The organism is Paenibacillus xylaniclasticus, assembly GCF_004001065.1.
Classification (GTDB): Bacteria; Bacillota; Bacilli; order Paenibacillales; family Paenibacillaceae; genus Paenibacillus_T; species Paenibacillus_T xylaniclasticus.
This window is the reverse complement of sequence record NZ_BIML01000004.1, coordinates 57,672-173,014: the sequence shown is the minus strand read 5'-3', so window position 1 is coordinate 173,014 and position 115,343 is coordinate 57,672. Positions and strand designations below refer to the sequence as shown.

The 115,343-nt window shown below is 52.8% G+C and carries 107 protein-coding genes and 1 other annotated feature (2 of these 108 cut by a window edge); of the genes, 16 read left to right on the top strand and 91 right to left on the bottom strand.

Annotated features, from left to right (window positions below):
• The 7 genes from hslU to sucC form a co-directional block, all read right to left on the bottom strand.
• On the bottom strand, window positions 1-1,025 hold the 5' portion of the coding sequence (gene hslU / locus PXY01_RS06235) for an ATP-dependent protease ATPase subunit HslU (protein WP_127568378.1). Its footprint begins 379 nt before the window's first position; the window shows 1,025 of its 1,404 coding nt (coding positions 1-1,025); the start codon lies at window positions 1,023-1,025; the stop codon falls past the left edge of the window.
• A gap of 82 nt (window positions 1,026-1,107) precedes the next feature.
• The gene (gene hslV, locus PXY01_RS06230) at window positions 1,108-1,650 is read right to left on the bottom strand and encodes an ATP-dependent protease subunit HslV (RefSeq protein ID WP_127568376.1); all 543 of its coding nucleotides are present in this window, start codon (window positions 1,648-1,650) and stop codon (window positions 1,108-1,110) included.
• Window positions 1,651-1,750: 100 nt separating this feature from the next.
• Window positions 1,751-3,070, bottom strand: a complete 1,320-nt coding sequence (trmFO, locus tag PXY01_RS06225) for an FADH(2)-oxidizing methylenetetrahydrofolate--tRNA-(uracil(54)-C(5))-methyltransferase TrmFO (protein ID WP_127568374.1) — start codon at window positions 3,068-3,070, stop codon at window positions 1,751-1,753.
• A gap of 86 nt (window positions 3,071-3,156) precedes the next feature.
• Window positions 3,157-5,262, bottom strand: a complete 2,106-nt coding sequence (gene topA / locus PXY01_RS06220; RefSeq protein WP_127568372.1) for a type I DNA topoisomerase — start codon at window positions 5,260-5,262, stop codon at window positions 3,157-3,159.
• A 25-nt stretch (window positions 5,263-5,287) separates the two neighbouring features.
• Window positions 5,288-6,397, bottom strand: a complete 1,110-nt coding sequence (gene dprA / locus PXY01_RS06215) for a DNA-processing protein DprA (protein ID WP_164744317.1) — start codon at window positions 6,395-6,397, stop codon at window positions 5,288-5,290.
• A 200-nt stretch (window positions 6,398-6,597) separates the two neighbouring features.
• Window positions 6,598-7,530, bottom strand: a complete 933-nt coding sequence (gene sucD, locus PXY01_RS06210) for a succinate--CoA ligase subunit alpha (protein WP_127568368.1) — start codon at window positions 7,528-7,530, stop codon at window positions 6,598-6,600.
• A 49-nt stretch (window positions 7,531-7,579) separates the two neighbouring features.
• On the bottom strand, window positions 7,580-8,740 hold the full coding sequence (gene sucC, locus PXY01_RS06205; protein WP_127568366.1) for an ADP-forming succinate--CoA ligase subunit beta: 1,161 nt from the start codon (window positions 8,738-8,740) through the stop codon (window positions 7,580-7,582).
• Between the two features lie 349 nt (window positions 8,741-9,089).
• On the opposite strand from sucC, the gene PXY01_RS06200 reads away from it, so the two are divergent.
• On the top strand, window positions 9,090-10,646 hold the full coding sequence (locus tag PXY01_RS06200) for a YifB family Mg chelatase-like AAA ATPase (RefSeq protein WP_127568364.1): 1,557 nt from the start codon (window positions 9,090-9,092) through the stop codon (window positions 10,644-10,646).
• 85 nt (window positions 10,647-10,731) lie between these two features.
• Here PXY01_RS06200 and PXY01_RS06195 read toward each other — a convergent pair whose 3' ends face one another.
• The 25 genes from PXY01_RS06195 to PXY01_RS06075 all read right to left on the bottom strand — a co-directional run bounded on the left by PXY01_RS06195 (window position 10,732) and on the right by PXY01_RS06075 (window position 33,316).
• Window positions 10,732-11,181: a YraN family protein gene (locus PXY01_RS06195; RefSeq protein WP_174721804.1), complete on the bottom strand. Its 450-nt coding sequence runs from the start codon at window positions 11,179-11,181 to the stop codon at window positions 10,732-10,734.
• Window positions 11,178-11,498: an EscU/YscU/HrcU family type III secretion system export apparatus switch protein gene (locus PXY01_RS06190; RefSeq protein ID WP_127568362.1), complete on the bottom strand. Its 321-nt coding sequence runs from the start codon at window positions 11,496-11,498 to the stop codon at window positions 11,178-11,180. The genes PXY01_RS06195 and PXY01_RS06190 overlap by 4 nt, the downstream gene beginning before the upstream one ends.
• Window positions 11,495-13,552 (bottom strand): TP0910 N-terminal domain-containing protein, encoded by a 2,058-nt coding sequence (locus tag PXY01_RS06185; protein ID WP_127568360.1) that lies wholly within the window; start codon window positions 13,550-13,552, stop codon window positions 11,495-11,497. The genes PXY01_RS06190 and PXY01_RS06185 overlap by 4 nt, the downstream gene beginning before the upstream one ends.
• A 202-nt stretch (window positions 13,553-13,754) precedes the next feature.
• A complete protein-coding gene (gene rnhB / locus PXY01_RS06180) occupies window positions 13,755-14,372 on the bottom strand; it encodes a ribonuclease HII (protein WP_127568357.1) in 618 nt (205 codons plus the stop codon).
• A 20-nt stretch (window positions 14,373-14,392) separates the two neighbouring features.
• Complete coding sequence (gene ylqF, locus PXY01_RS06175; protein ID WP_127568355.1) at window positions 14,393-15,265, bottom strand: ribosome biogenesis GTPase YlqF; 873 nt, start codon at window positions 15,263-15,265, stop codon at window positions 14,393-14,395.
• Window positions 15,266-15,334: 69 nt separating this feature from the next.
• The gene (lepB, locus tag PXY01_RS06170; RefSeq protein WP_246027814.1) at window positions 15,335-16,036 is read right to left on the bottom strand and encodes a signal peptidase I; all 702 of its coding nucleotides are present in this window, start codon (window positions 16,034-16,036) and stop codon (window positions 15,335-15,337) included.
• Between the two features lie 112 nt (window positions 16,037-16,148).
• On the bottom strand, window positions 16,149-16,490 hold the full coding sequence (gene rplS, locus PXY01_RS06165) for a 50S ribosomal protein L19 (protein ID WP_045671974.1): 342 nt from the start codon (window positions 16,488-16,490) through the stop codon (window positions 16,149-16,151).
• A 163-nt stretch (window positions 16,491-16,653) separates the two neighbouring features.
• Entirely contained in the window at window positions 16,654-17,406 is a 753-nt protein-coding gene (trmD, locus tag PXY01_RS06160) for a tRNA (guanosine(37)-N1)-methyltransferase TrmD (protein ID WP_127568353.1), read from the bottom strand.
• 4 nt (window positions 17,407-17,410) lie between these two features.
• Window positions 17,411-17,941, bottom strand: coding sequence for a ribosome maturation factor RimM (gene rimM, locus PXY01_RS06155; protein ID WP_127568351.1), 531 nt, complete (start codon window positions 17,939-17,941; stop codon window positions 17,411-17,413).
• A 175-nt stretch (window positions 17,942-18,116) separates the two neighbouring features.
• The gene (locus PXY01_RS06150) at window positions 18,117-18,350 is read right to left on the bottom strand and encodes a KH domain-containing protein (RefSeq protein ID WP_127568349.1); all 234 of its coding nucleotides are present in this window, start codon (window positions 18,348-18,350) and stop codon (window positions 18,117-18,119) included.
• 25 nt (window positions 18,351-18,375) lie between these two features.
• Window positions 18,376-18,648, bottom strand: coding sequence for a 30S ribosomal protein S16 (gene rpsP / locus PXY01_RS06145; protein WP_127568347.1), 273 nt, complete (start codon window positions 18,646-18,648; stop codon window positions 18,376-18,378).
• A gap of 51 nt (window positions 18,649-18,699) precedes the next feature.
• Window positions 18,700-20,079: a signal recognition particle protein gene (gene ffh / locus PXY01_RS06140; protein ID WP_127568345.1), complete on the bottom strand. Its 1,380-nt coding sequence runs from the start codon at window positions 20,077-20,079 to the stop codon at window positions 18,700-18,702.
• A 19-nt stretch (window positions 20,080-20,098) separates the two neighbouring features.
• A complete protein-coding gene (gene ylxM / locus PXY01_RS06135; RefSeq protein WP_127568343.1) occupies window positions 20,099-20,476 on the bottom strand; it encodes a YlxM family DNA-binding protein in 378 nt (125 codons plus the stop codon).
• A gap of 129 nt (window positions 20,477-20,605) precedes the next feature.
• Window positions 20,606-21,610: a signal recognition particle-docking protein FtsY gene (gene ftsY, locus PXY01_RS06130; protein ID WP_127568342.1), complete on the bottom strand. Its 1,005-nt coding sequence runs from the start codon at window positions 21,608-21,610 to the stop codon at window positions 20,606-20,608.
• 37 nt (window positions 21,611-21,647) lie between these two features.
• Entirely contained in the window at window positions 21,648-25,241 is a 3,594-nt protein-coding gene (smc, locus tag PXY01_RS06125; protein ID WP_127568340.1) for a chromosome segregation protein SMC, read from the bottom strand.
• A 166-nt stretch (window positions 25,242-25,407) separates the two neighbouring features.
• Window positions 25,408-26,106, bottom strand: coding sequence for a ribonuclease III (gene rnc, locus PXY01_RS06120; protein ID WP_127568339.1), 699 nt, complete (start codon window positions 26,104-26,106; stop codon window positions 25,408-25,410).
• Window positions 26,096-27,334: a beta-ketoacyl-ACP synthase II gene (fabF, locus tag PXY01_RS06115; RefSeq protein WP_127568338.1), complete on the bottom strand. Its 1,239-nt coding sequence runs from the start codon at window positions 27,332-27,334 to the stop codon at window positions 26,096-26,098. Before fabF ends, rnc begins: the two co-directional genes overlap by 11 nt.
• Window positions 27,335-27,489: 155 nt before the next feature.
• Entirely contained in the window at window positions 27,490-27,723 is a 234-nt protein-coding gene (locus tag PXY01_RS06110) for an acyl carrier protein (protein WP_127568337.1), read from the bottom strand.
• A 94-nt stretch (window positions 27,724-27,817) separates the two neighbouring features.
• Window positions 27,818-28,567 carry a 3-oxoacyl-[acyl-carrier-protein] reductase gene (gene fabG / locus PXY01_RS06105; RefSeq protein ID WP_127568336.1) on the bottom strand — a complete coding sequence of 250 codons (750 nt, stop codon included), beginning with the start codon at window positions 28,565-28,567 and terminating at the stop codon, window positions 27,818-27,820.
• 54 nt (window positions 28,568-28,621) lie between these two features.
• Window positions 28,622-29,560, bottom strand: coding sequence for an ACP S-malonyltransferase (gene fabD / locus PXY01_RS06100; protein ID WP_127568335.1), 939 nt, complete (start codon window positions 29,558-29,560; stop codon window positions 28,622-28,624).
• Window positions 29,561-29,683: 123 nt separating this feature from the next.
• A complete protein-coding gene (locus tag PXY01_RS06095) occupies window positions 29,684-30,670 on the bottom strand; it encodes a beta-ketoacyl-ACP synthase III (RefSeq protein WP_127568816.1) in 987 nt (328 codons plus the stop codon).
• 11 nt (window positions 30,671-30,681) lie between these two features.
• Window positions 30,682-31,671, bottom strand: coding sequence for a phosphate acyltransferase PlsX (plsX, locus tag PXY01_RS06090; protein ID WP_127568813.1), 990 nt, complete (start codon window positions 31,669-31,671; stop codon window positions 30,682-30,684).
• The gene (fapR, locus tag PXY01_RS06085) at window positions 31,655-32,251 is read right to left on the bottom strand and encodes a transcription factor FapR (protein ID WP_174721809.1); all 597 of its coding nucleotides are present in this window, start codon (window positions 32,249-32,251) and stop codon (window positions 31,655-31,657) included. The genes plsX and fapR overlap by 17 nt, the downstream gene beginning before the upstream one ends.
• Before the next feature lie 318 nt (window positions 32,252-32,569).
• Window positions 32,570-32,743, bottom strand: a complete 174-nt coding sequence (rpmF, locus tag PXY01_RS06080; RefSeq protein WP_006036546.1) for a 50S ribosomal protein L32 — start codon at window positions 32,741-32,743, stop codon at window positions 32,570-32,572.
• A gap of 45 nt (window positions 32,744-32,788) precedes the next feature.
• Window positions 32,789-33,316: a YceD family protein gene (locus PXY01_RS06075; protein WP_127568333.1), complete on the bottom strand. Its 528-nt coding sequence runs from the start codon at window positions 33,314-33,316 to the stop codon at window positions 32,789-32,791.
• Window positions 33,317-33,433: 117 nt separating this feature from the next.
• On the opposite strand from PXY01_RS06075, the gene PXY01_RS06070 reads away from it, so the two are divergent.
• Both PXY01_RS06070 and PXY01_RS06065 read left to right on the top strand, forming a co-directional pair.
• Window positions 33,434-34,687 carry a nucleotidyltransferase gene (locus PXY01_RS06070; protein WP_127568331.1) on the top strand — a complete coding sequence of 418 codons (1,254 nt, stop codon included), beginning with the start codon at window positions 33,434-33,436 and terminating at the stop codon, window positions 34,685-34,687.
• Between the two features lie 163 nt (window positions 34,688-34,850).
• Entirely contained in the window at window positions 34,851-36,155 is a 1,305-nt protein-coding gene (locus PXY01_RS06065) for a nucleoside recognition domain-containing protein (RefSeq protein WP_127568329.1), read from the top strand.
• Window positions 36,156-36,178: 23 nt separating this feature from the next.
• Here PXY01_RS06065 and coaD read toward each other — a convergent pair whose 3' ends face one another.
• From coaD to pruA, 3 genes are all read right to left on the bottom strand, one after another.
• Window positions 36,179-36,685 carry a pantetheine-phosphate adenylyltransferase gene (gene coaD, locus PXY01_RS06060; RefSeq protein WP_127568327.1) on the bottom strand — a complete coding sequence of 169 codons (507 nt, stop codon included), beginning with the start codon at window positions 36,683-36,685 and terminating at the stop codon, window positions 36,179-36,181.
• Entirely contained in the window at window positions 36,672-37,280 is a 609-nt protein-coding gene (gene rsmD / locus PXY01_RS06055) for a 16S rRNA (guanine(966)-N(2))-methyltransferase RsmD (RefSeq protein WP_127568325.1), read from the bottom strand. Before rsmD ends, coaD begins: the two co-directional genes overlap by 14 nt.
• Window positions 37,281-37,505: 225 nt before the next feature.
• Complete coding sequence (pruA, locus tag PXY01_RS06050) at window positions 37,506-39,053, bottom strand: L-glutamate gamma-semialdehyde dehydrogenase (RefSeq protein ID WP_127568323.1); 1,548 nt, start codon at window positions 39,051-39,053, stop codon at window positions 37,506-37,508.
• A gap of 170 nt (window positions 39,054-39,223) precedes the next feature.
• On the opposite strand from pruA, the gene PXY01_RS06045 reads away from it, so the two are divergent.
• Entirely contained in the window at window positions 39,224-40,156 is a 933-nt protein-coding gene (locus PXY01_RS06045) for a proline dehydrogenase family protein (protein WP_127568321.1), read from the top strand.
• Between the two features lie 63 nt (window positions 40,157-40,219).
• Window positions 40,220-41,143, top strand: coding sequence for an arginase (gene rocF / locus PXY01_RS06040; RefSeq protein ID WP_127568319.1), 924 nt, complete (start codon window positions 40,220-40,222; stop codon window positions 41,141-41,143).
• 20 nt (window positions 41,144-41,163) lie between these two features.
• On the opposite strand, the gene PXY01_RS06035 is transcribed toward rocF, so the two are convergent.
• A complete protein-coding gene (locus PXY01_RS06035) occupies window positions 41,164-41,847 on the bottom strand; it encodes an LrgB family protein (RefSeq protein WP_127568317.1) in 684 nt (227 codons plus the stop codon).
• Window positions 41,825-42,403 carry a CidA/LrgA family protein gene (locus PXY01_RS06030; protein WP_127568315.1) on the bottom strand — a complete coding sequence of 193 codons (579 nt, stop codon included), beginning with the start codon at window positions 42,401-42,403 and terminating at the stop codon, window positions 41,825-41,827. The genes PXY01_RS06035 and PXY01_RS06030 overlap by 23 nt, the downstream gene beginning before the upstream one ends.
• A gap of 246 nt (window positions 42,404-42,649) precedes the next feature.
• Between PXY01_RS06030 and PXY01_RS06025 the strand changes: the two genes are divergently transcribed.
• Window positions 42,650-43,882, top strand: a complete 1,233-nt coding sequence (locus PXY01_RS06025) for an aminopeptidase (protein WP_127568313.1) — start codon at window positions 42,650-42,652, stop codon at window positions 43,880-43,882.
• Between the two features lie 53 nt (window positions 43,883-43,935).
• Here PXY01_RS06025 and PXY01_RS06020 read toward each other — a convergent pair whose 3' ends face one another.
• Window positions 43,936-46,104 carry a glycosyl hydrolase family 28-related protein gene (locus tag PXY01_RS06020; RefSeq protein WP_218028210.1) on the bottom strand — a complete coding sequence of 723 codons (2,169 nt, stop codon included), beginning with the start codon at window positions 46,102-46,104 and terminating at the stop codon, window positions 43,936-43,938.
• Between the two features lie 242 nt (window positions 46,105-46,346).
• Here PXY01_RS06020 and PXY01_RS06015 point away from each other — a divergent pair, with 242 nt between their 5' ends.
• The 4 genes from PXY01_RS06015 to PXY01_RS06000 all read left to right on the top strand — a co-directional run bounded on the left by PXY01_RS06015 (window position 46,347) and on the right by PXY01_RS06000 (window position 49,711).
• Window positions 46,347-46,733: an SET domain-containing protein gene (locus PXY01_RS06015; RefSeq protein ID WP_127568309.1), complete on the top strand. Its 387-nt coding sequence runs from the start codon at window positions 46,347-46,349 to the stop codon at window positions 46,731-46,733.
• 83 nt (window positions 46,734-46,816) lie between these two features.
• A complete protein-coding gene (locus PXY01_RS06010; protein WP_174721803.1) occupies window positions 46,817-47,260 on the top strand; it encodes a CBS domain-containing protein in 444 nt (147 codons plus the stop codon).
• A 474-nt stretch (window positions 47,261-47,734) separates the two neighbouring features.
• A complete protein-coding gene (locus tag PXY01_RS06005; RefSeq protein ID WP_127568307.1) occupies window positions 47,735-48,664 on the top strand; it encodes a phosphodiester glycosidase family protein in 930 nt (309 codons plus the stop codon).
• A 36-nt stretch (window positions 48,665-48,700) separates the two neighbouring features.
• Window positions 48,701-49,711: a bifunctional glycosyltransferase family 2/GtrA family protein gene (locus PXY01_RS06000; protein WP_127568305.1), complete on the top strand. Its 1,011-nt coding sequence runs from the start codon at window positions 48,701-48,703 to the stop codon at window positions 49,709-49,711.
• Here PXY01_RS06000 and PXY01_RS05995 read toward each other — a convergent pair.
• The 17 genes from PXY01_RS05995 to PXY01_RS05910 all read right to left on the bottom strand — a co-directional run bounded on the left by PXY01_RS05995 (window position 49,708) and on the right by PXY01_RS05910 (window position 69,288).
• The gene (locus PXY01_RS05995) at window positions 49,708-50,388 is read right to left on the bottom strand and encodes a phosphatase PAP2 family protein (RefSeq protein WP_164744316.1); all 681 of its coding nucleotides are present in this window, start codon (window positions 50,386-50,388) and stop codon (window positions 49,708-49,710) included. The two genes, PXY01_RS06000 and PXY01_RS05995, sit on opposite strands and share 4 nt — an antisense overlap.
• Before the next feature lie 194 nt (window positions 50,389-50,582).
• Entirely contained in the window at window positions 50,583-51,503 is a 921-nt protein-coding gene (locus PXY01_RS05990; RefSeq protein ID WP_127568301.1) for a glycosyltransferase family 2 protein, read from the bottom strand.
• Between the two features lie 9 nt (window positions 51,504-51,512).
• On the bottom strand, window positions 51,513-52,229 hold the full coding sequence (locus tag PXY01_RS23030) for an acyltransferase (protein ID WP_281277869.1): 717 nt from the start codon (window positions 52,227-52,229) through the stop codon (window positions 51,513-51,515).
• Between the two features lie 18 nt (window positions 52,230-52,247).
• A complete protein-coding gene (locus tag PXY01_RS05980; RefSeq protein ID WP_127568300.1) occupies window positions 52,248-53,009 on the bottom strand; it encodes a TylF/MycF/NovP-related O-methyltransferase in 762 nt (253 codons plus the stop codon).
• Window positions 53,006-53,935 carry a transketolase family protein gene (locus tag PXY01_RS05975; protein ID WP_127568298.1) on the bottom strand — a complete coding sequence of 310 codons (930 nt, stop codon included), beginning with the start codon at window positions 53,933-53,935 and terminating at the stop codon, window positions 53,006-53,008. The genes PXY01_RS05980 and PXY01_RS05975 overlap by 4 nt, the downstream gene beginning before the upstream one ends.
• Window positions 53,932-55,848 carry a thiamine pyrophosphate-binding protein gene (locus PXY01_RS22755; protein WP_127568296.1) on the bottom strand — a complete coding sequence of 639 codons (1,917 nt, stop codon included), beginning with the start codon at window positions 55,846-55,848 and terminating at the stop codon, window positions 53,932-53,934. The genes PXY01_RS05975 and PXY01_RS22755 overlap by 4 nt, the downstream gene beginning before the upstream one ends.
• 10 nt (window positions 55,849-55,858) lie before the next feature.
• Window positions 55,859-57,157: a class I SAM-dependent methyltransferase gene (locus PXY01_RS05965; protein ID WP_127568294.1), complete on the bottom strand. Its 1,299-nt coding sequence runs from the start codon at window positions 57,155-57,157 to the stop codon at window positions 55,859-55,861.
• A complete protein-coding gene (gene rfbG, locus PXY01_RS05960) occupies window positions 57,147-58,313 on the bottom strand; it encodes a CDP-glucose 4,6-dehydratase (protein WP_127568292.1) in 1,167 nt (388 codons plus the stop codon). The genes PXY01_RS05965 and rfbG overlap by 11 nt, the downstream gene beginning before the upstream one ends.
• A gap of 72 nt (window positions 58,314-58,385) precedes the next feature.
• Window positions 58,386-59,171 carry a glucose-1-phosphate cytidylyltransferase gene (rfbF, locus tag PXY01_RS05955; RefSeq protein WP_127568290.1) on the bottom strand — a complete coding sequence of 262 codons (786 nt, stop codon included), beginning with the start codon at window positions 59,169-59,171 and terminating at the stop codon, window positions 58,386-58,388.
• Entirely contained in the window at window positions 59,172-61,385 is a 2,214-nt protein-coding gene (locus PXY01_RS05950; RefSeq protein ID WP_127568288.1) for a methyltransferase domain-containing protein, read from the bottom strand.
• A complete protein-coding gene (locus PXY01_RS05945; protein WP_127568286.1) occupies window positions 61,379-62,545 on the bottom strand; it encodes a glycosyltransferase in 1,167 nt (388 codons plus the stop codon). Before PXY01_RS05945 ends, PXY01_RS05950 begins: the two co-directional genes overlap by 7 nt.
• A gap of 136 nt (window positions 62,546-62,681) precedes the next feature.
• Window positions 62,682-63,107, bottom strand: coding sequence for a hypothetical protein (locus tag PXY01_RS05940; RefSeq protein ID WP_127568284.1), 426 nt, complete (start codon window positions 63,105-63,107; stop codon window positions 62,682-62,684).
• A 113-nt stretch (window positions 63,108-63,220) separates the two neighbouring features.
• Complete coding sequence (locus PXY01_RS05935; protein WP_127568282.1) at window positions 63,221-63,544, bottom strand: YolD-like family protein; 324 nt, start codon at window positions 63,542-63,544, stop codon at window positions 63,221-63,223.
• Entirely contained in the window at window positions 63,541-64,809 is a 1,269-nt protein-coding gene (locus PXY01_RS05930; protein ID WP_127568280.1) for a DNA polymerase IV, read from the bottom strand. The genes PXY01_RS05935 and PXY01_RS05930 overlap by 4 nt, the downstream gene beginning before the upstream one ends.
• Before the next feature lie 380 nt (window positions 64,810-65,189).
• Window positions 65,190-66,101, bottom strand: a complete 912-nt coding sequence (locus tag PXY01_RS05925) for an aminoglycoside phosphotransferase family protein (RefSeq protein ID WP_127568278.1) — start codon at window positions 66,099-66,101, stop codon at window positions 65,190-65,192.
• A gap of 157 nt (window positions 66,102-66,258) precedes the next feature.
• Complete coding sequence (gene tyrS, locus PXY01_RS05920) at window positions 66,259-67,548, bottom strand: tyrosine--tRNA ligase (RefSeq protein WP_127568277.1); 1,290 nt, start codon at window positions 67,546-67,548, stop codon at window positions 66,259-66,261.
• A gap of 94 nt (window positions 67,549-67,642) precedes the next feature.
• Window positions 67,643-67,868, bottom strand: a binding site (T-box leader).
• A gap of 58 nt (window positions 67,869-67,926) precedes the next feature.
• Window positions 67,927-69,288 (bottom strand): DUF2515 domain-containing protein, encoded by a 1,362-nt coding sequence (locus PXY01_RS05910; protein WP_246027813.1) that lies wholly within the window; start codon window positions 69,286-69,288, stop codon window positions 67,927-67,929.
• A gap of 222 nt (window positions 69,289-69,510) precedes the next feature.
• Here PXY01_RS05910 and PXY01_RS05905 point away from each other — a divergent pair, with 222 nt between their 5' ends.
• Window positions 69,511-70,194, top strand: a complete 684-nt coding sequence (locus PXY01_RS05905; protein ID WP_127568273.1) for an SOS response-associated peptidase — start codon at window positions 69,511-69,513, stop codon at window positions 70,192-70,194.
• 198 nt (window positions 70,195-70,392) lie between these two features.
• Here the strand turns inward: PXY01_RS05905 and PXY01_RS05900 are convergent, their stop codons facing one another.
• The 5 genes from PXY01_RS05900 to PXY01_RS05880 all read right to left on the bottom strand — a co-directional run bounded on the left by PXY01_RS05900 (window position 70,393) and on the right by PXY01_RS05880 (window position 75,889).
• Window positions 70,393-70,680: a stage VI sporulation protein F gene (locus PXY01_RS05900; RefSeq protein WP_127568271.1), complete on the bottom strand. Its 288-nt coding sequence runs from the start codon at window positions 70,678-70,680 to the stop codon at window positions 70,393-70,395.
• A gap of 97 nt (window positions 70,681-70,777) precedes the next feature.
• Window positions 70,778-72,826: an ATP-dependent DNA helicase RecG gene (gene recG, locus PXY01_RS05895; RefSeq protein WP_127568269.1), complete on the bottom strand. Its 2,049-nt coding sequence runs from the start codon at window positions 72,824-72,826 to the stop codon at window positions 70,778-70,780.
• A gap of 5 nt (window positions 72,827-72,831) precedes the next feature.
• A complete protein-coding gene (gene fakB / locus PXY01_RS05890; RefSeq protein ID WP_127568267.1) occupies window positions 72,832-73,701 on the bottom strand; it encodes a DegV family protein in 870 nt (289 codons plus the stop codon).
• A 21-nt stretch (window positions 73,702-73,722) separates the two neighbouring features.
• Window positions 73,723-75,510 (bottom strand): fatty acid kinase ATP-binding subunit FakA, encoded by a 1,788-nt coding sequence (fakA, locus tag PXY01_RS05885; RefSeq protein WP_507763284.1) that lies wholly within the window; start codon window positions 75,508-75,510, stop codon window positions 73,723-73,725.
• 19 nt (window positions 75,511-75,529) lie between these two features.
• On the bottom strand, window positions 75,530-75,889 hold the full coding sequence (locus PXY01_RS05880; RefSeq protein WP_127568265.1) for an Asp23/Gls24 family envelope stress response protein: 360 nt from the start codon (window positions 75,887-75,889) through the stop codon (window positions 75,530-75,532).
• Window positions 75,890-76,407: 518 nt separating this feature from the next.
• Here PXY01_RS05880 and rpmB point away from each other — a divergent pair.
• Entirely contained in the window at window positions 76,408-76,596 is a 189-nt protein-coding gene (gene rpmB / locus PXY01_RS05875) for a 50S ribosomal protein L28 (RefSeq protein ID WP_127534156.1), read from the top strand.
• Window positions 76,597-76,928: 332 nt separating this feature from the next.
• Here the strand turns inward: rpmB and spoVM are convergent, their stop codons facing one another.
• From spoVM to PXY01_RS05785, 18 genes are all read right to left on the bottom strand, one after another.
• Complete coding sequence (gene spoVM, locus PXY01_RS05870; protein WP_010345573.1) at window positions 76,929-77,009, bottom strand: stage V sporulation protein SpoVM; 81 nt, start codon at window positions 77,007-77,009, stop codon at window positions 76,929-76,931.
• Window positions 77,010-77,165: 156 nt separating this feature from the next.
• A complete protein-coding gene (locus PXY01_RS05865) occupies window positions 77,166-77,462 on the bottom strand; it encodes a hypothetical protein (protein WP_127568263.1) in 297 nt (98 codons plus the stop codon).
• Window positions 77,463-77,524: 62 nt separating this feature from the next.
• Window positions 77,525-78,169: a ribulose-phosphate 3-epimerase gene (gene rpe / locus PXY01_RS05860; protein ID WP_127568261.1), complete on the bottom strand. Its 645-nt coding sequence runs from the start codon at window positions 78,167-78,169 to the stop codon at window positions 77,525-77,527.
• A 4-nt stretch (window positions 78,170-78,173) separates the two neighbouring features.
• Window positions 78,174-79,106 carry a ribosome small subunit-dependent GTPase A gene (gene rsgA, locus PXY01_RS05855; RefSeq protein WP_127568259.1) on the bottom strand — a complete coding sequence of 311 codons (933 nt, stop codon included), beginning with the start codon at window positions 79,104-79,106 and terminating at the stop codon, window positions 78,174-78,176.
• Entirely contained in the window at window positions 79,087-81,237 is a 2,151-nt protein-coding gene (gene pknB, locus PXY01_RS05850) for a Stk1 family PASTA domain-containing Ser/Thr kinase (protein WP_127568257.1), read from the bottom strand. Before pknB ends, rsgA begins: the two co-directional genes overlap by 20 nt.
• 5 nt (window positions 81,238-81,242) lie before the next feature.
• A complete protein-coding gene (locus PXY01_RS05845) occupies window positions 81,243-82,067 on the bottom strand; it encodes a Stp1/IreP family PP2C-type Ser/Thr phosphatase (protein WP_307719369.1) in 825 nt (274 codons plus the stop codon).
• On the bottom strand, window positions 82,006-83,076 hold the full coding sequence (rlmN, locus tag PXY01_RS05840; RefSeq protein WP_127568255.1) for a dual-specificity RNA methyltransferase RlmN: 1,071 nt from the start codon (window positions 83,074-83,076) through the stop codon (window positions 82,006-82,008). The genes PXY01_RS05845 and rlmN overlap by 62 nt, the downstream gene beginning before the upstream one ends.
• A 101-nt stretch (window positions 83,077-83,177) precedes the next feature.
• Window positions 83,178-84,770, bottom strand: a complete 1,593-nt coding sequence (gene rsmB / locus PXY01_RS05835) for a 16S rRNA (cytosine(967)-C(5))-methyltransferase RsmB (protein WP_127568253.1) — start codon at window positions 84,768-84,770, stop codon at window positions 83,178-83,180.
• Window positions 84,767-85,714: a methionyl-tRNA formyltransferase gene (fmt, locus tag PXY01_RS05830; protein WP_127568251.1), complete on the bottom strand. Its 948-nt coding sequence runs from the start codon at window positions 85,712-85,714 to the stop codon at window positions 84,767-84,769. Before fmt ends, rsmB begins: the two co-directional genes overlap by 4 nt.
• Before the next feature lie 7 nt (window positions 85,715-85,721).
• On the bottom strand, window positions 85,722-86,216 hold the full coding sequence (def, locus tag PXY01_RS05825) for a peptide deformylase (protein WP_127568249.1): 495 nt from the start codon (window positions 86,214-86,216) through the stop codon (window positions 85,722-85,724).
• 37 nt (window positions 86,217-86,253) lie between these two features.
• A complete protein-coding gene (gene priA, locus PXY01_RS05820) occupies window positions 86,254-88,767 on the bottom strand; it encodes a primosomal protein N' (RefSeq protein WP_127568247.1) in 2,514 nt (837 codons plus the stop codon).
• Window positions 88,764-89,987 (bottom strand): bifunctional phosphopantothenoylcysteine decarboxylase/phosphopantothenate--cysteine ligase CoaBC, encoded by a 1,224-nt coding sequence (gene coaBC / locus PXY01_RS05815; RefSeq protein WP_127568245.1) that lies wholly within the window; start codon window positions 89,985-89,987, stop codon window positions 88,764-88,766. The genes priA and coaBC overlap by 4 nt, the downstream gene beginning before the upstream one ends.
• 136 nt (window positions 89,988-90,123) lie before the next feature.
• Window positions 90,124-90,339, bottom strand: a complete 216-nt coding sequence (rpoZ, locus tag PXY01_RS05810; protein ID WP_127568243.1) for a DNA-directed RNA polymerase subunit omega — start codon at window positions 90,337-90,339, stop codon at window positions 90,124-90,126.
• A gap of 15 nt (window positions 90,340-90,354) precedes the next feature.
• Window positions 90,355-90,972, bottom strand: coding sequence for a guanylate kinase (gene gmk, locus PXY01_RS05805; protein ID WP_127568241.1), 618 nt, complete (start codon window positions 90,970-90,972; stop codon window positions 90,355-90,357).
• 13 nt (window positions 90,973-90,985) lie between these two features.
• Window positions 90,986-91,246, bottom strand: a complete 261-nt coding sequence (remA, locus tag PXY01_RS05800; protein WP_127534143.1) for an extracellular matrix/biofilm regulator RemA — start codon at window positions 91,244-91,246, stop codon at window positions 90,986-90,988.
• A gap of 360 nt (window positions 91,247-91,606) precedes the next feature.
• Window positions 91,607-93,493, bottom strand: a complete 1,887-nt coding sequence (locus PXY01_RS05795) for a bifunctional homocysteine S-methyltransferase/methylenetetrahydrofolate reductase (RefSeq protein ID WP_127568239.1) — start codon at window positions 93,491-93,493, stop codon at window positions 91,607-91,609.
• Window positions 93,494-93,520: 27 nt separating this feature from the next.
• The gene (dapF, locus tag PXY01_RS05790) at window positions 93,521-94,351 is read right to left on the bottom strand and encodes a diaminopimelate epimerase (protein WP_127568237.1); all 831 of its coding nucleotides are present in this window, start codon (window positions 94,349-94,351) and stop codon (window positions 93,521-93,523) included.
• A gap of 218 nt (window positions 94,352-94,569) precedes the next feature.
• Window positions 94,570-97,356, bottom strand: coding sequence for a calcium-translocating P-type ATPase, SERCA-type (locus PXY01_RS05785; RefSeq protein ID WP_127568235.1), 2,787 nt, complete (start codon window positions 97,354-97,356; stop codon window positions 94,570-94,572).
• A 182-nt stretch (window positions 97,357-97,538) separates the two neighbouring features.
• Between PXY01_RS05785 and PXY01_RS05780 the strand changes: the two genes are divergently transcribed.
• Window positions 97,539-99,296, top strand: coding sequence for an Rqc2 family fibronectin-binding protein (locus PXY01_RS05780; protein ID WP_127568233.1), 1,758 nt, complete (start codon window positions 97,539-97,541; stop codon window positions 99,294-99,296).
• Window positions 99,297-99,628: 332 nt separating this feature from the next.
• Here PXY01_RS05780 and PXY01_RS05775 read toward each other — a convergent pair whose 3' ends face one another.
• The 12 genes from PXY01_RS05775 to PXY01_RS05720 form a co-directional block, all read right to left on the bottom strand.
• Complete coding sequence (locus tag PXY01_RS05775; RefSeq protein ID WP_373864281.1) at window positions 99,629-100,420, bottom strand: ATP-binding cassette domain-containing protein; 792 nt, start codon at window positions 100,418-100,420, stop codon at window positions 99,629-99,631.
• A gap of 14 nt (window positions 100,421-100,434) precedes the next feature.
• Entirely contained in the window at window positions 100,435-101,232 is a 798-nt protein-coding gene (gene ssuC / locus PXY01_RS05770) for an aliphatic sulfonate ABC transporter permease SsuC (RefSeq protein ID WP_127568229.1), read from the bottom strand.
• 12 nt (window positions 101,233-101,244) lie between these two features.
• Entirely contained in the window at window positions 101,245-102,390 is a 1,146-nt protein-coding gene (ssuD, locus tag PXY01_RS05765; protein WP_127568227.1) for an FMNH2-dependent alkanesulfonate monooxygenase, read from the bottom strand.
• 36 nt (window positions 102,391-102,426) lie between these two features.
• On the bottom strand, window positions 102,427-103,422 hold the full coding sequence (locus tag PXY01_RS05760; protein ID WP_164744314.1) for a sulfonate ABC transporter substrate-binding protein: 996 nt from the start codon (window positions 103,420-103,422) through the stop codon (window positions 102,427-102,429).
• A 252-nt stretch (window positions 103,423-103,674) separates the two neighbouring features.
• Window positions 103,675-104,541 carry a PHP domain-containing protein gene (locus tag PXY01_RS05755; protein ID WP_127568225.1) on the bottom strand — a complete coding sequence of 289 codons (867 nt, stop codon included), beginning with the start codon at window positions 104,539-104,541 and terminating at the stop codon, window positions 103,675-103,677.
• Window positions 104,532-105,443 (bottom strand): selenium metabolism-associated LysR family transcriptional regulator, encoded by a 912-nt coding sequence (locus PXY01_RS05750; RefSeq protein WP_127568223.1) that lies wholly within the window; start codon window positions 105,441-105,443, stop codon window positions 104,532-104,534. Before PXY01_RS05750 ends, PXY01_RS05755 begins: the two co-directional genes overlap by 10 nt.
• 138 nt (window positions 105,444-105,581) lie before the next feature.
• Complete coding sequence (locus tag PXY01_RS05745) at window positions 105,582-106,019, bottom strand: hypothetical protein (protein ID WP_127568220.1); 438 nt, start codon at window positions 106,017-106,019, stop codon at window positions 105,582-105,584.
• Between the two features lie 241 nt (window positions 106,020-106,260).
• Window positions 106,261-106,524: a YlbG family protein gene (locus PXY01_RS05740; protein WP_127568800.1), complete on the bottom strand. Its 264-nt coding sequence runs from the start codon at window positions 106,522-106,524 to the stop codon at window positions 106,261-106,263.
• A gap of 42 nt (window positions 106,525-106,566) precedes the next feature.
• Window positions 106,567-107,007 (bottom strand): YlbF/YmcA family competence regulator, encoded by a 441-nt coding sequence (locus PXY01_RS05735; RefSeq protein WP_373864280.1) that lies wholly within the window; start codon window positions 107,005-107,007, stop codon window positions 106,567-106,569.
• Window positions 107,008-107,151: 144 nt separating this feature from the next.
• Window positions 107,152-109,197, bottom strand: coding sequence for a helicase-associated domain-containing protein (locus PXY01_RS05730; protein WP_127568217.1), 2,046 nt, complete (start codon window positions 109,195-109,197; stop codon window positions 107,152-107,154).
• Window positions 109,197-110,891: a DNA repair helicase XPB gene (locus PXY01_RS05725; protein WP_127568215.1), complete on the bottom strand. Its 1,695-nt coding sequence runs from the start codon at window positions 110,889-110,891 to the stop codon at window positions 109,197-109,199. The genes PXY01_RS05730 and PXY01_RS05725 overlap by 1 nt, the downstream gene beginning before the upstream one ends.
• A gap of 161 nt (window positions 110,892-111,052) precedes the next feature.
• Entirely contained in the window at window positions 111,053-112,237 is a 1,185-nt protein-coding gene (locus tag PXY01_RS05720) for a M20 metallopeptidase family protein (RefSeq protein ID WP_127568213.1), read from the bottom strand.
• Window positions 112,238-112,457: 220 nt separating this feature from the next.
• Between PXY01_RS05720 and PXY01_RS05715 the strand changes: the two genes are divergently transcribed.
• Together PXY01_RS05715 and ftsW are read left to right on the top strand one after the other, a co-directional pair.
• Window positions 112,458-112,802 (top strand): YugN family protein, encoded by a 345-nt coding sequence (locus PXY01_RS05715; RefSeq protein WP_127568211.1) that lies wholly within the window; start codon window positions 112,458-112,460, stop codon window positions 112,800-112,802.
• Between the two features lie 12 nt (window positions 112,803-112,814).
• Window positions 112,815-113,981 (top strand): putative lipid II flippase FtsW, encoded by a 1,167-nt coding sequence (gene ftsW, locus PXY01_RS05710; protein ID WP_127568209.1) that lies wholly within the window; start codon window positions 112,815-112,817, stop codon window positions 113,979-113,981.
• Window positions 113,982-114,050: 69 nt separating this feature from the next.
• On the opposite strand, the gene PXY01_RS05705 is transcribed toward ftsW, so the two are convergent.
• Window positions 114,051-114,434 carry an Asp23/Gls24 family envelope stress response protein gene (locus PXY01_RS05705; protein ID WP_127568207.1) on the bottom strand — a complete coding sequence of 128 codons (384 nt, stop codon included), beginning with the start codon at window positions 114,432-114,434 and terminating at the stop codon, window positions 114,051-114,053.
• 161 nt (window positions 114,435-114,595) lie between these two features.
• On the opposite strand from PXY01_RS05705, the gene cax reads away from it, so the two are divergent.
• Window positions 114,596-115,343 carry the 5' portion of a calcium/proton exchanger gene (gene cax, locus PXY01_RS05700; RefSeq protein WP_127568205.1) on the top strand. It continues 317 nt past the right edge of the window, so only the first 748 of its 1,065 coding nucleotides appear in the window; it begins with the start codon at window positions 114,596-114,598; the stop codon falls past the right edge of the window.

Sequence of the window (115,343 nt, the reverse complement as noted above, 5' to 3'; positions counted from 1 at the left end):
AAATCAGAAGGCTTCGCCACGTGGAATGCACCCGCAGCTACGAATAATATGTAATCGGTTTTGACTGGACCATACTTCGTCATGACCGTCGAGCCTTCGACGATAGGTAAAATATCACGTTGTACGCCTTCCCGTGAAACATCGGGACCTGCGCCTCTTGACGGACTTGCAATTTTGTCAATCTCATCGATAAATATAATACCCGACTGCTCTGCGCGTGCCACCGATTCCGAAATGACATCATCCATATCGATCAGTTTATTCGCTTCCTCTTGCGTTAACGCTTTGCGTGCCTCTTTAATTCTCAGCTTACGTTTTTTCGTCCGCTTGGGCATAAACTGACCGAATAGCTCTTGCATATTCATCCCGCCCGGCCCTTCCCCGTTCTGCGGGGATAGCATGTCGAGCATGCTAGGCGTCGTATCCTCGACTTCAATCTCTATGATCTCATTCTCAAGCAGTCCTGCAGCCAGCTTCTCCTTAACTGCCTTACGCTTCTCCGCAATTGAAGAATCGTGCTCCGGCTCTTGCTCCGGCTCCTTCGTATGCTGGCCGCCACCGAACAGCATTTCAAATGGATTTTTTTGCGGTTTAGATTTATGAGGAGAAGGCACAAGCAAAGCGACAATTCGTTCATTTGCCAGCACTTCCGCACGATCACGAACGCTTTCGGTACGTTCAGCCTTGACGATACGGATTGCCGTTTCGACAAGATCCCGCACCATCGACTCTACATCTCGGCCTACGTATCCAACCTCTGTAAATTTTGTCGCCTCAACTTTAACGAATGGCGCTTGTACAAGCTTGGCAAGCCGACGGGCAATTTCTGTTTTACCGACGCCGGTCGGTCCGATCATTAAAATATTTTTTGGTACGATCTCATCACGAAGCTCCTCAGCAAGCCGGCTTCTCCGATAACGATTGCGCAGCGCAATCGCTACGGACCGCTTCGCCTGCTTCTGACCGACAATATATTTATCCAGCTCTGCGACAATTTGTCGCGGTGTCATCGACTCGTTACCCATATTGGCATCCCTCCGCTGGCTTAATATGTTAAGCAATTATTCTGTCCTCTGCCGATTCTGAGTTCAACAATAAAGTTCGATGCTATACTTCTTCGACGATAATGCTTCGATTGGTAAAGACGCAAATGTCCGCTGCAATCTCTAATGCCGCTCTCGCCATATCTTTCGCTTCCATATGCGGTGCATGCTGCTTCAACGCTCTTGCTGCTGACAATGCAAAGCTGCCGCCGGAGCCGATCGCCAGTACATCATCGTCCGGCTCTATAATCTCACCATTACCCGATATGAGCAGCAAGCCGGTCGCATCCATAACAAGCAGCATCGCTTCTAGCTTGCGCAGCACACGGTCGGAGCGCCATTCCTTCGCAAGCTCAACCGCAGCGCGTTGAAGATTGCCATGATGCTCCTCCAGCTTCCCCTCGAATTTCTCAAACAACGTAATCGCATCTGCCACTGAACCTGCGAATCCCGCTACGACTTGTCCGCGGTACAGTCTACGCACTTTCTTCGCCGTACCTTTCATAATCATACTATTGCCGAACGTTACTTGTCCGTCGCCGGCTATCGCGCCCTGTCCGTTATGTCGCACCGCACATATCGTCGTCGCATGAAACTGCATTTCCATGTGGGAACCTCCTTATGTCGATGTACTGCCAGCATTGGATCGTTTTTTTGCCCATCGCCCATCGTTATATGCTAACAATGTTAAACCTATTACAAGGTTCTTATAATAATTGCTCACGTCTAAATTGCTCAAGCGATGCGAGCGCCCGATTCGCAATCGCGTCATTCTTCTCCTTCTTGCTCTTCAATCTCTTCTCAAGTGGAGGGAATAGCCCAAAATTCGCATTCATCGGTTGAAAGTGCTTGAAGTCCGCGGTTGTAATATAATTCGCCATGCTTCCCAATGTCGTGTCAGGCGGCAAAACGAGCGGTTCCAGCCCGCGCGCCAGTCTACCGGCATTTATTCCAGCTAGGAGACCTGAGGCCGCCGATTCAACGTAACCTTCTACTCCTGTCATTTGACCGGCGAAGAATAAAGTGTCACGGCCTTTGAACTGGTAAGTCGGTCTCATCAGACGTGGAGAATTAATAAATGTATTCCGGTGCATAACACCATAACGAACAAATTCTGCATTCTCCAAGCCCGGGATCAACGAGAAAACGCGCTTCTGCTCGCCCCACTTCAAATGCGTTTGAAAGCCAACCATATTGTAGAGCGTACCTGCTGCATTATCCTGACGCAGCTGAATGACCGCATATGGCAGTTTGCCGGTATGTGGATTAATAAGACCGACAGGCTTCATTGGTCCGAATAGAACAGTCTGCCTGCCGCGGGATGCAATAACCTCAATTGGCATGCAGCCTTCGAAATAAACTTCCTTCTCGAATTCTTTCAATTCTGCCTTCTCTGCCGTAATAAGTGCTTCATAGAAGACATTGAACTCTTCTTCTGTCATCGGACAGTTCAAATACGCCGCTTCTCCCTTGTCATAGCGGGAGGCCAGATATACTTTACTCATATCGATGGAGTCCTTCTCGATGATTGGCGCAGCGGCGTCATAGAAATAAAAATATTCCTCACCAAGCAAATCCCGGATATGCTGCGATAATGAAGGCGCCGTCAACGGTCCTGTAGCAATTACGACTATTCCGTCCTCTGGAATCGCCTTCAGCTCCTCATTGCGAACCTCAATTAGAGGATGTTCACGAAGCGAACGCGTCACTTCGCCCGAGAAGCCGTCGCGGTCGACCGCAAGCGCTCCGCCTGCTGGCACCGCATTGCGGTCCGCACAGCCTAGAATGAGCGAGTTCAGCATTCGCATTTCTTCCTTCAATACACCAACCGCGTTCGTTAAACCGTTCGCGCGCAGACTATTGCTGCATACAAGCTCAGCGAATTTATCGGTATGATGAGCCGGCGTTTTCGTAACCGGACGCATTTCATATAACGTTACTTGTACTCCTTGTGAGGCAATTTGCCAAGCGGCCTCGCTGCCGGCCAGACCGGCGCCGACGACCGTTACCTTCGGTGTAGATGACAATGGATAGACCTACCTTTCTCAATGAAAACGGCTGCCGCCCATAGAGGACGGACAGCGCGTTAACAATCATGCATACATACAGACGTCTACGCCTGCTCTTGTTCGTGATCGGAATCGTCCGCCTGCTCGCTATGATCACATTGCGTACATTGCAGCTTGATACCAGTCTTACTTCTTTTTTCAACCATCATGCCGCTGCATGAAGGGCACTGCTTGCCTGACGGCTTATCCCATGAAACGAAGTCGCATTCCGGATACAGATTGCAGCCATAGAACACTCGTCCCTTCTTGCTGCGGCGTTCGATTATGCTTCCTTTAGCGCATTTCGGGCAAGTGACGCCGATCTCCTTAACGATTGGCTTCGTGTTGCGGCATTCCGGAAAACCGGAGCAAGCAAGAAACTTGCCAAATCGCCCCATCTTATATACGAGTGGGCGACCGCACTTCTCGCACAGCTCGTCGGACACCTCATCCTGCAATTCGACTTCCTTCATCTCTTCTTCAGCAACTTTTAGCCGCTTCTCGAACGATTCATAGAAGTCAGACAACACTTTAACCCAGTTCTCCGAGCCGTCCTCAACGTGGTCAAGCTCTTCTTCCATCTGAGCTGTAAACTCCACGTCTAATATTTCCGGGAAAAACTGCTCCATCAATTGGCTAACCAGCTCGCCCAGCTCCGTCGGAATAAACTTCTTATCCTCGATCGCAACATAACCGCGCTTTTGTACCGTTTCCAGCGTTGGCGCATATGTACTTGGCCTGCCGATGCCAAGCTCCTCAAGCGTCTTGACAAGACGAGCTTCCGTGTACCGAGGAGGCGGTTGCGTAAAATGCTGCTTTGGTTCAATGCTATCCGTCGTAATCGTATCTCCAACAGCAAGCGCAGGGAGAAATTTCTCATCCTCGTTCGTATTGCCGTCGTCATTACCTTCGACATAAACTTTCATGAAGCCGGGAAATTTCACTTTAGATCCAACCGCACGGTATACGGTCTCCCCAGCCTTCAAATCCACCGTCATCGTATCTAGCACAGCCGATGCCATCTGGCTCGCCACGAATCTCTCCCAAATAAGCTTGTAGAGCCGAAGCTGGTCGCGCGTTAGAAACTCCTTCATCAGCTCAGGCTCTCGCAGCACTGAGGTTGGACGAATCGCTTCATGCGCATCCTGCGCGTTACTGTTCTTCCTCAAATAAATTCGCGGCTCATCAGGAAAATAAGACGGCCCGTACTTGGATTGGATAAACTCTTTTGCTTCTTCCTGTGCAACTGGCGAAATACGCGTAGAGTCGGTACGCATATAGGTAATAAGACCAACCGTACCCTCTTTGCCCAAATCGACGCCTTCATAGAGCTGCTGCGCAACCGACATCGTCTTCGAGGCACGGAAGCCAAGCTTACGTGCCGCTTCCTGCTGCAAGGAGCTTGTAATGAAGGGCGGTGCCGGATTGCGAAGCCGTTCCTTCTCTCTTACGTCACTTACGGTAAAAGGCGCTTCATTCGTCGCCGCGAGCACGCTTTGCACATCAGCTTCGCTGCCGAGCTCTCGCTTCTCTCCTGTGATCGAATAAAACTTTGCTTCGAAGGAAGCATCGCCTTTGCGTAGCTTTGCCGTTATCGTCCAATATTCTTCCGGTACGAATGCTGAGATCTCATTCTCCCGATCGATAATCAGCTTCACCGTAACCGATTGCACCCGACCGGCCGACAGCCCTTTCTTCACTTTCTTCCACAGCAGCGGACTAATCTTGTAACCGACTAGACGGTCTAGAATACGACGCGCCTGCTGAGCATTAACAAGATCCATATTAATCGGTCTTGGATGCTTGAAAGCATCTTTAACCGCCTGTTTCGTAATTTCGTTGAACACGACGCGGCAGCTGTTCGCTTCATCCAGCTCAAGATAATGCGCCAAATGCCAAGCGATCGCCTCTCCCTCACGATCGGGGTCGGCTGCGAGATATACGTTTTTCACTTTTTTGCTGGCATCCTTCAATTCCTTCAGGATACTGCCTTTCCCGCGAATCGTAATATATTTCGGAGTAAAGCCATTCTCGACTTCAACTCCGGTTTGGCTTTTTGGCAAATCTCGAATATGACCCATGGACGCTTTTACGATATATTTACTGCCTAGATATTTGCCGATCGTCTTCGCCTTGGCAGGCGACTCGACAATGACGAGCGAATCCGCCATTAAGCGTCCTCCTCTCCCAGCATGTTTAAATAACGGAATATGTAGAGCCGTTCTGAAGCTGAACCTTACGAGTTATACATAAATTTATCAGAACGGCGTGCAAATGTCCAAGAGCGAGACCCGTCAGTTCATGCAGCTCATCTGCTGTACTTGGCCGATCAAGCAGCAATTCGTACACGATACGGGCATCGCCAGCCAGCGGCTCGTCAGGTTCTTCTGCTGCCTTACTATTATTATTATCGTCTGCAGTTCGCATATAAGGAAGCTGATCGAACCAATCCTCAACCGATGTAATTGCTGCCGCTTTCCTCTCGACAAGCAAACGATTCGTCCCGCTGCTCCTTGGAGACGTGACAGAGCCTGGTACGGCGAACAATTCGCGGTTGAATGCGAATGCATGTTCAGCCGTAATGAGGGAACCGCTCTTCTCAGCCGCCTCAATGACGATTGTGCCTGCCGATAAGCCGGCAATAATTCGATTGCGAAGCGGGAACAGACCGGGATGAAGCGCCATCCCAAGCGGTGCCTCCGACAATAACAACCCTTGAGCGGCAATTTGCCGGTACAAGGAAGCATGCTGCGGCGGATAGACACGATCTATTGGCGTACCAAGCACGGCGATCGTGCTGCCCTCATAATGAACCGACGCTTCGTGCGCAATGCCGTCTATGCCTCTTGCAAGCCCGCTAACAACTGTTAGTCCACGCATTGCAAAGCCGGCTGCCAATTCCTTCGCCATATGACGTCCATAAGCGGTAGGCGTTCGTGTTCCGACAATGGCAACCGCATACCGCTTAAGCAGCTCTAATCGACCGATCGCATATAAAACCCATGGCGGCTCATGAATGTTACGCAGCGCTTGCGGATAGTTATCATCATCGATCATCAATACCGAAGCATTCTGCTGCTTATATTTCGATATAATCGAATCATACCCTGATCCGACACCTGAGAAACGTTTCGCTGCTTCACTCGCTTGCTCTGGGCGAAAACCCGCCGACAGCCATGGCTCTGGTGTGCCAAGCGTCGTGCGGTTCCACAGCTTAGCGTCAACGGCCTTCTTAATCGTCTTCCATCCGACCCCTGGTATGTCATGAAGCGTAATAACGAGCCTTCTCTTGTCAACATTATACATTCTAACAGCCTCCTTGATGGAGGCCTGCATTCCTTTACCTATTTTGCTCTAGGCTGACCGAGAATGCAAGCCGCCAGCTCCATATAAATACAAAAAAGCAGTCTTTCGCCCCGAATTTGGGCCGAAAGACTGCTTGTCTATTCGGTATAACCGTACATTTGCCGTTATGCACGACGGTTATTTACGATATTAGAATCCGCTTATTTGCGCGTAATGCATTTCTCAAGCAGACCTTTTTCTTCAAGAACCGATACGAGCGTCGAGCCCATTTCGGACGGCGTAGGCGCAACTTTAATGCCGCAAGCCTCAAGCGTCGAAATTTTCTCTGCTGCCGTACCTTTACCTCCGGAAATGATCGCACCAGCATGTCCCATCCGCTTACCAGCTGGAGCTGTAGCACCACCGATAAAGCCAACAACAGGCTTTTTCATGTTCGCTTTGATCCATTCAGCTGCTTCTTCCTCAGCCGTACCACCGATTTCGCCAATCATGATGACGGCATACGTGTCTGGATCTTCATTGAACATGCTCAGCACATCGATGAACTCCGTTCCTTTGACTGGGTCACCGCCGATACCGACAGCAGACGATTGGCCGATGCCGCGTGTCGTAAGCTGGTGAACCGCTTCGTACGTAAGGGTACCGGAGCGCGAAACGACGCCTACATGACCTTTCGTATGAATGTAACCAGGCATAATACCAATTTTACATTCATCCGGCGTAATAACGCCTGGGCAGTTCGGGCCGATCAGACGCGTTTTCTTACCTTCCATGTAACGCTGTACTTTAACCATATCGAGCACCGGAATACCTTCCGTAATGCAGATTACAAGGTCAAGCTCAGCATCAACCGCTTCGAGAATTGCATCTGCAGCGAAAGCCGGCGGTACGTAAATAACCGATGCTGTTGCGCCCGTAGCTGCTACTGCTTCGGATACGGTATTAAATACTGGCAGAGAAGCCGTCGTACCGTTCTCCAATGCGATCTCGACCGTCGTGCCACCTTTGCCCGGCGACGTGCCGCCGACCATTTGCGTGCCGTAATCGAGCGCGCCTTTTGCATGGAACAGCGCGGTTTTACCCGTGATGCCCTGCGTGATGACTTTTGTATCTTTATTGATCAAAATGCTCATCGAAATTTCACATCCCCTAAAGAAATTCGGAATTAGCCGGTTGGTTGTCCTATTTCACGAGCGCGACGATTTTTTGAGCGCCGTCTGCCATCGAATCGGCTGCCACGATGTTCAAGCCGGATTCGTTAAGCATTTTTTTGCCGAGCTCAACGTTCGTGCCTTCGAGACGGACGACGAGCGGACGATCAAGACCGAGCTCTTTTGCAGCCGCGATAACGCCTTCAGCGATAACGTCACAACGCATAATGCCGCCGAAGATATTAACGAAGATGCCTTTAACCTTCTCGTCAGACAGAATGATCTTGAATGCTTCGGTAACTTTCTCTTTCGTTGCGCCGCCCCCTACATCGAGGAAGTTAGCTGGGTCGCCGCCATAATATTTGATAATGTCCATCGTCGCCATTGCTAGACCTGCACCGTTAACCATGCAGCCAATGTTGCCGTCGAGTGCAATGTAGCTCAGGTCGAACTTAGACGCTTGAATTTCTTTCTCATCTTCTTCATCCAGGTCGCGCAGAGCAACGATGTCAGGATGACGATACAGCGCGTTGGAATCGAAGTTCAGCTTGGCGTCGAGCGCCATAACGTTGCCGTCGCCGGTAACGACGAGCGGGTTGATCTCTGCAATAGAGCAATCTTTATCCACGAATGCCGTGTACAGCGCGAGCATAAAGCTTGCAGCTTTGTTCACGAGCTCTTTCGGAATGTTGATGTTGAATGCGAGTCGCTTCGCTTGGAAAGGCTGAAGGCCGACTGCAGGGTCAACGATTTCTTTGAAAATTTTCTCAGGCGTGCGAGCGGCAACCTCTTCGATTTCCGTACCGCCTTCTTCAGATGCCATCATTACGACGCGGCCCGTAGCCCGGTCGACAACAACGCCGACATAATACTCTTTCTTAATGTCGCAGCCTTGCTCGATGAGCAGACGTTTTACTTCTTTGCCTTCTGGACCTGTTTGGTGAGTGACAAGCGTTTTGCCGAGAATTTCACTCGCATATGCTTTCACTTCATCCAAATTTTTTGCGACTTTTACGCCGCCCGCTTTACCGCGGCCACCTGCGTGGATTTGCGCTTTAACGACGACGACGGAAGTGCCGAGCGCTTTAGCTGCTTCAACTGCTTCGTCAACGGTGAAAGCTACTTTACCTTCCGGCACTGAGACCCCGTATTGCTTCAGGACTTCTTTGCCTTGGTACTCATGGATATTCATTAACGAAATCCTCCAATCCGCAAACTGAATCAAGCAATGTTTAATGTGAACAAACAATTATATCTTATCACTAAACGGTCATTCTTACCTCATTTTTAATAAAAATATAAACTACTCTTTTGATATGAAATTCATCTAGATTTGAGATGAAACGTGAATAGCGGTCTATTACGTTCTAAATCCAATATTTACTGCGGTTTTCTAGCGATTCAGCATCATTCAGCACGCCGGGATTACCTATGGATTGACACGTTAATGATGCGCTATTATCATAGATTTATCTAATTAATCATAGAATCGGAAAAGTAAGGAAGCACCTTCGTCCGAATATGACGGAGGTGTTTTTTGTATGTATGCCCAGGTGTTAGGAGCAAGCGTTATTGGGATCGAAGGTGTACTTATTACAGTTGAAGCGGATATATCCAACGGACTCCCTCAGATGAGTCTCGTCGGCTTGCCCGACAGCGCCATTCGTGAGTCTGCCGAGCGTGTACGCTCCGCGATTCGCAACAGCGGATTTGTGTTTCCGATGAGTCGAATAACGGTCAATCTTGCTCCTGCAGATTTACGCAAGGAAGGCTCAGCATTCGACCTGTCAATTGCTGGTGCCATTCTAACAGCGAGTGCCCAATTGCCATGCACAGCGTTTCATAACTCACTGCTCATTGGAGAACTGGCGCTTAATGGCGAGCTGCGCCCCGTTCCTGGTGTGCTGCCGATGGTGGAGCAAGCGTACAAGCGCGGCCTTAGCCGTGTCATTCTGCCTTACGGCAACGCTGCGGAAGCATCGCTTATTAGCGGTATCGATGTGTATGCTATCCGCCATCTGAATGAATTAGCGGCATGGAGAGATGACGGACAATGGCGATCATTCCTCTATTCACGCGGTTGTAACGACGAACAGCTCGAATGTAACCGATCGATATCCGAAGATCAAACGCTGCTCGATTACGGAGACGTGCTCGGTCTGCACGGTGCCAAACGGGCTCTGCTCATAGCAGCAGCCGGCGGACATAACGTTATGCTCAGCGGGCCTCCCGGCACGGGCAAAACGATGCTGGCCAAACGGCTGCCTACCATTCTTCCTCCATTATCCGATGAAGAGGCTCTTGAAGTGACCAAAATTTACAGCGTTGCTGGCAAGCTTGGCCACAGTCCATCCTCCCTTATTCGATCTCGGCCATTCCGTGCTCCGCACCATACAATATCTGCAGGCGGACTTATCGGTGGCGGTACAATTCCGAGGCCGGGCGAAGCGACGCTTGCCCATCGCGGCGTATTATTTCTAGACGAGCTGCCTGAGTTTACACGATCTTCCCTTGAAGTACTTCGGCAGCCGCTCGAGGACCGCCAGGTGACGATCGCCCGTACAAGGGCTGTCGTTCGCTTCCCGGCCCGTTTTATGCTGGTTGCTTCCATGAATCCTTGTCCGTGCGGCTATTACGGCTACGACTCCATCGATCGAAGCTGCAGCTGCTCTGACACGGCAGTTGTCCGTTACCACAGCAAAATATCAGGCCCACTTGTCGACCGAATCGACTTAATGCTCGAAGTCCCGCGGCCCTCATCATTGAACTCTGCTCGACGAGGCATGACAAGCTCAGAGATGCTGACCGCCGTCATGGCTGCCGTCGAACGGCAGCAGCATCGAGCAGCGGATACTGGCGTCTTATGGAACGGCGAGCTTTCAGGCGTTGCACTGCACCGCGCAGCCAGCCTGTCAACGGATGCAGCCAAGCTGCTTCGACAAGCGTTCGACTCACTTGGCATCAGCTTTCGTGCGCATGACCGTCTGCTCCGGCTCGCTCGCACGATCGCTGACGTCGAAAGTTCTTCCGAAATCAGAGGGGAACATATGTCAGAAGCAATTCAATATCGTCGCGTGGGAGACACAACCAACAGATAATATCTAGGAATAAAGTACTACGAGAGGCTAATGGACTATAATTATTCAAAAACGCCGCGATCTTTAAATCGCGGCGTAATTATTATTAAAACACATTCTGCATATGGGTTACATCCTCAACGCTTCCGTCTTGACCGAGAATAACGAGTACAGCATCACAGCGAACGGCTGCATGCTGCAATCCATTCGACTGCAGGTACAATGCGGCCATCGTTCTTACTTTATGAATCTTCCGTGCATCTATCGACTCCGCTGCTGTGCCGAAAGCTGCAGAGGAGCCAGCCGTTCTCGTCCGCACCTCGACAATTACGATAACACCATTATGCTCTGCAACAATATCAAGCTCTCCTGCACGGCAACGCCAATTACGTGACCGAATGGTATAGCCTTCTGCTTGCAAGTAAGCAGCGGCCGCTTCCTCGCCTATACGGCCTGTCTCCACGCGGCTTCTACCCTTTGGGCTCCGGTTGCCCTTCCAATGGCTGCTGCCGCTCTCCATACGATCTCCGCCACTGGCCCTAGGCCGGCTAGTCATTCCATCCCCCCCGCCTTCTTGTCTGACCGATAAACAAAGCTTAAAATCTCAGCTACAAGCGCGTACAGCTCAGGTGGAATTTCTTGATCGACCTCCAGCTTAGAAAGTACCTCGACAAGCGAAGCATCCTCTTGAATCGGAACACCGGACTCCGATGCTTTGGCTAGAATCGCATCTGCAAGATGCCCTTTACCCTTCGCAACAACGACAGGCGCCGACCGCTCTCCAGGCTCATACCTAAGTGCTACCGCCTTGCGTGCTGAAACCGAAGGCTGCTCTGTATTCGCCTTCGACCCAAGCGAATTCCGTCGTGTCATATGCGATAATCGACCCCTTTGTACGGAATTCCGCCATATGGCGGTACAATTGGCGGCAGCTCAACCTTCTCACCGTCATGGCCTACCACAATCGTTCCGGTCTCGATCTGATCGACCGCAGGTATAGGCTTAACCTTGAACGTCAGCAGCTGATAGCCCGCCTGCTGAAGCGCCTCAGCTACTGCACCCCGCTCTTCATCTGCCAGCTGCTGCATGACCGGATGATCGTTCCAAACATTCAAATTGACGATTTTATCAACAACATGTACATCAACGAGTGTATCTCCGATCGCATTCAGCTTCAAATCGAACAGCAGCCTGCAGTTGGATGCATCAAGCTCATTATTCGCTCCTCTGCGCGTCTGCACATGCACAGATGCAGTTTGACCACCATCTTGATCGTAGATCGGAATGAACAAGGTTACATGGCTCAGCATCGTACCGCTTCTCTCCGGAGCAAGCATAAGCTGCTGGCCCGTGATCTGTTGAATAAGCTGCTGCGCTGTCTCACGTATGGGAGCCGGCATATCGTCCATCGCCGCCAAGGACAGCAGCGCACTCTTAAGCGACTCCATACCTTCAGCCGCATTCGCCATACCCTGCAGCGGCATAACGGCTGCGTTCCCTCTGCCGTCAGCCATTAACGGCGCATTCATATTCGTGCCAGCAGCGTTCTGACCATTCACTCTTGACGCTACGACACCAGTAGCCTGCCCTTCCTTTGCCGATCCTTCACTTGCTTGCGAGGCATTCAGCGACGATGCTGCCGCCGAAGTCGCAGCCGCGCGATTGTCATTCAATGACTGTTGACGCACGGTCTCTGTCGCTTTTCCCGTCGCGCCAGCTTCAACTGATTCAGCTGTTTTATTGGAAACGACTGAAGCATCTCCATCCCCTTCCGCTACCTGCGCAGGATTAACTGCAGGACGAGTTGCTGCCTGCAGAAGCTTATTCTCATGACTTACCCCTAGCGTAGTCAGCATCCTTCCGATCCATCCTGGCAGCTCGTGCTCCTCACTAGCGTGGGTTGTCATATTAGATGCAGCCGATCTTGTCGCTGCTTCGTCGCCATCCGCTGTACCGCCTGCTGGGGCTGTCCCCCCTGTATATGCATTGGCAGAGCCTCCAGCTTGGCTGTTCCCTCTTGCTTGCGGCGAGACGTTCATTCCCTCTTTCGGCTGTGCTGAGGCGCCAGCCATTAAGGAGCTGGTATTAGCAGAAGATGCCTTCGTCTCCACCGAACCGCCGGATTGCTTCAACGTTGCTGACTCCAACGGAGTACTTTCCGCTGCAGCAGATGTCGTCTGATTAGCTACATGACGAAGCGCGCCCTCTGCTGCCTTATTCGACAGTCCAATCGTCTGCGTCAACAGCTCCTTCACACGAAGCGCTGCCGTCAATGCATTGTCCGAAGCTTTGCCCCCTTTAGCCTGTCCGACTGTGCCACTTGCCGAAGCTTCTTTGCTTACCGTCATATCCCCAAGCTGCTTATTCAGAGCATCGATCAGCTCGTGCAAAGGCTTGCCGAACATCACCTGCCGCATTCCAGCTACCGTCTGCTCCGTCATCGGCATTCCCCGCTTCATTGCGGCCGCAGCTGCCTGCATCCACTCCTGCGGGTCGACGCCTTTGGGCATCGACGAATAAGCTTGCTTGAGCGCTTGCGCGACATCACGCGTCATCGGGATACCGTCCCGCTTCAGCTGCTTGACCAGGTTCAATGCCCATTCCGTATCCGGAAGCCCTGCAGCCTTGGCAAGCTGTCGCGCCGTATCATCCTGCACCTGCGCTTGACCGATATCGACCGGCTTTAACACGATATTTTCCGGCGTTGATTCCGGCTGCACCTTCAGCATCGCTGCTTGTCCCGCTGTAATCGGCGCCTCCAGCTTTGCGCGCACCTGAACGCCATTAATTTGGACAACAGCCTCTTGATCACCCTTCAGTTGCGTAACAACGCCCCGTACGATCTGTCCAGGCTTCAGCTCCAGCTTCTTGCTCTCGCCACTTTGTATGTCGCCGAGCAAGCTTCTCATCATCTGGCTAATATTCAATATGTGATTCCCCTTTATACGTCGTCCACTCTGTCTATATATCCTATATCGGCATCATCGCTGTATCCCTACATGGTTCGGTTAAAAAATCCCATCGCCTTTACCAATGTGCATCATACATTTTCCCAAAAAAAAAGCCCTTATGACACGCTGCAGCTTCTGCAGCGTGTCATAAGGGCTGATGCCTATAGTCAACGTGAAGTTAGAACAGAACCTGCTGCTCGATCTCCGCCATAATATTGCCAAGAAACGACCGGCGGTGCATCGGCGTGGGGCCAAGCTCGATAATTTTCTCGCGATGGAGCTTCGTGGCATAGCCTTTATGTATCGCAATACCGTATCCCGGATACATCGCTTCCCATTCCCCCATACATAGACGGTCACGCGTCACCTTCGCAATGATCGAAGCTGCTGCAATAGATTGACTGACCGCATCGCCTTTAATAATCGCTTGCTGTGGAATATTAAGGTCAATCTTCTCCGCATCGACGAGCAAATGATCAGGCTCCCCGCCCAGCGTTAGGACGGCCCGCTTCATTGCAAGCCGGGATGCCTGCTTAATATTGATCCTGTCGATCTCCCCCGCATCAACTCGGCATATCGACCAGAATAATGCTTGCTCCGTAATTACGCGGTAAAGCTCTTCTCTTTTTTTCTCCGACAGCTTTTTGGAATCGTTAATCCCTTCAATCACTAGGCCTTTGGGTAAAATGACGGCTGCCGCCACAACATCGCCGAACAAACAACCGCGGCCGACCTCGTCGATGCCAGCAACCAAATCACAGCCGTTGTCCCAGAGAGTCTTCTCATAATCCAGCATTCTCGAATCTCCCATACGGTTTAATACGTCGACGCCGACTCCAGCGTCAGCCGCCCCAGCTTGCCTGCACGAAGCTCGCGCAATATAATGCCGGACGTTTTCTCCAGGTCCACTCGTCCTCCGCTAATAAGACAACCCCGTTTGCGCCCGATCGCTTCCATAATGCGAACGATCTCACTCGCTTCCTCCGTATCCGTCGGACGTTCTTCATCAATGCCGTAACGCTCAACCAGCGTATCCCAGTAACGATTAATCAGCTCTCTCGTCGCGAAGAATGCGATATCCTCTATATCCAATATTTGCTCCTTGATCGCCCCAGTCATCGCAAGCCGATAGCCGACAAGCTGATCCTCGAATTTCGGCCATAAAATACCAGGTGTATCGAGAAGCTCCATCTCCGTACCGCATTTGATCCATTGCTGTCCCTTCGTTACGCCCGGCTTATCGCCAGTCACCGCAATATTTCGGCCAGCGAGTCGATTGATCAGCGTAGACTTCCCGACGTTCGGTATGCCGACGATCAGCGCACGAACGGCACGCGGATTCATTCCTTTGGCGATTTGCCGGGCGATTTTCTCATGGAGCAGCTTTCGTGCCAGCCCTGGAATCTCGCCTACACGCGTGCCCGTCGACGCATCAACGGCAATACATTCGTGTCCCTCATATTTAAAACGTTCGATCCAGGCTTCGGTTTCCTTCGGATCGGCCAAATCGCTCTTGCCGAGCACAATGAGCCGCGGCTTGTTCAACAATATATCATCAACCATTGGATTACGGCTCGATAACGGAATTCGCGCATCCAGCAGCTCGACGGCAAGATCAATTAGCTTCAGCTTCTCTTGGATCTGTCTGCGGGCTCTTGTCATATGTCCAGGAAACCACTGAATACTCATACTTTCACCTCATTGCTAACATGCCTCGTCAACGTCTGACCGTGCAGACATCCACGAGGCATGCAACGCTTAATTATGTTCGATAATTTTGATCTTGTTCAGCGGCCAGAAAATAACGTCACTTCGGCCAATGACTTCATCCAGATCGACGAAGCCGATCATCCGGCTGTCTTTACTGTTGTTCCGGTGATCACCTAGCACGAAAATATGTCCTTCCGGAACGACAGACTCCGTAAACCGATCATTTGGGAAGTTCGAAGAGCTATCGCCGTTGTTATTATACAAGCGGCCTTCAGCATGCGCAGCCTCAATCGCTTCCTTCAAGTATGTCTCTTCAACCTTCTGATCGTTTACGTATAAATCGTCGCCCTCGTATCGGATTTTATCTCCTGCCACGCCAATAACGCGCTTAATAAAGTTCCGGCCTTCCTCGGGCACATGAAACACAATAACTTCCCCGCGATGAGGCTCACGGAACTTATACAATACTTTATTAACAATGACGCGTTCACCAGACAAAAAATTCGGTTCCATAGAAGGGCCGTCTACGATAAATGGCATAAACAGCAGCCAGCGAATGATAAGCACCAGAATGACGGCGATCGCAATTGCTTTAATCCATTCCTTCAATTCGTTACCGATGCCGCTTTTCTTAGCTGGACTCGTCGGTACAACGTCCGATTCCGCTGTCGGAACCGTTTCCTTCTCCGGCTCTTGATCGTCTATTCGATTATGCTCCACACCATCACCCGCCTCCATCAGCTTATCCATTACCTAATACACTTAAAATCCAGCAATGTAAACATAGCATTTCATGCAGTTAAGCTTTCGGGGAAAACGCGAAGAGGAGCTTGTCTGTGGCAAGCCCCTCTTGAACATCCGATTAACGGATTTCTTTAATTCTCGCTGCTTTACCGCGCAGGCTACGCAGGTAGTAAAGCTTCGCACGACGAACTTTACCGCGGCGAGCCACTTCGATTTTATCGATTTTAGGCGAGTTCACCGGGAACGTTCTTTCTACGCCAACGCCGTAAGAAATTTTACGAACCGTGAACGTTTCGCTGATACCGCCACCGCGACGCTTAATTACGACGCCTTCGAACAGCTGGATACGCTCGCGCGAACCCTCGATGACTTTAACGTAAACTTTCAGCGTATCGCCAGGACGGAAGCTAGGAATGTCTTTGCGCAGTTGTTCTTGCGTAATCGCTTGTACAATGTTCATCTTATTCACTCCTTCCCCAACAGACGTTCTTATAAGCTCGCTGATTCTGCACCGAATCAGGTCATGGCTGATAGAGGACCGTCCGACTTTCACACAACACATGAAATTTTATCATATTGCGAACAAAAACACAATAGTAATCCGAATTTTTCACGTCTTACTGTTAAGGTGCACCATCAGCCGCTTCTCGTTCCGCTATCCCTTTCAGCCATTCGCGCTCCTTCTCCGTCAACTCTGCCTTCTCGAGCAGATCTGGACGTCGGCGCAGCGTGCGCAGCAATGCTTGCTCTCGCCTCCAAGTCTCGATCCGTCCATGGTGGCCGGACAGCAGCACCTCCGGCACTTCCCAATCACGGAATACGGCTGGCCGTGTATAGTGAGGATACTCCAGCAGTCCTGTGCTGAACGAGTCCGTTACAGCAGATGTCTCGTTGCCTAGAACACCAGGCAACAGTCTTACGACACTATCGATGACAACCATTGCCGGCAGCTCGCCGCCTGTCAACACATAATCACCAATCGACAGCTCGTCTGTCACAAGATGCTCACGGATACGCTCATCGTAGCCTTCATAATGGCCGCATACGAAGATGAGGTGCTCCTCGGACGACAGCTGCTCCGCCTTGCGCTGATTAAACGTCTCGCCTTGCGGGCACATGAGTATAATTCGTGGCTGTGGTCCTTCCTTCGGCACGAGATGCTCAACGGCTGCGAACATCGGTTCCGGCTTAAGCACCATCCCTCCGCCTCCACCGTACGGGTAATCATCCACCGTGCTATGCTTATTATTCGCAAAATCGCGGAAATTGACAGCCGACAAGGAGACAATGCCCTTATCCCGCGCTTTGCCGAGAATGCTGGCGTTAAATACACCTTCGAACATTTCCGGGAACAGCGTCAATACGTCGATTCGCACGGCGTTAAATCAATCCTTCCAGTAGATGCACCGTAATCGTCTTATTGGCAACGTCCACCTTACGCAGCACATCGTCAATGACTGGCAGCAGTATTTCTTTCGGCCGTCCATTACTGCCCTTGCCTTTCACGACCCATACATCGTTCGCGCCTGGCGATAAAATGTCGGTTACAGTGCCTAGCTCCTCGCCTTCCTCCGTCACGACCGTACATCCAATAATTTGATGATAATAGTACTCGCCTTCTTCGAGATCAACAAGATCATTATCGGACACCTTGAGCGTCCAGCCTTTATACTTCTCGATATCGTTAATGTTGTCGTATCCTTTGAGCTTTACAATATATACATTCTTCTGAAGTCTCGCACCGGCAACCTCAACCTCTACACGACCGCCCTTCTCCTCATCGAACAAGGTAAGCTTGCTGCCTTTCGCAAAGCGAACCTCCGGAAAATCCGTTTGCGGCCATACCTTAATTTCGCCTCGAATGCCGTGCGTGTTAACTAGCTTGCCGACCGTATACCACTTCTCTGCCATTGTTCGATTCCGCCTTTCCCGTCCTTATCAGGCAACGCCTGATTCAAAAAGTCGGCTATTGAGCGCCAGAAGATGACCTCGTGTTCAATAGGCGACTTTTTGCAGCAGCACATGCTTAATAGTATGTATCGAAAAAGGGCTAGGACATTCATCCTAACCCTTCACGCTTAATGTATTAAGAGTCGATGTCGATCATAACACGGCGACCGGACTTCACTGCGGCTGACGAAACGACCGTTCGAAGCGCCTTCGCGATCCGCCCTTGCTTGCCGATTACTTTACCGACATCAGAAGGGTGCACGGACAAGCCGTATACAAGATTGCCTCGTGCATCTTCCTTCTCGCTGACGCGAACGTCGCTTGGATGATCCACTAAAGCCTTCGCTATGACAAGAATTAAATCTTTCATCTCAAGGCCCTCCGCTGTTCAACAGTTATTTCTGTTGCTTAAGCTCATGGAACTTCTTCAGGACGCCTGCTTGGGAAAGCAGATTGCGAACCGTGTCAGATGCTTGAGCACCGGTTTGCAGCCATTTCAGCGCTTTCTCTTCATCGATGTTCACTTGTGCCGGTTGAGCTACCGGATTGTACGTGCCGATTTCTTCGATGAAGCGGCCGTCACGTGGGGAACGGGAATCGGATACGACTACGCGATAGAATGGAGCTTTGTGAGCACCCATACGTTTCAGACGAATACGAACTGCCATTGACATTCACCTCCTTACAAGAATCAACTTCTATTCCGTAACATCAGGCGATCAGCCCGGTGGGAACTTCATTCCTTTGCCCATCATGCCCTTCAAGCCTTTGAGCCCTTTCAGACCTTTAGGACCTTTACCCATCATGCCGGAAAATTGCTTCATCAGCTTACGCATTTCGTCGAATTGCTTGATAAGCCGGTTAACATCCGCGAGCTGGGTACCACTGCCCGCTGCAATCCGTCTGCGGCGGCTGTAGTTCAGCAGGTCAGGATTACGCTTCTCTTCCGTTGTCATCGAGCGAACAATCGCCTCGACGCGTCCAATCTGCTTATCATCGACCTTCATTTCCTTCATGCCTTTAACCTTGCTCATGCCCGGCAGCATATCAAGCAGCTGATCCAGAGGTCCCAGCTTGCGAACCTGTTCCATCTGCTCGAGAAAATCCTCGAACGTGAACTCGGCATTTCGCATCTTGCGCTCCATCTCGGCCGCCTTCTCAGCGTCGATCGACGACTGCGCCTTCTCGATCAATGAAAGCATGTCGCCCATGCCGAGAATACGCGATGCCATCCGTTCTGGATGGAACGGCTCCAGCGGCTCGATCTTCTCGCCCATAGCGACGAATTTGATCGGGCAGCCAGTGACAGCCTTAACCGATAGAGCGGCACCGCCGCGCGTATCGCCGTCGAGCTTCGTCAGAACGACACCAGTCAGCTCCAGTTGATCATGGAAGCTCTTCGCAACGTTGACCGCTTCTTGACCTGTCATCGCATCGACGACGAGAAGCACTTCATCCGGTTCGACTACTTGATGAATTTGCTTCAGCTCTTCCATTAGCGCCTCGTCGATCTGCAGACGGCCAGCCGTATCGACGATTACATAGTCAATGCTGTTCGCCTTCGCATATTGCAAGCCTTGCCGCGCGATCTCGACTGGCGACACATCATTACCAAGCGTGAACACCGGCGCATTAACCTGCTCGCCGAGCACCTGCAGCTGCTTGATGGCAGCCGGACGATAAATATCGCAGGCAACAAGGAGAGGCTTCTGATTATTCTTCATAATCATCTTCGCCAGCTTAGCTGTCGAAGTCGTCTTACCTGCACCTTGCAAGCCCGCCATCAGAATAACAGTAGGAGGCTTACTAGCCTTCGCCAGCTTCGTAGCCGTTCCGCCCATCAGCTCAATAAGCTCCTTATGGACGATGTCGACAACGACCATGCCCGGCGTAAAGCTCTTCTGCACTTCTGCGCCGACAGCCTGCTCCTTCACCTTGGCGACAAAATCTTTGACGACCTTGAAGTTAACGTCCGCTTCCAGCAAGGCTAGACGTACTTCGCGCATCGCTTCGTTAACGTCGTCCTCCGACAGCTTGCCCTTGCCCCGCAATTTGCCGAACACGTTCTGCAGCCTGCTCGTCAAACCTTCAAACGCCATGATGATTCACCCGCTTTCGCTATTTGTTCCTTCCTTGCTCGGCTTGGCGGAGAGACTCCGCGATACTCCGAAGAGTGCTCTTACAGGAGCCATCGTCCGGCATAGCCGATACACATGCTTCTAATTGATCCATTGCGCTACGCAGCGCCTCGTGCTTAGACAGCAGTCCTAGCTTGGACTCATACCCCTCTAGCACTTTCTCCGCACGCTTTATATGCTCATATACCGCTTGGCGGCTGATGCCGAAGTCGGCTGCAATCTCACCAAGCGTAAAATCTTCGATAAAATACTGTGTAAGAAACGTCCGTTGCTTATCCGTCAACAGCGGCTCGTAGAAATCGAACAGTAAATTAATCCGGTTCGTCTTCTGCAGCGCATCCGGTTGAGTATTGGTCACGGGCACGTCCCCCTCTGTCAAGACCAATCACTTGACACCTTCTTAGCTTCCCTTATGTTACAGGACGTTCAAGCAGGTGTCAAGTCTTTTTCCTTGTCAGCTTACAAAAAAGAGCTGCCGCATCCAATGTCATTGTTGCTGCGTCTCTTCATCCGACTCCTTCGACTGAATCAAACCTGCGAACAGGGCATGAACGAATTGCTCAGAGTCAAACTCCTGAAGATCGCCCATTTTCTCACCGAGGCCGACCAGCTTAACCGGCAAATTCAGTTCGTTACGGATCGCGATTACAATGCCGCCCTTAGCCGTTCCGTCCAGCTTCGTCAAGACGAGTCCCGTTACGCCGCTTTTCTCGCCGAATAGCTTCGCTTGACTGAGCGCATTTTGCCCCGTTGCCGCATCGAGCACGAGCAGCACCTCATGCGGCGCATCCGGCACTTCGCGCTGAATGACGCGGAATATTTTGTTCAGCTCGTCCATCAGATTCGACTTGTTCTGCAGACGACCCGCCGTATCGCACAGCAGCACATCTACACCCCGCTGCTTAGCGGCATGCACAGCATCATACATTACGGCTGCCGGGTCAGAGCCTGCACTTTGCTTGATGACGTCGACGCCGACGCGCTGCCCCCACACCTCAAGCTGTTCAATTGCGCCTGCGCGGAACGTATCGCCTGCTGCAAGCAGCACGCTTTTGCCCTCTGACTTAAATTTATGCGCAAGCTTACCGATCGTCGTCGTCTTGCCAACGCCGTTAACACCGACAAACAGGATAACGGTCATCCCGTTGTCCGACATTCGAAGCTTCGGATCATCATTGCCTTTCAGAATATTAACGAGCTGCTCCGATAGAATCGGTTGCAATTCGGAAGCATCCTCAATTTTGCGCGCCTTCACTTCTGCGCGCAGCTTGTCGATCAGCTCCATAACGGTATTGACGCCTACGTCAGCACCGATCAAAATTTCTTCCAGCTCTTCAAAGAAAGCCTCATCGATCTTCTTGCGCCGAGTAATCAGCTCCTCGACCTTCTCGACGATCGCATCCCGCGTCTTGGCCAAGCCTTCCTTGAAAATATTCGTGACCGCCTCTGTCTTCGCTGCGATCGATTCTTTCAGCCGTTTAAAAAAACTCATATCATGCCGTTCCTTTCTTCATCGCGAATCAATGTGGTTATGCGGTGGCGGTGCCGTCATCAATGAATGAATCGTCGTCCTCCAGCCGTACTGATACAAGCTTGGACACGCCGCCTTCCTCCATCGTAACACCGTATAAGACGTCTGCCTCTTCCATCGTTCCCTTGCGGTGAGTAACGACAATAAACTGGGTTAGGTCTGAGAATTCTCGCAAATATTGGGCAAAACGCGCTACATTGGCTTCATCCAGCGCTGCCTCGACTTCGTCGAGCACGCAGAACGGAACCGGCTTAACCTGAAGAATCGCGAACAGAAGCGCGATCGCAGTCAAGGCGCGTTCGCCGCCGGAAAGCAGCTGCAAATTTTGCAGCTTCTTACCTGGAGGCTGAGCGACGATATCGATACCCGTCTCCAGCAAGCGGTCCGGCTCGGCCATAATCAGGTCCGCGCGACCGCCGCCGAACAGCTTCGCGAATACGACAACGAAGTGGCCCCGAATCGCTTCGAACGTCTCTTTAAACCGCTTGGACATCTCGTCGTCCATCTCACGAATAACTTGATAGATCGTCGTCTTCGCATCGATCAAATCAACGCGCTGAGCATCAAGGAACTCAAACCGTTCCTTCACGCGCGAATATTCGTCAATAGCGCCTAGATTCACTTCACCAAGCGACGCAATCTGACGTTTCAGGTCCCGTACCGCATTTTGCGCCGCCGTAACATCCTCCGGAACCGGATAGCGCTCCTTCGCAAGCTCGAAGCTTAATTCATATTCCTCGCTCAGCTTACGCAGCAGGTTATCCAGTTCAACGTCAAGACGGTTAACCGCGATTTCAGTTTGACGCATCTTGTCTTCGGTTTCCCGCAGCAAGGTGCGCTGCTCCTTCGTCTCGCTCTCGCCATCTTCAAGCCCCTTGATCATCTCTGCTCGTTCAGATCGCTTCAAGTCTGTCCGTTCGGCGCAGCTGTCTTTGCGCAGCTTTAGGTCGTTTAATTGCTCGATCTGCCGAGCCGTTTCCTCGGCATGCCGCTCCTCGTCTTCCTTCAGCTGACTTTGGATGCTGCGCAAAGAAGACAATTCCGATTTAGCACGATTAATGTCGGAACGAATACGAGCAGCCTGCTCCTCCATCGACAATTTTTCCTGCTCGGTCTTGGCTGCCGCTATTTTCAGATCGGTTAATTGACCTTGCAGCTCTTCACGCGCCGTCTCTGACGCTTTGCGCCGTGCCTCGGCCGCTTGAATATCGGCCTGCAGTTTCGTCTCACGCGCAGACAGCTGTTCCAGCCGCAAGCGAGCCGCTTCAGCCGCCGCTTCTAAGTCGCGCTGCTCCATCATCTGCCCCGAGCGGTCCGCGTTATACACTTGAAGCTGCTCAGACAACTGTGTAAGCTGCTTATCGGTCTGCAGCAGTTCCGCTCTCAACTGCTGCTCTTCAATGCGCAGCTTCTCCCCCTGCTCGCGAAGCTCCTCGACGTTCTGGCTGCGAATCGACTGCTCCTTGCGCAGGTCAGCCAGCTTGTCGCGCAGCTTGTCCGCTTGGCGCTGATTATCCGCTATTTCCTCGTCCATCTGCTCGATCTGACGCTGCCTTCCGAGCAGACTGGCCCCTTTCTTCTGCAGGCTGCCGCCGGTCATAGAGCCGCCTGCGTTCACGACATCGCCTTCAAGTGTAACAACGCGATAGCGATAGTGGCATCTGGATGCAATCCGGTTAGCCTGCTCCAGCGTCTCTGCAATGAGTACATTACCCAGCAAGCTTCCTACGACAGCCTCATAACGTTGGTCACAACCAACGAGATCTGCAGCAACGCCAACGAAGCCTTCTACCTCCGACACTTGACGCCGATCCGCTTCCGAAATGTTACGCGGTCGAATGACATCAAGCGGCAGGAACGTCGCACGTCCGAGCTGACGCTGCTTCAAAAAACCTATCGCCGCCCGTGCCGTCGACTCATTCTCCATCACAATGTGCTGTAGTGCGCCGCCTAGAGCCGTCTCAACTGCAGTCTCGATTCGCTGCGGCACGCGAATAAGCTCAGCAACCGCCCCGTGAACGCCGCTCAAGCCGCCCTGCGTTTTACGGGAAGCTTTCAGCACTTCTTTAACGCCTTGCATGAAGCCGTCCAGCGCATCCTGCATTTCTTTCATCGTATCGCGGCGGGAAACAAGTGCGTCCAGACGCTGCTCCCATTTGCGCACCATCTGCTGCGTATCCTCGTATACTTTATACAGCGCGCGAGACTGCTCGCTTTCTTCCGTATACTTTTCTTTCAGCTCAGCAAGAGTCGTCATCACAGCAGCAAGCCGCTCCGACAGTTCATTCTTCCGAGCTGAAAGCTCCTCTTGCTGCTGCATCCATTTGGCTTCCTCGTCGCCGAGACGGTCCATCCGCCGCTTGACTTGCTCCTGCTGCTGCTCTGTATATCGAATCTCATTCCTGGCCTGCGCCATGGCACTCAGTACATCCAGCAGCTCCGTCTTAAGCGATTCCTCTGCTTCCTGCCCAGCTTCCCCAGCCGTACCAGCCAGCTGAGCTTCCTCTTCAGCCAGCCGCTGGCGATGCTTCACCAATTCTTCCTCTAATATTGCAACCTTCGCGCGAAAATCCGCTTCTTCCTTCACAAGCGATGTAATCCGCTCATCGAGAGAGAGAACCGATTCGTCTACCTGCCGTTTGTTCTGTTCCAGATTGCGTTTGCGTTCCTTCAACACTTCGCCGTAGCCTTCGCACTTCTCGTAATCTTCGCTCAACTGAAGCATCGATCCATGAAGCTGATCCAGCTCTTGCTCAATTTCGCGCAGACGCTGACGATCCTTCTCCAGCAGCGCATCATGCTTACTGACGACCGATGCATAGGTTAGACGTTGGCGCTCCAGCTCTTCCAGCTTCGCAGTCAGTTCATTCCATGATACATGCACCGTCTCAATCTGATGGACGTACATCGAAATTTCCTGAGTTTGCAGCTGCTCGCGAAGCGATTTATATTTGATCGCTTTCTCGGATTGCTCGCGAAGCGGCTCGACCTGATCCTCCAGCTCCGATACGAGGTCATGAATCCGCAGCAGGTTTTGCTCTGTCTCCTCCAGCTTCTTCTGTGCCTCTCGCTTACGCGCTTTAAATTTAACGATGCCGGAAGCTTCTTCAAAGATGCCGCGACGGTCTTCCGAGCGCGTACTCAATATTTCTTCAATTCGTCCTTGTCCGATAATCGAATAGGCTTCTTTGCCGATACCGGTATCCATGAAGAGCTCGGTAATATCTTTCAGCCGGCAAGGCTGTTTATTGATCATATACTCGCTTTCACCGTTGCGATGCACGCGTCTTGTTACAGTTACTTCATCATACTCAAGCGACAGCGCGTTATCACCGTTATCGAGGGTAAGCGACACTTCGCCAAAATTGACAGCTTTACGCGCATCGCTGCCCGCAAATATGATATCCTCCATCTTGCCGCCGCGCAAGCTCTTAGCACTTTGTTCGCCAAGCACCCAGCGGATACCGTCCGAAATATTACTTTTACCGCTGCCATTCGGTCCAACGACAGCCGTTATGCCGCGCACGAAGTCCATTTCCGTTTTATCGGCAAACGATTTAAAACCAGATAACTCGATCCGTTTCAAGAACATGACTACGGGTTCACCTCAACGAGTATTGTACCATATTGAGAAAGAAAGATCAGGATTATACTTGAAGACCTGCAGCGCCCTTCACGAGCACTGCTCATGCTGCCCACGACACGACAAAACGCTGCCGCGGTCTAACCTATCCGCTGCGCAGCGCCTATCGTTTCCATTATTTATTGCCTTCTAGCTGCGAGCATGCCGCCTCAGCAGAGCGCTGCTCGGCCTCCTTCTTCGTCCTTCCGATTCCGACACCGTACGGACGGTCTCCAATTCTTACCTCTACGACAAATTCACGATCATGCGCCGGTCCACGCTCTTCTGCAATCCGGTACTCAACCGCACCGAGCGAACCGTGCTGAGCCTTCTCTTGCAGCTTCGACTTGAAATCTTTGACGAGCAGCGATTCATTCTCCTCAATATGAGGGAATATCCGCTCTTTTAGGAATGAACGGACTTGCTCAATCCCTTGATCCAAGTAGAAAGCACCGATGAACGATTCGAACAAGTCGGCGAGCAGCGCCGGACGCTGACGTCCGCCGAGCTGCTCCTCCCCTCTGCCGAGCATGACAGCTGCGCCTAGACCGAGCATATCAGCAAACCGCGCAAGCGACGGCTCGCACACGATAGACGCGCGCATGCGAGTCAGTTCACCCTCCGGCCGATTCGGATAGGTTAGGAAGAGGTGCTCCGAGACAAGCAGCTGAAGCACTGCATCACCGAGAAACTCAAGACGTTCATTATCTTCAATCGGTTTGCCGCGATGCTCATTCACATATGACGTATGTGTAAAAGCCTGCTTCAACAGCCGAGGCTGCTTAAACCGGATAAGCAGTCTTTGCTGCAATTGATCTAACGCATCATGCCTCATACGCTCTCATCACGATCGTCGCATTATGTCCGCCGAATCCGAACGAGTTCGACAACGCAGTTCGAACGTTCGCCTTACGTGGAGTGTTCGGTACATAATCGAGATCTAACTCTGGATCTTGATTATCGAGATTGATTGTCGGAGCAATGATACCGTTCTTAATCGTAAGACCGAGAATAACCGCTTCAACGCCGCCCGCGGCACCAAGCAAGTGACCAGTCATCGATTTCGTCGAGCTGATTGCGACCTTATATGCATGGTCGCCGAACGCTTTCTTCACCGCCAGCGTCTCTGAACGGTCGCCGACCGGCGTAGACGTTCCATGCGCGTTAATATAATCGATATCTTCAGGCGCAAGTCCCGCATCCTTCAGCGCACGCTTCATACAACGAGCTGCTCCTTCCGGGTCCGGCTCTGTCATATGATAAGCGTCGCCGCTCATACCATATCCAACAACTTCGGCATAAATGCGAGCACCGCGCTTCAACGCATTGTCCAACGATTCAAGCACAAGTACGCCGGAGCCTTCGCCCATGACGAAGCCGTCGCGGTCGACATCGAACGGCCGACTCGCCTTCTCCGGCTCATCGTTCCGTACGCTCATCGCGCGCATGGCGCAAAAACCGGCCATCCCTGTCGGTCTGATCGTCGCTTCCGCACCGCCGCACAGCATCACATCGGCATCGCCACGTTGAATCATTTTGAACGAATCGCCAATGGAGTGAGTACCGGTCGCACAAGCCGTAACAGCCGTACTGTTCGGACCTTTTGCTCCTGTTGCCATCGATACTTGGCCAGACGCCATATTCGCGATCATCATCGGAATAAAGAATGGGCTTACCCGTTTAGGGCCTTTCTCCAATAGTACGTTGTGCTGATCTTCCCACGTCCCGAGTCCGCCGATGCCAGAGCCGATCATAACGCCTACACGCTCTGGATCTACATTGGTGCCGATAACAAGCCCTGCATCCTCAACCGCTTTCTTCGAAGCCGCGACGGCGAACTGTACGAAACGGTCCATTTTGCGAGCTTCTTTTCTCTCCATATAATCTTCTGGATTAAAGTCTTTAATTTCTGCAGCAATGCGTGTTGGATATTCGGATACATCAAACGAATCAATATATGATACGCCAGATTTCCCTTCCATCAGATTGCCCCAAAACTGATCCAAATCGGAGCCGAGCGAGGTAATGACCCCCATGCCTGTAACGACAACTCTTTGCTTCATTCTGTTCACCTCTACGGACAGCAAAATGGATGGCATGTGTAACCCATCTGTGTCATGTATATGTAACGAAATAACGCTCGTATACCATGCTTGTACTACCAAAAAACGGCTAATGATGGAGAGAAGTCCCGTTGTAATAACGGGACTTACAAATCTTACGTATGAGATTGTATGTAATTCACTACTTCTCCCACAGTCGTGATTTTCTCTGCATCTTCATCAGAGATTTCCAAGTCAAACTCGTCTTCAAGCTCCATTACAAGCTCAACTACGTCGAGCGAGTCAGCGCCGAGGTCATCCTTAAAGCTAGCTTCCAGCGTAACTTCCGATTCATCTGCGCCGAGGCGGTCAACGACGATGCGTTTGACACGATCCAATACATCGGACATCCGGTTCACCTCCTCCATGGTATTATACGAGAATCGCAGGCAAAATGCCAGCGTAACCGTTTTACTTTAGACCAATTGAACCTATTGTATTATCTTACATATACATGCCGCCATCAACATGAATCGTTTGGCCTGTCATGTAGCTCGCTGCATCTGAAGCAAGGAACCGTACCGCGCTTGCAATGTCAGACGGTTGACCGAGTCGAGCAAGCGGAATTTGCGCGATATGATGCTCTTTCGCCTCATCGGACAGCTTATCCGTCATGTCGGTTTCAATAAATCCTGGCGCGATACAATTCACCGTAATGCCACGAGATGCGAGCTCTCTTGCCGACGACTTGGTTAAGCCGATTACGCCGGCCTTAGCTGCGACATAGTTGGCTTGTCCAGCGTTACCTAGGACGCCAACGACGGACGATATATTGATAATGCGGCCGAAGCGCTGCTTCATCATCGGACGCGTGACAGCCTTAATTCCGTTGAAGACGCCTTTCAAGTTCGTCTCAATCACTTGGTCGAACTCTTCTTCCTTCATACGCATGATTAAATTATCTCTAGTAATGCCGGCATTATTCACCAGAATGTCGATCTTGCCGAATTGCTCGATCGTCGTTTTGACCATCGTCTCGAACTGGTCGGATTTACCGACGTTGCCCTGCACAATAATCGCACGGCGTCCGAACGCTTCTACCGCTTTCGCCGTCTCAACCGCAGCAGCTTCGCTGCCTGAATAGTTTACGGCTACATCCGCGCCAGCTTCAGCAAGCGCGATCGCTATTGCGCGGCCAAGACCACGAGATGCGCCCGTCACAAGCGCCGTTTTACCTTCCAAGCTTGCAAACATTGAGCTGTCCCCTCCACTTCGGAATCCTTCACCTTCTACTCTACTAACTGAAAGTTATCCCGCTGGCGTAAGCGCCGCCTCTAGCGATTGCACGCTATTAATCGTTATCACAGTAACACCGCGGTCGATCTTCTTAATCAAGCCTGTAAGCACGCTGCCCGAGCCAATTTCAACGAAAGTATCGACGCCGAGTTCGATCAGCTTGCGAACGCTGTCCTCCCATAGGACCGGGGAATAAACTTGCTCTACCAGCAGCCTGCTAATCTCAGAAGCTGTCGTTACCGGTTCAGCCGTTACGTTCGCTACGACTGGTACTGTCGCATCTGCAAATGTCACCTGCTCGAGCACGGCTTTCAATCTCTCTGCAGCAGGCTTCATTAACGAAGAATGGAACGGCCCGCTTACTTCAAGCGGAATAACGCGTTTTGCCCCTGCATCCTTGCCCCGCTCGATGACAGCTTGAACTCCGCTCGCCGTACCCGATACGACGATTTGTCCCGGGCAGTTAATGTTCGCAAGCTCGACCTCACCGGCTTCGGCAGAGACAGCTGCACACAGCTCGGCAAGAGCATCGCGCTCTGCGCCAAGCACAGCGGCCATGGCACCAGTTCCGCCTGGCACGGCTTGCTCCATAAATTCTCCGCGTGCCCGCACCGTGCGTACAGCATCCTGAAAAGAGAGCACTCCCGCGGCAACCAAAGCGCTGTATTCGCCAAGGCTATGACCGGCAACATAATCAGGCGACAGACCACGGCCTTTGAGCGCCTCCAGCAGTGCGACGCTTACGGTTAGCAGCGCTGGCTGCGTATTCGCCGTCTGTTTCAAGTCATCATTCGGACCGTTAAAAATAATGTCACTAAGCTTAAAACCGAGCGCCTCGTCCGCTTGGTTAAATACGTTGCGGGACACTTCATATTTATCATAAGCGTCTTGTCCCATGCCGACGGCTTGCGCACCTTGGCCTGGGAACACAAATGCTACTTTATTTGCCATTGCAGCTCCAATCCCATCCCAACGCGTCCAACCCCTATGAGGAAGGATCCGGCGAGGATGCATTTAATATACAAGCTTCAACTCCACATTCGTCAATCCAATTCTTCGCACCTGCAGACTAAGCTACCAGTTCAGTACAGAAGCTCCCCATGTCAAGCCGCCGCCGAAGCCGACCAGCACAAGCGTATCTCCTTCTTGAATACGTCCTTCCTCGACCGCCTCCGCGAGCGCGACTGGAATCGAAGCTGCGGACATATTGCCGTACTTATCGATGTTAACCATACACTTATCTTCTGGCAGATCAAGACGGTTCATTGCGGAATTAATAATCCGTATATTCGCTTGGTGTGGTACGAGCAGATCGATATCACCCTTCTCCATCCCCGCCTTACGAAGCGCCTCTTCAGCTGCCCCACCCATAATACGGACTGCGAATTTAAATACATCATTACCCGCCATATGAATGTAATGCTTCTTGTCTGCAACCGTTTCCGCCGATGAAGGCATACGCGAGCCGCCGCCGCACACCTTAAGCAGCTCACCGCCGCTTCCGTCCGCGCCAAGCTCGAACGATTTGAAGCCGCGTCCTTCAGGCACTTCGCCAAGAACGACAGCGCCTGCGCCGTCGCCAAATAAGATACATGTATTACGGTCTGTATAGTCCGTAATCCGGGATAAGCATTCCGCGCCTATAACGAGTGCATTCTTATACAAGCCTGAAGCAATCATGCTGGATGCTGTTGCTAAGCCATATATAAATCCCGAGCATGCTGCTGACAAATCAAACGCAGCTGCTTTGGTGGCTCCGAGCTTGTTCTGAAGCAAGCATGCGGTTGACGGAAAAAACATATCCGGCGTAATCGTCGCCACGACGATCAGATCGATATCTTCCGCAGTCAAGCCTGCAGATCGCAGCGCTTCTTGTGCCGCATTAAAAGCCAGATCCGATGTCGCCTGCTCCGGTGCCGCAAGCCGGCGCTCGCGAATACCGGTACGCGTAACGATCCATTCGTCATTCGTCTCGACCATTTGCTCCAGCTCAGCGTTCGTTAGCACACGTTCCGGCACGTACTTGCCAATCCCTACAATACCGACCGATTTCGTATTCACCAAAGGTTCACTCACTTCCCGCTTATTTCGTTCGCCATGTACGTCGTAACATTACTAATTAATGCGTTGCGTGTTTGACGTATCGCATTCTTGATAGCCCTCGCGTCAGATGAGCCATGTCCTTTGACTACAAGACCGTTGACGCCTAGCAGTAATGCGCCTCCATGCTCCTTATAATCCATCTTACGGCCGAATTGACGCAATCCTTTCATCATAACAGCGCCTGCTGCTTTCGTCAGCATGCTCCGGTTAAACTCGGCCTTCAGCGTTCTCATGATCGTTCCGGCCGTGCCTTCCATCGCTTTAAGCATAATGTTCCCGGCAAATCCGTCGCATACAAGCACATCGCAGTTCCGCTGCAAAACATCCCGCGCTTCAACATTGCCGATAAAGTTAAGCGAAGAAGCCTCCAGCAGCTCGAAAGCCGCCTTTGTCAACTCGTTGCCCTTCCGATCTTCCGTTCCTACATTAAGAAGTCCGACTTTAGGGGCGCTGATCCCGTCTACTTTATTCCGATAGATGCTGCCGATTCTCGCATATTGCAGCAAATGCTCCGGCTTCGAATCCATATTCGCACCAAGATCAAGAGCAAGCACGCCAACATCATCCATCGTCGGCATTAGCTGCGCTAGCCCTGGTCGTTCAATTCCAGCCATTCTGCCGACAACAAGCAATCCTGTCGTCATCAAAGCGCCTGTATTGCCTGCTGAAATCATCGCGTCAGCATGCCCGTCCCGAACAAGCTGTCCCGCAATAACCATCGATGAATTTTTTTTGCGGCGTACTGCTTTAACCGGCTCTTCATCAGGACCGATCACTTCTTCTGCATGCTCGACCGAGACGTTGGCTAATGACTGACCTTGCAGAAGCGGGGTGATTTGAGTCGAGTCACCTACTAGAACCAACTGAATATCTTTCCATTCCGCCGCCGCTTCCAGCGCTCCTTGTACGATGAGGCTGGGAGCATGGTCGCCGCCCATTGCGTCAATGGCGATCCGCACGTTCAATTCCTCCTTCATCTACCTGATCTCCAGTAGACCGATAGATGATAAAATTACCTTGAAAAACCATCTCATCCCCGACGTAAGTGAACACTTCTACTTTAGCCTTGCTTTTCTCGCCGGAGATGGATCGGACATACGCTTTCGCAATACACTTCTCACCCAGCTTGACGGAGCGGATAAAACGAATATCCGCTGTTGCCGTCAAAGCGATCTCATCATCGATGACAGCAACAGCCAATGAGTTCGCCTGCGCGAACACATGATGTCCCCGAGCGATTCCTGTGCGAGAAAATACGTGCTCGTCTGCGATTTCAAAAATCGAAATGCCGCTTCGGTCCAGCTGCAAATCGACGATATCTCCTATTACTTCGTGCAGCGGCAGCGACCGTACCGAGTCATACGACCTTTCAGCCATTAGCTTGAGCCGTTCTCTAAGCTCCGGAATACCGAGCTCAAGCCGATCAAGCCGGATAGTCTGAATGCTGACCTTAAGCAACCGAGTTAATTCACGGTCCGTCATGAACGGATTTTCTTCGATTAGCTTCGACAGCTGCTGGTGCCGCTGACGTTTCGGCAATCGTTCGATGGCCGGCACCACCTTCTCATCATAGTCAAAACTCGAATAATTGTATTGTTCCGTAGTACCCGTAACGCATCCGAATATAAACCACAATCATGCGTTAACCACATAATATAAAAGCAGCTATTATAACCAGGTACTAATTGATTATATAAAAAATGACGGCACTAAGCAACGCCCGAATCGGTCTGTAGCAGACCGCCGTCATTTGCATGCGCCGTCATTGCATCCGCAGCATCGTGCTGATGCCGGTTCCTTCTATTGAAAAAAATAGCACTTCATCGCGAGATGAAGTACTAAGAGTGGGAAACCGGCTTATTGCGAGATGATCTCTTTCGTTTTGTAATATCCGCACACTTTGCATACGTGGTGAGCAAGTTTCAACTCTCCGCATTGCTCGCATTTCACCATACCTGGCACCGCCAGTTTGAAGTGTGTGCGACGTTTGTCGCGGCGAGTTTTGGAAGTTCTACGTTGTGGTACTGCCATGTTTCCCACCTCCTTCATAGAATTACAAGCCGTATAAACAGCTAGTTATTGGTTGTCGTTGTCTTTGAACAAATCCTTAAGTGCAGCTAGACGTGGATCTATCGAACCGCGCTCACAGCCGCATTCTCGTTCATTCAAGTTCTGTCCGCATTCGGAGCATAGTCCTCTGCAGTCGCTGCTGCACACTGGCACGAATGGAAGCTCCAGCAGCCACAAGTCCTCGACATATGGCTTAAGGTCAAGCGTCTCGCCTACGACCTCAATCGGATCATCCACGTCCAAATCCTCATCTTCCGGAGATAACGCTTCTACCGGCTTGAACTGCTCGTGAAATGGCACGTCCACTTTAACGGCAGCTGGGTTCAAACAACGGGAGCAAGCCATCTCGAGCTCGGAAGTCAATCTACCGTCGACATGAATGATGCCGTCTGCTGCATGAACGTTCAGCTTAACGTGAATCGGACTTGCCGACAATACGTCCCTGCGACCCTTCAGCAGCGAAGTGACCTCAATCGTCTCCTGGATTGGAGGCAGCGTTCCTTTGTTCAATGCTTCTTGAATACGAAATTGCATGAGATCACCCCAAACAAACAAAAATTATTATATCGATTATTCAATGGTTTTGTCAACATTTTCAGCGCATGTTATGATGATGATGGATTCGATATGAAAATATACCGGAGGATCGACATGCGTACGGTTGGAATTGTCGTGGAATACAATCCGTTTCATAACGGACATCTATATCATGTACAGCAATCACGCAAAATAACGGGAGCCGACGCCGTCGTTGCCGTCATGAGCGGCCATTTTCTGCAGAGAGGAGAGCCTGCTCTGCTCGACAAATGGACACGCGCCGAGATGGCGCTGCGCGGCGGCTGCGATCTTGTGCTCGAGCTGCCTGTCGCCTATTCAACCCAGTCAGCCGAATGGTTCGCGCGCGGCGCCATCTCGACGTTAGACGCGACCGGCATCATCGACGCATTATGTTTCGGCAGCGAGGCCGGCGACATTGAACCGTTCCGCTCCGCCGCCCGCACGCTGCGCGAGGAGCCTGCGTCATTCAAGCAGCGGCTAAACAGCAAGCTGGCCGAGGGCGTACCGTTTCCCGCAGCCTATGAAGCTGCACTGACTTCTCATATGGAGAGCACCGGTTCGACATCTCTCACAGTGTCTCAGCCGAATAATTCGCTTGGCTTACACTACATGCTGTCACTAGAACGGATGGAAAGCGACATCGTGCCTTATACGATTAAACGCGAGAAAGCCGGCTATAACGATAGATCGCCGACAGACGAAGCAATCGCCAGCGCGACTGCCATACGCAGGCTTCTGTTCGAATCTGGCGAGCTGAGCGCGGCCTCCGCGTATGTCCCTCGCTCTACATTGCAGCTGATGGAACGGGAGCTTACGGCCGGTCGACCAGCGGTCGATTGGCAATCGTTCAGCATGCAGCTGTTTCATTCTATTCTTACCAAGTCACCGCAGCAGCTCGCACAATTGCACGAAATAACGGAAGGACTCGAGTATCGGCTGCTGAAGTCCGTCCGCGGACTCGACACATTATCATTCGAGTTATTGATGAAAGCCTTGAAGACTAAGCGTTATACCCGTACGAAGCTTCAACGGGCTCTACTCGCTGTACTTCTCGACCACTCGAAGGAGCAGCTGGCCCCGGACCGCTTGGCAGAAGGTCCAGGCTACGTCCGTGTACTTGGCTTTACAAAGGTCGGACAAGCGCTGCTGAAACGAATGCGTACTACAGCCCGATGGCCCGTGCTCATGAGCGCTGCCGGAGCTCCGCAGCCGCTGCCGTTACTGGAGCTGGATATACAAGCTACCTCCGTCTATACGCTCGCTCGGCAGCCGAACGCCAATTCCCGGCAGCTATTCCGCGACTATTACGAGAAGCCGCTGCAAGTAGGATTCGAAGAACCTGAATAATGATGATGCCGCCTGCTCCTTTATCGGATGACAGGCGGCATTCGTTATCGTATCCATTTGCTTGCAGGACACGACTGGTCTACCTAACCAGCCCTATGCGTACAATATACTGAAATGCCCGTCCCCAGCGGGCAAAGTATCGTATTGGAAAGGGGCTGTGCCGATGGCGCGCACCATTACCCTTGCCTGCATCTCCATTCTGCTCGTTGCCGCAGTCATCCGCCAGCCTGACGTGACGTTCCAAGCATCGCTGCAAGGATTGACGCTGTGGTGGACTATCATTTTTCCCGGACTTATGCCCTTTATTGTCCTATCCGAGCTGATGACGATTTTTGGTGTAACGGCACTAGCCGGCAAATTAATGGAGCCTGCCATGAAGCGGCTGTTCGGTCTTCCAGGCGAAGCCGGATTTGCTGTTGCAGCCGGCTGGACAGGCGGTTATGCTGCAGGCTCCGAAGCGGCCGCGGCGCTTCGCCGCTCCGGTAAGCTGACCCGGTCGCAAGGACAGCGCCTGCTTGCTCTCGCCCACATGCCGAACCCTTTATTTATGCTTGTTGTCGTAGGCGTCGGCTTTATGAAGCAGCCAGCTGCCGGCATAGCGGTTGCCTTGGCGGTATGGTCCGGAGGACTGCTGGCAGCACTTGCCGTCTCGATTAAAGACAGGCTGCGCGTTATGACAACCCGCGGGCCAAGACCAGCGTCCAACTCATCTGACGCATTCTTATCTTGCCCTGCCGAACAATTCGAAATAGCCGATCCTAAAGCAGCTGCTAATGCGACCGATTCTACACATGCACGCAAGAGCACGAGCTTATTCGCCCGCGCTGAAGCAGACAGACGGAGCAAATACGAAGAGGACGGCCGTTCATTCGGCCAAGCGCTAGGCGATTCAACGATCGCGTCCGTTCAGAAACTGCTAACGGCAGGCGGCATTATCATCGTAAGCGCCGTGCTCGTTCGATTAATCGAGCCAATATGGGACGCCGTAGATAAGCTGCTCCGTTTGCCGCAATGGCTGCTGCCCGCGCTGCTAGAAAGCCATCTCGGAGCTTTCGCCGCATCCACCTGGCAGTCCCCTGTCTCTTCTGCTTCATGGTCGGCGGCAGCAGCTGCCGCCGCCCTCGCATGGAGCGGCCTTGGAGCGATTGCGCAGACAGGCGCCGCAATCGCCGGCACCGACCTAAAGCTGCTTCCATTCGTAACATGCCGAGCCGTACATGCACTGCTTGCAGCGGCAGTTGCGATGCTAATTTGGCGTCCTATATCATCGCTGCTGACCGTTGCCGAAGCAACTGGAGTACTCCCCGCGATGTTGAACGACGCAGAAGCTTCTTTCACCCTTATCCGGGTGTCGGATTTACCGTCATTGTGGCCGTTCGTTCCAGCCGCATTAACAGCCTTCCTGCTGCTAGTTGCCGTTTTCACCGCTTTATCTGTCATGTTCCGATCGGTTATAAATCGTAGATGACATCATGATGCGAATAATAAGTTCTATTTACCGTTTCCCTTCTCGAGCAGACGTTCTCTTACATATGGCGGCACGAGCTCCGATACGTCACCATTAAATCTTGCAATTTCTTTCACGATACTGGAGCTTAAATAGGAGTACTTCGGATTGGTCATCATAAACACCGTCTCAATGTCATCGTCAAGCAAATGATTGGTCGATGCCATCTGCAGCTCGTACTCGAAATCGGAAACTGAGCGAATGCCCCGTACGATCGTGCCGGCCTGACGCGATTTCATAAACCGGACGAGAAGATCCCGAAAGCTGTCAACCTTGACGTTCGGAATATCGCGTGTCACTTCCTCCAGCAGCGCCTTGCGCTCCTCGATCGTGAACATCGGATTTTTGCTCGTGTTGTTCAGTACCGCTACAATCAGCGTATCGAACTGCTTCGATGCGCGCTGAATGATGTCCAGATGACCGTAGGTTACAGGGTCGAAACTGCCTGGATAGACTGCGATACGATTGTTGACGCCTTCATGCTTCGTCATGCTCTTCTCCTCCATCGTTGCCATTTGCCGGCTCTGTCGTCAGTTGCCGGAACGAATAAATCGTAACAGCGGTATCGCCATATTTGACACTTTTACGCTGCTTGAAGCCGCCGAATTGCTCCGGATAAACATGTGCGGCATCGTGCTCAACGACGATACTCGCACCATCCTCAAGCAGACCTGCGGTTGCGATTTCCTCCAGCATCTCGTCCATATTCGTCATCCGGTACGGCGGATCGAGAAACACAAGACGGAAAGCTTGCCCCCGCTTCGCCAAAGCTTTGATAGCCCGTTGTGCGTCGTTGCGGTAAATCTCTGAACGATCGCCTACGCCAGCAGCTGTCGTATTGTGTCTAACGACATCCACGCTTTGCTTCTCCTTATCCACGAATATAGCCCGGTCTGCGCCACGGCTGAGCGCCTCTATACCAAGCCCGCCGGTTCCCGCAAACAAATCAAGCACAAGCCCCCCGTCAAAGAACGGTCCGATCATGCTGAAGATCGCTTCTTTCACCTTGTCGGTCGTCGGCCTTGTATTCATACCGGGCACCGCTTTGAGCGGCCGCCCCTTAGCCGATCCCGCAATTACTCTCACTTCTGCCTGCCCCCTTAACCTATGCCCTTCGCCTCGGAGCGTGGATGATCTATTGATAACTTCGCTATTCCAACAATGCTCCGCTTACACCACTCGTTATGGTACCACACTTTTCCGTTTGTTATAAAGCGCTTGCGTACATAGCAAAGGGGCAGTCCAGAAAGTCAGTGAAAACTGACTGGCGGACCGCCCCTTACTCAAATTTGGGCTTTGTTCCTGATTGTATTACATTTTCTCGGATACGACCTTTCCCTGCATGAACTGAATCAAATAATCGGGTCCTCCTGCTTTGGAGTCGGTGCCCGACAGATTGAAGCCCCCGAACGGATGAACGCCGACGAGCGCTCCAGTACATTTGCGATTGAAATAGAGATTGCCCACATGGAACAACTCTCGTGCAAGCTCAAGCCGCTCCCTGCGGTTCGAATAGACGGAGCCGGTCAAGCCGTACGGAGTATCGTTGGCAATTGCAAGCGCGTGTCCAAAGTCGTCCGCTTGAATACAGGCGAGCACTGGACCAAATATTTCGTCTTGAGCGAGCGATGCTTGACTGTCGACATCAGCGAATATAGTAGGCTCTACAAAATATCCAGAGCCTTCATCCATACCTCCCCCTACTAGAAGCCGCCCTTCTTGTTTACCAGCTGTAACGTATTGTCGAATCTTATTGTATGCTGCCCGGTCGATGACCGGTCCGACATCTGTTCCTTGCAGCGCCGGATCGCCGATTGATAACTGACTAGTCAACATGGTGATACGCTCTGTCATTTCGTCATAGACATCGACATGGATTATCGCCCGCGAGCAGGCAGAGCACTTCTGTCCAGCATAGCCGAACGCAGATTGGACGATCCCTTGCGCTGCAGCCTCCAGATTGGCATCCCGATCGACGACAATCGCGTCTTTACCGCCAAGCTCCGCAATAACCCGCTTAATCCACCGCTGTCCCGGCTGAAGCCTAGCCGCTCTCTCCACGATGCGAAGTCCGACCTCCATCGAGCCGGTAAAGCTGATGAACCGCGTAAGCGGATGATCGATCAGTACATCACCAATTTCGCCGCCGGAGCCCGGCACGAACTGAATGACATCTTCCGGAAGTCCCGCTTCGTGCAGAAGCTGAACGAAGCGAGCCGCGATGACAGGAGTTGCCGAAGCTGGCTTTAATACGACGGTATTACCCGCGACGACAGCCGAAGCAGTCATGCCCGCCATGATGGCGAGCGGAAAATTCCATGGCGGAATAATGATCCCAACGCCGAGCGGAACATATGTCCATTCATTATCTTCGCCCGGAATACGGACCAATGGCTGCGGCGCACATATCCTCTCAGCCTCACGTCCGTAATATTCAAGGAAATCGATCGCTTCTGCTGTATCCACATCCGCCTCGATCCACGTCTTGCCTGCCTCCACAACAAGCCAAGCAGAAAACTCATGCTTACGGCTGCGAAGCAGCGCAGCTGCTTTATACAATGTTCGTGCTCGGGCTGTCGGCGGGACTCGTTTCCATCGCTCGAACGCTGCAGCCGCAACATCGACTGCTTGGGAAGCACGCTGGCGGTTCGCCTGTGCGACGAGACCGACGATCTCCCCGTGCCGGGCTGGATTGACAGATGGCTTCACAGACTCGGACTGTACCGGTCTTCCACCGATTAGCAGCGGATACGAATTTCCATATTGCGATTTAATTTGTGCCAGTGCGGCCTCGAACAATCGGCGGTTGTCCGCTTGACTGAAATCCGTCATCGGCTCGTTGCTGAATGCCCCCATCATCGCAAAGCCCCTCCTATTTCCCGGATTGCCGCCTGTCCTTTAGGTATGACGGCACTTGTTCCTGTCTATATATAAGCGAACAGCTGCTCAAACATGACAGCTTGCTTACAGAAAGAAAATATGTCTCTTAATTCGATCCGGGGGGTACAGAAGGAAAGGAGAGGGCGAGGATGGATATAGGCACACGTCTGTTTCGTTCGGTCATCCTCGGATTGGCCGGAAATGCTGCAGCAGCCGCTTTATCGCGCAAATATGGGTTGAAACTTGGCGCCTCCCGCTTCGTCGCTGGCCAGACCAGAGACGAGGCACTGACGAAAGTGCTGGAACTAAACGAACGTAAGCTGCTTGTCACGATGGACCACCTCGGTGAGGGAGTAAGAACCGATCACGAGGCAGACCGTTATTGCCAAGAATATGTCGCCCTTATTGAAGCAATGGCCAACCAATGCGTGCAGGGCAATGTGTCGCTGAAGCCCACTCAGATGGGGCTTGCGCTGAGCGATCAACGTGCTTATGATCGCATCCGGCACATTGCAGCTGCAGCTGCTGACAGATCCATGTTCGTTCGTCTCGATATGGAAGACAGCCCGTATACGGATCGAACGCTTCACATCGTGAAGAAGCTGCACGCGGACGGTTTAACGAATACAGGTCCCGTCATACAAGCGTACTTGAGAAGGAGCGAGCATGATGTACGCACCCTCACCTCCGCCGCGATCAATGTCCGACTTGTCAAGGGCGCGTACAAGGAACCGGCTAGTATTGCATATCCGAAGCGCGTAGATGTCGATTCCAATTTCAAACGGCTCATTCGTACTCGGCTAGACAGCGGCGTCTATACCGCGGTAGCTACGCACGATGAGGCAATCATCGACTGGGTACGCACATTTGCTTCCCGTAAGGGAATTCCAAGCTCTGCTTTTGAATTTCAGATGCTGTACGGCATCCGGACGCCGATGCAGCTTCGGCTGGCGGAACAAGGCTATACCGTCAGAAGCTATGTACCTTACGGGACGATGTGGTATCCCTATTTCATCCGGAGGCTCGCCGAACGGCCTGCGAACGTAGGCTTCGTCGTTCGAAGCCTATTAAAAAGGCATTAACCGTTCTCTGGATGCAAGCCGACTGCGCGGATCACACTCTCTTGTCACGGAGGTGCCGGTTGAATGAACCTTGCTCAACAGCTAGTCCGTAAGCCGCACGTTGCCGTCATTCCTGCACCATTCGATTGGGGAGCAAGCCGCCGCGGCGCGGCGCAAGGACCACAGGCGATACTATTAGCCGGAGTGGATCGAAAGCTTCATCAGCTAGGCTACTCTTACTCCGTCGAACCGACAAATTATTTGCCCGATGTGCAATCGGATGGCCGAAGCTCGCCCAAGCTTCGCCATTGGGGCAAGGTGCTGTCCTTCTCAGAAGCAATCGCCTCCAAGACAGCAGAGGCGGCCGAAGCCGGCCACCTGCCGCTGCTGCTTGGCGGTGACCACAGCGTCGCGATCGGCTCGATCGCCGGCGCCGCTATGCGGCGCAAGCGGCTGGGTGTCCTATGGATTGACGCCCATGGCGACTTGAATACGCCGGATACGACGCCTTCAGGCAACATACACGGGATGTCGCTCGCCTGCGCGCTTGGCTATGGCGACAGCCGGCTGACATCGATAGGCGGCGGCGGGCCGAAAGTACAGCCCGACCGAGTCGTTCTTGTCGGTTCGCGCCAGCTGGATGAAGGAGAACGGCTGCTCATCCGCTCGCTCGGCATCACGTGCTTCACGATGCACGAAATTGACAAGCTTGGAATGGCAGCTGTTATGGAACGAGCAATTTCAATCGTATCAGACGGTACAGACGGCGTTCATGTCAGCTTTGACATTGATTCGGTCGACCCTGGCGAAGCGCCGGGAACCGGAACCAAAGTGCGCGGCGGCTTATTGTACCGGGAAGCGCATCTTGCCATGGAGCTGCTTGCCGAAGCGGGGATCATGACATCGGCTGATGTCGTCGAGGTCAATCCGCAGCTGGACAACGGCATAAGAACAGCGCGCCTAGCTGTCGAGCTGATCGGTTCAATGCTAGGTGAGCGCATTTTGTAGACTTACCAACATTAGCACGATTAAAACAGCCAAGACACAGGAAGAGCAAACGCAGACGTTGCGATAGCTGTTAGCGCCATAGCGAATCCGCTAATACCTCCCTGCTGCTCCGAATCAGCTAGCAGCCTGGCCGTTCCGATGCCATGGGAAGCGGTGCCTACGCCTGCTCCGACCGCTGCGTCTTGACGAAAGCCTGCGAGCCGAATAACGCGCGGGCCGACAATGCTGCCGAACAGACCGGTCAACACCGTCAGCACAGCGGCTAGCTCCGGCTTGCCGCCGAGCATCCGAGCAACCTCGATTGCGACAGGCGACGTCGCAGATTTCGGCAACGCAGTGAGCAGCAGCGTCTTAGACGCTCCCGTCCACATCATAACCAGTCCGTTGAACACAAGTCCGCTTAAGCTGCCTATGAGCACACCTGCTGCAACGGGCAGCAGCTGTTTGCGAAATCGAAGCGCTTGCTTATAAAGCGGCACTGCAAGTGCAACGGTTGCAGGTCCGAGGAAAAACGAGACTGAGCCCCCTGCATTATAATCGTCATATGGAATATCGAACAGCAGCAGCACACCGATCAAAGCAATAGACGTCATCAGAAGCGGATGCATCCATCCGGTCTTATGCTTTAACCATAAGGCAATTCCATACAACAACACCGTCAGCGATACGCCAAAAACAGGATTATTGAGAAATTCCGTGTTCATGCTTCCCCTCCCCCATCATCGCATGGCTCGGCGTTTCTGCATTAACGACCGTTTCTCTCGGCGACAGCAGACGGACGACGGCAGCCGTAACGAGCATAACCGCCACCGTTCCGACGACAACGCTAACCACGACGGACAGCCACGCTTCGCCCAGCTCTTTAGCGAATACAGTCACACCGGCAATAAGAGGAGCGAAGAACAGCATCATATGCTTCGTCAAAAATGATGCGCTTTGTTCAACCCATTCAAGCTTTATCCATTTCAAGAACAGTCCCGCCGCGAGCAGCAGCATGCCGATGACGTTAGACGGAAGCGGCACCTTCACCCATTCATGAAGAAGGAGACCCGCTCCGTTAAAAGCTAACAAGATGACAAGACCGCGCATGAGCAGCCCTCCTTCGGAATAATTTCGGATCACAATATTTTTTGGATCGGCATGTATAATTGCGACCATTTCGGCAATGATACTATCATCGGCGTCGAGAGATGCCGTAGACAACCGCGGAGAAGACTTACGTTTCCCCATAAGCTCTTCGTCCGGTTTCTCCTCTCCCATGAAAGGGGCTCTCGAAAGAGAGCCCCGATTTTATGTTAAGCTATTCCTGCAGCCTCATTCAATTGGCCTCTATATTTAAGGCGAGTCTGAGTACTGAAGCCTTTACCATTATACATGGTTTTTCTTAACGGGTCATAATGTTGACTACAGTTAATAGATGTTAATCTAGAATATATCCATGTACAATGAACAGGAACAAAGACGTTATGACGACTTGCTACCTTATACTTCTGAGAGGATGATCCTATGCTGTCCTTCGAGCAAAAATTAAACAACTACGCTGATATTATTGTGAAGATTGGCGCCAACATTCAGCCAGGACAATCGCTGATGCTTCATGCGTCGATCGAATCACCGGAGCTCGTGCGGCTCGTCGTGAAGAAAGCTTACGAGGCTGGCGCATATCAAGTGAAGGTCGTATGGACCGATGACGCCGTCTCCCGTATCCGGTATGAGCTTGCGCCAGAGCAATCGTTCCTAGAAGCGCCGAAGTGGTCAGCTGGCGAGAAGCTGGAGATGGCAGAGCAAGGTGCTGCAGCGGTCACGATCAGCTCGGCAGACCCTGACCTGCTTAAAGGAATTCCGCAGGAGCGTATCCGCAATGCGGACCGTACGCTGCGCCAAGCGAACGAGAAATACCGCCAGCTGTCGCAAGCATTCAAATTCAGCTGGTCGCTTGCAACGGTCCCATCTCCAGCCTGGGCAGCTAAAGTCTTTCCCGATGTGCCAGCAGAAGAGCAAGTGCCGAAGCTGTGGGAAGCGATCTTCCGGATGGTTCGCGCCGATCAACCAGACCCGATTGCGGCATGGAATGCGCATATCGCTCAGCTTCACGCCAAGGCGAAATATTTGAACGAGAAGCAATATAAGAAGCTGTATTATAAGGGGCCAGGGACGGATCTAACGATTGAAATGCCTGACGACCATGTATGGCTCGGCGGCGGTAAGCAGAACGGTCAAGGCGTCTGGTTCGTGCCGAACCTCCCGACGGAGGAAGTATACTCCGCACCGCTCCGAACCGGCGTGAACGGTACGGTATCCAGCACGAAGCCGCTAAGCTACAACGGCAATATTATCGACCGTTTCTCCTTCACATTCGAGAATGGCCGCGTCGTGAAAGCGGCTGCTGAGCAAGGAGAGGAAGCACTGCTAGGACTGCTCGAAACCGATGAAGGCGCGAAATATCTCGGCGAAATCGCGCTTGTGCCGCACCGCTCCCCGATTTCGGATTCGAACATTTTGTTCTACAAAACACTGTTCGACGAGAACGCTTCGTGCCATCTTGCCATCGGAAGCGCTTATGCGTCCTGTATTAAGGGCGGCTCCTCACTGTCGCAAGAGGAGCTGCTCGCCAGAGGGCTGAATCGAAGCATGGCCCACACCGACTTTATGGTCGGATCGGGCGAGCTCAATATTTACGGCGTTACGAAGGAAGGCGTGAAAGAGCCTGTTCTGCTGAACGGCAACTGGGCGTTCTAGAGGTTGTCCATTACCAACAAATCAAGCCCCCGCGATGGAGGGCTTGATTTGATTTATACGTAAGGCTCGATTACTTCAGTTCCCGTAGAATCATCGATGTACTTCATAAACTTTTTGCCGGACGGGGAACGAACGATCGTGCCGTAATTCATATTCGAGTACTCACACATATGCAGCGTATCAAATATAAACATAAGGGCAGGGTCAGTCGTCGTATTGCAGCGTAGAGCAATTTGAATCCGGTCGACTCCTGCGGGGATGACAAATTCAAAGCTCCCTTTGCTCTGGTCATAATAGTGTGTCAATACTTTAGTCGTACCCGTAAATAAGTAAATTTCAATAATATTCCGGTGCATGCCGTCATTCGCATAATAGGCCGTTCTCGTATTAAACCGATATTTCTTGCCCGGAGACGTCGTCAAGTTAAGCGTTGCGTCATACCATCCTTTTGTCGTGTAGCCGCTTATTGTCACCTTGTACCCGCTGCTATCAACGACCCATTTGGGGCCCGGAATATTCCATGCCGGGTTATTGAACCTCGGGATCAAATTGCGAGTTAAATATCCGAACGGATTTCCGTCCTTATCGCGCCACTTGAAGGAAGCGTCCAACGTAAGCGGCTGACCGTTCACAATAACGCGTCTGCCTGGAAAGAGCCCTGTCTGCGGCGGAGCAGTAAGGACGAGATCGTTCAGCTCCTCTAGCTTCACATTCGTCATATGCCCTGCATTAAGCCAGCTCGTCGTACCTACGCTAACGCGTATCAATCGATTTTTATCGATCTCCGTATACGGACTGCTATTCGTACGAATTACGTTCCCTGCCGTATATACGTCCTTAATACCGCCATTACCGCCTACGACATCAATGAATGTATCGACCTCGCCTGCCACATTGCCGACAATCGTCACGCCTGTGTATCCTTCAACGACAATCGTCCTCCAATCCTGATCCGCCAGTGCCTCCGTGCTCTGCCACCATTCTCGGGTCACCATCGCATTCCGGCTGCAATGGTTAAACACGTTGCCAACAATGGTACAAGCGATTCCCACCCGATCGAATACGCGATACATGAAATCGAAGATGTTACCAACGAACGTGCATTCGTTCATCACATTCGTTCTAAATCCATAATCGAAAAATTCAAACCAATTATTGTTGAACTGGCACATCGCCATGGAGGTAGGATAGTGGATGAAATCACAAGATACTTTGACGGTGTCTCCCGCTGCGTTCACGTAAGTCGTCCCTGTACCGTGAAAATAATTATTATAAAAAAAGGCGTCCACGATGACGGAGTTATAAAAAATTGTCCGCCCAATATTTCTAATTTCGCAATATTGCATTCGCGACGCCATACTGAAGGAGCCTACATAGAACACATAATCGAACAGGCCGATCTGCACCCCTTCGAATAAGGAATGATATTTGACATCATACGTGTACAGCATAATATTTTTCTTAGGTCCGTCATTATATTGTAATGAAGTAAAGATACCGATATTTTTAATAATGATCTGTCCTCCGGCAACCCCTGTTCTCCCAGTGAACAAATAGCCATTCGGATCGTTGCTGTTAAATATAATAGAGCAGTGCGATGCCGTCGCGACAGGCTTTGTCGAAAAACCCGTTATATAACCGGTAATATACACATTAGATCCAAGAAATAATGTACTCGTAACTTGATAATACCCGGCAGGGAAATAAACAAATAGTTTATTCGGGCCGGCCAAATCGAGCGCCGCTTGTATGGCCGCCGTATCGTCTGCGCCTGAGGTTCCGTTCCAATCTCCTTTGGCGCCGAACCATTGCGGATATACCTTTCCGATTAATGGTGCTCCCGTAACTTTTCCTCCAGATGAGACATCGAAGATCCAATCGCTCTCATGAGCACTTATCGCGCCATTAACCGTAAACGTTATACCATTTGCAATCTTAAATCGCGCATTACGGTCGAACACAAGCTTCTCATATCGGGGGACGGTTACATTCTGATTGATCAGATAGGTGCCCTTCGGGATATATACCGCATCTGAATCATCCGCTAGTGCTGCAAGTAACGCATCGGAGCTGTCGGCAGCACCGGTCGGGTCCGCTCCTTTCCAGCGGATATTAATGCCGCGTTGACCGAATTCGCTGTCTATTCCGTTAAAATTGCTGCTCAGCTTGTTATTGTTAACTTCGCTATTATTATATAACCCCATGTGTGGCGTTTTGCTCATGGACCTCTCCCTCCCCTCTAGACAATCCATTCGTCCCTGCCTCATGTCCGTCGTGCCTATTAAAACCTATGCACTAGGCATGCCGCTAGCACTAATCCGGCCAATCACTCCCAACAAAATTTTCTCTCCACTTGTACGCTTGACGCGACTTGCTTTGTTGCATTATAAAGACATGTAGACCAAATTACGGACCTGTAATGCGGCTTCAAATCTCAAAATACCTCTTAACCTAGGAGATCTGCATGGACGAAAAAATCGAAATCAAAACTTCTAAGCTGAGCCAAGGGGAATTTAACCGCGGCGTATTCGCGACGCGCCATATAACCAAGGGCGAGTTGATACATGTTGCGCCAGTACTGACCTATCCGAATGAGCAGCATAAGCTGATCGAGCAAACGATTCTAGCTGATTACGTTTTTAATTACGGAGCGAACCACAGCGCTGTACTGCTAGGATACGGTAGCCTGTTCAACCATTCTTACTCACCGAATGCAACCTATGAGTTGAACTTCGATAACTTGTCCGTCGATTTCTATGCCTATACCGATATTCAAGCCGGAGAAGAAATTTTGATCAATTATAACGGAGACGAGGAATGCGACGATCCGTTATGGTTTAATGACAAGTAGTATGTTTCCTCCTCACTGCGGGAACCCTAATCTGCGGAAATTTAAAGGTTCCACATTAACGGTTACAATTGGAGGAAAGTACATTGGCATCTACAATTCGAGAGTTAATGACAACGAACTGCGTAACAGCTACGCTGAATGACAATGTGTATGAGCTGGCTGTCCTAATGAAGCAATTCGATATCGGATTTATTCCGATCGTCGATGACAAGAAGCTGATCGGTGTCGTAACCGATCGTGATCTCGTTGTACGCGGCTATGCGGATAAAAAACCAGGCTCGACGGCGGTGAAGGAAGTGATGACCAAGCATCTGGAGACGATATCACCGGACGCGACGGTCGAAGAAGCAGCGAAGAAGATGGCAGCCAATCAAATTCGGCGATTGCCTGTCGTGGATAATGACAAATTAGTCGGTGTCATAGCCATTGGTGACCTAGCTGTACAGCAGTCGTTGAAGCAAGGAGCAATTAATGCGCTTAGCGGCATTTCAGAGCACGAACACCGGGAGCCCCCTGTCGTTCATTAGCTGCCCGTTATCCAATATCGCAGCAATATTGCGGTTAATCACACAACGATTTTCGTTGTCATAACGCCTTCTCGCCTGTTAAGTTCAAAGTAATGTTAAGACCTGTTTATCTCACCTCTTACATTTACTCGAAACTTAGCAACGGATCGGAGACATGCCTTATGAACGATGCTCCCTCGAATCAATTCATCCGGACGATCGTCGTTACCTCCGTCGTCATCGAAAGCTTGCTGCTGTCTATATGCGGCTGGCTCGCCGCAAGCGTCGGCGGCTGATCTTTACCCCCTTATAAATTAAGCATTGTCGATAGAAAGCTCCTCTAGCCCAGAAGCCGGGCAGAGGAGCTTTTTTTGTTTTCAGCACATGTTCAGCTAAGGTTCAAGCACGTTTCAGTGGACGGTGCGACAATGCTTACAACATTACCAAAGCAAAGCATCTCCATATCCACCTTGAATCAGAAAGAAGGTTCACACTATGAACAAAATGTCCCAGCGATTACGGATTACGCTTGCTGTAACAGCCGTCCTCGTTCTGGTCATTGGCGCCGTGCTGTACAAGCTGGCCGATCGTTATTTGATTGAACATGTCGAGGTTGTCCTGCCTGACGATCCGGCTGCTTCTGACGAAGGCCAATCCAGCATCTCGAATGCTCAGTTCGACGATTGGCATTATTCGAGCGATCAATCCGAGATTGCGATTCAGAAAGTCCAAACGGGCACAGGCAAGGATGCTATCACATACTTTGTCGCCGATGTCAAGCTGAAAAACGGCGCAACGCTGCAGTCAGCTTTCGCTAAGAACCAATTCGGCCGCAATATTATAGATAAAACTTCAACAATCGCAGCCGCTCACAATGCTGTATTGGCCATTAACGGCGATTACTATGGCTTCCGAAGCGACGGCGTTATTATCCGTAACGGCGTTCTGTACCGTGATGAACCGGCTCGGACAGGTCTGGCCTTGTTTCAAAACGGCACGATGAAATCCTATGATGAGCAAAGCATCAGTTCATCCGAACTGCTGGCGCAAGGGGTAACGAACACCTTTTCATTCGGACCTGCACTTCTGATAGATGGACAAATAACAAGCAGCTTCGAGCATGTTGAGATCGACACCAACTTCGGCAACCGGTCCATTCAGAACTCTAATCCGCGAACCGGTATTGGGATTATCGAGCCTAACCACTATGTGTTCGTTGTTGTTGACGGCCGAGCTAACAATTACAGCCGCGGCATGACACTTGCCGAATTCGCCGATTTGTTTCAGCAGCTAGGCTGCACGGAAGCCTACAATCTCGACGGCGGCGGCTCGTCCACAATGTACTTCATGGGAAGAGTTGTCAATAACCCGCAAGGACGCGATCGCGAACGCGGCGTCAGTGACATTGTGTATGTCGGGGCCTAGACACTGTAATGACATTCACCAAGGAGGCATCAAAACATGACGATACTAATTCCATCCTATGAACCGGATGAACGGCTTCTGACGTTAATCCGTCAGCTTCAAGCCGACGATATCGACCGTCCGATCATCATCGTGGATGATGGCAGCGGCTCCTCATTCCAGCCTATTTTTCAAGCTGCTGCACAACTTGGCTGTACCGTTCTAACGCATGCGCGTAACCTCGGCAAGGGCCGGGCGCTCAAAACCGGCTTCAGCTATATACAAGCAGAGGGACGAAGAGATGGTGTAATCTGTGCAGACAGCGACGGCCAGCATTTGCCCGAAGATATTCGACGAATCGCCGGCGCCGTCTTACAGCACCCGGGACATATCGTTCTCGGCAGTAGACAGTTTACCGGAGAAGTGCCGCTGCGCAGCCGGTTCGGCAATGCGGTCACCCGAATCGCTTACAGATTCACGACCGGCAGCCGCATACAAGATACACAAACCGGACTACGCGGATACTCGGCCGATATGTTGGACTGGCTTTGCTCCGTTCCAGGTGAACGGTTTGAATATGAAATGAACATGCTGCTGCTGGCAAAAACCGAGAACATTTCGCTCGTGGAGGTGCCGATCGAAACCGTCTATTTGGAGCGTAATGAATCGTCTCATTTTCACCCGATAGCCGATTCAATCCGCGTATATAAGCCAATACTGAAATTTGGCTGTTCGTCGGCTGCCTCCGCGCTGCTCGATTATGGATTGCTGCTGCTCATCCATTATGCTACTGGACAGCTGCTGCTTGCCGTCGTAATCGCTCGAATATTCAGCGCTCTCCTAAACTTCGTAATGAACCGGAGGCTCGTCTTTCAAAGCAGCAAGCAGGCCATTCTAGCTTCGGCGGTCAAATATTTTGCACTCGTCCTGATCATTCTCGTCTTAAACTATGGCCTTATCTATACGTTCTACAGAATCGCCGGGCTTCCGCTGCTCGCAGCAAAGCTGCTTACGGAAGGACTGCTGTTCGCGTTCAGCTATTGGGCGCAGCGCAAATTCGTTTATTAACGGCCCGTCCGCAGCTTCATCACAGACTGCCAGTACCGGAAAGCGCCGATGGTCACCGTAAGCCACACTCCGCTCGCCAAGTAAGCGCCTAGCACATCTGTCGGATAGTGGACGCCCACATAGATGCGACTTGTCCCTATCGCTGCAATAATTAGAGCGCTGATCAACACCATAAGAGCTCGTCCATCGCGCCGGGGAATATGCTTCCAAATCAAATACGCCGTAATTCCGTACAGTGTAAATGCCGCCATCGAATGACCGCTCGGAAAGCTGTAGCCTGTCGCTTCGACCAATGGTATCCCTCCGGGCCGCGTCCGTTGAATAATCCGCTTCAACGTCATATTAAGCAATCCTGAGCCAGCAACGACCAATATGAAGAGGAGCAGCTCATAACGATACTTAAGTCTTGACAGCACGATAAGTACAGCACAAGCAATGACAGCTGTCGGCACACCATCGCCCAATCGGGTAATGCTCGTCATCCATGCGGTCATCACCGGCGACTCCAAGTTGCGGACGAGCTCGATTATCCGGCGATCTAACGCGGTCGGCCCCCCTTGTCCGCCTCCAACATAGACCGACAGCCAGCAGAAGCCCGCGGCCATGAACGCTGCTGCTAATACAGGAATAAGCCACAGCCTAACGGCAATGGCTGTCGATTGCGGTAATTGCGGCACACGTACATCCCCCTTCATAGACAGTTCATTCTGCCTTATCTATTATGACGTTACTTGCATTTCAAGAACAGCCAAAGACGCCTCCAATCGAATAGGAGACGCCCTCGTTCCATCTGCTGCTTGCTGCTGTCGGCATTATGCCAACGATAAATGCACGATGCGATTATTTTAAATAGAGAACCGTGTTAGGTTCGTTACTGCTCCTCCCGCTGGGGCGGCTGGATGCTGCGAATCCATTCCAATATTTTCTCGTAATACGGTTCGTCTTTGTAATGCGCCGTATAAATCTCCTCAAAGCCCGTCAGATCTGTCCCCAGTCCTTCCTCGATAATCCGTTTATACCAAGGCAGTACGGTTGTCGCGAGCATATTGCCCTTCTCCGTCTTGATCGCTTCTTCCGTCAGCCCGTACTGCCGGTAATGAGACAGAATACTCAAGTAGCCGTCAATAAAATATTTGCCGAAGTTGTAGCCATCCGGTCTGTTGCCCGCATATGCGAAGATCGATTCATACACGATCGTAAATTGCGGCTTCCTTCGAATCGCCTCCAGCTGCAAATAGATATGATTAAAGCCAGAGCCGACGAATAACGATTTGTGTTCAATCTGCCGGTACAGCTCACGCTCGATTATTATCGACGAAATAAAACCAGAATGGATGGAAGCTCTACTAATAAACGCGTCAAGCCCCTCGAACGTTTCAACAGTACGACGGTTGCGCAGCACATCGATAAAAATTACGCTGCTGCCTCGATGCCGATGCACGATATTGAACATCGGCATAATCGTCATGTCGACGAAAAAATCGTCATCCCCATGCAGCATCACATAATCTCCGCGCGCCTCATCCATCAGCTTCAGAATATTCCGCTCTGCACCGATGTTCTCCTCATTGCGCCAATACCGGAAGTTTGCGTTCGGGTACACCTGTGCGTACGATTGAAGCACCTCCTGCGTCTGATCCGATGAAGCGTTGTCGGACACCAGCACCTCAATCAGTGTACATTCCCCGATTTGATGAAAAATCGAACCGAGACAACGGTCCAAATCGTTCGCCCGGTTGTATGTCGGAATAGCGATCGTCATGACGGGATGCTCACGCCGCCTGCGCAGCACCGTCTCAATCTACTCTTTGCCCCGCACTGCAATCCAATCTGCAGCATCGGTATCGAACATTTTGATGACACGGGCCGGAGCACCAACCGCGACGCTGAAATCAGGGATGCTATCCGTAACGACGCTGTTCGCGCCGATGACCGACCCTCGGCCGATCCTAAGCCGCCCGCCGATGATGCAGTTCGCGCCGACCCAGGTCCCTTCTCCGACGACTGTCTCGCCTTCTGTATCCGATATACCTTGCATAATAATCGGAATGCCGACATTGCGGTATTCATGCTGGGTATCGCTAATATAGGTCTGGTGTCCGAAAATCGAGAAACGCTCCAGTATGATACGATTGGCGGCCGATATGGATACACGGAAATTAAACTGGCAGCCATCGCCGACGATCAGCTTCGGCCGCTCCCCGGTCACAGGTGTACAGATGTTAAACCATGCTCCCGTCCGCACGAATACGCCTCTTCCAATCGCTATTTCTTCCGCTCCCTGCATGATGCAGCCGCCCTCAATGACCGAATGCTCTCCCAGCTCGTAGAACTTTGGTCTCGTAGGAGCAGCTGCTGCAGCCTTCGAGTCGAAGGATGACGGTTCAGCTTGTTCATGCTGTCCGGCTTGACGGGCCTGCTCGGACTGTCTTGCCTGCTTGACCGGCTCGGCCTGCTCGGTGCGCTCTTGCCCGATCTGCTCTTGCGGCTGCGGCTTATCTTCGTTCGCCTCGCTCATGCCGTCCACCGCACTTCATTAAAGAATAACATACGACACCCACGGGTCCGTCGGAAACCGGCGGATCGCCGTATCACGAAGGGGCAGCATTTCGAGCAGCGCGCCCGTCTCTCCTGGGAACGAGGCGCAGTTCAGCTCATCAAAACAGACGACCGAGCCTTTGCCCATCCGTGGCAGGAACACCTCTAGCGCTTTCTTCGTCGGCTCATACAGATCAAAATCGAGATACAAGAGCGCAACGAGCAAATGCTTATTTCTCTCCACGAACGCATCCGCCGTCTGCATGAAGTCGCCTTCCACGAGCTCTACATTCGGGATATGAGACAAATATCGCTCGGCGTTATATTTCTCGATCGATTTGCGCAGTTGATCGATCGTCTCGCCCTTCAAGTCGCCAGCTTTAAATTCATCGTCCGGCTCGCGGTCCTGCTCGGATACGGACGGGAATCCGGCGAACGTATCGAAGCCGATAATTTTTCGTGTATGGTTAGCTGGCTCGTAAATACTCGACAGCTGAGCCCATGTGAACAGGCCGCCGCCATTAAACACCCCGCATTCGACGATGCTGCCCGTTACCCCAAGCACATGCTTGAATATTTCGTGCCGGCACAAAAATTTGGCCAAGCTCCGCTTCGTTGCAAACCTCGGAAATGCTTCCAGCTTGTTGAATATGGACAGCTGCGACTGCTTGAACGTCTCCTCCGTCAATTGATACGCCTCAAAATCTGCGGCCCTGTGATGCTTGCCAATCATACCCATCGGCTTATAGGACTCGGTCATCGTCTGCCGCACGCTCCTCTCGCAATTTGTTGAAAACGTTCATAGTGAAAACCCGCACGCTCCAGCAAATAAGCATGGCTGCCGACATGCCGATTGAAATCGTCCGGCAGTCCAAACCGGCGCAGCGGCACGGCTGCACCGAGCTCCGCCAGCGTCTCTGCGCAAGCCGAGCCAAGGCCGCCGATGACGCTGTGCTCTTCGACCGTCACAATCGGCATGCCGCGTCTGGCATAGCTGAGCACGGTCTCTACCGGAAATGGCTTCACCGTCGGCACGCTGACAAGCGCCGCATCGATCGGGTCCGGTTCGGTCCGAAGCCGCATGACCCAATCGCGTGCATGCGGCAGCGCCGTGCCCGAGGCGAGTACGGCAAGCTCCGAGCCAGCCATAAGCTCGACCGTCCCGCCGAGCGGGATTCGCAACGATGCCTCATGGACGCGAGGCTCGCCCGATTTGCCCAGCCGGATATACATCGGCCCGTCATGAACGAAGCTTGCCAGCGTCAGCTCCCGCGCCTCAATATCGTCGCCGGGACAGCATACGGTCATATTCGGCAGCGCGCGCATGAGTGCGACATCCTCCAGCCCGTGATGGGTCGGCCCCTGCCCGCCGTAGGCGAGCCCGGCACCTACGCCGACGATACGCACCGGCACCTTCATATAAGCGGCATCGATCCGTATCTGTTCATACGCCCGCATCGTAACGAACGGAATGATGCTGTATACATAAGGAAGATAGCCGCTTAGCGCCAGTCCTGCCGCCATCCCAACCGCATTCTGCTCGGCGATCCCCGCATTGATGAGCCTGCCAGGGAACCGGTCGCGGAAAGGCTCCCATACGGAGAAACCAAGGTCTGGCGTAATCACCATTAGCCGCTCGTCATGCTCAGCACGCTGCAGCATTTCCCGAACGAATGCGTTTCTCATCCGCTTCCCTCCCCGCTGCCAAGCTGACGCATCGCATCGTACCACTGCTCGGCGCTGGGCGACTTGTAATGCCACTCAAGCGTATCGGCCATATAATCAACGCCATGCCCTTTTATTGTTCTGGCGATCACTACTTTGGGTCGTCCCTCCGTGCCGCGTTTACTTAACGCACGGTACAGCGCTTCTTCGTCGTGACCGTCGACTTCAACGGCTTCCCAGCCGAATGCCCGCCATTTGTCGCCGAGTGCTGTGAGCGGCGCCAGCTCATCCGTACGACCGAACCCTTGCCATCCGTTGCAATCCACGACAGCAGTCAATCCGTCCAGCTTTTGCGCGGAGGCAAGCAGCGCCGCCTCCCAAACCGAGCCTTCGTTACATTCCCCGTCGCCCAGCACGGCGAACGTCCGGCTGTCGCGTCCCGCCAGCCGATCTGCCAGCGCCAGCCCCGTCGCGATAGATAAGCCGTGACCGAGCGAGCCGGCCGATACGTCGATGCCTGGCGCCGAGCGGCGGTCCAGATGACCTGGCAGCGTGCCCCCATCGACCGAATAGCCGTCCAGCCGGCTTGTCGGCATAAATCCGCGCTCAGCCAATATCGCGTATAGGGCCGTGCTCGCATGCGCCTTGGAGAACACAAGCTTATCTCGGTACGGCGCATCCGCGTCCGCCGGATTAACACGCATTACGCGGCAGTAGAGGACGAGCAGAATATCCGCTACCGACAGCGCAGCCCCGACGTGCGAGGCGCCGGAGCGGTAGGCCATCGTGACAATGCTGCGCTTAATCGCCAGTCTCCGTTCCTGTGCAAACTGCTTGGCGATCGCAGCCACCGTCCGCCGAATCCCTTCCTCAAGCGGAATGCGCGGCTTCCAGCCGGTAATGCTGCGCAGCTTGGCAGCTTCCGCCTCCAGCAGCATCACCTGGTCGTCCCGATACGGAACGGCGCCCAGCTGAAGCGGAGGAACTAGCCGATCCAAGCTTCCCCCGTTGTCATGATCAGACGTTCGCGCTTCCCCGTTCTGCGGCAAATCCGGCGGCAGCCAACGGGCGGCTTCGGTGCGGACTAGCTCCGCAATTTCGCGTATCGTTCGACTCTCGCCTGAGCCTAGATTAAAGACGCCAGCTGCCGGATGCACGGCCTGTTGACCTGCCGCGTTAAGTGGCTTCACCGAATACGGAGCCGTAATACTTCTCTGTGCAAGAGCAGCAAACGCATCAGCTGCATCATCGATATACAAATAATCCCACCGCTGTTCTCCCAGCGTCAGCTCTGGGCTTTGTCCCGCAAGCAGCTTGCGCGCAATGTCCGGAATGAGCCAGCCTCCATTATCGCCCGGCCCGTACACGCTGAAGATCCGTACCCAGCTGCCGGCCAATCCGAGGCGCTTCGCCTCCGCGAGCGCCTCCCGTCCTGCCGCTAGCTTCGCTTTGCCGTAGACGGTCGTCGGCAATTCTGACGTCCCTTCATCGGCCCGCCCTTCGAGCCGGCCGTATTCCGCCTGCGAACCGGCTCCGATCCAGCTTCGACAGCCTAGCTTGGCAGCTGTCCGCACCGATTGCAGCACCGCAGCCACATTGTCATTCTGCGCCTCATCGTTTCGGTCCGCACCCGCTACGCCCGTCCAGCCGAGATGAAGCCATACGGCAGCCGGACCACGACGTTGGACGGCTTCCTCAAGCTTCGCCTCCCATTTCGGAAGCCGCATCAGATCGCCCTCGACGAGCATAAGCGAAGGATGCCGCGCCGGAAGCCGCTCTCGATTCGAGCCTTGGCGGATGACCGCATATACCTGCCATCCGAGCGCAAGCAGCCGCCGGCATACGGCGGCGCCGATAAAACCGGCGGCGCCGGTTACGAATGCCGCGGGCCGCTCTCCTTCTGCATTCGGCGTATCGTTTCGCATCCTGTCCATGCTAGGTCCCTCACTTCAAAATATCGAGCATTGATACGATGCTCTTCGGCGCGCCAGGGAGCTTCGCGACCGCTTCCCTTATCTCGTCCATGTATCCATAGCTGAACACGATTAGCGTATCAACCGGCTGACGGGTCAATTGGTTAATGTCCGCAATAGGCACGCCTGACTTCGGCGTCAGCCTGCCGTGCAGCCCAGCATTTGCGTCGCATACGTATGCCAGCTTCTTGGACGAATTCATGGCCGCCATCGTCATGACGCCGCGCCCTCCACCGCCATAGCCAGCGATCCGTCTTCCGGCTGCCGCTTCGCGCTCAACGAAAGCATCCAGCAAAGCAATGCCCCTCTCCAGCTCACGCTGAAATCCGGCATAGTCGATCGCCGCTTCCTCTTCTACCAGAAGCACCTGATCCGGCGAATGCGCCGCATCGGTTGGCGCCGCGACGATAAGCAGCGAATTGCCGCGCCGCTCTTGCTCCGGCACTAGCTCCGTCGTCAGCAGCCGGAACCCGCTTGCCGCTAGTGCGCCGCTCAATGTCTTCGCCGTCCAATAGGTGTAGTGCTCATGCTCGAACAGGCAGTATTCCCGTCGCTCAACGATTCTTGACAGATCGTGCACTTCCAGCACAAGCAGTCCTCGGCCGGGATGAAGCACAGAACGCGCTGCCGCAAGCGTTCCAGCGGGATCCGGCAAATGATCGAATGTGTACGTCATCAGCAGCACATCAACCGGACGGAATGGCTCCGGCAGCAGCGCAGCCGTGGAGGGTGTGAACAGCGACTCCAGCACCGGTACGCCCCGCTGTCGGCTCACACGGCACAGCTCTGCCGAGGGCTCGACACCGTATACGTAAGCGCCAGCGCGACGGAAGCATTCGAGCTGGGCACCGTCGCCGGAGCCGATCTCAACGACGGTGAATCCAGGCGCAAGGCCGTACCGATCCCGCACCATATCAGCCAGCCGCTGCATATACCGCGCTGCAAATGGCGATTGACCGACGGTGTAGCCGTAATCAATATAATAGGGTGAAAGATCCCGCTGACCGACCGTCTGTGAAACGCCGCAAGCGGCACATACATACACGTCAATGTCCGCCAGGAACGGAGCAGCAGAATCGTCCGGCTTCCGCAGCTCTTCCGTCAGCGGCATAGCGGGCAGATGTACCCATCTAGTCAATGGACCGCCTCTGCACACCCGGCACGATACGGCTGGATCATCATCATGCAGCGTGGCACTCGACGATACCCGGTTAAGTTTATTCCGCTCCGCTGTTGCAGCTATCCGTTTCTCCGTACATTTATCCCTCACTCTGCCCCCGCCTTCCCGCTTCAGCCTTCCGGTTCTGCTTCATCGTCTCGAACAGCTTCACCTGCTTCATCGTCACATCCAGCATGGGTGCACCCTGCAGCCATTGCGCATACCATTCCGCTGTATGACGCACCGTACCCTCCACTTCCCACACCGGCCGCCAGCCAAGCCGATGCCGCGCCTTCGAGCTGTCGAGCCGGAGTACCGCCGTCTCATGCGGATGCAGCTTTCCTGTCTGCTCGATCGGAGCGGGGGCTCCCAGCCTCGACGATACTGCGCAGGCCAGCTCGCGCACTGTCAGCTCCTGCCCGGCTAATGGCCCGAAGTTCCAGCTCTCCGCATACGCGTCTCCTTGCTCATATAACCGTTCAGCCAACGCTATATAACCCGAGAGCGGATCGAGCACATGCTGCCAAGGCCGAATTGCCTCCGGATAGCGAAGCAGCAGCGGCGTGCCGGATTGGGCCGACCGGACGCAGTCCGGCACGAGCCGCTCCGGTGCGAAATCGCCGCCTCCGATCACATTGCCGGCGCGAACGGTCGCAACAGCGGCGACGGATGCTCCCGCTATGCCCAGAGCCGACTTTCTCTCCGCACCTATCCTTCCCGCACCCGGCGAGCGGGAGAAGTAGGAGCGGCGGTAAGCGTCGACAACAAGCTCCGCACAAGCTTTGCTGACGGAATACGGGTCGGCTCCGCCAAGCGCATCCTGCTCCCGATAGCCGTATTCCCACTGCTGATTCTCATAGCATTTATCCGAAGTCACCGCGACGACCACCCGCACCGACGGCTGACGCCTGACCGCGTCAAGCACGTTCGCTGTGCCTGTCACGTTAACCGCAATCGTCTCTGCGGGAATCGCATAGGATCGACGGACAAGCGGCTGAGCCGCCAGATGGAAGACGATGTCCGGCTTCGTGTCACGCATCGACTGCTGCAGCTTGCCGCTGTCCCGTATATCACCGCGAATCCAGGGCAGATCGAGCTCAAGGCCGCACAGCCGGTACATCGCCGTCTCGGTCGGCAGCCCGTCGCTGTAGCCGATGACCTCCGCCCCCCGCATCCGCAGCCATAGGCTCAGCCAAGTGCCTTTGAACCCGGTATGCCCGGTTATCAATACCCGTTTCCCTTGCCAGAACTGATGCTTCCCGCTCACCGCTGCCTCACCGCTCCCTTATAGCCGGCCGCCGACTAATTACGCCGCAAATGCTGCCAGCTGTCTATCCTACTAATCATCCCATACTTTCCATGGTGGATGCTCCGAACGCCACTGCTCTTCCAGCAGCGCCTTATCCCGCATCGTATCCATCGATTGCCAGTACCCGGTATGACGATAAGCGATCAATTCGCCTTCTCTCGCAAGCCGCTCCAGCGGCTCCTTCTCCAGCATCATCTCATCCCCGTCAATACGGTCGAGCGCAGCCGGCTCCATCACAAAAAATCCACCGCTTACCCAATGCCCGTCGCCAGGCGGCTTCTCCGCAAATGTCGTGACCGCACCATCTCCATTTAATACAATCGTGCCGAATCGACCGACCGGCTGTACCGCCGTAACCGTCGATATTTTACCGTGCGAACGATGAAAAGCGAGCAGCTTGCGCAGGTCTAAATTCGCAACTCCGTCCCCGTACGTCAGCATGAAGGTCTCATCCTCCAAATAAGGCGCGGCCCGTTTCAACCGGCCGCCCGTCATCGTTTCGAGACCTGTATTTACGAGTGTCACCCGCCAAGGCTCCGCCTGGTGCCGGTGAATAATTCGCGCGGCCTGATTGCCTCCTCTGAAATCAAACGTTACATCCGACTCATGCAGGAAGTAATGGTCGAAATATTCTTTAACGACATACCCCTTGTAGCCTAGACAGACTACGAAATCGGTAAAGCCGTAATGGGCATAAATTTTCATAATATGCCATAAAATCGGCCGCCCTCCGATCTCGATCATCGGCTTTGGCTTCAAATGCGATTCCTCGCTAATTCTAGTTCCGAGTCCTCCGGCCAATATAACGACCTTCATCTATGAACCACCGCCTTTTCGCTTGCGACATACGGCGACGACATACATCGGCTGCCCGCTCCGAAACCGGCGGAATGACAGCAACTCGCTTCCTGTCTCGCGAATGACGAAAGCTTCGTCCCGGTCTGCACTGCGCTCGTTCATTTGCCGAAGCCATCGCATCGCTGCGAACTGGGAATCGTCCACCCAATGCTGACCGTACAGCTCTTCGAGCGAATAATGCTCAAGCAGATCGCCAATCAGCTCACCCGTCCGGTATTCGAACCGATGATGCGGATTGAACGGCCGATCTTCCCAATAGTTCGCCGCATTCGTGACCGCCCGGTTCGGCGTCGAGACGATATATAGACCGCCCGGCTTCAGAACGCGCGCCGATTCCTGTATCCATTCGTATCCGTCGTCGACATGCTCGATCGTCTCGAATGAGACAACGGCGTCAAACGTTTCATCCGCGAACGGCAGCTTCAGCACATCTCCCTGCATGAAAACAATGCCCGGCCCGCCATAATCCCGCTGTGCCAGCCGGATCGATTCGGCATCGATGTCAACCCCAATGACCGATGCTGCGCCTGCATCCCGCAGCATACGCGAGCCGTAGCCAGCGCCGCACGCGGCATCCAGCACATGCAATCCGGACACGCGTTCCGCTGCCGCCTTATACCGCACCATATGCTCATCGTAGACGTCGCGGAACAACGATTTTACCTGTTCGTTAACGACGAGCCGTTCCCCTGTAAATTCAACATCATTTTGTTCCTCTAACTGGACAGCTGCCGTCTTCGACATTTCACCAATCGCTCCGGCCGATACGGGCTCTGGCATTGAATGCGGCTTCTCCTGACGATCCAGCGCTATAGTCATTTTTCTGCCCGTCAGAAGAAAATAAGCAGAGGTTAATTCCTCCTCCGGAACGCCTGCTGCCCTCTCCGCAGCAGCTATTAACGCCGCCTCATCCCGGTCTTCATTCGGCTCCAGCGCCAGCACATAGCGCAGACTGCCAAATCCCGCCAGCATAAATCGTTCTCCCGCCTGACCGGTCGTCAGCATATCCTTACTGCCTTCAGCACCGCCAGCACGATTAGCGTCATTATTGCCGCCCAGCCAACCATTTCGGTAATATCGTTTATTCCTGAAGCCGGCTATAAGACAGCCGTCAGGCCGCAGCTTGCGCGCCAGCTTATTCATCAGATCAGGACGATCCGCATACGCATGTGCATTACTAATAAGAATAAGATCCAGTGTGCCGTCCGGTATCGTCCAATCGTCCGGTCGACCGGATGAAAATATGGTAATGCCTGCCGCGCTCGCAATTCGCGCTGCCGCTTCGATCCGCTCCGCCCCGAACAGCTCCGAGCCGGGGTAACGATGCTTCAGGGCGAGTAGCGTAGCGCCGCATGCACACCCAATTTCAAGTGCCCGCAGCGCTTTGCTATGCTCAAAGCTCTCTTCCACTGCTTCAAGCATATCGATACGGATGGTTAAAGCCGATTCCGGATGCAGCCCCCATTTGTCCCCAAAAACATTCGCATTCTGAACTAACACCTGATGATAATTGGAACGATCCTCGCCGAATGATACACTGCCATAATGATGAATGAACGTGTCGCGGCACAGAAGCAGCTTGTAGCCCGACAACAGCAACCGCAGGCTCCAATCGTCGTCCTCGAAGTTGCCGATGCCGAACCCTTCATCGAGCGGCCCAGCCTTCTCATACGCCTCCCTTTTCATCAGCAGACAATACCCGATCAGCTTGAGCCTCTCCTCCCACTTGGATGGGTCCGAGCAGTTGTATTCCGCAGCGAACGATTCCATCTCCTCCATCGACTGATAAGGAACCGGAATGCTCGTCAAGTAGTAAGCTGAATTCGTGACCGGCCCGACCGCACCGATATGGTCAGAGCTAAGAAGCGCACGCTGCAAATTGTTCAGCCAGCCTTGTGTCACAACCGTATCGTTGTTCAACAGCAGAAGAAGATCGCCTGCTGCCTGCTCTAGCCCTTGATTGACCGCTCTTGGAAATCCGGCATTCGATCCGTTCCGGACGAGCCGAATATCTCGCTGACCCTCCACCCACTCCGGCGTTCCGTCCTCAGAGCCGTTATCCACGACGATCACTTCGTAGCTGCCATCCTCCGTATGACGGCGTATGCTGTCGATGCACTGCATCGTATAATCCAGCTTGTTATAGGTCACGATTATGATACTCGTCAGCATGTCGTCCCAGTCTCTCCGTCCTGAGCAGACGGCACATTAGCAGCGGACGGCACTTCAGACACCTTCGCATGCTCCTGCTTTGATAAACCAAGCTGCTCCTCTAAGCGGGCTTTGTTGTAACGCAAATTTTCGTCCTCCGGCAAATAGCTGAGCGCTTTCTCATTGTGCTCATAAGCCTTCTCTAATTCGCCAAGCTTCGCATAACAAATGCACAGCTGAACATGCGGCATCCACGTCCAGCAGACAAGATTGAGCAGTCCCATATGAAACTTCGGCTTCGGCAGCGTCAACGCCGTTTCGTACCAATGAATAGCAGCCGGATAATGGCCCTTCTCTTCGAAGCAGTAACCGATCGAGCAGCAAAAATCTGCGCGCGGCTTATCGTACTGGAGACTCATCAGCAGCGATTGCAGCTTCAAATCCATTTGGCCGAGATGATGATAGCATTCCGCCATCTTGCTGTACGCGAATATCCGGTCCTCGATTGAATCGCCTGGCGAGGCGACGAACCGTTTATAATGCTCTACCGCTTCCGCATACCGCTGCTGATCAACTAATTCATTCGCATAATAGAACAAGCTTCGCCCTTCAAGCTTTGCTCCTTTCCCCAGTACTTTCTTGCGAAATATTTCCATATTACGCGGCGAATGGTCTCCGATTCGTTCATGGGAGACAGCCGCCTCCGAAACATATATTTTTCCTTCCTGGACATCGAGGTACTCATGGATCGGACTGTGCCACCGGTAGCCCTTCTCGCGCCGGACAATCCGATTGCGTCTTGCGCCAGCCGCCGGGTTGCCGGCCTTATCGAATGCAAGATGATATTCCATCACAATAGAATCGATATCCTCCGGCATTTCCTCCTTCAGCTTGCGCAGCAGCTGACGGTCCTTCTCCTTCAGCATATCGTCGGCATCCAGCCACATAATGTGCGAGCAGGTTGCCTGATCGAACGAAAAATTGCGCGCCGCCGCAAAGTCGTCGATCCATTCAAAATTGAAAATGCGGGCATTATACTTCGCCGCAATGGCCTTCGTGCTGTCCGTCGAGCCCGTATCCACGATGTTGATCTCATCCACCAGATCGGCCACCGAATCGAGACATCTAGCCAGCACCTCCTCCTCGTTCTTCACGATCATGCACAGGCTTATCGTTATCACGGGAGCCCTCCTTGCACGCATATGTTGTTTCTATCGTATGCATCGCCCTTCCGCCAGGTTTGGATGCTTGCGCCAAAAGCATAAAAAAGTTATGCGCTCGGCATGAGCGCATAACTTTTGGGTTGGGGTCCGTTCGTTAGTCTGGAGTGGAAGCGATGCCGAAGAACGTTTCAGGGCCGTTGCGAGCGCCTGTCAGAACGGCTAACGGTCCTCCGGAAATAAATGCCGAATATACCGTTTCTTCTGCTGCAGGTGCAAGCAAGTCTTGTGCAGTGAAGCTGTAAATATCGGAACCGTTCAGTACGTTCAGTGCAATAGCTTGTTGTGCCGAGTAGATCGTCGTTCCGCCCGTAAGGCCGCGAACAATTTCGATCGTAAACGTGTTGCCGAGTGCGCCGCCGCTAATGCCAATCGTGCCCGACAGCGTAATGATCGGGTTAGCTACGTTTTTCGTTTGCAGACCGATAATACCGAACAATTCTGGAGTAGTTGACAAGCTGACGCCGATAGAGCCGGATGCATTAGCATTCATGGAACTTCTCATATCCAAAAAAGTACCCATAGCGATTCACCTCCTGTAATTCAAGTTACTATACAGTATGGAGATAGATTCGATTCGGATTGGACAAACTACATAGGTCAATGATTTATTTTGTCCCCCGGCTTAGCTTGCACCTAATCTTCATCGACGCCTTCAATTTGCTTCAAGTCGAACCATTCGCCGTCTACCATGAACCGTCCCCGGTAGAGGTCAATCCGGTCTATCGTTCCGATCACCTTCGTCTCCTCGTATGCGTGATACATTCGCAGCGCAATCGGTCGGCGAAGCTCCAGCGACTCCGTCACGGCGCGTGATATCCGCTCCCACTCATGCTCATCAAGCTGGGCAGGCGGCCGGTACCTTGCGGCCTTGGCACTGCTTATAATTTCTGCCTTATGCTCGGGAAGCATCATCCGGCTCGACTCCCATAAGCCGTTTCCCTGCAGCTTCTTGCTCATTTGTAATGACCTCCGATTTTGCCGGAACGATCCCGCGCCTGACCAGCCGCTGTAATGGAAGCCGCGCGCATAATGATCGTATCCCCGTATTTATCTTTAAGTGCATCCGTCGCCCTCTCCAGCGCCATCGAACGCTCGCGATTATCGAACAGCGCCAGCTGATAATGCTCGCTGTCTTGAAGCTGTGACAGCGTCACGCCCACCTTGCGGACCGGATTACCGTCCCAGCAGCGCTCGAATAATTGCACCGCCGCGCGGTACACCTGATTCGTTACGTTCGTCGGGTCTATCATTTTCATTTGGCGGAAAAACCCGGTCGGCCGATCGAAGTCGGCTCCCTGACAGCCAACCGCAACGACCTGCCCCATAAACCCTTTGCCTCGGCACCGCTGGCAGACCAGCTCCGTCAGCTCCAGCAGCACAACCTTCAGCTCCTCCAGCGTGCCGTAGTCGTGCGGCAGCGTCATCTGGTGACCAATCGACTTCGGCGCTTCTTCATGCGTCTGCGGCGTAACAGGGCTGTCGTCCTCCCCGTTGGCAATCCGCCAATACAGCTCAGCGTTAATATCTGAGTTACGTCCGAACTTGCGGCGCATGAGCAGCTTGAGCTGCGCAAGCGGCGTATTGGCAAGCTGGCCGATCGTCTCGATGCCCATCGACCGAAAATGATGCGTCATCCGGTTGCCAGCCATGAACAGCTTCTGAATCGGCAGCCTCCAGAGCGTCTCCGCCAGCCGATCCTTCGGCAGCACGTACAAGCCGGATTCATTCTTCTTCGCATAATTGTCGCATGCGGTCTTCGCCAAAATCTTGTTCTCTGATATGCCGAAGCGGCAATAGATGCCCGTCTCCGCCATCACATGCTGCTGCATGCGCCGCGCCAACTCCACATAATCGCCGCCGTACCTATGAATCGCCCCCGTCACGTCGATGAATTGCTCGTCGATGCTGTACGGCTCCACCAGATCGGTATACGACCGATATATGTCCGAAATTTGCAGGGACACCCGGATATACTCTGCCATTCGGGGACGGACGATAATAACGTCTGGACATTTGGCAATTACTTCGCCAAGCCGCTCCGCTGTCGTCACCCCTTTCGCCTTCGCAAGCGGGCAAGCGGCCAGCACGATGCCGGAGCGGCGCTCGGGATCGCCTGCTACGACGATCGGCTTCCCCGCATACTCCGGATGATGCGCCTTCTCGACGCTGGCATAGAACGACTGGCAGTCGGCCAGCATAATGATGCGCCTAGCAGCAGCCATGACGGCTCACCGGACGGCACAGCATCCCCTCGTGAATGAAGGAGATACAGCATTCGGCATTCGGCTCTACTGTAATCAGCACTCCAACCCCTCCATCAATAGAAACATATGTTCTTATTTATTATATACAGAACATTTGTTCTTATGCCAATGTCAAAATATGACTAACAGCAAAAACGGCAGCCTTCGGGCCAGATCATGAAGATCAAGCCGAAGTGCTGCCGTTACATAACGAACCTGTCGCTTTATTCGCCGCTGTGCGCTGGTGCTTCAAAATTTCTTTTATTTCGCGAAGCTCATGCAGGATGTCTTTCGAAAAGCTAAAGCCATCATAATAAAGGTGCTCAAATGATTGATTGTTCCTCTCCGTAAAGTATGAATCACTCTGCATCCAGCAGCCTCGCAAATCGCTCCGAGATATCGATGCCTTTCTTCCAGTCAGCACCGCCCTCAATGGACCAGCATGCTTCAAGCACGCCGCGTGCAATACCCCACCGTGCAATGCGGCTGCGATCAAGACTAAGCCGCTCCGAAATCATCGCCACACGGCGGCATAGAACCGTATCGCAGTCTCCATCACGATCGACGTAATTAAGCAAGTATTGTATCGTCTCGAAATGAACATCTCCGATCATTCCTTTCGGGTCGATGACCGCCCAGCCGCCATCACCATGACGCAAAATATTCCCATGATGAAGATCGCCATGAATGAGCACGGTCTCGGTCGTCGTTCTGAGCAGCTCCTCCAATGTCTCTTCAGCCCGGACGACCCAATGCTCGGGAAGAGGACCTTCCGTTCCGAAACGGTCACGATAACGCACCAACGCTCCGAACCATCCGCGCAGCGTATGGAAGTCTCCTTCCTCGGCGACAATTGAATGACGAAGACGTCTGAACACCTCACAGAATACCTCGGTCGCCTCCCTGTCATCCAGCGTGGCGGACAATGGTGTCCCAGGAAGGACACGTTCAAGCACAGCAGCGCCAAGCGTATCGTTCCACTCGATTACCTGGACAGCTCCTCTTCCCGCGAATAAGGTCAAGGTTCGTATCTCTTTCACAAGCTCGTCTTTCTCGAACGATAGCTTGAGCACGATTGGCCTGCCCTCTCCGTTAATACCGTGCGCGATATAGTTATAAGATAAATTTTCAAATGGCTCCTCTACCCGAATACCAAATTGAGCCTCGCACTTCGAAATCAGATCGGGCAGCGAGCGAACCCACTCCTCTACGCGCGAACCGTAAACGTTTACCATTTGCTCACGGAAGTTGTCCGGTATTCTTGTCATCATTTTGCGTTAGCTCTCCTTCAAGCTGGTCCAGCAGTTAGAGTCCGGAACATAAAGTACATCCCGAATCATTCGACAGCAGGGAAGATAAATCCTTCAATTCTAAAACTTACACCAAATGAAAGAAGAACCCTTCACGCGAAGGGCTCTTCTCTTATTCCTACTGGAAGCTGACCAAGTAGTAATTTTTTTTGCCGCGGCGCAGGACGACGTACTTGCCGTGCAGGCGCTGCTCCTTGCTGACGATCGCTTCGAGGCTCGTCGTCTTCTCCCCGTTCACATACACAGCGCCGCTCTCGATGTCCTGACGCGCTTGCCGCTTGGACGGAGCCGCCTTCGCCGCCAGCAGCAGATCGATCAAGAGCGGCTCCTCGCCGGCAGCCTGCTCGACCGTAGGCATGCCCGCGAGCGCTTCGACGAGCTCCGCTTCGCTTAGCTTCGTCACGTCGCCAGAGAACAGCGCCTCTGTGATGCGCTCCGCGCTTGCGACCGCTTCATCGCCGTGCACAAGGCGCGTCACTTCGCGAGCAAGCTCACGCTGAGCTGCGCGTTTCTCCGGACGCTCGCGCAGCTCGACCTCCAGCTCTTCGATCCGCGCCCGGTCCAGGAACGTAAAATATTTCAGAAATTTAATGACATCATTGTCGTCTGTGTTAATCCAGAACTGATAGAACGTGTAAACCGACGTTTTCGTCGAATCGAGCCAGATCGCGCCAGATTCTGATTTGCCGAATTTTTTGCCGTCGCTTTTCGTAACGAGCGGCATCGTCATCCCGTATGCTTCGCCGCCGCCCAGTTTGCCAATTAAGTCGAGGCCTGCCGTAATGTTGCCCCACTGGTCGCTGCCGCCGATTTGAAGCGAGCAGCCCTGCTCTTGCTGCAGCTTGTAGAAGTCATACGCCTGCAAAATCATGTAGCTAAACTCGGTGAACGAAATGCCGTTCGCCAGCCGCGAGTCAACCGAGTCCTTCGCCAGCATGTAGTTAACCGTAAAATATTTGCCCACATCACGCAGGAACGAGATCGTGTCGAGCGATGACAGCCAATCGTAGTTGCTGACAAGCTTCGCTCCGCTGCCGTCCTCGTTGAAATCGAGAAAACGGGACAACTGGCGCTTCAGACTCTCCGTCCATTGCGCAACCGTATCTGCCGTATTAAGCGAACGCTCGGTGGAGCGGCCGCTTGGATCGCCGATCAGACCGGTACCGCCGCCGACGAGAGCAATCGGGCGATGCCCTGCCAGTTGGAACCGGCGCAGCATCAGAATCGGAAGAAGACTGCCGATGTGCAGGCTGTCCGCCGTCGGGTCGAAGCCGCAGTAGAGGACGATCGGCTCCTTGCTCAGCTTCTCTGCCAGCGCATCACGATTCGTAAACTGTTGAACAAGACCGCGATATTCGAGATCTTCAAGCAAATTAGACGCAAGTCCGGTTGCAGTTGGTTGTGTCATAACAAAAACTCTCCTTTGCACAATAAATGATGGGGATAAGCAGCGATTGCGAATACAAGGGCCCTCATAACAGAAAAGACCCGTCCTGTCAGCAGACAGGGACGAGTCATCGCGGTACCACCCTATATTGAACATGCGCACGCAGCATATTCCACTCTATCGGATAACGGCCGACAGCCGTCTTGCCCTTCCGTATGCACGGGTTCGGTTCAAGAAGCTCCGGGACGTAATTCGCGTCTGGTCGTGTACCGGCTTGCACCACCCGCCGGCTCTCTGCAACATCGATGACGGACGCTACTGATTCCCTTCGTTGCTTGTTCTTATTGTTCATTTTATACCATTGAATACGACCTCATGTCAATCCATCCGCTAATTTGATCATGACGTTTCGTCGTCTTCCGCTGCCAGAGCTCGATGCGAAGCAGCGGCTGCAAGCTCCAGCTTATCAAGCAGGAAACCGTATTCATTGGTCATTTCGAACGTAGAGGGAAGCGGTAATTGTGCAAAATAAGGCGCAACTGCAGCTGCGCCGACGAACCAATCACCAGGCTCCGGCGGATCACCAGGAGTATCCGGCCAAGCGGCGCTAAGCTCCGGACTATACGGCGGTACGGCTCCAGGCTTAAGCTGACCGCCTTTCAACCGCTCATTGTATGGCTTCTCGGGCAAACCATGCCGAATTCGAGTGAACAGCTGTGGCGCATAATCGGCACGGGAGCCGGTATGTCGGACAGTCGCAGCAAATGACCGGACACCTGCCGCGACGGCCGGTACGCCGAACAGCACCGCATACAAACGCTTGCCGAACTCAATTCGTTCACGCAAGCTGCTGAACCGTTCGATAATAAGACCGGCCAGCTTCATCTGACCCGGCTCCCGGCCGCGAGCATACGGCAGCAGCACCGCATTGAGCTGAAGCAGCGATTGCATCCCGAAAAACAGCGTGTCGATAACACGCTTGCGGTAAAAAGGATTCGCTACGACACGTTGCTCGATAAAATGCTGTTCATTAACGATCAAAGCAACGGTCAGGATGGCACTGTCGCGGCTTTGCCAGAACTGTTCCCATACCGGCAGCATGAAGCGGGTTACACCCAGTGCCGGAAGAAGATGAAATAGCGGACGGCGAAGCCGTACGCTATGCTCATACAGCAGCAGCTGTGGATACGCATCGCCGAAAATAAGTCGATTGGCCCGCTCAAGAAACCGAAACACGTCGGTTCGTTTGGATTCACTGAGCAGCCTCGGCAGCCACTCCCCCTTAAGATCGGTCATGTTCCAACCGCCATTGCGGGAGACAAGATGTGCCAGCAGCGCCCAATGCAGCTCAGGACACCGCTCATAAAGAGCATAATAAGCCGCTGTACGCGTCACATTGTTCCGGTTCAGCCGCAGCGTCTCCTCCTGAATATGAGCAATGAGCGCCCGATCCTCGTCGTTAAGACCGCTCGATGCCTTGTCGACGGACTGCGGCTGTACCGCAGGCTGAGCACGCTCCAGCTTTCTCCACTCCTTCACCAGCGCTGCCACAGCCGCTGTATCGATCGAAGGCACAGCAGCTTTGTCTGCCATCGCGTCGGAAGAAGCCATCGCCTTCCATTTGCCGGCGGCATATCGGGCCGCATATACAGCAGCCTCCACCGGAAGCCGCAGGACGCGAAGCAGGACGGCTGCTGCTGCAGCGCCAAGCCTTTTGACGCACGCAGCCTCAGGCTTCGATCCCATTACCTTATGAGCCACGCGCAGCCTCCCTTCTTGCAAGCTTTATATTTTTGCTTCAGCATACCTGTATGTATGTACTCTCCTGCACACGGAACGATCACGGGTCATCCATCTTATCGAGCGTTGCTGAACATCTTCAGTATCCGCCTGAATGGATGAAGCTAAACAGACTAGGGCGATGTATAATAGAAAAAGCAAAACGATGAATCGTTGACCAAAATCGGGAAATGGGGAATACAGATGTGCGGACGCTATACGCTCACGGTATCATTAGAAGAAATGATGCTCCGATTTATGATCGGCCAAACGTCGGTGCCATATCACCGTCCCAAATATAACGTCGCGCCAGGACAGCTTATATTAGCAATTGTGAGCGACGGACAGCAGAATCGGCTCGGTGAGCTGAAATGGGGACTTGTGCCGCCATGGGCGGACGATCCAAAGATCGGCAGCAAATTGCTGAATGCAAGGTCTGAAACCGCTGCGGACAAGCCCGCTTTTCGGGATGCGCTCCGCCGGAAGCGGTGTCTCGTGCCAGCAGACGGCTTTTACGAATGGCAGACGAGACCGGACGGGACGAAGCAGCCCATGCGCATCGTCATGAAGGACCGTAAGCCGTTCGCTATGGCAGGCCTGTATGAAACGTGGATCGCACCGGACGGCTCGAAGTTGCATACGTGCACCGTATTGACAACGACACCGAACGGACTAATGGCACCGATCCACAATCGAATGCCCGTACTGCTTCAACCTGAAGACGAGCCGTTGTGGCTGGATCGGAATATTCAGGAACCAAGCCAGTTGCAGCGGTTATTTAAGCCGTTTGATGAAGACCTGATGGAAGCGTACCCCGTATCACCCGCGGTCGGCAGCGTTCGCAACGATACGCCTTCACTCATCGAGCCGCTGGAAGCCGTACAGTAATAAATAAGTGCCTTCCGGCACCTATTATCCGCGCTCACGCCGCTCTCTCGCTCCGTAAGTGCCTTCCGGCACTTATTGGTTGTTCACTCCACTATCGCTGTACTCGCACCGCCGCTTGTCTGAACATCGAACAAAGGCGACCCGAAAGGGGCCGCCTATGGTCATCCTGCTCGGCGGCTTGCGCGTGTCCGGCACTGATTACCGAAACGTCGACCACAGCTTGAGCAGATGAAACGTATTGTTCGGATCGATTTTTTGACTGAGCACGAATGTAATAATTTGCTCTTCCTGCGTCTCTGTCAGCTTCTCCGACAGAATAGCGGAAGCCGACTTCACCAGCTTGCGCACTTTGGCACGATCCTGTAAGTCATATTTGGTAACAGTCGCAAGCATTTGCTTCATCCGGTCTTTAACGACCGGATTTTTCATTTTGAACTTCACTCTTTCGACTAAGTCCGGACGGATCCCATATTTCTGATAGCTCATGAGAAGCACCTCCACCTCCAGCAGGCAGCGCGGCGATCGACCCCGCAAGCGGCAATCGCTTATACATATGCCGAATGCCTCCGGAAGTTGCCTCCTATTAATCGAGCTGCTCCCCTTGAAACAACGGGTCCTGAAGCAAACGCTGACGCAAGGAAGCAAGCTCTGGTGCCGTCCAGAACTCCGCTCCGCCAGCCAGCTCCGCCGCATCCTCGCGGGCCTGCTCAAGCGTCTCGTAGTCAGCAACCATGTCCGCCAGCTTAAATTCCGGCATACCGCTTTGCTTCGTACCGAAGAAGTCACCTGGTCCGCGCAGGTCAAGATCACGTCTTGCCACCTCAAAGCCGTCGTCTGTCTCCGTCATCACCTTCATGCGCTCACGTCCGGTCTCCGACTTCGGATCTGCGACGAGCACGCAGTACGATTGATGCTCGCCGCGGCCAACGCGGCCGCGGAGCTGATGCAGCTGCGATAGTCCGAACCGCTCCGCATCGATAATGACCATAAGCGTCGCATTCGGCACGTCAACACCGACCTCGACGACAGTCGTTGCCACGAGCACCTGCGTCTCATTCGCGCCGAATGCTCGCATCGCTTCGTCCTTCTCAGACGCCGTCATCCGACCGTGCAACAGTCCAACCTTCAGCGAAGGCAGAGACATTGCAATCGTCGCATGCATGTCTATTGCGTTCTGTACATCCAGCTTCTCTGACTCCTCAATTAAAGGACAGATCACATACGCCTGGCGGCCCTGTGATACTTCTCGCTCGATAAAATCGAATACGCGATCCATAGCGGACGGCTTCGTCCAATACGTCTTGATCGCCTTGCGCCCTTTAGGCCGCTCCTTCAACGTCGACACGTCCATATCGCCGAACGCCGTAATGGCAAGCGTACGTGGAATCGGCGTTGCCGTCATTGTAAGCACATCCGGATTCCAGCCTTTACGCCGCAAAATACTCCGCTGATTCACGCCGAATCTGTGCTGCTCATCTGTCACAACAAGTCCAAGCGAACGAAACTGAACGTCATCCTGAATAAGGGCGTGCGTGCCGACTACAATATCAATCAGCCCCATCTGCAATCCAGCTAGAACATCACGACGTCTGCGAGAGGTTAAGCTGCCGGTCAGCAGTCCTACCTCTACGCCCGTCCCTTCGTACAGCCGCTGCAGCGAACGCATATGCTGCTCCGCCAATATTTCGGTCGGCACCATAAGCGCGCCCTGGTGTCCCGTCTTAACGACGGCATATAGCGCTGTCGCGGCCACAACGGTCTTACCCGAGCCGACATCGCCCTGCAGCAGACGGTTCATGCTGTGCTTTTGCCGCATATCCTGCGTAATCTCGTTAATAACCTTCTTCTGAGAATCCGTCAGCTCAAAAGGCAGTCTAGCCGCGAACTCGCGAATAACGGCGCTGTCCACCGGAAACGCCATCCCGTCACCGCGTTCACGATTAAGCGACCGATACGCCTGCAGCTTCAGCTGAAACCAGAACAGCTCCTCGTACACCAGCCTGCGGCGAGCTGTCAGACCTTCCGATGTACCGTTAGGATGATGAATCAGCTTCACGGCGCTGCGCCGAGGCATAAGCCGATGCTTGGCTATTAGCGGAGCGGGCAAATTCTCTTCGATCAAATCGCCGAATTGAACGAGAGCCTGTCCGATCGTCTTGCGCATCCACGGCTGTGTCAAACCGCCACCTACCGAATAGACAGGCTGAAGCGTTCCGGAGCGGACTTTACCCTTATCCGGAAATTCCGACTCCGACACCGTCAGCTGATGACGCTGTCCGTCCCATTTGCCAGTTAGCGTGATCTCACGGCCGAGCGTCAGCTGATCCTGTAGAAACGCGCGATTAAACCAAACCGCCGAGACAAGAAAACGATCGATTTCTACTTTACAGGTCAACCTATTTTTGGTACGGCCGAACCGCGCAAGCACCGGCATGCTGCGAATAACCCCTTGTACCGTTACCTTTTCCCCATCTTTGACTTCCGTCAAATCCCGCAGCCGATAATCCTCATACCGGAACGGATAATAGTCCAGCAAGTCAGCAACTGTACGTATGCCAAAGGCGTGAAGCTCGCCTTCCTTCTGCGCGCTCACGCCTTTCACTTGCCGGACCGATATTTGATCCAGCTTCATTCCTCTCACACCCTATGCACAAAAAGACCTACCGTACCGGGACCGGCATGAGTGCCGATAACCGGACCTAGCTCAAATACAAATTCCGTTACAATATTATACCGTTCCTTCATCATAGCGGACAAATCGTCTGCCAGATCTCGGCGCTGTGCATAAGCAATCGTCATAACGAGCGGCTCCTCGTTACTGAACGATTGACCGATTAGCTCAATAATGCGGCTCATCGCCTTCTTCTGACCCCGCACTTTATCGACCGAGGTGACGAAGCCGTCATCGTCTATCGCCAATATCGGCTTAATATTGAGCAGCGAGCCAAGCACCGCGGACGCCCGGCCAATCCGGCCGCCCTTCTGCAAATATTCCAACGTATCGACAAGGAAATAAATTTTCGTCTCAGCACGCAACCGCTCTATTTCCTGCAAAATCTCTTCCTTCGAGCAGCCCTTCTGTGCCATCTCTGCCGCTCTTCGGACGAGAACGCTGATACCGATGGAAGCCGACTTCGAGTCAATTACCGTAATATCAGGCTCTGAACCGTCAGCCGTCTCGACCATCGTGCTGCCGATGACGGCCGATTGATATGTACCGCTAAGCGATGCGGACAAATGAATGGATATAATAGATGCGTTCGGTGTCTCCGCCAATATACGCTCATATGTCTCCTTGAACGACAGCGTCGACGGCTGTGACGTCTTCGGCATCTGATCTGAAGCGGCAAGCTTAGAATAAAATTCATCCGGCCCGAGGGTCACGGAATCCAGAAACGATTCCTCTCCAAATATTACTTCAAGCGGCACCATCTCAATGCCTAAAGACTTGCGCAGATCAGCCGGCATATCGGCCGTACTGTCTGTCACAATTCGAATCGTAGACATACGCGGCTCCTCCTTCTCTTTCTACTCGATCGCGAACACGTATGGGTACAGCGGCTGTCCGCCCTCCAGCACCTCAAGTTCAACGCCCGGATGCTCGGTTTCGACCCATGCAGCAAGCTGCTGTGTCACGCTTTCATCAGAGTCTTCTCCTGTCAGTACCGTAATCAAATCGCCGCCCTGCTCGAGCATACTTCCGAGAAGTGTCCGGCACGCGTCTGCCATATCGGCCGTTGAGACAACAATCTCTTTCTCTTGAATGCCAATATAATCCCCTTCACGTATTGCAACGCCATCGATGGACGTATCGCGAACTGCTTGCGTAACTTGCCCGGAGCGGACCGATTCGGCAGCGCTCTTCATCAGCTCGATGTTACGTTCGATCGACTCCTCGTCGCGGAAAGCAAGAGCAGCAGCAAGTCCTTGCGGCACGGTCCGGGTCGGAATAATCGACACGCTGCGTTCCGACAGCTCAGCTGCTTGCTCCGCTGCCAAAATAATATTACCGTTATTCGGTAACAGGAAAATATGCTCCGCAGGAAGCGCCTCTATCGCCTTTACGAAATCTTCCGTGCTCGGATTCATCGTCTGGCCGCCTGACAGGACGATATCGACGTTGTTGTCAAGTAGAATGTCGGCAATCCCTTCTCCCAATGCGACGGCAATAATGCCGTATGGCGCTAGCTCGTGCACCTGCTCCGGTGATACCGTCTGCGGCACAATGCCTCCCGTCAGCACTTCGGCTGCTGCCAGAGAATCCGAATGCAGCAGCTCCTGCCCAGACTCCTCTTCGCCTTCGAGAAGATCGCGGTGCTGCTCGCGCATGTTCAAAATCCGAATATCGATCAACTCGCCATATGGCAGCGCCAGGTTAAGAACGTCACCCGGCTTGCGCGAATGAACATGTACTTTAATAATATCATCGCTCTCGATAATAATAATGGAGTCGCCATCTTTGGACAGCGCTTCCTTGAACCGTCCCTCATGGAAAATAGGAGCGGTGCGGGTAGCACGAGTCCGATCAATAAAAAACTCCATGTCGTACAGGAACTCTATATCCTCGGTAGAAAGCTTCGATTGCGCTGACGCTTGACGCCCGCTTGAGCTCGTCTGGCGCGCAGCATTAATCCGGTCTGCCATTCCGACGTCTTCCGGCAGCGCCGCTTCCGAAATGTTCGGCTCGTCAATTGGCGTCTCTGACGACAGTGCGCGTACGAATCCTTCGTAAATGTATACGAGACCTTGGCCTCCCGAATCGACGACGCCTACCTGCTTAAGCACCGGTAATTGATCTGGCGTCCGCTGCAGCGCCTCGTGCGCTTTCATGTGCACCTCGCGCATCAGCTCGTCCGCACTGCCAATGCGGCGGGCAATTTGAACAGCATGCTTGGCAGCTTCCCTTGCAACCGTTAGTATCGTACCCTCGACCGGTTTGACTACTGCCTTATATGCTAGATCGACGCCATGCTGCAGCGCTGCAGCCAATTGTACAGCGTCGGCCTGCTCAGCCGCTGCAAGCGACCGGGCGAACCCGCGGAACAGCTGAGACAGAATAACGCCGGAATTTCCGCGCGCTCCCATCAGCAGCCCCTTGGATAGTGCCTCAACTGCTTTGCCCAGATGCGGCGACGGCTTGCTCTGCAGCTCTTTCATACCGGATGCCATCGTTAAATTCATATTCGTTCCGGTATCGCCGTCCGGTACCGGGAACACATTCAAGGCATTTACTCGCTCCGCATTACGATGCAAATGCTCAGCCCCGGCTGCTGCCATACGGATAAAATCGTTCCCATTAATTATACGCTTGCTCAACAAAAATTCCCCTTCCCGCCTACTTAAGTACCCTGACACCTTGCACAAATATATGAACCTGGTCTACTTCAAGACCGATCACTTCATTCAACACATATCGTACCTTTGTTTGAATATTATGCGCGACTTCGGATATTTTGGTGCCGTAGCTTACAATAATATGCAGATCGATGTGAATACGATCATTCTCATGTCTAACCTCGACCCCGCGTGATAAATTGTCCCGGCCGAGCAGCTCCGCAATTCCGTCCTTCAACTGCTTGCGGGAGGCCATTCCAATAAGACCATAGCATTCCAGCGCCGCAGAACCTGCAAGAACCGCTATGCATTCATCCGTTATCAACACTTGGCCAAGCTCAGTGCTAAGCTGCAATGACATGGAAACTCGCTCCTTTTTCTTATGTAACGCTTTGTGGACTTTTTCAACCATTGTACTATAAACTGTGTCGATTATGAAGAAAAACGGCGGCATCGTCCATATCCAATGATGAAAACGCATCCAAATAAGAACAGAGCTCTGCCCTAACAACAGACAAATGGTTCGCAGTCATATTCGATTGCAGCTACTATACAGCGATATGATCCCACATTCGTTCATGAAACGAGGTAAAGATCATGATACCGACATTTTACACCGAATATCGACAATTTGCTATACAAACATGTCCGAAAGCCGAGCCTGAGACCCTCGAAAGTGTTAGGTACAGGACTAGACAAAGAAAAGTCAGATGTGATACGATAATCAAGTATGTTTATATGCGCTTCTTCTCGGAAGCCAGATTTGATGAAACGTATGACCAGCGACATTCCAGCGGATGCTTTCTATGCTGCTAGGCTCCGCAAGTGAGCGGATTTTACGTAAGCCGTATGCTCCGCACCGATTAAGGAGGTGTATCCATGTCTCGCAAATGTGCAATTACGGGTAAAGCGCCAAGCACGGGCAACCATGTTTCCCACGCAAACAACAAGAACCGTCGTTCTTGGGGCGTTAACGTACAGAAAGTGCGTATCCTCGTCGACGGCAAACCGAAACGCGTATGGGTTAGCGCCCGCGCGCTGAAATCGGGTAAAGTAACCCGCGTATAATAAGGCCGGCCTATCGGCCGTACTTACCGGAAGACCGCGTCCTAAGGCGCGGTCTTTTTGTCGTACAGGGCAAGAAAATGATCGGATCTCGGCGATCAAGCGGCCATCCAATCGCACAAGCTGTCATGTCTTTCAACCTGCAATACAAAATGCCTGCATTCCATTCTCGCCAAGGAATACAGGCAGTCTTTATGATATCGATCGTATTCATGATGTTACAAGAAACCGGATGCGCATGCGGCGCAAGAGGGTATGCTCCCAAGTTGGCGCGTCCGGAACACCCCCTCATCGCCATAGTTCCACGATCGTACTATCGCCCGGCACAGCAGCAGTCAGTTTTTTTGGAACGTATTTAAGATGGCCTTGACGAAACCGCCCAAAAACTTCGGCAGCTTGATCGTGTAAAATTTCATGCCCCATCCCTCCTCAAACGCGCTCATCGGATGATCGACGCCTCAATACGCACACTAAGTGGCAGGAACCTCGATTCTTCGCGGAACCATCGTTCATGTAACCATACTATGCATAAGCAAGTCGTCCTATTCCAGCGCGCAAGAGACGCAAAAGGCCTAACTGGCTGCAGGCATTGGGTTGTCGCGCAGGTAAGTAACCATCGTAATAATGGTCGTAAGCAGCAAATACCAAATGATTGAAATTACGACGAACCAGACCCGAGGCTTAATCCGATCCACACGACCAAAGACACGCAGACCGATAATAAAAGCGAGCAATGAGAAAACAAAATGAATTGGGCCTTTAACCGTGGCGAACAAAGCCAGACAGAGACCGCATAAAAAGCTGAACAGTGTAATAAACAAGACGGTACGAGTCTTGCTTTCCTCGTCCAAATCCTTTAATTCCTTCATAATCCCGTAGCCTCCTTGTCCTAGACGAAAAGCCGGCATTAAGCCGGCTGCAAACATACAGCTTATCGGAGCGACGCAACCGCCGCAGTACGATCCGCAGCACCGTATACATAATTACCTGCCACCAGCACATTGGCCCCGGCCTCGCGTACAAACGGTGCGGTTTCTGCGTTAATGCCGCCATCGACTTGTACGTGCATATCGTGAAGCCCGCGTTCCTGCAGCATACTGCGGAGCTGCCGGAGGCGATTAACGGATTGCGGTATAAACTTCTGACCGCCGAAGCCCGGGTTAACGGTCATAATAAGCACAAGGTCCAGATCCTCAAGCACTGGCTCGACGGCGGACAGCGGTGTACCTGGATTAAGAGCTACGCCGGCAGGCAGTCCCAGCTCCTTAATCTGATGAACGACGCGATGCAGATGGACGCAAGCTTCGGCATGAACCGTAATGCGGTCCGCTCCAGCCTTGGCGAATGCTTCCAAATACTGCTCAGGCCGCTCAATCATCAGATGCACGTCGAACGGCAGCTTCGTATAAGAACGAACCGACTCGATGACGATTGGACCGAACGTCATATTCGGCACGAAATGTCCATCCATGACGTCAATATGAATCCAATCCCCTCCGGCTCTCTCAGCAGATTGAATATCTTCCCCCAGCTTCGAGAAATCTGCCGATAAAATCGACGGCGCTATAATTGTCATACGTTTAGTACCTCCGCTTCTTCTCTCTCATCTCTTCCATGAACAATACATAATTCGCATGCCGACCGGCATCGATGCTGCCATCTGCTACTGCCTGAAGCACTGCGCAGCCAGGCTCATGCACATGTGTGCAGCCTCTAAACTTACACGATGGTGCAAGCTCCCGCATCTCCCGGAAGCAGTAGCCGAGATCCTCGATGCCAAGCTCTGCGAAGTCTAGCTGGCTGAAGCCCGGCGTATCCGCAACAAAGCTGCCGCCGCCAAGATCGATCAGCTCAACGTGACGGGTTGTATGCTTGCCCCGTCCAAGCCGGTCACTAATTTCGTTCGTTTCCAGCGTAAGGCCAGGCACAAGCGCATTGAGCAGCGATGACTTGCCAACACCGGACTGACCGGCGAACACCGACAGCCGTCCGCGGAGCCGTTCTTTAAGCTTATCGCAGCCCTCATGGCGGCGGGAGCTTGTCTCGAACACCTCATAGCCCATCGGCTCGTACACCGTCTTGACACGGCGCAGCGCTTCGCGCGCCGAATCGCCGGCCGGACCTTCCGTCTGTGCAAGATCACTCTTACTGAGGCAGATCACTGTATCGAGCCCCGCATGCTCAATATGTACGAGAAACTTGTCAAGCAGGACGAAGCTGAGCTCGGGCTCGGTAACAGAAAAAACAAGCACTGCCAGCTCAACGTTCGCCACAGGCGGCCGAATCAGCTCTGTAAGGCGGGGCGCGATTTCTTCCACCGCACCCTCGCCGTTATCCGTTAACGTATATCCGACACGGTCGCCGACAAGCGGCGATTGGCCCCGTTTCTTAAATATACCGCGCGCTCTGCACTGCACCGTCTCTGCATGAGGATCAGCAGGACGAACATAATAGTAGCCTGCCAGCGCTTTAACAATCGTACCTTGCAAATAATTATTGTTGAAGTTCGCCATCTGATTGGTTTTCCTCGCTTCCGGAGCCCGTTTCGGCATCGGTCGTTGCAGCGTCTGCCGGTGTGTCCTCCGTGCTTTCTGTCTGCTGCTCTGTTACAGGCGGCTCGTCTTGGCCAGGAATTTGCTGTTCACCTGACTCTGCCCCGCTGTCATACGTAATCGAGAATGAATTGACCAGCTGATTGTCTCGGAACACCGTAATCGTTGCATCCTGATTCGGTGACACAATGACGTTGAAGGAGAACCGCTGTGTATCTTTTATTTTTTTCTTGCCCCACTCTATATTCTCACCGGTTGCGTCAGAGTAAACAATTCGAATCTCACTGGTCGTTCCAGCTTGTGCTGGAGAGATTAACAGGCTGACCGGCTTCTTGCGTGCATCCGGCGGCAGCCCCGAGCTGACCGTAATCGAAACCTCGGCTCCCTTGCCTACCTGTTCGCCTTCTTGATAAGGGAATTGTCCGATTACTACACCTTCCGGTTCATAGCTTGGCTCTCGGACAATGTTTGCGTCCGACAGCTTCAGCCCCTTCTGACTAAGAAGCACCTTCGCCTCCGCTTCCTTCTTCCCGATCAGTCCCGGCATTTCAACCGTTTCTTGCCCTTTGCTCACTTTGAAGCTAACCGTGACCGTCTTCGGATCAAACTGCTCATTCGGCAGCGGCGACTGCGAGATAATCGTCCCTGCTTCTTGGTCGCTGAATACGGCGTCGTTCTTAATCCGCGAGCTATCAACACCGAGCGCAATAAGCTGCTCGCTCGCCGAGTTAAACGATTGTCCCAAATAATCGGTCATCGTCTCCAGCTCAGCGCCTTGGCTGACATACAGCCGTATAAGTGCGCCTTCCTTCACCTTCATATTCGCCTTGGTCTGATCATACACGTAGCCGGCTTGGAATTCCGGATTGTACTCGCGAATAATCGGCTGCTCGACGAGCAGACCGGCGTCTTCGATCGCCTTAACCGCTTCCTGCTCACTCATATTCACAACATATGGGACTTGAACCTCAGGAACATCAAAGCTGTTGGAGATCGCCCTAACACTGAAATAAAGCCCAGCAATAATGACCAGCGTCACGATAATCATCGGCGTCGGACGCTTCCACCATACGTTCTTCTTCTTGGGCTCGTCCTCCCATTCAACCGACTGCGTCTTCGCCGTTCCTGCAGCAGACGAAGCACGATCCTGTGATACGCGTTCCTCCGACGCGGCACGGACAGCGGCTGCGCTCTGCCGAATAGCCGGCATGACGCGCGTCGCATCCATATCATCCGAGATGTTAGCGAATGTCACTTTCGGCTCATGGAGCCGTTCAGGCGACAAGCAGTCTTCAAGGTCGCGGAGCATTTCCCCAGCGGATGAATACCGCTCGTTCGGATTTTTACGCATGGCGCGCAAAATGATGTTCTCAACGCTTTGCGGAATATGCGGATTAATCGCCCGCGGCTCGATGAATGACTCCTGCAAATGTTTAAGTGCTACGCTGATCGGACTTTCACCGTGAAAAGGCAGCTTGCCCGTAAGCATTTGATACAAAACGATACCAAGTGAATATAAATCCGATTTCTCGCCTGTCGGTGTCCCTTTCGCATGCTCCGGAGAAAAATAATGAACGGAGCCTACGACGGAGCCCGTCTGCGTAATTGTCGACGCCGTAACGGCCCGCGCGATGCCGAAGTCGGTTACTTTAACTCTACCATTCTTACCGATTAAGATGTTATGAGGCTTAATATCACGATGAATAATTTGATTCTGATGCGCGTTCTCGAGCGCGTCGCAAATTTGTGCTGCGATATGTACAGCCTCTTCAGTCTGCAGCGGCGCCCTTTCGTGAATAATTTCATTCAGATTGCTGCCTTCAACATATTCCATAACGATATAATGTACTTCGTCTTCTTGTCCGACATCGTATATACTGACGACATTCGGATGTGAGAGCGATGCGGCTGATTGTGCCTCGCGCCGGAATCGCCGGATAAATTCTTCGTCGTGAACGAATTGCTGACGCAGCACTTTGACTGCTACTTTCCGGTTCAGCAATACGTCATGCGCCTTATAGACGAGCGCCATGCCGCCGCCGCCAATCCGGGATATGATTTCGTAGCGTCCTCCAAGTTCATGTCCGATCATATCCGTCACTCCTCCCGTTTCTGTCCGGCGTCGCCTTGCAAGAGGACGACTGTAATATTATCATCGCCGCCTGCCTGGAGCGCCAGCTGAACGAGACGTTCTGCCTTGCCGTCAAGATCGATCGTCTCGGTCTGCAGCGTCATCAGCATTTGTTCATGGCTCACCATATCGGTCAGCCCGTCGCTGCACAGCAGCAAAATATCTGCAGCCTGCAGCGGGTATACCGATACGTCAGCCTCCACCGCCGGGTCAGTACCGACGGCGCGCATAATGACGTTACGACGCGGATGCACGGCTGCTTCCTCAGCCGTAATTTGTCCAGATTTCAACAGCTCATTCACCAGCGTATGATCGTCGGTGAGCTGAACTAAACCGCCCGCGCCAAATTGATAGATCCGGCTGTCGCCCACATGAGCGACTATAGCCCTACTATTATCTACAACGGCGATAATGACCGTTGTTCCCATATTACTATAACGTTCATTGCGTGAGGCCGTATCGTATACGGCCTCATTCGCTTTCTTGATCGCTTCGCGCAGCAGCGTCTCGCACTCTTGCTCTGACATGCCTGGCGTAATGACACGGAGCGAATCGCGAAGGGAATCGACTGTCATCCGACTCGCAACCTCTCCTGCCAGATGCCCGCCCATGCCGTCGGCTACAACAGCTACCACTACTCCACCTTCAAGCTGCTCCACCCAATAGCTATCCTCGTTAACTTGTCGGACGCGTCCGATATCCGTCCGATTAGCCGTAATCAAATCCGGATCACCTCGCCGTGGATTCCATATGCTTCGCTCGCAGCTGGCCGCAAGCGGCCGCAATATCATGCCCTTGCTCCCTGCGAATCGTCGCATTAATTTTGTTCCTCTCGAGAATGCGCTGGAATTCAAAAATATCGTCGCGCGGCGTGCGCACGTAATTGCGCTCCGGCACATGGTTAACCGGAATTAGATTCACATGGCACAGCATGCCCTGCAGCACCGAAGCCAGCTCCTCCGCATGCTCCGGACGGTCATTCACGCCGCCTATGAGCGCATATTCGAACGTAACCCTGCGGCCCGTCTTCGCAATATAATAACGAAGCGCCTCCATGACATCATTGAACGGAAAGCGCCGGTTAACCGGCATCAGCTTCGAACGAAGCGCATCGTTCGGCGCGTGAATCGAGATCGCAAGATTAATCTGCGTATTCTCGTCTGCAAACCGGTAGATGTTCGGCACGATACCGCTCGTTGATACTGTAATATGCCGCTGACCGATATTCAGCCCTTTCTCATGAATCATAATACGTAGAAAATTCATCGTCGGCTCATAGTTTTCAAACGGTTCTCCCGTTCCCATAATGACGATGCTCGATACGCGCTCATTCGTCTTGTCCAGAAGCTGCTGAGCCCAGACGACTTGCGCAACGATCTCGCCGGCAGTCAAATTCCGTTTCAGGCCGCCGAGCGTCGAGGCGCAGAACGTACAGCCGACACGGCAGCCGACCTGCGTCGTAACGCAGATGCTGTTGCCGTAATTATGACGCATAATAACGGTCTCGATCGCATGATTGTCATGCAGGCCGAACAGAAACTTGACCGTTCCATCCTTCGATTCGAACCGTGTAATTTCCGACAGCGTTACGAACGCGAATTGATCGTTCAGCTTTGCTCGAAGCCCCTTCGGCAAATTCGACATCTCGTCGAAGCTGCGTACTCTTTTGACGTATAGCCAATCAAATAATTGACCAGCGCGAAAAGCGGGCTCGCCGTTATCCTTCATCCACTGCTGCAGTTCCTCAAGCGTATAGTCATATATGAAAGGCTTTTCCGGCAGTACGATTTGTTTGGCCATCTCGTTTATCACACCTAAGTCTTAAAATAAGGCGGACGCGATTCTCCGCATCCGCTGTCGTATAGTTTACCACAAACGCCTAAGCCAGACTACAGGCACACCTACGGCCGTCTATTGAGCGTTGCGATATAGAAACCGTCGCTGCCATTATGGTTAGGCAGAAGCTGCACCGCGCCGGTGAACGATTTCTCCGTTATCGCTCCGCTTTCCCGCAGTGCCATAAGCAGCTCATTCGGCCATTGGACGTCGAGCTCATATTCGGGATGACGTGTCAAAAACCGCTCGATCTGCAGCTCGTTCTCTTCGCGTTCGATCGTGCAGGTGCTGTAAACGAGCCTTCCCCCGGGCTTCACAAGCCCGCAAACAGACTCGAGCAGCCGCTGTTGAATCGAAGCGATATTGACTATATCCTCTTCGTTCTTCGTCCATTTAATTTCCGGCTTACGCGCAATGACGCCGAAGCCAGAGCATGGCGCATCCAGCAGGACGAGATCGAATGAAGCCGGAGCAAACCGTTTGCTAAGCTCGGCAGCGTCGCCTGTCACCGCCTCGACGGACGACAGCCCGAGCCTCTTTGCTTGCTGCTCGATGAGCGCTTGCTTATGCGGATGTACGTCGTTGGCAATGACGCGCCCTTTGTCGCCCATCAGCTCGGCTAGATGCGTCGTCTTGCCTCCCGGCGCTGCACAGCAATCGAGCACGGTCATGCCTGGCTGCGGCCGCGCTGCGGCTGCAACGAGCATCGAGCTCTCATCCTGTATCGTCCATTTGCCGTCACGGAAGCCAATCGTATCGGCCAAGCTGCCGCCGCGCCGGGCGACGACGCCGTCCGGCGACAGCTTTGAGCATTCCGCCTCGATGCCGGATTCGGCCAGCTCAGCGATAGCCTGTTCCCGCGTCGTGCGCAGCCTGTTGACGCGAATGCTTGCGCGCGGCGGCTCATTGCCCGCCGCGCAGATGCTCTCCGTCGCCGCTTCGCCATAGGCGGCGATCCATCGCGCGACCAGCCATTCGGGATACGAATGGCGGAGCGCGATGCGCCGTACCGGCGCGATGCCCGGCTGCGAGGCAGCCGCTTCGGGCGCAAGCTCAGCTTTACGGCGGAGCAGATTGCGCAGCATACCGTTCACCATGCCGGATATGCCGGCATGACCGCGGCGCTTCGCAATCGCTACCGCCTCGTTCACAGCAGCATGCGCAGGGACGCGGGTAAGGAACAGCAGCTGATAAGCGCTCAGCCGCAGCAGCTGCAGCACCCACGGCTCCAGCTTGGCCAACCCTTTGGCAGCCAGCTCTGACAGCGCGTAGTCGATCGACAGCTTGCGCTGTATCGTGCCGTACACAAGTTCCGTTGCCAGTCCCGCATCCGGGCGCGATAGCTCAGCATGCTGCAATGCGGCGCTTAGTGCAAGATTGCTGAACGCCCCTTCCTTCTCCACCTTCACTAGTACATCCAGCGCGACCTCGCGTGCCGTCAATTGGCGGCGCTTTGGGCGCTGTCCGCCGGTAGAAGAAGGCTTATTCGACTTTCCGCCGTTTACGCTGCGTCTTGTCCCGCCGGTACTTGCACCCGGCTTAGTACCTACATGCTGATGCCGTTCAACATTCGCTCTTTCTCCGGCCTGCTTGTTATGGCCCCGGTTCGGCTGATTCGTGGAACCACTGGACTTGCTGCCGCTCGCCTGCCGGTTCATTCGGCGCCTCCGCCGAATACGGTTCCGCGTTCAAGCCGAGCACCCTTCAGCCAGTCGGCAGCAGCCATCGCTTTCTTGCCAGCCGGCTGAATCTCAAGCAGACGAAGGGTACCCGCTCCCGTCTGTACGACGATGCCTTCCGCATCTGCGGACAATACGGCGCCTGGCGGCAGTGAACCAGCACCAGAAGCTGAATCCACTTCACATCGCCACACCTTGAACGGCTCGCCGTTCCAAAGCGTGAACGCGCCGGCCATCGGCGACAAGCCTCGAACCTGATCGTACAGCTGGCGTGCGCTTTTGGACCAATCGATCCGTTCATCTTCCCGTGACAAATTCGGCGCATACGTCGCTTCGTCATGATCTTGCGGTGTCCGCGATGCGGTGCCGTTCTCTATAGAAGGAAGCGTCTTGCCTAGCAGCTCCGCACCAGCTTCGCTCAGCTTCGCAAACAGCGTGCCCGACGTATCTGTATCCTCGATTGGTACTTCGACCCGGCTAATCATATCTCCGGTGTCAAGCCCTTCCGCCATATACATAATTGTTACGCCCGTCACCTTCTCGCCATTGATGATCGCCCGCTGAATCGGTGCACCGCCCCGATATTTCGGCAACAAAGAGCCATGCACGTTAATGCAGCCAAGCCGCGGCGTGTTCAACACCGCGCGCGGCAAAATTTGACCGTATGCGGCTGTAACAATCAAATCCGGCTGAAGCGACTCGACTAGCGCAGCAGCCTCCTCGCTGCGCATCCGCTCAGGCTGGTAAACCGGAATGCCTAAGCGAAGTGCCGCTTCCTTCACAGGAGGCGGCGTCAGCTCGCGCTTACGTCCTTTGGGCCGGTCAGGCTGTGTGATGACTGCCGTAACCTCGTAGCCATCCGCCAAAATACGCTCAAGCGATGGGACCGCAAAATCAGGCGTTCCCATGAATACGATTTTCATCAATTGCTCACTCTCCGTCCTTGCGCCGGCGGGACTGCTGCGAAATGTCGTATACACTCTCAGCAATATCCGTGAACAATACGCCGTTCAGATGATCAATCTCATGCTGGAACGCACGAGCGAGAAAGCCTGACGCTTCGAGCTCGAACGGATTGCCGTTGCGGTCCTGACCTGCCACCTTAATGCGGTCCGCACGCTTAACATCGCCGTTCAAATTTGGAATGCTGAGGCAGCCCTCCGGTCCGACTTGCTCTCCCTCGCTGGACACGATGACCGGATTGACCATCTCGATCAATCCATGCTCCTCGTCGCCGATATCAACCACGATAACCCGCTTCGAAATGCCGACCTGCGGCGCGGCCAAGCCGACGCCCTCCGCGTCATACATCGTCTCTGCCATATCCTTCAGAAGCTTATGCAGGTTAGGTGTAAATTTTGTTACCTCCTTCGCAACCTCACGCAATACAGGATCCGGATCTTTCACAATAATACGAATAGCCATGTTAAGGTTCCTTCTTTCTAGGTGATTTAACGATCATTTATAAAATCATATGAGGATCGACGTCAATACCGAACTGTACGCCTCTGCCTTCTGAACCCGTCATAAATGGACGGATCGTCTCCTGCAGCAGAGCTGTCGCGTCAACGTTACCCCGATATTTTATCATACATTGAAAACGGTAGCGATCTTTCATCCGCGCGATCGGCGACGCCACAGGCCCAAGCACGTCGAGCGCCCGCGGACCGCTCATACCATCCACTCGTCCTAATACGCCGGCTGCATCGGCCGCATCGCGCAGACGCTGGGCAAGCCTCTCACCGACATCCGTCAGCAACGGTAACTGCTCATGCGACATCGTAATGAGAATAAGGCGGCAGTATGGCGGGTATCCCATTGCTCTCCGGTGCGACAGCTCCTCACGGACGAACGATTCATAATTATGGTGCTGCGCCGTCTGAATTGCATAATGCTCCGGCGCATATGACTGGATGACAACCTCGCCTGGCAGCTCATGCCTGCCTGCTCTACCCGCCACCTGCGTCAGCAGCTGGAACGTCCGCTCGGCCGAACGGAAATCGGGAAGATGGAGCGACGTGTCCGCAGCAATGACGCCAACCAGCGTAACATAAGGAAAGTCTAGCCCTTTGGCAACCATCTGTGTTCCAAGCAGCACGTCCGCCTTCCGCTCCCCGAACAGCTTAAGCCATTTCTCGTGGGAGCCCTTCTCCGTTGTCGTATCAACATCCATCCGAATAACCCGAATGCCGGGAAACAGCTTCGCCAGCTCTTCCTCAACGCGCTGCGTTCCCGTTCCGAAGAAGCGAATATGCTCGCTTTCGCATGATGGACACTTGGATGGCGCGCCTTCCGAATGGCCGCAATAATGACAGCGTAGAAGTCGCGTCTTCTGATGATAGGTGAGCGAAATATCGCAGTGCGGGCATGTCGCGGTATATCCGCACGAGCGGCACATCACGAAGGTCGAGTAGCCGCGGCGGTTAAGCAGCAGCACCGATTGCTCGCCCCGTTCCAGGCGCTCGGCCAGCGCAGCATGCAGCCTACGGCTGAACATCGATCGGTTGCCTGCCGCAAGCTCCTGCCGCATGTCAACGACCTCGACAGGCGGCATTGGGCGACCCGCTACCCGATCCGGCATCACCAGCAGCGAGGGCGCTGTCGCGGCGGATGAACGGACGGCTGTAGCGGCCGCATAAGATTCGAGCGACGGGGTAGCTGAACCAAGCACGACGGCTGCGCCATGCTGCTTTGCACGCTTCACCGCGACGTCGCGGGCATGATACTTCGGGCTTTCCTCCTGCTTGTAGCTCGATTCATGCTCCTCATCAATAATAATAAGCCCAATCGATTCGAAAGGTGCAAAAATAGCCGACCGGGCGCCGACAGCGACCTGAGCCCGGCGCTCGCGAATTTTGCGCCATTCATCATAGCGCTCTCCATGTGACAGGCGGCTATGGAGAACGGCGACCGCATCGCCGAAGCGGCCTTTGAACCGCTCAACCATTTGCGGGGTGAGGGAAATCTCCGGAACAAGCACGATCACTTGTCTATCTAGATCGAGACAGCGCTGGATCGCCTGCAGATACACTTCCGTCTTCCCGCTGCCGGTTACACCGTGAAGCAGGAACGGCTTCGATTCCCGCGCGTCGACGGCTGCTACGATATGAGACAGCACATTCGCTTGGCCTTCTGTAAGCGGCAGCGGCTCCGTCCGCTTGAACGACCGGCCTGAGAACGGGTCCCGCTCCTTCTCCATCTCTCGCACCGTTAGCCAGCCTTTGTCGGCAACCGCCCTTACCGTACTTGCTGTCGAACCGGTATCGGCAAGCAGCTGCTGCATCGGGACGGGAATGTTGAGCTGAAGCATGTGGGCGAGAATTTCCCGCTGCTTCACGGAACGAGCCGGCCACTGAGCCAGCGCCTGCTCTGCCGCCGCCCGGTCTTCCGGCGGAAATACAGTCAGCACTCTCCGGATACCGACCTTATTTTTAATCGCCACCTGCTCTTCAAGCAGTCCAATCCGTATAGCAGCCTTCACATATTCGCCGGCGCCTGGAAACCGATCGCGCAGCGAATCGAGCTTCACGGCGTCGCTCTTCTTCAGCCATTCCCGCATTCCATCCGGCAGGAGCACCGCGTTAGCCGCTGCCGGCTCACTCGCTTCGAACGAATGATTCCATCTAACGTACCGCTCCGCCTTCCCCTTCAACGCAGCCGGGAGCATCGCCTGCAGCGCCGCAATCAGCGTACAGCAGTATTTGTCGCTTAGCCAACCGGCCAGCTCAATCAAGTCAGGCCGCAGCGGCGGAAGCGGATCGAGTAGCTCCGCGATCGGCTTCAGACGTGAAGGATCAACTTCAACCTCATCCAGGCTTGCCAGCTCAATAACGAAGCCCTGCAGCACCCGGCCTCCGAACGGTACGCCGACACGGCTGCCCGCTTCAATCCATCCCTGCAGCTCGCCTGGCACCTCATAATCGAATGGTCGATCTGTCTGGCGGCTCGGTACGTCTACGATGACACGCGCGATCATCGACCGGCCTCCCTATCCTCTCTATCGGCCATCCGCTGCGCGGCGAGTATCAACATCCGGCGGGCAGCTTCCCGCTTGGACATCATTGGCAGCGCTTCGATAAGTCCCGATTGGTCATAGAGTCGAATAATATTCGTATCTCGATTAAAGCCTGCCCCTTCTTCGCTTACATCGTTAGCCGCCAGCATATCACAATGCTTGCGCTTCAGCTTGTCCATCGCATAATGATCTAAGTTACCCGTCTCGGCTGCGAAACCGATCAAGAACTGCTTAGTCTTCCGTTCACCGAGCGTCTGCAAAATATCAGTCGTCTTCTCCAGCTCCAGCATAAGACGATCGCCTGATTTTTTAATTTTGGACGATGCGCGCACAATTGGGCGATAATCGGCAACAGCCGCTGCTTTCACGACGAGATCCGACGACTCGAACCGCTCCAGTACAGCCTCGAGCATATCCTGAGCCGATTCGGCACGCACAATAGCAACACCGCTTGGCGGCGCAGCGCTCGTCCGAGCTGCGACGACCGTCACTTCAGCACCGAAATCACGCGCCGCTTCCGCAAGCGCGAAGCCCATCTTGCCTGACGAATCGTTCGTTAAATAACGGACCGGATCGAGACGCTCGACCGTTCCACCTGCCGTAATGAGCACCCTCTTGCCCATCAGCGGCTTATTCGCGTCCTCAGCCAATATGTCATTCACCGCAGCAACGATCGTTTCCGGCTCCGCCAGTCTCCCCTTCGCGACATAGCCGCAGGCGAGCTGGCCCGTCTCCGGCTCGATAAACATAACGGAGCGCTCCGCCAGCACTTGAAGATTATGTACGACAGCAGGATGGTTATACATGTGAACATTCATCGCGGGTGCAATGACGACCTGGCAGGTCGCTGCCAGCAGAGTCGTACTCAACATGTCATCTGCAATACCGGTCGCCAACTTCGCAATCGTATTCGCCGTCGCCGGCGCGACGATAATCAGATCGGCCTTATCGGCCAAATCAATATGGGATACGACTGACGGGTCCCGCTCGTCGAATGTATCCGTATAGACCGGATTGCGAGACAGCGTCTGCAGCGTAAGCGGCGTAATAAACTTGCATGCACCTTCAGTCATGATGACATGAACGTCAAAGCCCGCCTGAACGAGCTTACTGCACAGCACTGCACCTTTGTAAGCGGCTATTCCGCCAGTAATTCCGAGAACAATCGTCTTCCTTCTCATACGATCATCACTCCTCTAGAAACAAAAAAATAACAACCGCTATCCGGTTGTCACTTTTTGCTGCCTTAATGTTCGGCCGTTATATCGCTAGCTTAGCGTGTTACGAAGACCGGCAGCCAAGTCGCTGCTGCCGTGCTTACTTATTAGATGACGAATTGTCGGCCGACTCCACAATAAGCATATCGTGATAAATCTCTTCCAGAGCAACGCCAACCTGCTTGTGAGACTTCGGGTTGCGAATCTCAGACTTCGAGCCTTCACGCAGCATCCGGGCACGTTTGGAAGCAGCAACAACAAGCTTGTACTTGCTGTCAACTTTCTGAATCATTTCATCAATGGATGGATATAGCATATCCTCTCACCTCATCTAAGCTTTCTCTGAAGCAGCAGGCATCTGTTCCGTTAGGGCTAGCCTTCTATCTGCACGGCAATGCTCTGCTGTAATGATGCTTTGAATGCGCTGGCATGCGGCGTCGATCTCATCATTGACAACCGCATAATCATAGTGGCGAAGCAGGTTCATCTCTTCGACCGCGACGTTCATACGATGGTCGATAACGTCCGCCGCTTCCGTCCCGCGTCCGGTTATACGCTGCTTCAGCTCGTCGAGTGAAGGCGGCATTAAGAAGATAAAGACACCCTCCGAGAACTTCTGCTTCACTTTCAATGCACCCTGGACTTCGATCTCAAGAATAATATCTTTGCCAGAAGCAAGCGTCCGTTCAACGAAATCGCGAGGCGTGCCATAGAAATTGCCAACATACTCCGCCCATTCGAGCAGCGCGTCGTTCGCAATCATGTCTTGAAACTGTTCTCTCGTTTTAAAGAAATAGTTGACACCATTAACTTCGCCTTGCCGCGGCTCACGAGTCGTCGCCGACACGGAATAGACGAGCTCGGGCATCATTTGGCGTAAATTCGCACAAACGGTACCTTTGCCGACGCCGGATGGCCCGGACAATACGATTAACAATCCTCTGTTCATAAGACTCCCCGTACTATTCGTCATGATCGTCATCTTTGACGGATAACCGATGCGCCACTGTCTCCGGCTGTACGGCAGACAAGATGACATGATCGCTGTCCGTAATGATGACCGCACGCGTCCGGCGGCCATACGTTGCATCGATCAACATATGACGGTCACGTGCTTCTTGAATGATTCTCTTGATCGGCGCCGATTCCGGACTGACGATCGAGATGATCCGATTGGCGGAAACGATATTCCCGAATCCGATATTAATAAGCTTGATTGCCATATCAGGTTCCCCCCTCCGGTACTCCATATGCAAATGCTAATAAAAGATGATGTTTGCTATGATTCAGAACGAATGCCCTGTTGCCGGATGAAGTAAAGATTGGCAGAACCCTGCACTATTGTTGACGAAAATGCTTCGTAACATACGCGCGACGCCCAGCCATGACACGCCAGGCAACCTATGAGTCCGTTCAAAAATGAACGTCGCCATTGCTATGCTAACCTAAAAACTAGCAAGACGCGTGCATTGTTTATCTATTTTAAAGGATTTTGCGGTTTCTCACAAGCTATTTTTAAAACATTTCAGCCGATTTTCAGCGCTATACGCCTCAAATCGGCTGAATATCACGACATTGCTGTCCTATCCACTTCCATTCTCCACTATGAACCGTCCCGACTTCTTCCACACATACTCCGTCAGCTTAACCGTCATCTCATACAACATAAAAGGGGTCATGAGATAGATACCATTAAAATGCGGAATAATCGCATCGATCAATTCTGTCGCTATCTGTATGCCTTCAGCTCTTCCTGCTTCACCTTCAAGCCCGGCCATTCGTTTGCGTACGTCGTCTGAAAGCAGAATTCCCGGAACCTCGTTATGTAAATATTCGGCGTTGCGTCCGCTCGCAAGCGGCATAACCCCGACAAATATAGGAACTTCGATATGCCTCGTCGCGGCAGCTATCCTATCAATCAGCTCTACATCGTACACAGGCTGCGTCATAATAAAATGTGCGCCCGACGCGACCTTCTTCTCCAGTCTAGCAACCGCTTTGTCCAAATGCTTGACGTTCGGGTTAAAGGCTGCTCCGACAATAAAGCTCGCTTTCTGTCTCAAAGGCTTGCCCGAGAATGCAATTCCGTCATTCAATTGACGGATCATTCGAATCATCTCGAACGACGTCATATCATAGACAGAGGTAGCTCCCGGCAAATCGCCGAATCGGGCCGGATCGCCTGTAACTGCCAGTACATGATCGATACCGAGGGCGCCAAGCCCCATCAAATGGGATTGGGTGCCGATTAGGTTGCGGTCCCGGCAGGCGATATGAACGAGCGGGCGAATCCCGACCTGCTCCTTCACGATCGCCGCGAGCGCCATGTTACTCATTCGTGTAACCGCGAGCGAATTGTCTGCCATCGTTAACGCATCAGCATGCGCTGCTTGGAGCGCCGCCGCCCCTTGCATAAACCTCGTAATGTCAAGATCGCGCGGCGGGTCCAGCTCGACAATGACGGTATGGCGCTGCTTCACCAGCTCGACGATCGATGGTGCTATAGCGTCAGGCGGCGCTCCCGGCGGTTCCGGAGCAGAGCTGATCGTAACAGACGGCGCAGCCGTGATGACTTGTAACGCCGAGCCTTCGAGCGTGGATGGGACATATCCATCCAAAGCCGCCGCTATCGCCTTAATATGATCAGGCGTCGTGCCGCAGCAGCCACCGATGATGCGTACGCCTAAATCGGCAAATCGGCAAGCCATCTCGCCAAAGTAGTCCGGAGAAGCTGGATAAGTATACGTCCCGTCGACATATTCAGGAAAGCCGGCGTTCGGGAACACCGAAACCGGCAGACTCATATTTTCGCCGATCGATTCAATTGCCCGTATCAAGCCGCGCGGCCCGGAACGGCAGTTAAAGCCTACGACGTCGGCACCTTCCGCTTCAAGTATAGAAAATGCCTGAGCAAGTCCTGCACCGTCCGCTATGCCGCCGCCTTCTTCGATTGCGAACTGACAGATAACTGGCAAAGCACTTACTTGGCGAACAAGACGCAGCGCAAGCCGTATTTCCTCCAAATCGAAAAACGTCTCCAGCAGTATGCCGTCGACGTCTTCGTCCAATAAAGTGTTGATTTGCTGCGAGAGCGCCCTCTCGACATCTGTGAGCAGAATGCCGCTGCGCCGACCGCCCCGTATGGAACCGACCGCACCAACGACATATGCATCGCTGCCAACCGACGTCCGCGCTATCCGCACGCCCGCTCGGTTAATCTGTTCGACTGCCGATTCGAGCCCATACTTTGAAAGCTTCTCGACGTTAGCCGAGAACGTATTCGTCTCGATCAGGCGGGCACCTGCATCATAATAGCTGCGATGAACGCTGCCGATCACATCCGGATGGATTACGTTGTACTCCTCATAGGAAACGCCGACCGGAAAGCCGGAGTGGTGCAAATATGTCCCCATCGCTCCGTCCCCAGTCAATACGCGCTGCCGAAGCACCTCGCGCAAATCAAGCTTCATCGTCATCCCACCTATATAAAATTCCGATTATAGGGTCCCTGTGAATACGACCGCTGCCGGGCCTGTCATATAGACGTGATTATCTGCTTCACTCCACTCGATGTGAAGATCTCCACCCTTAAGAGATACTGTTGCCGTACGGTCCGTCAGACCATTAAGCACAGACGAAACAACTGTTGCGCAAGCTCCTGTTCCACATGCGAGCGTAGGTCCGGCTCCGCGCTCCCATACGCGCATATCAGCTTGACTCCGGGAGTTCACCGTAACAAATTCAACATTCGTCTTGCGCGGGAACAGCGGATGCGTCTCCAGCTTCGGTCCCCATGTGCCAAGATCGAAATGAACAGCATCATCAACATAAATGACACAGTGTGGATTTCCCATCGACACCGCCGTAAACGTAAACGATCGGCCATCCACTTCGATGGGCTGTGCGACAACGCGATCAGAATCGATCGTCGTCGGCACCTGGAGGCCATTTAGAATCGGCTGTCCCATATCGACGCGCACCGCTGCTACCACGCCGTCCTTCACCGTCAGCTGTACCGGCTGTACTCCGGCGCCAAGCGTCTCAATCGTAATTTCCGTACGATCAATCAAGCCGTTGTCATACACATATTTGCTTACGCAGCGGATTGCGTTGCCGCATTGCTCTGCCTCAGAGCCGTCTGAGTTAATGATCCGCATTTTGAAATCTGCTTTCTCGCTAGGCAGAATGTAGACAAGACCATCCGCACCGATACCGAAAAACCGGTTGCACAAATCGATTGCCAGCTGCGAAACGTTCTCCGGAAGCTGCTGCTCTCCTGCTATAACGATAAAATCGTTGCCAAGACCGTGCATTTTCGTAAATTTCATAGTCATTAAGTCTCCTTCATACGATAGATTAGTAGCTTCCGCATCGCTGCGGCCAACAACATTTGTGATCTAGCATATCGTAATAGGGAGAGATATGACCATTTCCTATTTGCACATTCATTTGCACTTTATGACTACTCACATCATACCTATACTTAACACCCCTCGACCAGGCTGCAGCTTGCGCTGTATGCCGATGACAGACTCCAAGGAGGCTGCTACCTGACCGCAGATTGAGTGCTTGGCGAATTCCATTTCGTCTTCGTTTTGTTGCGGTTCGAACTAAGCACGCTGCCGATGCCCATGACGAACGTCGGAATGCCCGCGGCGACGAATACAAGACACCAATGTCTAAAGTCGAGCGGCACGGTTTTGAATACCGGCTGCAGCGGCTTTAAATACAGAACGCCGATCATTAAAATAAGCGAAGACAAGACAGCGAGCACCAAATATTTATTCTGAAAGAAGTTCCGATGGAAAATCGACCTTGAGCTGCGGCAGTCGAATACGTGAATGAGCTGTGCAAGTACGAGCGTAGCGAAAGCGACCGTCTGCGCAAGCACCAGCTGCTTCGGATCGCCAGGCGCTTTGGACAGCGTCAGCCAGAAGGCACCAAGTGTACAAATGCCGATTAGGATGCCCCGGCTAACAATCTTCCACCCCAGACGCCGGGCGAAAATGCTCTCCTTAGATGAGCGCGGCTTCTGCTTCATTAGATCCTTCTCCGCCTGATCGACACCGAGCGCCATAGCAGGCAGTCCGTCCGTTACGAGATTGACCCACAAAATTTGAATCGGCACGAGCGGCAGCGGTAGTCCCGCCATCATCGCAAGGAACATCGTTAAAATTTCGCCGACGTTCGATGCAAGCAAATAGCGGATAAACTTGCGGATGTTCTCATAGATGCTGCGGCCTTCCTCTATCGCCGCGACGATTGTGGCGAAGTTGTCGTCGCTTAAGATAAGCGCGGAAGCCTCTTTGGACACGTCCGTGCCCGTAATGCCCATTGCGATGCCGATGTCCGCCGCTTTAATCGCCGGGGCATCATTGACGCCGTCGCCGGTCATCGCCACGACGTGGCCCTGCCGCTGCAGCGATTTGACGATACGAAGCTTATGCTCAGGCGATACGCGGGCATATACGTAAATATTGTCTGACAACCGGTCAAGCTGTTCGTCGTCCATGTTAGACAGCTCACGGCCGCTAATGGCAATGCCTTCTCTAGGCATAATGCCAAGCTGATGCGCAATCGCCTCAGCCGTCAGCTGGTGGTCGCCCGTTATCATAACCGTCTTAATGCCCGCTCTTCTGCAGGTCGCAATCGCTTCGCGCACTTCTTTGCGCGGAGGATCGATCATGCCGGTTAAACCAGCGAAAATAAGCTGTGATTCCGCTTCCTGTACATTCGAGCAAGGATCATTCGGCCGCAAATCGCGATATGCGAATCCAAGCACGCGAAGCGCAGACCCAGCCAATGCTTCCGCCGCTTCGGCTACTTTCCGCCTCAACGTCCCGGTAAACGGCATCACCTTGCCGTCCCACAGCACATAGGAGCATTGCTCCATCAGCAGATCCGGCGCTCCCTTCGCACAGAGCAGCCGACCGCCTTGATGAGCGACGATGACGGACATACGCTTACGCTCGGAATCGAACGGAAATTCAGCGATCCGTCTGTACAGCGGCGCAAGAGATGAAGCAGACATACCCAGCTTGGACGAAAGAACGACTAGCGCACCTTCAGTCGGGTCTCCTTTCAGCTGCCACTCTTCCCTCACTTCTGCGCCTTTCTTACGTTTCGCTTCTTCCGTATCGGCGGCACGCACAATTTCAGCATTGTTGCACAGAGCGGCGATTTGGAGCAGCCGGCGGAACGGCTGGTCATGCTTCGGATCGACCTGCTTTCCATGCTCCAACGCTTCGCCGGCAGGCTCGTAGCCTTCGCCCGTTATATCGATCGAGCGTCCACTCAGCCATACTTTTGTAACGGTCATTTTGTTTTGTGTCAGCGTCCCGGTTTTATCCGAGCATATCACCGATGCACAGCCTAACGTTTCGACAGAAGGCAGCTTACGGACGATCGCCTTTCGCTTAATCATCCGCTGAACGCCGAGCGCAAGGGCGATCGTGACGATCGCCGGAAGTCCTTCCGGTATAGCTGCAACAGCAAGGCTGACGCCAGCAAGAAACATCCCGTAAGCTGGTTGCCCATGCATAATGCCTGCAATAACGACAACGATCGTAAGCGCAACGGCAACGATAATTAATATTTTGCCGAGCTGCTCTAGACGGCGCTGCAGCGGCGTCTCCATTTCCTCTGTCTTCTGAATAAGATCGGCAATCCGGCCCATCTCAGTGTTCATCCCGGTCCGAATAACGACGCCTTTTCCAGTGCCCCCTGTCAGCATCGTCCCCATAAACCCGATATTACGCTGATCTCCCAACGGCAGCTCGGCTTCAGAGATCGGGCTCGCATGCTTGCTGACAGGCACAGACTCGCCAGTGAGCGCCGACTCTTCCGCATAACAGCTATTCGCTTGAATGAAGCGGATGTCGGCGGGCACCCGGTCGCCGCTCTCCAGCTGAATCAAATCGCCAGGCACAAGCCCACTTGCCGGTACTGTAGCCGACTGACCATTGCGAATAACTTTAGCTGTCGGAGCGGATAATGCCTTGAGCGCACGCAGCGAACGCTCAGCCCGGAATTCTTGCACGAAGCCGAGCACTGCGTTCAAGACAATAATGGCAACAATGGTAACCGCGTCGAGATATTCGCCGAGCAATCCAGAAATGAGCGTAGCGCCCATTAATATAAGGACCATAAAATCTTTGAACTGATTTAAGAACAACACTAGAGGCGATACCTTCGCTCCTTCCGACAGCTCGTTGCGGCCATACTGCTTCAATCGCTCCGCCGCCTCTGACTCCGTAAGCCCGCGCATAACATCGCAGTTCAGCGTCTGCGCGAGCGTCTCCGTCTTTAGTTGATGCCATCTGTTCTGATCCATCCGTATTATCTCCCTCCCGCAATAAGCCGGTCGCCGAATTGATTATGCGCTGCCCGGACAGCCTTCCTGCCTCCAATGTATTCGGACAAACCGCAAAATATCCCAGTACAGGACTTAAGTTTTTCGCTGGACTATGGCATGATAGTAAGTACTAAGTAATGACGAAGGAGATTTTAACCACCATGGCATTGGACGGCATCGTTATCCGCTCTGTCGTGCACGAGCTGCAATCGTGCGTCGGAGCGCGCATTCATAAAATTCATCAGCCTACTCCACACGATCTCGTGCTGCAAATTCGCGGCGGCAGCAATCCCGGCAAGCTTCTCCTGTCCGCCAATCCGACCTACCCCCGCGCCCATTGGACGGAGGCGCTCTTCGTTAATCCGCAGGAAGCACCAATGTTCTGCATGCTTCTGCGCAAATATTGCGAAGGGGCCGTTATCGAGGCGATCACGCAGCCTGGACGCGAACGTGTGATTCATATCGACGTTCGGCAGCGTGATGAGCTGGGAGACTTGTCGTACAAAAGACTCATTGTCGAGCTTATGGGCCGTCACAGCAACATCATCCTCATGGACCCGTCAACGGGGACAATTCACGACGGCATTCATCACGTGACGCCTGCGCTCAGCAGCTACCGGATCGTCATGCCTGGAGTGCCGTATTCACCGCCGCCGGAACAGCACAAGGCCGATCCCATTACGGTCACAACAGAGGCCCAATTTCTAGAGGCCTGGAATAGTGCGGAGGGAGTTATTTCACCCGACAAACGGCTTGTCAGCGTTTTTGCCGGGCTAAGTCCGCTGCTCGCCGGTGAAATCGTTCATCGGGCCGGCTGTTCACCAGGCGGGAGCGATACGTTCGTAGATGGATCTGCGTTATGGCAAGCATTCGACAATATGATGTCGAAGATACGTGACCATATATACACGCCTGAAATCGTAACAGAGGAGAGCGGCAAAGCTTATTTTTCGGTAACGGAACTAACACGGTTCGGGGGTGAGCATCATTCCTTCGACTCGGTGAGCCGTTGTCTGGAAGCGTATTACGGAGACAAGGCGGAGCGCGATACGGTTAAACAACGTGCCGCCGACCTGCTGAAATTCGTTCATAACGAAATCGTGAAGAACAAGAGCAAGCTCGAGAAGCTTCAGGATACAATGGAAGAAGCGCAAGGGGCCGACCAATACCGTATATTAGGCGAGCTGCTGACCGCATACATGCATGCAATCGGCAAAGGCGACACCGCTATTGAAGTGATTAACTATTATGACGAGGAGCAGAAGCCGATTACGATTGCGCTCGATCCACTGCTCACACCGTCCGAGAACGCGCAGCGTTATTTCCGCAAATACAACAAACAAAAGAACAGCTTACAAGCAGTACAGGAACAAATCGAGCTGACGGAGCAGGAAACAGCATACTTAGAGCAAATTATGCAGCAGCTGCAGACAGCTGCTCTGCAGGATTTGCAGGAAATACGCGATGAACTGGTCGAGCAAAATTATTTGCGTGATCGGGGCAGCAAGCGCGGCGGCAAGAAGAAGAAGTCGTCGAAGCCTGCCCTGCTCTGCTACACATCATCTGAAGGCATACCCATTTATGTGGGCAAGAACAATACACAAAACGAATATTTGACGAACCGTCTGGCTGCCCCATCAGACACTTGGCTGCATACGAAGGACATTCCAGGCTCACACGTCGTCATCCGCAGCGATAAATTCGGCGATACGACGCTTCAGGAAGCGGCTATGCTCGCCGCGTATTACAGTCAAGCTCGAGAATCAAGCCAAGTACCGGTTGATATGACGCTCATCCGCCACGTCCGTAAGCCCAATGGCGCCAAGCCCGGCTTTGTCATCTATGACAAACAGAAGACGTTGTTCATTACGCCGGACGAACAGCGAATTCGAAGCTTGCCCAGCGTAATCAAGAACTGATCGTACTTAGCACCAATCCGGACCAATAATCACCCAAAATTAAAAGGTTGTGCCGAAAACGGTGATTGTTTTCTGCACAACCTTCTTCGTCTCTTTAATCGCTAACTCGCTCTTCATCGAAGCTAAATTGAAGCACTTCTTGCAGTAACTTTGCCATATGTGAAGCTAAATACGCGAAAAAGTATGTAAGCCTTGCATTCTTTCCACGCTAATCACTCATTTCGCTCTAGAACGACGAAGAAATTGTGCCCAAATTCTGCACCCATGGCAGTGAAGAAGGGGCGTCCGTAAGTCAGTGGTTCATTGACTTTCTGGGAGCCCCTGGCTCTATTTTATATCGAGAAATGTTCGTTTGCGCCCGGCATAGGATTACGCTCCAACACTCGATTCAAAATGGTGCTCTCGTAATGGGCGAAGCCGCTGTCCTTCTCTCTCGGCCTCGCCAACGAAATATTCAAATCATGCGAAATTTTCCCGTTCTCTACGAGAACGACCCGGTCCGTTAACGCGACGGCTTCACTTACGTCATGCGTGACGAGCACTGCCGTAAACTTACGTTCCCGCCACAGCCTTTCGATCAGCTGCTGCATTTCGATCCGGGTAAGCGCGTCCAGCGCACCAAGCGGCTCGTCAAGCAGCAGCAGGCTTGGATTGCCCGCTAATGCCCGGGCAAGCGCAACGCGCTGCTTCTGGCCGCCCGACAGCACGCTTGGCCATTCTTTCGCTCGATTCTCAAGACCAACAAGCGACAACGCCTCTAACGCCTTATCGCGGTCGCCATCCGGCACGCCAATTCGAACGTTATCCAGCACCGACTTCCAGGGCAGCAGTCTTGCATCCTGGAACATAATGCGCACATCAGGGCGCAGACCGGATGTAACCGAGCCATCAAACTTTACCGTGCCTTCGGTCGCCGGCTGCAAGCCTGCAATTAGCCGCAGGAGCGTGCTTTTGCCGCAGCCGCTTCTGCCGACAACAGAAAGGAACTGCCCGGATGGAATCGATAGATTAAGCTCATGGAGCACGGTTAACTCCCCGAATCGAACCTGTGCCTCATGAATATCGATCTGAATTCCGCCTGCGGCCGCATTCGACACCGTCGATAAAGCAGGAGCCTTATCAATTTCAGGCCGTATTTTTATTTCGCTTTGCGGTAGTGTGGATGCCACTGCAGAAACCCCCTCTCCAAGAGCTTAGCAATCCAGTCCGACAGCTTGCCAAGCAAAGCATAAATAATGATACTAAGAACGACGACGTCCATTTGAAAAAACTCTCTCGCATTCATCGCCATATAGCCGATACCGCTGTTCGCGGAAATCGTCTCGGATACGATTAGCGTAATCCACATAATGCCGAGTGAGAATCGCAGCCCGACCAATATCGACGGAAGTGCGCCTGGGAATATAATCGAACGAAACAGAGCAACCCCCCGCAAGCCATACGTCCGTCCCATCTCGATCAAACCTGGATCAACGCCGCGGATGCCGTGCAGCGTATTCAAGTAGATCGGGAAGGCAACGCCAAGTGCTACCAGAAAAATTTTCCCCTGCTCGCCGATGCCGAACCACGCAATGATAAGCGGAATTAGCGCTAAGTGCGGGATGGTGCGAATCATTTGGATGCTTGAATCGGTCAGCTTCTCGAACAGCGGCAGCAAGCCGTTAATAATCGCGAGGACAAAGCCGATTCCGCCGCCAATGATGAAGCCAAGCAGCGCCCGGCGGGAGCTGTCACCAATATAGACGAACAAATCACCGCTCTTCACCAGCTTGACGCCCGCTTCGACGACAGATAGCGGAGAAGGCAAGATCCGCTGCGAGATCCAACCCACATCAGCAAACCATTGCCACACCACAACGATAATGACGGGAATGATCCACTCCAAGCCAACGTTACGCAGCTGGTATGTCCATTTTGCCGTGGTTGAACTTTTCATGGCTGTCTCCTCCTAGCTAACCGATATACGCTCAGCTGGTTTGATTGCGTTTGCGATCAGCTCGCCGAATGGACTCGTCGAGGACGGACCGTTAGCAGTTGGTATATGCTGAAGCGGCAGCAGCGGGAATACAAGCTCTGCGAAACGGTAAGCTTCTTCCAGATGAGGATACCCAGACAAAATAAACGTCTCAATGCCTAGATCCGTATATTGCTTCATCAATGCAGCCACCTCTTCCGGGCTGCCGACTAGCGCCGTCCCTGCGCCGCCACGAACGAGACCGACGCCGGCCCATAGATTCGGATAGATTTCTAGCTTGGAGCGATCGCCGCCATGCAAATTAGACATCCGTTTCTGCCCTTCGGAATCATAGCGGCTAAACACTTTGCGTGCCGCTTCGATAGCTGCATCGTCAACCTTGCTAATGAGTCGTTCCGCTTCGCGCCACGCTTCCTCTGACGTTTCCCGAACGATTACATGCAGACGAATGCCAAACCGTACCGTTCTGCCATGCTCAGCTGCCAGCTGTCTAACATGCGCAATCTTCTTCGCCACCTCTTGTGGTGGTTCCCCCCAAGTCAAATAGACGTCCACATGCTCTGCCGCCACCTTATGAGCGGCTTCAGAAGATCCGCCGAAGTATAGCGGCGGATGCGGTTGCTGCGTTGGCGGATAAAGAATTTTACCCCCGGTCACTTTCAAATGATCGCCTTCGAAATCGACCGTCTCACCGGCTAATTCACGGCGCCAAATGTCGAGGAATTCATTCGTCAGATCATAACGCTCATCGTGTCCTAGGTACAGACCGTCACCAGCATTCTCCACAGGATCTCCGCCCGTTACGATGTTGATAAGCAGCCTTCCGCCCGAAATCCGATCGAACGTAGCCGCCATACGAGCCGATAACGTCGGCGACATTAAGCCCGGACGAAGTGCGACAAGAAATTTAAGCCGTTCTGTTACAGGAATCAAAGACGACGCTACGACCCATGCATCCTCGCAGGAAGTACCTGTAGGCAGCAATACACCTCCGTAGCCCAGTCTGTCTGCCGCTTGTGCAACCTGCTGCATATATTTCGCGTCAACCGCACGTGCACCTTCCGCCGAGCCTAGATAACGTCCATCACCATGCGTTGGAATAAACCAGAAAACCTCCATATAACATCCACCTTTCCATGATTATTTCTTGATTATTTATTTCAAAGTCGCTTCTTTGACAACAATCGGGTTCGGAATAAGCTCTAGCTCATGGAACGTATCCGCAATTTTCTGTTGAGCTTCGATAATCGAATCGTCAATTGGCTGCAAGCCGTATTCTCTCCGTTTAGATGCAAGCTCCAGCGATGGGATGTCAATACCTAGCTGCGGAGACAGCAGCTCGGCAACTTCCTTCGTATTCGCTTTCGACCATTCGTCAATTTGGTTCAACTCGTCTTTAAAAATATCGATGACCGACTGATTACCTTCCGCAAACTTCCGGGAGGCCAAATAAAACTCGATATTCGATACGAGATCTTGGCCGTCGGCCAGCACTGTTGCGCCAGTCGCCGTCTGTGCTGCCGCAAGGAACGGGTCCCAAATCGCCCATGCGTCAACGTTACCGTTCTCGAATGCAACCCGCGCGTCGCCTGGCGGCAGATATACAGTCGTAATATCTTTATAGTCGACGCCGGCCTTCTCAAGCGCTTTTACAAGCAAATAATGAACGTTAGAGCCCTTATTAAGCGCAACCTTCTTACCTTTCAAATCTGCAACGGTCTTAATGTCCGAATCTTTCGGTACAATAATCGCTTCGCTGGCCGGACTTGCCGGTTCATGTGCCAAATATACGAGCGGAGCTCCTGCAGCCTGTGCGAATATTGGTGGCGCTTCGCCGGTATGTCCAATATCGATGCTGCCGACATTCAACGCTTCGAGCAGCTGTGGTCCACCCGGGAACTCAATCCACGTTACTTTATATCCTTCCGACTCAAGCCGCCCCTCAAGCGTACCCTTCGCTTTCAAAATGTTAACCGTACCGTATTTCTGATAGCCGATATGAATTTCTTTGGCGGTACTTGCCTTATTAGATGATTCGCTGTCGCTGCTCGATTCCTTAGAGCCATTCGAACCGCAGGCTGTCAGCAGCGTAAGCAGAACGACCAGCGAAAGCATGAAAGTTCTTCTAGAAGATTTCGATTTCTTATTCATTGACATAACCCCTCTTTTTCGGTGTGGATACATTCTCTCATGCCAAGCTCTTTGTAGAGTATCGACATTATTCCTTGTAATCCAATAGGAATTTAAGATTTGACTACCTTTCCATTATCTACGGAGTATCCCTATTCGTCAACTATGATTTTCCACAAAAAATTTAAAATAGTAATACGTCTATATTTATAAGCTTTTAAGTAAAAACAAGCAGCTTGGCCATTGGCCAGCTGCTTGTCTTCGTTCACCTATTCACTTCATACTAGCTACTAACTGCTTCATCCTATCTACCACCGACACATCAACAGTTCGGTTCCCTACAGGTCCGTGAAAGATAACTCCCCGCTTCTCACCGTGATAATCAGAGCCACCGGTCACGAACAGTCCGTACCGCTCCGCCATCGCTGCATATTTCATCTCCTGCTCCGAATCATGGTCAGAATGGTAAGCTTCAATCCCTTGCACCCCGTGCGTCACAATCGCTTCAACCATTTCATCGTCTCCATACAAGCCTGGATGGGCAATAACGCTCACGCCGCCAGCCTCTCGAATCCAATCGACTGCTTCGAATGGCAGTGGTCGAGGCGGATTGCAATAAGCGATTCCATTCTCGCCCAAATACCGATCGAACGCTTCGCGGATATCCTTGACTACGCCCCGAGCGAAGAGCGCTTCAGCCAGATGAGGACGTCCGATCTGCTCAGCCCCCTCCACTTTCTTCCCATTTTTGCGCGCAAGCTCCACAATTTCGTCCAGCGTCACATCGATCCCGAGCTGCTGCAGCCTCTCTATGATCATTATATTTCGTTTACCGCGATAGCCCTGCTGCGAACGAAGTCTCTGCTGCCAGATGACATTATTGGCATCGCACCAATAGCCGAGGATATGGACGTCTCGACCATTCATTACTGTACTAAGCTCAACACCTGGGACGACTTCGATACCGAGCCGTTTTCCTTCCGCTAATGCCTCCTCCCATCCGTCGATCGTGTCGTGATCGGTAATAGCTACTGCTGCAAGTCCAGCTTCCTTCGCCAGCCGAACGACTGAGGACGGCGTGCTCGTTCCGTCAGAGGCCAATGTATGGGTATGCAGATCCGCTTGTTTTTTTATAACCATTGCTGCAAATCCCTCTCTCTCAAAAAGGCTAGAAATGTAACAGCCGATATCGGCAGCAAAGCCGATTTCAAATATATGGAGTAAAAATGCCGCTTGAACCGGGTATCAGCAAGCGACACGACTCGAATAAGTCCGAGCGCTACCTCATGCTTGACCGAAGACGCCGATACGATTGAAATGCCAATGCCCGCTTCGACGGCCGATTTGACCGCTCCCGTACTCCCCAGCTCCATCACAATATCAATCGAGCTCGGATCGATCTGTTTACTTTTAAGCTGCTCCTCCATAACGAGACGGGTTCCGGAGCCTTGTTCACGCACAACGAAACGATGCTTCACCGCATCGGCAAGCGTAACGTGGTCCATCTTCGCCAGCGGATGATCCGGAGCAACGATAAGCACGAGCTCGTCACTCATTACTTTATCCATTTGCATGTCGGGATGATTAACTGGAGCCTCGATCAATCCGAAATTCAGCTGATGATTCGAAATATCGTCCATAATTTGCGCTGTATTCATGACCTTCATGCTGATCGAGACGTCCGGATACTCACGGCCAAATGGCCCAAGCAGCCGCGGCAAAATATACTCTCCAATCGTCAAGCTTGCACCGAGCTGGAGCCTCCCCTTCAGCTTACTTGTGAAAGCGGACATCGCCGCGTCTGTCTCACGAATGAGCTCCATGCTCCGCTGTGCATAAGGCAGCAAAGCTCGGCCTGCTTCGGTCAGTTCAATCCGCTTGGTCGATCTCTGCAGCAGCTTCGTACCAAAATAATCCTCCAGCGACTGAACCTGCATCGTGACAGCCGGCTGTGTCATATGCAGCGCTTGCGCCGCGCCTGAGAAGCTTCCTCTTTCCGCAACAGTATAAAAAATGTGCAGCTGATGAAAGTTAAGCGCCATCGTATATCGTTCCTGCCTTTGTCATTAAATCACATCTTTCCAATCATTATACCGCAATCATCTATGAAGACGTATACAATATGCTGTATACAATAACAAAAAAAAAGCGCCAACCGGCGCTTATTTATCAAACGTATATTATTTTCTCTTCCTACTGTTCTTAATTAACGTCATCCGCCTAGAATGCCTTAGCCACGAATAATATGACTTCAGATCACGCAGCTCGATCGTTTCGGACATTCGTCCAAGAAAGGTTACAACGATCATCTTGTGCAGCGGATTACCGATTAAATCTCGTTCGTTCTCCAGCTCAGCGAACTCCGCAACGAATACGAGATCGTCGTCAATTAAGTAAACATCCTGCTCATTGCGGTAATAAGAGGCGATGCGTCCCTGCTTAAGACATTGCCACATATACTCTGCAATATCGGCAAAGCCGGTCTTTTCGCTTTCCACGCGATCTGCCCATCTGCTCTTAGCGTGGTTCGTTATGACGATATCTGCGACTTTCTTATCAGCCAATACGATGTGAAAAGGCTCATAAGTACTCCATCTCTCGGTCAACTTGTCTCTCATCCCGACTCACCCCTCCCCGGGAAGCAGGTCTTTGATACTATATTATGCTTGCTTCCATTCTACCATTCCAATTCGATAATTCAACCAAAATTTTGTGACTCGCCATTAATGTTATTTATTGTATTCCCATTATATGAAATATTAAGCGTTCCATTCAAGCTTCTTTAGCATAACTTTAGAAAAAAATTGCCCATGCCCCCCATATGAAGCAAAGGACATAGGCAATCTGTTGGGTTAGGCATTATAAACTGTAAAATCGTGTTTTGTCTGGTACATTTTTCGTGTATTCCGTCTTTAATTCGTTACGGTAAGAACGTTCGATCTTTCGTACGAATGGCAGCCTCGCAACATTCCGTGACGTATCTTCAGCACGGTCAGCATCGACATAAAATACAACGTAATGCATCCTCCGAGACATGTAATGAACCGTTCCGTATTTATCTAAAGCTCGAGCCGCCCTCAAATCCGATACCCAAACGATAAAGCCAGTACGCTCCGACAACATGACGACCTTCACTCCCCTTCACATGACAAACTTGCCGTACTCTTAACCGCAGCCACCGCTTCCGCAGCCGCATGATCCGCCGCCGCCGCAACCCCCTCCTTTAGGATTCGGATCGTTGCCCGGCACTTTTACCGTCTCCGATACCGCATCGGCAATCAGACGGGAAACATCGTACAGCAGCGAGTCTACCACCTGCTCCGCTGCTTTGAATCTCTTCACGCTTTCGAACGTATCGAGCTGCGCCTGTACTTCCTTCATTCGGTCCTTCGCAGCATTGTAATCGGGATGAAACCGACCGAAACGCTCACATTCCTGAAATTGCTCCCTTGCTTTCGCGAATTGCTTCACTACAGCCTGTACATCCGCATCAGAGTCCACAACCGACTTCCAATATAAATAATCGGCGACTTCAGCCGAATGATTAATTAATTCTCCGAGCTCGTATGCTTTCACCATCAATTCCGTCGTATCCAGCTCACCCATAATATCGACGTAATCGTCCGAAATGACATCGCCCAGCTCGAGCTGTTCTTCTACTTGCGGCATCCGTTCACCATCTTCCTTACTAAATATAGTTCGTTTCTTCTTTACTATACCATCTTAGCTAACATTTCGATAGAGCCGGCTTCACAAGCCGCGATCATAAGGCGTAGGCGAAGGAATCACAATACGCATCTCCTCCCACATTTCCGGCGTAAGACACACTGGCTCAATTGCATTCGCATTCTCCCGGCGGATGTAGCCGGATACCTGCCATGACTTCGTCCCCTCATTAAGCCGCTGCGGGATCAGCTCGATCGACTGACCTCCAGTAATAAGCTGCACCGGCACTCCCCAAGCTAATGCCTCTTCGATCATTTGTTTGCGGATGGAAGGGTGATAGCTGCGAAGCTGCCTCGTCCATGCTGCAGGCCATCCGGACGGAATATTATCGCCCGCCACATCCTCGCTGTCCATTACCGGCGGCAGCAGCTCCAAACGGTCCAAGGCCTGCTCATTGTAAATAAAGGATGAAGGCAGCTGCCCCGGCTGAAATCGCTGTGCAGCAATGCGTTTTTTCCCGGATATAACAGATTCAGCCGCTGTGTTCTCCTCTGATTTGTACCAGCTGCCTCGTCCATGCTGCAGGGGCGGCCATCCCGCACGTTCAAGCTCCTTGCACAGCCTTGATGCTCCTTCGGAACGAACGAGAAATGTATGATCGCCGAGCCGTTCAACGAGCCATTCTTGCAGCTCCGAGCGAACCGCAATGGCATCTGCAATTTCCTTACTGTCACAGCGAAGCAGAGTGACCTCATCTATTGAAGTCCGACAGGCGCCAGCAGCCCAATGCTTTATGGCATGAACCAATTCAATCGGCAGCTCCACACCGCCAGCCGCTGCTTGAACACTCCTTAGAAGCTCTTCTGAATCGATACCATGCTGAACCGCGGACGCGACTGATTCTGACGTGATCCGGTATATCGCAACTACATCCTCCCGAACCAACTGTGCGATCTGCTCAAGCTTCCAACGCACATCTAGGCCCGCATAAGGCGGCACGATTAAATCGCCGTCAGGAAGGACGATGACCGATTCAACTGCATCGAGTCCTTTACTGTTCGCCGATCTGTCGGCCAGCGGATCGATCAACCAACGGAACGTGAAGCCCCCATCCATACAATCGTCATAGTGTACCCAACCGCAAGCTTGCAAAAAAGCGATCCAATCCAATAGCAATAGATGTGGCTCCGATTCAGCCTGAGCCCGGTAGGTACAGTTCGGGTCAAGCTTCAGCAAGCCTGCTGCGAAGAAAGCCTCCTGTGAGCTACGGCAGCCGTACAGCATTGTCACTAGCTGTACCAGCTCGGCCTCACGTACGCGCTCGTCACCGCTTAGCCAATCGTTTCTTGCCGATACCGACCAGTTATAGATTCCATCTTGAATGTGTAGAAGTCCCAGCTTGAATGCGATATCAAGCGCCATTGCGAACGGAACAGGATAAATATGCTCATGAACGGGGCGAAGCCGGGCTACCAGTCCTGAAGTCGGTAAGGCGACTAAGCGCGTAACGGTATCGACAGTCTTCTTCGGAAACCACCCTTTGGCGGTAAGAGTGAGTCCTAGCCGATCCAATGCAGCTAAAGCCCTCGTCAGCCGTCTAGCGAGCGGCACGACTGTTACGGTATTTGGCTGGTGAATTACGGATGCTGATTCTTCTATACCAACGGATACTTGCCCTTTCACTATTGAATTTCTGGTTATCGGTCCAGTTAATGTACGAGTCAACTCTGCCCATAAATCTCCTTCGTCAATCGACAGCCGCCATGCCAGATAGCAATCTTCCGGCATGAATAATATCCGCTCTCCCCAGCATTTGCGGACTGCAAAAACAATTCCGCAGGCGCACAGCTCTTGAACAGCGGCTCTCATTTCCGCTCCGGCAAGCCCGACCTCCTCTATGCTTCGAGCAATTAGAGCTTCTTCCTGAATCGGAAGCGGCCCGATTACGCGAATCCAATGTTTAAGCAATTTCCGTCCCCATTGCGATATACGACTCATCGTTAAAGCAAGCTCGGCCGGCTGAAGAGCTGCCTGCGGCCAAGCCTCAGCAGACGGTTTCCATACAACAGTGGATTGCAGCCGTTCAGCCATTCCTGATGGAAGTCGATCTAACACCTCGCGCAGCCTCATCACCGCTTGCCTCCCTGAACGTTGATGGTCGTCAAACCATAACGATATCCTTGCTCCGTCATAAATCGCTGCCGCTTCATGGCATAATCGACCTCCATTGTTCCATCGGATACGACCGTATAAAACACGGCGCTGTTATGCTCCTGCTTCGGACGCAGCAGCCTCCCGATCCTCTGCGCTTCCTCCTGACGTGAGCCAAAGCTGCCCGATACTTGAACAGCAACGGCAGCGTCCGGAAGATCCACGGCAAAGTTAGCAATTTTCGAAACGACGAGTACCCGCTCCTCCCCTCGCCTAAACGCCTCATACAGCTTTGCTCTTTCTTCATGCGGCACCTCTCCAGTTAACAACGGAGCTCCAATCTCAGAAGCGAGCGCCTTCAGCTGCCTGATATAGGAGCCGATTATAAGCGCGGGCTTATCCTTGTGCCGGTCAAGCAGCTGCCTGACAACCGTCATTTTGTTCGGATTTTCCGCCGCAAGCCTCACTCTCTTCCGCACATCGCTTACCAAGTAATCATGTTCTGTCTCGGAAGGCAGCGGCACCCGCACTTCCTCGCATCGAAGCTCTGCAATTTGACTTTGCTGCTCCAGCTGCTTCCAAGGCAACTCATACAGCTTTGGACCGATTAATGAAAAAACATCTCTTTCTCGACCATCCTCACGAATAAGGGTCGCCGTTAGTCCGAGCCTTCTGGTCGCTTGTAAATCCGCTGTCATTCGAAAGACAGGGGCTGGAAGCATATGCACCTCGTCGTAAATAATAAGCCCCCAGTCCCGTTCTCCAAACAGCCGCATATGTCGGTAATCCCGATCCTCACCGCCGCTAGTTGCCAGCATGTTATAGGTAGCAATGGTAACCGGCTTAACTTGCTTTTCTAATGAGGAGTACTGACCGATCGATTCCCTGTCCAGCGTCGTCTTATCAAGCAATTCCGACTGCCACTGCTGCACAGACGTTAAACTGGAGGTTAGAATGAGCGTTGCGCATTGGAGCGCCGCCAGCACTCCGATGCCAACCAACGTCTTGCCCGCACCACACGGGAGAACGATCACTCCACTGCCTGCAGTCTGCGATTGCCCTTGAACAAACCGATCAACTGCCTGCTTCTGATAATCTCTAAGGGAAAATAGAGACCCCCTCAGCGTTTGCCTGCGCAGCTCAAGCTTCAGCGATTCGCCAGCCCGATAACCGGCTGCATCGATTACGGGATAACCTAGACGCAGCAGCTCCTGCTTTACAGCTCCTCTTCGATCAGGGCTAAGCTGGAATTGCGTATTGCCGAGCCGATAACCTAACAGCGCTTGCAGCGACTGCTCGGAATCCAGCTCCCGCATAATCTCTTCATCTCCGGATAATGAGAGATGCTTCACGCCAGTCTCACCAGACCGGTCGAGCCGCAGTCGGCCATATCGGTCCATCAGCCGCTTGAGCGATGTAGACAAGCCTCTCGGAAGATCATATTTGCTTAACCGTGTAAGAATTTCGATGACTTGACCACTTGTCATCCCTAATGAGGCTGCATTCCACAGCGTGAGCGGCGTTATCCGGTACGTATGCATAGGCCCTGCATTTTTCACCAGCTCTGTGAAACCGGCCAGCAGCATGCCCACCTCTTCGCTGCCTGGCATCCGTTCATCAAACAACAGCGTCATATCCGACAGTACGATTATCGGCTTCCCATTCGACTGCACTTGCCCGTTCCCTCCCACTCACATCTTTCGTACACATACCCCATTATTGTTCGAAGGAGAGAGGATTTTTATTCCTGCTTCGGCCGATAAACGACAAAGGCTGTCTCATCGTCATCAGAGATGACCGATGAAACAGCCCGTCTTAGAATACGAAATTCAGCTTACTCTTCTTGCGCGCGATGCTCTGCCATACCGATTAACAGTCTGGCAGAGACAAGCATTGCTCGCTCATCGATATCAAATTTCGGATGATGATGAGGATAAATGGCTCCGCAGTCTCCTCCGCCCGCGCCGACAAACATGAAGCAGCCTTTCACTTCTTGTAAATAATAGGAAAAATCTTCGCCAACCATTATTAATGTCGATTGCTGAACTGCCTGCTGACCGAACAATTCGGCAGCAACGGTATCGAACCTCTCGGCTTCACCTTCATCGTTAGTGACGGCCGGATAGCCTTCCCGGTAATCGAGGGTGATGTCCGCGCCGAACATAGCAGCCGTATGGGCAATTATCGATTCCATTCTTTCTCGAATCCGCTCGCGCACTGCCACCGTGAACGTACGTACGGTCCCGTTAAGCACTGCACGCTCTGCAATGACGTTGCCAGTCGAACCAGCCTGGAAGGAACCTACCGTAACAACCGATGGCGCGATCGGGTCTATGCTGCGGCTTACGATCGTCTGCAGTGATTGGACGAGCGAAGCGCCTACAACGACAGCATCGATCGTCTGATGCGGCATTCCTCCATGCCCGCCTTGTCCGACGATCTCGATCGTAAATTCATCAGGCGTGGCCATGAAGGCCCCTCCTCTTGTAGCGACTACTCCATAAGGAAGCGGCGTCCATAAATGGACACCATATATGGCGTCTACACCGTTCAACGCACCGTCGCGTATCATCGCGCAGGCCCCGCCCGGACACAACTCCTCCGCAGGTTGAAAGAGCAGACGACGCTTGCCACTCCAACTGCTGCGATTATTGGCATACGCTTGAGCTACCGCTAGAAGTGTCGCTGTATGTCCATCATGTCCGCAAGCATGCATGACACCAGGCACGGTCGATGAGTACTCGCAATTCTTAGCGTCCTGTATAGGAAGAGCGTCTATATCGGCCCGAAGCGCAATGCATGGTCCTTCGCCATTCCCCTCCAGATCAGCTACAACACCGTAGCCTCCGATGCCTTCGGTTACTGTACAACCGAAGGAACGCAGTTTATCGGCGATCCAGGCTGATGTGTTCTTCTCCTGAAACGAAAGCTCAGGATACCGGTGCAAATAACGCCGCCATTCCACCATTTGCGGATAGGCGCTTTGCAGTTGTCCAACTGGATCCCACCGTGCCGTCATATCCGTGTTCCTCCTGTCCTTCGCGGATTCAATTAATATCTTATTGTACCAGAATAAGCCTCAACAAGGTAGAGTGCCTCTGCAATCGGAATATAAGGCTGCAAGGCTTGCGCGTAAAGGGGAAACATACTATCATGAGTAAAGAATAGAAACAATTAAACATCTCAAGCCTCTTGGCAATAACCAATTTTTTTTGAGAACTTTAGGAGGTCAACTGCAAATGATTATCGAAAATACTGGTTTGAATGGCATGACTAGTGATTTAGGACATTTGGACGAGTCTGCAGAAAAGCTTGGATTTATCAGATGGCAGTGGGAATATACACGCGCTACATATGATCTGAAGCTCGAAGACAACGCGAATCACGAAACCTATTTCGTACGCTTCAACACTCGCGCTGTCGAAGGTAAGCTCGAAAATCCGAACGCCGTTCTGGCCATCGAATCGGTATACCTCGGCCGCGCAACGTTCCCGCATGGCCTTGATTATGAATCAACTGTACCGCAGCAAATTTTAAATATAGCAACCCAACGTCTTGAGCAGCTTCGCAAACTGCTTGCGTAGAAGGGCTGCCTTATGAAATCAAAGACGGGAACCGTATCCAGAGGACGGCCTGATTTTTTGCTGCTGGTGCTCATCCTTCTGCTCGTCGGCTTCGGTCTCGTCATGGTATTCAGTTCCAGCGCAAGCACAGCGGTTTCAGATCCCCGTTACGGATACGACGCACTCTATTTCACAAAGCGTCAGATCATGTTCGCCTTCATCGGCATGGCTGGCATGTTCATCCTGATGAACATGCCTTATCTGTCGTTTCAGAAGAAACTATTCACATGGTTCTCCGTCGGCACCATCGCAATGCTTGCCGTTGTGCCCTTCATCGCCACCGAAGTGCATGGTGCGCGCAGCTGGCTGTATATCGGCGGCTTCGGCATTCAGCCGACCGAATTTGCCAAGCTTGGACTTATTCTTTATCTCGGGCGTCTGATCGCTAAGAAAGGTGAGACGTTCCGGGATTTCAAGAAAGGCTTGCTTCCGGTTTTTATTATACTTGGCCTCGTATGTTTCTTAATTATGAGACAGCCCGATCTCGGCGGCTGCCTTATCATTGCCGCAACGGCCGGTATCATGATGGTCGGCGGTGGAGCTAACATGAAACAGCTTTTTTCTGCAGGCTTCGTATCGACGATGGTAGCAGGCCTTGCTATAGCGATAGATGCATTAATTGAACCTACCAAGTCAGCTTATCGCTGGAACCGGATTAACGCATTTATGAATCCATTGGAGAATGCGCAGGAAAGCGGCTACCATCTCGTCCGTTCGCTCGGCGCGCTGGGCCACGGCGGATTAGCCGGAGCAGGCTTCGGCCAGAGCGTTCAGAAGCTTGACTACTTGCCGTTCCCTTATAATGATTTTATCTTTGCAATCATTGCCGAGGAGTTCGGCTTTATCGGAAGCGTCGTCTTCCTGCTCGTCTTTCTGCTATTTCTGTGGAGAGGATTAATTGTAGCTCTTCGTTGCCCGGACATCTACGGCACGATTGTCGGTACCGGCATCATCGGTTTGATCGGTATTCAAGCCTTCATTAACATCGGCGGCGTCATTGGCGCTATTCCGATTACGGGTGTAACGCTCCCATTCATTAGCTATGGCGGATCGTCTATTATCGTCATGCTGCTATGTATGGGTGTGCTGCTCAGCATTTCCCGTGAGTACTACAAAACGGAGCGTCCGGTCAAAAGCTAGCAACGAGCAACAACGCCCCTTCGACCAGCTGAATGCTGGCTTGAAGGGGCGTTATTCTGTCTTACATCGTTATTTTACACGGTTAGTCTCAACTTCCGGCAACTCTTCCTCTTTGAAAGCGACACCTTCTACCTTAACATTCACTTCTACGACGTGCAGTCCTGTCATATTCTCGACGGCTTCACGTACATTCATTTGAAGTGAACGGCATACTTCATGAATCGGAATACCATATTTCACAATAATGCGAAGGTCGATAGCTGCTTCCACTTGGCCTACCTCTACACTAACGCCCTTCTGTACATTCTTGCCGCTAAGCCGTTTTGCTAGACCTTCCGAGATGCCGCCAGACATTGCTGCAATGCCAGGAGTCTCTAATGCCGCCAATCCTGCAATCGTAGCGACAACGTCGTCGGATATCCGAATAAGTCCGGTTTGAAGTTGTTCAGTCATGTCGCCCACTCCCCTAATTACCATATGTACTTATTGTAACGAAACACCCTCGTATAAGCAAGCCGCGAATGCCGTCGAATTTGGAAAAGTTTACATACGTTCCGTTTTGAAGTATAGTAATGAACAGTTAACACACAATGTTGTAAAACGGGGTGCTTAACATGCGGCAAAAAATGTTCTTTGGCGGGCTCGCAATTATGTTCGCGCTAAGCGCGATCGGCCACTACGCACATTGGAATATGACCGCTCAATTTATCATCTCAGCTATTGCGATCATATTCGTGGCCGGCTTCCTCGGCAAAGCGACCGAAAGCGTCGCGCATTATGCCGGGCAGCGGCTAGGCGGATTTCTGAATGCAACCTTCGGTAACGCTGCCGAGCTAATTATAGCTATTTTTCTCGTCAAAGAAGGCTTATTCGACATGGTAAAAGCGAGCATAACCGGTTCCATAATCGGTAACCTGCTGCTTGTGCTAGGACTAAGCGTTCTCCTAGGCGGACTAAAATTTAAGGTGCAAAATTTTAACGCCAAGCTGGCCGACCATAACGGAACACTAATGATGCTTGCCGTGGTCGCCTTGTTCGTCCCAGCCGTCTTCATTAAGATCGAACACTTCTCTTACAACAACGACAAGCTGCTCAGCATCGCCGTTGCCTGTATTCTAATCGTCTCTTACTTGCTGTGGCTTGTATTCTCAATGATCACGCACAAGGACATGCTGGCTGACGAACAAATGAGCGCCGATCACGGTGAAGAACCTGCATGGTCCAAAGGTATCTCCATCGTCATGCTTGTCGTGGCGACAGCAATGGTGGCGTTCGTTAGCGAATGGCTCGTCCATACGCTTGATACGTTCACACACAAATTTGGCTTGTCCGAGCTGTTCGTCGGTGCATTCGTCATTGCCA

Excerpts from the sequence above, each read along its gene's own strand:
- hslV (WP_127568376.1), bottom strand. The coding sequence starts at position 1,650 with ATGGAAATGCAGTTTCATGCGACGACGATATGTGCGGTGCGACATAAC.
- topA (WP_127568372.1), bottom strand. The coding sequence starts at position 5,262 with ATGGCGGATTCGCTCGTCATTGTCGAGTCGCCTGCCAAGGCGAAGACG.
- dprA (WP_164744317.1), bottom strand. The coding sequence starts at position 6,397 with ATGTATAATGTTGACAAGAGAAGGCTCGTTATTACGCTTCATGACATA.
- sucD (WP_127568368.1), bottom strand. The coding sequence starts at position 7,530 with ATGAGCATTTTGATCAATAAAGATACAAAAGTCATCACGCAGGGCATC.
- sucC (WP_127568366.1), bottom strand. The coding sequence starts at position 8,740 with ATGAATATCCATGAGTACCAAGGCAAAGAAGTCCTGAAGCAATACGGG.
- PXY01_RS06200 (WP_127568364.1), top strand. The coding sequence starts at position 9,090 with ATGTATGCCCAGGTGTTAGGAGCAAGCGTTATTGGGATCGAAGGTGTA.
- PXY01_RS06195 (WP_174721804.1), bottom strand. The coding sequence starts at position 11,181 with ATGACTAGCCGGCCTAGGGCCAGTGGCGGAGATCGTATGGAGAGCGGC.
- PXY01_RS06190 (WP_127568362.1), bottom strand. The coding sequence starts at position 11,498 with ATGACACGACGGAATTCGCTTGGGTCGAAGGCGAATACAGAGCAGCCT.
- rnhB (WP_127568357.1), bottom strand. The coding sequence starts at position 14,372 with ATGCTGGATTATGAGAAGACTCTCTGGGACAACGGCTGTGATTTGGTT.
- ylqF (WP_127568355.1), bottom strand. The coding sequence starts at position 15,265 with ATGAGTATTCAGTGGTTTCCTGGACATATGACAAGAGCCCGCAGACAG.
- lepB (WP_246027814.1), bottom strand. The coding sequence starts at position 16,036 with ATGGATAAGCTGATGGAGGCGGGTGATGGTGTGGAGCATAATCGAATA.
- rplS (WP_045671974.1), bottom strand. The coding sequence starts at position 16,490 with ATGAACATTGTACAAGCGATTACGCAAGAACAACTGCGCAAAGACATT.
- rimM (WP_127568351.1), bottom strand. The coding sequence starts at position 17,941 with ATGGCAGAGAAGTGGTATACGGTCGGCAAGCTAGTTAACACGCACGGC.
- PXY01_RS06150 (WP_127568349.1), bottom strand. The coding sequence starts at position 18,350 with ATGAAAGATTTAATTCTTGTCATAGCGAAGGCTTTAGTGGATCATCCA.
- rpsP (WP_127568347.1), bottom strand. The coding sequence starts at position 18,648 with ATGGCAGTTCGTATTCGTCTGAAACGTATGGGTGCTCACAAAGCTCCA.
- ffh (WP_127568345.1), bottom strand. The coding sequence starts at position 20,079 with ATGGCGTTTGAAGGTTTGACGAGCAGGCTGCAGAACGTGTTCGGCAAA.
- ftsY (WP_127568342.1), bottom strand. The coding sequence starts at position 21,610 with ATGAGTTTTTTTAAACGGCTGAAAGAATCGATCGCAGCGAAGACAGAG.
- smc (WP_127568340.1), bottom strand. The coding sequence starts at position 25,241 with ATGTTCTTGAAACGGATCGAGTTATCTGGTTTTAAATCGTTTGCCGAT.
- rnc (WP_127568339.1), bottom strand. The coding sequence starts at position 26,106 with ATGAGGCATGATGCGTTAGATCAATTGCAGCAAAGACTGCTTATCCGG.
- fabF (WP_127568338.1), bottom strand. The coding sequence starts at position 27,334 with ATGAAGCAAAGAGTTGTCGTTACAGGCATGGGGGTCATTACCTCGCTC.
- PXY01_RS06110 (WP_127568337.1), bottom strand. The coding sequence starts at position 27,723 with ATGTCCGATGTATTGGATCGTGTCAAACGCATCGTCGTTGACCGCCTC.
- fabG (WP_127568336.1), bottom strand. The coding sequence starts at position 28,567 with ATGTTTGCAAGCTTGGAAGGTAAAACGGCGCTTGTGACGGGCGCATCT.
- fabD (WP_127568335.1), bottom strand. The coding sequence starts at position 29,560 with ATGGCAAATAAAGTAGCATTTGTGTTCCCAGGCCAAGGTGCGCAAGCC.
- rpmF (WP_006036546.1), bottom strand. The coding sequence starts at position 32,743 with ATGGCAGTACCACAACGTAGAACTTCCAAAACTCGCCGCGACAAACGT.
- PXY01_RS06075 (WP_127568333.1), bottom strand. The coding sequence starts at position 33,316 with ATGCAATTTCGTATTCAAGAAGCATTGAACAAAGGAACGCTGCCTCCA.
- PXY01_RS06070 (WP_127568331.1), top strand. The coding sequence starts at position 33,434 with ATGCGTACGGTTGGAATTGTCGTGGAATACAATCCGTTTCATAACGGA.
- PXY01_RS06065 (WP_127568329.1), top strand. The coding sequence starts at position 34,851 with ATGGCGCGCACCATTACCCTTGCCTGCATCTCCATTCTGCTCGTTGCC.
- coaD (WP_127568327.1), bottom strand. The coding sequence starts at position 36,685 with ATGACGAAGCATGAAGGCGTCAACAATCGTATCGCAGTCTATCCAGGC.
- pruA (WP_127568323.1), bottom strand. The coding sequence starts at position 39,053 with ATGATGGGGGCATTCAGCAACGAGCCGATGACGGATTTCAGTCAAGCG.
- PXY01_RS06045 (WP_127568321.1), top strand. The coding sequence starts at position 39,224 with ATGGATATAGGCACACGTCTGTTTCGTTCGGTCATCCTCGGATTGGCC.
- rocF (WP_127568319.1), top strand. The coding sequence starts at position 40,220 with ATGAACCTTGCTCAACAGCTAGTCCGTAAGCCGCACGTTGCCGTCATT.
- PXY01_RS06035 (WP_127568317.1), bottom strand. The coding sequence starts at position 41,847 with ATGAACACGGAATTTCTCAATAATCCTGTTTTTGGCGTATCGCTGACG.
- PXY01_RS06030 (WP_127568315.1), bottom strand. The coding sequence starts at position 42,403 with ATGGGAGAGGAGAAACCGGACGAAGAGCTTATGGGGAAACGTAAGTCT.
- PXY01_RS06025 (WP_127568313.1), top strand. The coding sequence starts at position 42,650 with ATGCTGTCCTTCGAGCAAAAATTAAACAACTACGCTGATATTATTGTG.
- PXY01_RS06020 (WP_218028210.1), bottom strand. The coding sequence starts at position 46,104 with ATGAGCAAAACGCCACACATGGGGTTATATAATAATAGCGAAGTTAAC.
- PXY01_RS06015 (WP_127568309.1), top strand. The coding sequence starts at position 46,347 with ATGGACGAAAAAATCGAAATCAAAACTTCTAAGCTGAGCCAAGGGGAA.
- PXY01_RS06005 (WP_127568307.1), top strand. The coding sequence starts at position 47,735 with ATGAACAAAATGTCCCAGCGATTACGGATTACGCTTGCTGTAACAGCC.
- PXY01_RS06000 (WP_127568305.1), top strand. The coding sequence starts at position 48,701 with ATGACGATACTAATTCCATCCTATGAACCGGATGAACGGCTTCTGACG.
- PXY01_RS23030 (WP_281277869.1), bottom strand. The coding sequence starts at position 52,229 with ATGAGCGAGGCGAACGAAGATAAGCCGCAGCCGCAAGAGCAGATCGGG.
- PXY01_RS05980 (WP_127568300.1), bottom strand. The coding sequence starts at position 53,009 with ATGACCGAGTCCTATAAGCCGATGGGTATGATTGGCAAGCATCACAGG.
- PXY01_RS05975 (WP_127568298.1), bottom strand. The coding sequence starts at position 53,935 with ATGAGAAACGCATTCGTTCGGGAAATGCTGCAGCGTGCTGAGCATGAC.
- PXY01_RS22755 (WP_127568296.1), bottom strand. The coding sequence starts at position 55,848 with ATGGACAGGATGCGAAACGATACGCCGAATGCAGAAGGAGAGCGGCCC.
- rfbF (WP_127568290.1), bottom strand. The coding sequence starts at position 59,171 with ATGAAGGTCGTTATATTGGCCGGAGGACTCGGAACTAGAATTAGCGAG.
- PXY01_RS05950 (WP_127568288.1), bottom strand. The coding sequence starts at position 61,385 with ATGCTGACGAGTATCATAATCGTGACCTATAACAAGCTGGATTATACG.
- PXY01_RS05940 (WP_127568284.1), bottom strand. The coding sequence starts at position 63,107 with ATGGGTACTTTTTTGGATATGAGAAGTTCCATGAATGCTAATGCATCC.
- PXY01_RS05935 (WP_127568282.1), bottom strand. The coding sequence starts at position 63,544 with ATGAGCAAGAAGCTGCAGGGAAACGGCTTATGGGAGTCGAGCCGGATG.
- PXY01_RS05930 (WP_127568280.1), bottom strand. The coding sequence starts at position 64,809 with ATGGCTGCTGCTAGGCGCATCATTATGCTGGCCGACTGCCAGTCGTTC.
- PXY01_RS05925 (WP_127568278.1), bottom strand. The coding sequence starts at position 66,101 with ATGATGACAAGAATACCGGACAACTTCCGTGAGCAAATGGTAAACGTT.
- tyrS (WP_127568277.1), bottom strand. The coding sequence starts at position 67,548 with ATGACACAACCAACTGCAACCGGACTTGCGTCTAATTTGCTTGAAGAT.
- PXY01_RS05905 (WP_127568273.1), top strand. The coding sequence starts at position 69,511 with ATGTGCGGACGCTATACGCTCACGGTATCATTAGAAGAAATGATGCTC.
- PXY01_RS05900 (WP_127568271.1), bottom strand. The coding sequence starts at position 70,680 with ATGAGCTATCAGAAATATGGGATCCGTCCGGACTTAGTCGAAAGAGTG.
- recG (WP_127568269.1), bottom strand. The coding sequence starts at position 72,826 with ATGAAGCTGGATCAAATATCGGTCCGGCAAGTGAAAGGCGTGAGCGCG.
- fakB (WP_127568267.1), bottom strand. The coding sequence starts at position 73,701 with ATGTCTACGATTCGAATTGTGACAGACAGTACGGCCGATATGCCGGCT.
- PXY01_RS05880 (WP_127568265.1), bottom strand. The coding sequence starts at position 75,889 with ATGTCATTGCAGCTTAGCACTGAGCTTGGCCAAGTGTTGATAACGGAT.
- rpmB (WP_127534156.1), top strand. The coding sequence starts at position 76,408 with ATGTCTCGCAAATGTGCAATTACGGGTAAAGCGCCAAGCACGGGCAAC.
- spoVM (WP_010345573.1), bottom strand. The coding sequence starts at position 77,009 with ATGAAATTTTACACGATCAAGCTGCCGAAGTTTTTGGGCGGTTTCGTC.
- PXY01_RS05865 (WP_127568263.1), bottom strand. The coding sequence starts at position 77,462 with ATGAAGGAATTAAAGGATTTGGACGAGGAAAGCAAGACTCGTACCGTC.
- rpe (WP_127568261.1), bottom strand. The coding sequence starts at position 78,169 with ATGACAATTATAGCGCCGTCGATTTTATCGGCAGATTTCTCGAAGCTG.
- rsgA (WP_127568259.1), bottom strand. The coding sequence starts at position 79,106 with ATGGCGAACTTCAACAATAATTATTTGCAAGGTACGATTGTTAAAGCG.
- pknB (WP_127568257.1), bottom strand. The coding sequence starts at position 81,237 with ATGATCGGACATGAACTTGGAGGACGCTACGAAATCATATCCCGGATT.
- PXY01_RS05845 (WP_307719369.1), bottom strand. The coding sequence starts at position 82,067 with ATGATATTGCGGCCGCTTGCGGCCAGCTGCGAGCGAAGCATATGGAAT.
- rlmN (WP_127568255.1), bottom strand. The coding sequence starts at position 83,076 with ATGGCCAAACAAATCGTACTGCCGGAAAAGCCTTTCATATATGACTAT.
- rsmB (WP_127568253.1), bottom strand. The coding sequence starts at position 84,770 with ATGAACCGGCAGGCGAGCGGCAGCAAGTCCAGTGGTTCCACGAATCAG.
- fmt (WP_127568251.1), bottom strand. The coding sequence starts at position 85,714 with ATGAAAATCGTATTCATGGGAACGCCTGATTTTGCGGTCCCATCGCTT.
- def (WP_127568249.1), bottom strand. The coding sequence starts at position 86,216 with ATGGCTATTCGTATTATTGTGAAAGATCCGGATCCTGTATTGCGTGAG.
- priA (WP_127568247.1), bottom strand. The coding sequence starts at position 88,767 with ATGATCGCGCGTGTCATCGTAGACGTACCGAGCCGCCAGACAGATCGA.
- coaBC (WP_127568245.1), bottom strand. The coding sequence starts at position 89,987 with ATGAGAAGGAAGACGATTGTTCTCGGAATTACTGGCGGAATAGCCGCT.
- rpoZ (WP_127568243.1), bottom strand. The coding sequence starts at position 90,339 with ATGCTATATCCATCCATTGATGAAATGATTCAGAAAGTTGACAGCAAG.
- gmk (WP_127568241.1), bottom strand. The coding sequence starts at position 90,972 with ATGAACAGAGGATTGTTAATCGTATTGTCCGGGCCATCCGGCGTCGGC.
- remA (WP_127534143.1), bottom strand. The coding sequence starts at position 91,246 with ATGGCAATCAAGCTTATTAATATCGGATTCGGGAATATCGTTTCCGCC.
- PXY01_RS05795 (WP_127568239.1), bottom strand. The coding sequence starts at position 93,493 with ATGAAGCTTGATTTGCGCGAGGTGCTTCGGCAGCGCGTATTGACTGGG.
- dapF (WP_127568237.1), bottom strand. The coding sequence starts at position 94,351 with ATGAAATTTACGAAAATGCACGGTCTTGGCAACGATTTTATCGTTATA.
- PXY01_RS05785 (WP_127568235.1), bottom strand. The coding sequence starts at position 97,356 with ATGGATCAGAACAGATGGCATCAACTAAAGACGGAGACGCTCGCGCAG.
- PXY01_RS05780 (WP_127568233.1), top strand. The coding sequence starts at position 97,539 with ATGGCATTGGACGGCATCGTTATCCGCTCTGTCGTGCACGAGCTGCAA.
- ssuC (WP_127568229.1), bottom strand. The coding sequence starts at position 101,232 with ATGAAAAGTTCAACCACGGCAAAATGGACATACCAGCTGCGTAACGTT.
- ssuD (WP_127568227.1), bottom strand. The coding sequence starts at position 102,390 with ATGGAGGTTTTCTGGTTTATTCCAACGCATGGTGATGGACGTTATCTA.
- PXY01_RS05760 (WP_164744314.1), bottom strand. The coding sequence starts at position 103,422 with ATGAATAAGAAATCGAAATCTTCTAGAAGAACTTTCATGCTTTCGCTG.
- PXY01_RS05755 (WP_127568225.1), bottom strand. The coding sequence starts at position 104,541 with ATGGTTATAAAAAAACAAGCGGATCTGCATACCCATACATTGGCCTCT.
- PXY01_RS05750 (WP_127568223.1), bottom strand. The coding sequence starts at position 105,443 with ATGGCGCTTAACTTTCATCAGCTGCACATTTTTTATACTGTTGCGGAA.
- PXY01_RS05745 (WP_127568220.1), bottom strand. The coding sequence starts at position 106,019 with ATGAGAGACAAGTTGACCGAGAGATGGAGTACTTATGAGCCTTTTCAC.
- PXY01_RS05740 (WP_127568800.1), bottom strand. The coding sequence starts at position 106,524 with ATGTTGTCGGAGCGTACTGGCTTTATCGTTTGGGTATCGGATTTGAGG.
- PXY01_RS05735 (WP_373864280.1), bottom strand. The coding sequence starts at position 107,007 with ATGGGTGAGCTGGATACGACGGAATTGATGGTGAAAGCATACGAGCTC.
- PXY01_RS05730 (WP_127568217.1), bottom strand. The coding sequence starts at position 109,197 with ATGAGGCTGCGCGAGGTGTTAGATCGACTTCCATCAGGAATGGCTGAA.
- PXY01_RS05720 (WP_127568213.1), bottom strand. The coding sequence starts at position 112,237 with ATGACGGCACGGTGGGATCCAGTTGGACAACTGCAAAGCGCCTATCCG.
- PXY01_RS05715 (WP_127568211.1), top strand. The coding sequence starts at position 112,458 with ATGATTATCGAAAATACTGGTTTGAATGGCATGACTAGTGATTTAGGA.
- ftsW (WP_127568209.1), top strand. The coding sequence starts at position 112,815 with ATGAAATCAAAGACGGGAACCGTATCCAGAGGACGGCCTGATTTTTTG.
- PXY01_RS05705 (WP_127568207.1), bottom strand. The coding sequence starts at position 114,434 with ATGACTGAACAACTTCAAACCGGACTTATTCGGATATCCGACGACGTT.